79 protein-coding genes, 1 tRNA gene and 1 other RNA gene (2 of these 81 running past the window's edge) are annotated in these 115,343 nt (G+C 52.1%); 32 read left to right on the plus strand and 49 right to left on the minus strand.

What is annotated here, in order from left to right; genetic code table 11:
- Positions 1 to 338 carry the 3' end of a DNA repair protein RadA gene (radA, locus tag LDN30_RS12355; protein WP_223929673.1) on the plus strand. 1,123 nt of this gene lie to the left of the window's left edge, so 338 of the gene's 1,461 nt are visible here — the last part of the coding sequence; the start codon falls outside the window, past its left edge; the stop codon is at positions 336 to 338.
- 20 nt (positions 339 to 358) lie between these two features.
- Positions 359 to 1,546, plus strand: coding sequence for an acyltransferase family protein (locus LDN30_RS12360; protein ID WP_223929674.1), 1,188 nt, complete (start codon positions 359 to 361; stop codon positions 1,544 to 1,546).
- A gap of 135 nt (positions 1,547 to 1,681) precedes the next feature.
- Here the strand turns inward: LDN30_RS12360 and LDN30_RS12365 are convergent, their stop codons facing one another.
- Complete coding sequence (locus LDN30_RS12365) at positions 1,682 to 2,287, minus strand: hypothetical protein (RefSeq protein ID WP_223927588.1); 606 nt, start codon at positions 2,285 to 2,287, stop codon at positions 1,682 to 1,684.
- A 172-nt stretch (positions 2,288 to 2,459) separates the two neighbouring features.
- Between LDN30_RS12365 and dapA the strand changes: the two genes are divergently transcribed.
- The 6 genes from dapA (at position 2,460) to serB (ending at position 7,873) form a co-directional block, all read left to right on the plus strand.
- Positions 2,460 to 3,344 (plus strand): 4-hydroxy-tetrahydrodipicolinate synthase, encoded by an 885-nt coding sequence (dapA, locus tag LDN30_RS12370; protein WP_223927586.1) that lies wholly within the window; start codon positions 2,460 to 2,462, stop codon positions 3,342 to 3,344.
- Positions 3,345 to 3,402: 58 nt separating this feature from the next.
- On the plus strand, positions 3,403 to 4,197 hold the full coding sequence (locus tag LDN30_RS12375; protein ID WP_223927584.1) for an RsiV family protein: 795 nt from the start codon (positions 3,403 to 3,405) through the stop codon (positions 4,195 to 4,197).
- 188 nt (positions 4,198 to 4,385) lie between these two features.
- A complete protein-coding gene (locus LDN30_RS12380) occupies positions 4,386 to 5,258 on the plus strand; it encodes a sigma-70 family RNA polymerase sigma factor (RefSeq protein ID WP_223927582.1) in 873 nt (290 codons plus the stop codon).
- 4 nt (positions 5,259 to 5,262) lie between these two features.
- Complete coding sequence (locus LDN30_RS12385; protein ID WP_223927580.1) at positions 5,263 to 5,898, plus strand: deoxynucleoside kinase; 636 nt, start codon at positions 5,263 to 5,265, stop codon at positions 5,896 to 5,898.
- Between the two features lie 57 nt (positions 5,899 to 5,955).
- A complete protein-coding gene (locus LDN30_RS12390; protein ID WP_223927578.1) occupies positions 5,956 to 6,576 on the plus strand; it encodes a deoxynucleoside kinase in 621 nt (206 codons plus the stop codon).
- A gap of 49 nt (positions 6,577 to 6,625) precedes the next feature.
- On the plus strand, positions 6,626 to 7,873 hold the full coding sequence (gene serB / locus LDN30_RS12395) for a phosphoserine phosphatase SerB (protein ID WP_223927576.1): 1,248 nt from the start codon (positions 6,626 to 6,628) through the stop codon (positions 7,871 to 7,873).
- 152 nt (positions 7,874 to 8,025) lie between these two features.
- Here the strand turns inward: serB and LDN30_RS12400 are convergent, their stop codons facing one another.
- Positions 8,026 to 9,675: an anaerobic C4-dicarboxylate transporter gene (locus LDN30_RS12400; RefSeq protein ID WP_223927574.1), complete on the minus strand. Its 1,650-nt coding sequence runs from the start codon at positions 9,673 to 9,675 to the stop codon at positions 8,026 to 8,028.
- Between the two features lie 401 nt (positions 9,676 to 10,076).
- Between LDN30_RS12400 and LDN30_RS12405 the strand changes: the two genes are divergently transcribed.
- Together LDN30_RS12405 and LDN30_RS12410 are read left to right on the plus strand one after the other, a co-directional pair.
- Positions 10,077 to 10,544, plus strand: a complete 468-nt coding sequence (locus LDN30_RS12405) for a MaoC family dehydratase (protein ID WP_223927571.1) — start codon at positions 10,077 to 10,079, stop codon at positions 10,542 to 10,544.
- Between the two features lie 12 nt (positions 10,545 to 10,556).
- Positions 10,557 to 11,147: a sigma-70 family RNA polymerase sigma factor gene (locus LDN30_RS12410; protein ID WP_223927569.1), complete on the plus strand. Its 591-nt coding sequence runs from the start codon at positions 10,557 to 10,559 to the stop codon at positions 11,145 to 11,147.
- A gap of 84 nt (positions 11,148 to 11,231) precedes the next feature.
- Here LDN30_RS12410 and LDN30_RS12415 read toward each other — a convergent pair whose 3' ends face one another.
- The gene (locus tag LDN30_RS12415; protein ID WP_223927568.1) at positions 11,232 to 11,450 is read right to left on the minus strand and encodes a hypothetical protein; all 219 of its coding nucleotides are present in this window, start codon (positions 11,448 to 11,450) and stop codon (positions 11,232 to 11,234) included.
- A gap of 124 nt (positions 11,451 to 11,574) precedes the next feature.
- Between LDN30_RS12415 and yfcE the strand changes: the two genes are divergently transcribed.
- Positions 11,575 to 12,132 carry a phosphodiesterase gene (yfcE, locus tag LDN30_RS12420; protein ID WP_223927566.1) on the plus strand — a complete coding sequence of 186 codons (558 nt, stop codon included), beginning with the start codon at positions 11,575 to 11,577 and terminating at the stop codon, positions 12,130 to 12,132.
- A gap of 31 nt (positions 12,133 to 12,163) precedes the next feature.
- Here the strand turns inward: yfcE and LDN30_RS12425 are convergent, their stop codons facing one another.
- From LDN30_RS12425 to LDN30_RS12435, 3 genes are all read right to left on the minus strand, one after another.
- Positions 12,164 to 13,399 carry a sugar MFS transporter gene (locus tag LDN30_RS12425; protein WP_223927564.1) on the minus strand — a complete coding sequence of 412 codons (1,236 nt, stop codon included), beginning with the start codon at positions 13,397 to 13,399 and terminating at the stop codon, positions 12,164 to 12,166.
- Entirely contained in the window at positions 13,389 to 14,267 is an 879-nt protein-coding gene (locus LDN30_RS12430) for a PfkB family carbohydrate kinase (protein WP_223927562.1), read from the minus strand. The genes LDN30_RS12425 and LDN30_RS12430 overlap by 11 nt, the downstream gene beginning before the upstream one ends.
- A gap of 331 nt (positions 14,268 to 14,598) precedes the next feature.
- Positions 14,599 to 16,875 carry an inorganic phosphate transporter gene (locus LDN30_RS12435; RefSeq protein ID WP_223927560.1) on the minus strand — a complete coding sequence of 759 codons (2,277 nt, stop codon included), beginning with the start codon at positions 16,873 to 16,875 and terminating at the stop codon, positions 14,599 to 14,601.
- Positions 16,876 to 17,637: 762 nt separating this feature from the next.
- Between LDN30_RS12435 and LDN30_RS12440 the strand changes: the two genes are divergently transcribed.
- Positions 17,638 to 20,427, plus strand: coding sequence for a DUF8487 domain-containing protein (locus LDN30_RS12440; RefSeq protein ID WP_223927558.1), 2,790 nt, complete (start codon positions 17,638 to 17,640; stop codon positions 20,425 to 20,427).
- Between the two features lie 3 nt (positions 20,428 to 20,430).
- On the opposite strand, the gene LDN30_RS12445 is transcribed toward LDN30_RS12440, so the two are convergent.
- The 11 genes from LDN30_RS12445 to LDN30_RS12495 all read right to left on the minus strand — a co-directional run bounded on the left by LDN30_RS12445 (position 20,431) and on the right by LDN30_RS12495 (position 37,107).
- Entirely contained in the window at positions 20,431 to 21,387 is a 957-nt protein-coding gene (locus LDN30_RS12445) for a Ppx/GppA phosphatase family protein (RefSeq protein ID WP_223927556.1), read from the minus strand.
- A gap of 109 nt (positions 21,388 to 21,496) precedes the next feature.
- Positions 21,497 to 23,617 carry an RNA degradosome polyphosphate kinase gene (locus tag LDN30_RS12450; RefSeq protein ID WP_223927554.1) on the minus strand — a complete coding sequence of 707 codons (2,121 nt, stop codon included), beginning with the start codon at positions 23,615 to 23,617 and terminating at the stop codon, positions 21,497 to 21,499.
- Positions 23,618 to 23,786: 169 nt separating this feature from the next.
- Positions 23,787 to 24,473: a leucine-rich repeat domain-containing protein gene (locus tag LDN30_RS12455; RefSeq protein WP_223929675.1), complete on the minus strand. Its 687-nt coding sequence runs from the start codon at positions 24,471 to 24,473 to the stop codon at positions 23,787 to 23,789.
- A gap of 144 nt (positions 24,474 to 24,617) precedes the next feature.
- Entirely contained in the window at positions 24,618 to 25,685 is a 1,068-nt protein-coding gene (locus LDN30_RS12460) for a porin (protein ID WP_373316555.1), read from the minus strand.
- Between the two features lie 225 nt (positions 25,686 to 25,910).
- Positions 25,911 to 27,449, minus strand: coding sequence for a beta-helix domain-containing protein (locus LDN30_RS12465; RefSeq protein WP_223927550.1), 1,539 nt, complete (start codon positions 27,447 to 27,449; stop codon positions 25,911 to 25,913).
- A gap of 29 nt (positions 27,450 to 27,478) precedes the next feature.
- A complete protein-coding gene (locus tag LDN30_RS12470; RefSeq protein WP_223929676.1) occupies positions 27,479 to 30,313 on the minus strand; it encodes a TonB-dependent receptor in 2,835 nt (944 codons plus the stop codon).
- Between the two features lie 307 nt (positions 30,314 to 30,620).
- Entirely contained in the window at positions 30,621 to 32,186 is a 1,566-nt protein-coding gene (locus tag LDN30_RS12475) for a sensor histidine kinase (protein WP_223929677.1), read from the minus strand.
- Positions 32,187 to 32,189: 3 nt separating this feature from the next.
- The gene (phoB, locus tag LDN30_RS12480) at positions 32,190 to 32,894 is read right to left on the minus strand and encodes a two-component system response regulator PhoB (RefSeq protein ID WP_223927544.1); all 705 of its coding nucleotides are present in this window, start codon (positions 32,892 to 32,894) and stop codon (positions 32,190 to 32,192) included.
- Positions 32,895 to 33,060: 166 nt separating this feature from the next.
- On the minus strand, positions 33,061 to 33,588 hold the full coding sequence (locus tag LDN30_RS12485; RefSeq protein WP_223927542.1) for a DUF4890 domain-containing protein: 528 nt from the start codon (positions 33,586 to 33,588) through the stop codon (positions 33,061 to 33,063).
- A gap of 256 nt (positions 33,589 to 33,844) precedes the next feature.
- Entirely contained in the window at positions 33,845 to 34,300 is a 456-nt protein-coding gene (locus LDN30_RS12490; RefSeq protein ID WP_223927540.1) for a peroxiredoxin, read from the minus strand.
- A 599-nt stretch (positions 34,301 to 34,899) separates the two neighbouring features.
- Entirely contained in the window at positions 34,900 to 37,107 is a 2,208-nt protein-coding gene (locus LDN30_RS12495) for a hypothetical protein (RefSeq protein ID WP_223927538.1), read from the minus strand.
- A gap of 57 nt (positions 37,108 to 37,164) precedes the next feature.
- On the opposite strand from LDN30_RS12495, the gene LDN30_RS12500 reads away from it, so the two are divergent.
- Positions 37,165 to 37,305 (plus strand): hypothetical protein, encoded by a 141-nt coding sequence (locus LDN30_RS12500; RefSeq protein ID WP_223927537.1) that lies wholly within the window; start codon positions 37,165 to 37,167, stop codon positions 37,303 to 37,305.
- 86 nt (positions 37,306 to 37,391) lie between these two features.
- On the opposite strand, the gene LDN30_RS12505 is transcribed toward LDN30_RS12500, so the two are convergent.
- The gene (locus LDN30_RS12505) at positions 37,392 to 37,949 is read right to left on the minus strand and encodes a 30S ribosomal protein S16 (protein ID WP_223927535.1); all 558 of its coding nucleotides are present in this window, start codon (positions 37,947 to 37,949) and stop codon (positions 37,392 to 37,394) included.
- Between the two features lie 370 nt (positions 37,950 to 38,319).
- Here LDN30_RS12505 and asnB point away from each other — a divergent pair, with 370 nt between their 5' ends.
- On the plus strand, positions 38,320 to 40,053 hold the full coding sequence (asnB, locus tag LDN30_RS12510; protein ID WP_223927533.1) for an asparagine synthase B: 1,734 nt from the start codon (positions 38,320 to 38,322) through the stop codon (positions 40,051 to 40,053).
- Between the two features lie 245 nt (positions 40,054 to 40,298).
- Here asnB and LDN30_RS12515 read toward each other — a convergent pair whose 3' ends face one another.
- Both LDN30_RS12515 and LDN30_RS12520 read right to left on the minus strand, forming a co-directional pair.
- Positions 40,299 to 41,237: a ribose-phosphate pyrophosphokinase gene (locus tag LDN30_RS12515; protein ID WP_223927531.1), complete on the minus strand. Its 939-nt coding sequence runs from the start codon at positions 41,235 to 41,237 to the stop codon at positions 40,299 to 40,301.
- 54 nt (positions 41,238 to 41,291) lie between these two features.
- Positions 41,292 to 41,900: a beta/alpha barrel domain-containing protein gene (locus LDN30_RS12520; protein WP_223927529.1), complete on the minus strand. Its 609-nt coding sequence runs from the start codon at positions 41,898 to 41,900 to the stop codon at positions 41,292 to 41,294.
- Between the two features lie 397 nt (positions 41,901 to 42,297).
- Here LDN30_RS12520 and LDN30_RS12525 point away from each other — a divergent pair, with 397 nt between their 5' ends.
- Complete coding sequence (locus tag LDN30_RS12525) at positions 42,298 to 43,620, plus strand: hypothetical protein (RefSeq protein WP_223927527.1); 1,323 nt, start codon at positions 42,298 to 42,300, stop codon at positions 43,618 to 43,620.
- Positions 43,621 to 43,817: 197 nt separating this feature from the next.
- Here the strand turns inward: LDN30_RS12525 and queC are convergent, their stop codons facing one another.
- From queC to LDN30_RS12540, 3 genes are all read right to left on the minus strand, one after another.
- A complete protein-coding gene (gene queC, locus LDN30_RS12530; protein ID WP_223927525.1) occupies positions 43,818 to 44,474 on the minus strand; it encodes a 7-cyano-7-deazaguanine synthase QueC in 657 nt (218 codons plus the stop codon).
- Between the two features lie 219 nt (positions 44,475 to 44,693).
- Entirely contained in the window at positions 44,694 to 45,182 is a 489-nt protein-coding gene (gene queF, locus LDN30_RS12535; RefSeq protein ID WP_223927523.1) for a preQ(1) synthase, read from the minus strand.
- A complete protein-coding gene (locus LDN30_RS12540; RefSeq protein WP_223927521.1) occupies positions 45,179 to 45,868 on the minus strand; it encodes a queuosine precursor transporter in 690 nt (229 codons plus the stop codon). The genes queF and LDN30_RS12540 overlap by 4 nt, the downstream gene beginning before the upstream one ends.
- Before the next feature lie 231 nt (positions 45,869 to 46,099).
- Between LDN30_RS12540 and LDN30_RS12545 the strand changes: the two genes are divergently transcribed.
- The 6 genes from LDN30_RS12545 to LDN30_RS12570 all read left to right on the plus strand — a co-directional run bounded on the left by LDN30_RS12545 (position 46,100) and on the right by LDN30_RS12570 (position 53,089).
- Positions 46,100 to 46,570: a T9SS type A sorting domain-containing protein gene (locus tag LDN30_RS12545; RefSeq protein WP_223929679.1), complete on the plus strand. Its 471-nt coding sequence runs from the start codon at positions 46,100 to 46,102 to the stop codon at positions 46,568 to 46,570.
- Between the two features lie 108 nt (positions 46,571 to 46,678).
- The gene (locus LDN30_RS12550; protein ID WP_223929680.1) at positions 46,679 to 47,611 is read left to right on the plus strand and encodes a calycin-like domain-containing protein; all 933 of its coding nucleotides are present in this window, start codon (positions 46,679 to 46,681) and stop codon (positions 47,609 to 47,611) included.
- A 22-nt stretch (positions 47,612 to 47,633) separates the two neighbouring features.
- On the plus strand, positions 47,634 to 48,419 hold the full coding sequence (locus LDN30_RS12555; protein ID WP_223929683.1) for an HmuY family protein: 786 nt from the start codon (positions 47,634 to 47,636) through the stop codon (positions 48,417 to 48,419).
- Between the two features lie 17 nt (positions 48,420 to 48,436).
- Positions 48,437 to 50,404: a TonB-dependent receptor plug domain-containing protein gene (locus LDN30_RS12560; RefSeq protein WP_373316554.1), complete on the plus strand. Its 1,968-nt coding sequence runs from the start codon at positions 48,437 to 48,439 to the stop codon at positions 50,402 to 50,404.
- 51 nt (positions 50,405 to 50,455) lie between these two features.
- A complete protein-coding gene (locus LDN30_RS12565; RefSeq protein ID WP_223929684.1) occupies positions 50,456 to 51,334 on the plus strand; it encodes a hypothetical protein in 879 nt (292 codons plus the stop codon).
- Between the two features lie 597 nt (positions 51,335 to 51,931).
- Positions 51,932 to 53,089: a dicarboxylate/amino acid:cation symporter gene (locus LDN30_RS12570; protein WP_223929686.1), complete on the plus strand. Its 1,158-nt coding sequence runs from the start codon at positions 51,932 to 51,934 to the stop codon at positions 53,087 to 53,089.
- Between the two features lie 396 nt (positions 53,090 to 53,485).
- Here LDN30_RS12570 and LDN30_RS12575 read toward each other — a convergent pair whose 3' ends face one another.
- From LDN30_RS12575 to dapF, 8 genes are all read right to left on the minus strand, one after another.
- Positions 53,486 to 55,378 carry a glycoside hydrolase family 32 protein gene (locus tag LDN30_RS12575; RefSeq protein WP_223929687.1) on the minus strand — a complete coding sequence of 631 codons (1,893 nt, stop codon included), beginning with the start codon at positions 55,376 to 55,378 and terminating at the stop codon, positions 53,486 to 53,488.
- Positions 55,379 to 55,404: 26 nt separating this feature from the next.
- Positions 55,405 to 57,723 carry a TonB-dependent receptor gene (locus LDN30_RS12580; RefSeq protein ID WP_223929689.1) on the minus strand — a complete coding sequence of 773 codons (2,319 nt, stop codon included), beginning with the start codon at positions 57,721 to 57,723 and terminating at the stop codon, positions 55,405 to 55,407.
- A 602-nt stretch (positions 57,724 to 58,325) separates the two neighbouring features.
- Complete coding sequence (locus LDN30_RS12585) at positions 58,326 to 61,007, minus strand: hybrid sensor histidine kinase/response regulator transcription factor (protein ID WP_223929690.1); 2,682 nt, start codon at positions 61,005 to 61,007, stop codon at positions 58,326 to 58,328.
- Between the two features lie 903 nt (positions 61,008 to 61,910).
- Positions 61,911 to 63,005 (minus strand): IS110 family transposase, encoded by a 1,095-nt coding sequence (locus tag LDN30_RS12590; RefSeq protein ID WP_223928808.1) that lies wholly within the window; start codon positions 63,003 to 63,005, stop codon positions 61,911 to 61,913.
- Between the two features lie 260 nt (positions 63,006 to 63,265).
- Positions 63,266 to 64,651: an IS110 family RNA-guided transposase gene (locus tag LDN30_RS12595; protein WP_223929659.1), complete on the minus strand. Its 1,386-nt coding sequence runs from the start codon at positions 64,649 to 64,651 to the stop codon at positions 63,266 to 63,268.
- 856 nt (positions 64,652 to 65,507) lie between these two features.
- Positions 65,508 to 67,694 carry a glutamine synthetase III family protein gene (locus LDN30_RS12600; protein WP_223927503.1) on the minus strand — a complete coding sequence of 729 codons (2,187 nt, stop codon included), beginning with the start codon at positions 67,692 to 67,694 and terminating at the stop codon, positions 65,508 to 65,510.
- Positions 67,695 to 67,786: 92 nt separating this feature from the next.
- Entirely contained in the window at positions 67,787 to 69,019 is a 1,233-nt protein-coding gene (locus LDN30_RS12605) for an LL-diaminopimelate aminotransferase (RefSeq protein WP_223927501.1), read from the minus strand.
- Between the two features lie 148 nt (positions 69,020 to 69,167).
- Entirely contained in the window at positions 69,168 to 69,992 is an 825-nt protein-coding gene (gene dapF, locus LDN30_RS12610; RefSeq protein ID WP_223927499.1) for a diaminopimelate epimerase, read from the minus strand.
- A gap of 341 nt (positions 69,993 to 70,333) precedes the next feature.
- Here dapF and LDN30_RS12615 point away from each other — a divergent pair, with 341 nt between their 5' ends.
- The 3 genes from LDN30_RS12615 (at position 70,334) to LDN30_RS12625 (ending at position 72,997) form a co-directional block, all read left to right on the plus strand.
- The gene (locus LDN30_RS12615) at positions 70,334 to 70,690 is read left to right on the plus strand and encodes a P-II family nitrogen regulator (RefSeq protein WP_223927493.1); all 357 of its coding nucleotides are present in this window, start codon (positions 70,334 to 70,336) and stop codon (positions 70,688 to 70,690) included.
- 144 nt (positions 70,691 to 70,834) lie between these two features.
- Positions 70,835 to 72,103 (plus strand): ammonium transporter, encoded by a 1,269-nt coding sequence (locus LDN30_RS12620; RefSeq protein ID WP_223927491.1) that lies wholly within the window; start codon positions 70,835 to 70,837, stop codon positions 72,101 to 72,103.
- 162 nt (positions 72,104 to 72,265) lie between these two features.
- Entirely contained in the window at positions 72,266 to 72,997 is a 732-nt protein-coding gene (locus tag LDN30_RS12625; protein WP_223927489.1) for a hypothetical protein, read from the plus strand.
- A 1,655-nt stretch (positions 72,998 to 74,652) separates the two neighbouring features.
- On the opposite strand, the gene LDN30_RS12630 is transcribed toward LDN30_RS12625, so the two are convergent.
- Genes LDN30_RS12630 through LDN30_RS12650 form a run of 5 tightly spaced genes read right to left on the minus strand, consistent with a single transcriptional unit; the run spans position 74,653 to position 80,087 of the window.
- Entirely contained in the window at positions 74,653 to 74,871 is a 219-nt protein-coding gene (locus tag LDN30_RS12630; protein WP_223927487.1) for a toxin PIN, read from the minus strand.
- A 23-nt stretch (positions 74,872 to 74,894) separates the two neighbouring features.
- Positions 74,895 to 77,660: a hypothetical protein gene (locus tag LDN30_RS12635; RefSeq protein ID WP_223929691.1), complete on the minus strand. Its 2,766-nt coding sequence runs from the start codon at positions 77,658 to 77,660 to the stop codon at positions 74,895 to 74,897.
- Between the two features lie 58 nt (positions 77,661 to 77,718).
- Positions 77,719 to 78,771 carry a transposase gene (locus LDN30_RS12640; protein ID WP_223925205.1) on the minus strand — a complete coding sequence of 351 codons (1,053 nt, stop codon included), beginning with the start codon at positions 78,769 to 78,771 and terminating at the stop codon, positions 77,719 to 77,721.
- Entirely contained in the window at positions 78,749 to 79,189 is a 441-nt protein-coding gene (locus tag LDN30_RS12645) for an ISAon1 family transposase N-terminal region protein (protein WP_223925203.1), read from the minus strand. The genes LDN30_RS12640 and LDN30_RS12645 overlap by 23 nt, the downstream gene beginning before the upstream one ends.
- Positions 79,190 to 79,241: 52 nt before the next feature.
- Positions 79,242 to 80,087, minus strand: a complete 846-nt coding sequence (locus tag LDN30_RS12650) for a hypothetical protein (RefSeq protein WP_223929693.1) — start codon at positions 80,085 to 80,087, stop codon at positions 79,242 to 79,244.
- Positions 80,088 to 80,329: 242 nt separating this feature from the next.
- On the opposite strand from LDN30_RS12650, the gene LDN30_RS12655 reads away from it, so the two are divergent.
- Entirely contained in the window at positions 80,330 to 82,234 is a 1,905-nt protein-coding gene (locus LDN30_RS12655; protein WP_223925324.1) for an IS1634 family transposase, read from the plus strand.
- A gap of 1,554 nt (positions 82,235 to 83,788) precedes the next feature.
- Complete coding sequence (locus LDN30_RS12660) at positions 83,789 to 85,135, plus strand: ATP-binding protein (RefSeq protein WP_223929695.1); 1,347 nt, start codon at positions 83,789 to 83,791, stop codon at positions 85,133 to 85,135.
- Positions 85,136 to 85,493: 358 nt separating this feature from the next.
- Here the strand turns inward: LDN30_RS12660 and LDN30_RS12665 are convergent, their stop codons facing one another.
- Positions 85,494 to 86,588 (minus strand): IS110 family transposase, encoded by a 1,095-nt coding sequence (locus LDN30_RS12665; RefSeq protein ID WP_223928808.1) that lies wholly within the window; start codon positions 86,586 to 86,588, stop codon positions 85,494 to 85,496.
- A gap of 1,395 nt (positions 86,589 to 87,983) precedes the next feature.
- Here LDN30_RS12665 and LDN30_RS12670 point away from each other — a divergent pair.
- Positions 87,984 to 88,271 carry a DUF1016 N-terminal domain-containing protein gene (locus LDN30_RS12670; RefSeq protein WP_223927481.1) on the plus strand — a complete coding sequence of 96 codons (288 nt, stop codon included), beginning with the start codon at positions 87,984 to 87,986 and terminating at the stop codon, positions 88,269 to 88,271.
- Between the two features lie 209 nt (positions 88,272 to 88,480).
- Here the strand turns inward: LDN30_RS12670 and LDN30_RS12675 are convergent, their stop codons facing one another.
- The 3 genes from LDN30_RS12675 to LDN30_RS12685 all read right to left on the minus strand — a co-directional run bounded on the left by LDN30_RS12675 (position 88,481) and on the right by LDN30_RS12685 (position 92,429).
- Positions 88,481 to 88,711, minus strand: a complete 231-nt coding sequence (locus tag LDN30_RS12675; RefSeq protein WP_223927479.1) for a hypothetical protein — start codon at positions 88,709 to 88,711, stop codon at positions 88,481 to 88,483.
- Between the two features lie 471 nt (positions 88,712 to 89,182).
- A complete protein-coding gene (locus tag LDN30_RS12680) occupies positions 89,183 to 90,643 on the minus strand; it encodes an RNA/DNA-binding domain-containing protein (RefSeq protein WP_223927477.1) in 1,461 nt (486 codons plus the stop codon).
- A 481-nt stretch (positions 90,644 to 91,124) separates the two neighbouring features.
- A complete protein-coding gene (locus LDN30_RS12685) occupies positions 91,125 to 92,429 on the minus strand; it encodes an IS1380 family transposase (RefSeq protein WP_223929696.1) in 1,305 nt (434 codons plus the stop codon).
- A gap of 720 nt (positions 92,430 to 93,149) precedes the next feature.
- Here LDN30_RS12685 and LDN30_RS12690 point away from each other — a divergent pair.
- Complete coding sequence (locus LDN30_RS12690) at positions 93,150 to 94,568, plus strand: transposase (RefSeq protein ID WP_223929004.1); 1,419 nt, start codon at positions 93,150 to 93,152, stop codon at positions 94,566 to 94,568.
- Positions 94,569 to 95,492: 924 nt separating this feature from the next.
- Here the strand turns inward: LDN30_RS12690 and LDN30_RS12695 are convergent.
- From LDN30_RS12695 to LDN30_RS12715, 5 genes are all read right to left on the minus strand, one after another.
- Positions 95,493 to 97,523 carry a hypothetical protein gene (locus LDN30_RS12695; protein WP_223927466.1) on the minus strand — a complete coding sequence of 677 codons (2,031 nt, stop codon included), beginning with the start codon at positions 97,521 to 97,523 and terminating at the stop codon, positions 95,493 to 95,495.
- Positions 97,524 to 97,764: 241 nt separating this feature from the next.
- On the minus strand, positions 97,765 to 99,456 hold the full coding sequence (locus LDN30_RS12700; protein ID WP_223927464.1) for a RagB/SusD family nutrient uptake outer membrane protein: 1,692 nt from the start codon (positions 99,454 to 99,456) through the stop codon (positions 97,765 to 97,767).
- A gap of 22 nt (positions 99,457 to 99,478) precedes the next feature.
- Positions 99,479 to 102,313 carry a SusC/RagA family TonB-linked outer membrane protein gene (locus LDN30_RS12705; RefSeq protein ID WP_223927462.1) on the minus strand — a complete coding sequence of 945 codons (2,835 nt, stop codon included), beginning with the start codon at positions 102,311 to 102,313 and terminating at the stop codon, positions 99,479 to 99,481.
- A 105-nt stretch (positions 102,314 to 102,418) separates the two neighbouring features.
- A complete protein-coding gene (locus LDN30_RS12710; protein ID WP_223927460.1) occupies positions 102,419 to 104,515 on the minus strand; it encodes a RagB/SusD family nutrient uptake outer membrane protein in 2,097 nt (698 codons plus the stop codon).
- A 39-nt stretch (positions 104,516 to 104,554) separates the two neighbouring features.
- A complete protein-coding gene (locus LDN30_RS12715) occupies positions 104,555 to 107,788 on the minus strand; it encodes a SusC/RagA family TonB-linked outer membrane protein (protein WP_223927459.1) in 3,234 nt (1,077 codons plus the stop codon).
- A 988-nt stretch (positions 107,789 to 108,776) separates the two neighbouring features.
- On the opposite strand from LDN30_RS12715, the gene fldA reads away from it, so the two are divergent.
- Positions 108,777 to 109,280 (plus strand): flavodoxin FldA, encoded by a 504-nt coding sequence (fldA, locus tag LDN30_RS12720; RefSeq protein ID WP_223927457.1) that lies wholly within the window; start codon positions 108,777 to 108,779, stop codon positions 109,278 to 109,280.
- 16 nt (positions 109,281 to 109,296) lie between these two features.
- Positions 109,297 to 109,650, plus strand: coding sequence for a DUF2023 family protein (locus tag LDN30_RS12725; protein ID WP_223927455.1), 354 nt, complete (start codon positions 109,297 to 109,299; stop codon positions 109,648 to 109,650).
- Between the two features lie 492 nt (positions 109,651 to 110,142).
- Here the strand turns inward: LDN30_RS12725 and LDN30_RS12730 are convergent, their stop codons facing one another.
- Positions 110,143 to 112,494, minus strand: coding sequence for a TonB-dependent receptor (locus tag LDN30_RS12730; RefSeq protein ID WP_373316567.1), 2,352 nt, complete (start codon positions 112,492 to 112,494; stop codon positions 110,143 to 110,145).
- A gap of 179 nt (positions 112,495 to 112,673) precedes the next feature.
- Positions 112,674 to 113,073: a transfer-messenger RNA gene (gene ssrA, locus LDN30_RS12735) on the minus strand.
- Positions 113,074 to 113,461: 388 nt separating this feature from the next.
- Between ssrA and LDN30_RS12740 the strand changes: the two genes are divergently transcribed.
- Positions 113,462 to 113,680, plus strand: coding sequence for a hypothetical protein (locus LDN30_RS12740; RefSeq protein ID WP_223927452.1), 219 nt, complete (start codon positions 113,462 to 113,464; stop codon positions 113,678 to 113,680).
- Positions 113,681 to 113,682: 2 nt separating this feature from the next.
- Positions 113,683 to 114,168: a DUF2335 domain-containing protein gene (locus LDN30_RS12745; protein ID WP_223927450.1), complete on the plus strand. Its 486-nt coding sequence runs from the start codon at positions 113,683 to 113,685 to the stop codon at positions 114,166 to 114,168.
- A gap of 233 nt (positions 114,169 to 114,401) precedes the next feature.
- Here LDN30_RS12745 and LDN30_RS12750 read toward each other — a convergent pair.
- Together LDN30_RS12750 and spt are read right to left on the minus strand one after the other, a co-directional pair.
- Positions 114,402 to 114,475: transfer RNA gene (locus LDN30_RS12750), tRNA-Pro, on the minus strand.
- 671 nt (positions 114,476 to 115,146) lie between these two features.
- Positions 115,147 to 115,343, minus strand: the 3' portion of a protein-coding gene (gene spt, locus LDN30_RS12755) for a serine palmitoyltransferase (protein WP_223927449.1). The gene runs 997 nt beyond the window's last position; only the last 197 of its 1,194 coding nucleotides appear in the window; the start codon falls outside the window, past its right edge — the gene reads right to left on this strand; it ends in the stop codon at positions 115,147 to 115,149.

The following is a 115,343-nucleotide window of genomic DNA, read 5'->3' on the forward strand; positions in this document are numbered from 1 at the left end:
GCTTTAAGCTCATGCAGAAAGACGTATTCCTGAATATCGCCGGCGGCCTGCGTGTCACCGATATGGCCATGGACCTCAGCGTCATCGCCGCCGTCCTGTCGAGCAATGTCGACACCCCCATAGAAAGCGGGTGGTGCATGTGCGGTGAGGTGGGCCTCAGCGGTGAGGTGCGCCCCGTCGACCGCATCGTGCAACGCATCGCCGAGGCGTCGAAGCTCGGTTTCAGTCATATTATCATCCCGAAATACAATATGCAGGGTCTCGACGCGTCGAAATTCGATATCACCATCCATCCCGTCAGAAAAGTCGAGGAGGCCCTGCGAGCCCTCTTCGGATAAGCCACGAAACGAAAGAACCCATGCGTCGCGACAACCGAATAACCATAGCCAAAGCCATTGGCATCATCCTCGTGGTGGTGGCCCACACCGACGGCCACGGACTGCTGAACAGCTTCATCTTCGAGTTTCACATGCCCCTGTTCTTCATCTGCGCCGGTTACTTCTTCTCCCTGCGCTACCTTCACGACGAGGGCACATTCGTCGGCCGCCGTCTGAAAGGTCTCTACGTACCGTTCGTGAAGTGGTCGGTGCTCTTTCTCGTCCTCCACAACGTGATGTTCGATGTCGGTCTCCTCAGCGAGCACTACGGCAATGTGGCAGGTGGTGTCACCCATCCCTACCAGTGGCACGAGGCCGAGCAGCGGCTGTGGAATATCATCTTCGCCATGGGCGGCTACGACGAGTTCCTCGCCGGTGCGTTCTGGTTCTTCCGCGCCCTCTTCGTCGCCTCCATCCTATACCTATTATTATATAAGACCGTGATGGCCGCCGCTGCCCAGCTGACGCACAGGCCGTTGGTGGCAATGGCGCGCCACGACCGCCTGCTGCGGCGCACGCGTCCGGCCACTATCGTCGGAGCCGTTGTCTGCGGTCTGCTCTTCGCCCTTTGTCTGTGGAAAGATGCTGACCATCTGAAGATTCCGACCCTCGTGCAGGGTGGTTCCCGCGACCTCATGGGCTGTTTCTTCTTCGGGGTGGGATTCCTCCTGCGCCCCGTTCTCAACAGTGCCCGCGATGCCGTATGCCGACGGCCGTGGCTCGCGGTCATGGCCGATGTGGCGATGGCTGTGGCGGTGCTCCTCTTTGCCATCTACGATCCGGCGGCGATGAGCATCAGTCCTACGGCAGCAAAGGTGGCGGCACTGCCCCTGCCAGCACTCTGCGGGTTTCTCCTGACCTACGACATCAGCTGTAGACTCGATGCTCTCAAAGCCAGAAACGTCGTCCGCCGTTTCCTCATCTACTGCGGCAATAACACGCTGATAGTCTTTGTCTTACACATCGTGGCCTACAAGGTGGTGAGCGTGGTGAAGATACTCTACTACGACATGCCGTGGGAGCGTTTAGCCGGTCACATGACCATACACGAACACGCCGACGACCTGTTCTGGATAGCATATACCATTGCAGGTGTCGGCGTGCCACTGCTCCTCCAGTACGGTTACGACCGCATGAAGGCAGCCATTAGCGCGAGGCGCGGCGAGTAACCAAGAAATTAAAGCAAATACCCCGCAGCTGCGAGGGTGGGGATAAACCCCACCCCTACGGCGGACGGATGCAGCAACACGCTAATTATCAAGGCGTTACATTCATTCGATTGCAAAACAGGCGCGGCAGATCAACTATCTGAACATCAGCCAGTAGGACGGATTAAGCTGTACCACCTGAGAGCCGAGCTTATAAGCTGCATAGCAGAGGTAGAACGACAACTTGCCGCTATCGTCGAGCGATACGCCCTGGTTGGAGATGGCGAAGAGCGGCGTAAAGTCCTGAGTCTTACCACTATAGGGAATGCTGAAGGCGCTGCCCTCAGGGCTGAGGACGATATACGGTGTGCCCTCCTGCATGAAATACGTGAGATGGCCCGTGACGGTCGTCAACGACGGTGAGCCCGCATTGACGGCATAGCGCAACTCGTTGGCGCTCATCGGCGAGAAGACGCGTCCGAAGATGCTGTCGGCGACATTCTCGAAGACCACTGTGGTATCGTTGGTGAAATGCCAGTCGACATGCGCCTTGAGGGTGTCGATATCGTAGTAGAACTGGGTGTAGACCTGTGCCGTGCCCGATGTACCGTTTTTCGTGAGGTTAGCAAAGGCGGCGGCGCGCTCCGCCGGTGTGGCTACAGTGAACTGCACCTTGTCTTTGTCGTCGTCGCTGCACGATGCCATGGCCAAAGCCAGCGAAGCTACGGCCACAACAGAGATGATAAAATTTTTTAATCGCATTGTTTTTTCCTTTTTTAATTTTTTGTTGTTAAACTCTTGCAAATTTAATGCATTTGTTTTAATCCGCAAAATTTTTATGCTCCAATATTTTGATTATTGAATTAATAATATTATTTTTGCAACGGCTATTATATACAACAAATAAGATAAGGAACAATAACAGAGGGAACAAATGGAAAATATTTTTCACGGGTTGGGCATAGCCCTTATCACCCCAATGAGAGGTGACGGCGAGGTAGACTACGAAGCCTTGGAGCGTCTTGTCGAGTACCAGATAGAGAATGGTGCCGACTTCCTGTGCATCCTTGCGACGACGGGTGAGGCCCCATGCCTGACGAAGGAAGAGAAGGACAGGATAACAGATGTAATCATCAGTGTGAACCACGGCCGCGTGCCAATACTTAAATATTGTGGCGGCAACAATACGCGTGCCGTTGTGGAGGAGATCGAGAGCACCGACTGGGTGGGTGTCGACGGCATCCTCAGTATCTGTCCATACTACAACAAGCCCTCTCAGGAAGGTCTGTATCAGCACTTTAAGGCCATCGCCCAGGCCAGTAAGCTGCCGGTGGTGATGTATAATGTGCCGGGGCGGACGGGCGTAAACATGAAAGCCCAGACCACCGTTCGCATCGCCAACGACTTCCAGAATGTCGTAGCCATAAAGGAGGCATCGGGATCGCTGGAACAGGTCGACGAGATTATCAAGAACAAACCCCGCCATTTCGAGGTTATCAGCGGCGACGACGCACTGACGTTCCCGATGATTGCCAGCGGTGCCGTAGGTGTCATCTCGGTCATCGGCAACGCCCTGCCAAAAGCTTTCTCGCGCATGATCCGTCTGGAATTCAACAACGAGTATGCCGCAGCACTGAAAATCCACCATCAGTTCACCGAGCTCTATAAGCTCCTCTTCGTCGACGGCAACCCCGCCGGTGTGAAGGCTCTGCTCAACGATATGGGCATGATAGAGAACGTGTTACGGCTGCCCCTCGTGCCTACGCGCATCGAGACGAAGCAGAAGATGGACGAGATCATCAAGAAGCTGAAATTCTGACCCTGCGGGCCTGCACCCCGGTCTGCTGCGAAATAACCATTAACAAATACCATAGAATATGATTGCTGAAATCCTTTGCAGCATGATGCTGCTCACGAACGGCGACACGCTCGTCACCGACTCCATCAGCCGCGCCCCGAGCGACGCGAAATGCAGTGTGGAACTGACCGTCGACTACCCGACGGCGGGTCCTGAGGCCCTTGTCGACAGTGTGCGCGCTTATATCGCCACGGAGGTGAAGTCGTTCTATATGGCCCGCCTCGACGGCGACGGCAGTCCGCGGCCCGCCGAGTACAGCGGCGACCTGAAGGACGGCAAGGCCCTTGTCGACTTCCACTCGGAGCATATCCTCGCCGATATGCAGGACATCTACCGGTCGCTGACAAAGGATTACGGAGGGACGGAAATGTATATGACCGACCAGGGCCATATACGCCGTACGAGCGAGAACGACTCGATAGTGAGCTACGAGGCCGGCTGCTACCAGTATGAGGGCGGTGCCCACGGACTCTACTGGATAGAGGGCACGACGTTCCGCAAGAGCGACGGCAAGCGCATCGTCATCAACCTCGACCTCTCGAAAGTCGACGCCATGCAGCCGTTGCTCCGCGAGGGTCTGGCAACATACCTCCGCGACAACGGGGCCGAGACGACCATCGACGACCTGCTAAAGAGCGACACGTTCATCAGCGACGGTCAGATACCGCTGCCATCTACGAATCCGTACCTCACCGCCGACGGCGTGAAATTTGTCTATCAGGAATACGAAATCGGGCCGTATGCCATTGGTACACCGACATTTACGATTCCGCTGAAGGACATACAGCCGTTCATCGACAACAGCGAGGAATAAAAAAAATAAAAAAATAGTTGCCGAAAAATTTGCTTTTCCGGAAAAAATGTTGTATCTTTGCAGATGCTTTCGAAAGCATATACATTTTTATACGTACGCATCAACACGATATTAACAGCATTGCGGAGTCGTCTGTGCCTCAGCAAAAGGGCACTGACGGCCTATGTTTGCTAATTTAAAGGAGAAGAATGAGACAGCTAAAAATTCAGAAGAGCATCACCAACCGTTCCAGTGAGGCACTGGATAAATACCTTGTAGAAATAGGCCGCGAGCCGATGGTCAGCCTCGAGGAGGAGATAGAGCTCGCCCAGACTATCCACAAGGGAGGTGCCAAAGGAGAGCGTGCCAAGGAGAAACTCATCAAGGCCAACCTGCGTTTCGTTGTCAGTGTTGCCAAGCAGTACCAGCACCAGGGTCTCTCGCTCACCGACCTTATCGACGAGGGAAACATAGGACTGGTGAAGGCAGCCGAGAAATTCGACGAGACACGTGGTTTCAAGTTCATCTCTTACGCCGTGTGGTGGATACGCCAGAGCATCCTGCAGGCCATTGCCGAGCAGAGCCGCATCGTGCGTCTGCCACTGAACCAGGTGGGTGCCATGAGCCAGATAAATAAGGTGACAGCGGAGTTCGTACAGAAGAACGGCCGTCGCCCGTCAATCCATGAGCTCAGCGAGATTACCGGTATCGACGAACTGAAGATACGGCAGAGTCAGAACGCCGACGGTCATCACATGAGTATCGATGCCCCATTCTCCGACGACGACACAAACTCGATGAGCGACATGCTCGCATCGGGTGAGGACAGCCGTACCGACAAGACGGTGGAATACGAGTCGATGGCCTCCGACCTCGACGACGTGCTGAAGAAGGTGCTCAAGGACCGCGAGCTGAAGATTGTCAAGCAGTGCTTCGGCATCGGATGCCACGAGAAAGGTCTCGAGGAGATAGGTGCCGAGGTGGGTCTGACCCGCGAGCGCGTCAGACAGATAAGGGAAAAGAGCATCGAGAAGATACGCCAGAGCGGCAACGCACGGATTCTCATGAAATACCTCGGATAACACGATGCATATAGCAATAGCAGGAAACATCGGAAGCGGGAAGACCACCCTGACACGTCTCTTGGCGAGACACTACGGATGGGAGCCCCGCTACGAGACGGTGACCGACAACCCGTATCTCGCCGACTACTACAGCGACATCAACCGGTGGGCGTTCCCCATGGAGGTGTTCTACCTCAAGGAGCGGTTCCGCGACATGCTCGAGATAAAGCAGTCGGCAAAGGACATCGTACAGGACCGTACGATATTCGAGGGCGTATACGTCTTCGCACGAAACAATCACATAATGGGGAATCTCGACGACAGAGATTTCGACACATACATGGAACTCTATGAGTCGATGATGCTAAGGGTCGACTACCCGCGGCTGCTCGTTTATCTGCGCACACCGCTGAAGAGTCTCGTGGCAAACATCGACAAGCGGGGCCGCGACTACGAGCGGAAGATGCCCATCGACTACTTGGAGAGTCTGAACAAGCTCTACGACGACTTTGTGCTCAACGAGTATCCTGCACAGAAGCTCATCATCGACAACAGCGGACTCGACTTTGAGCATAACGCCAAGGACTTGGGAAAGATTATCGACCAGATAGATGCCGAGCTCTTCGGACTGTTCACCAATAATACTTTAAAACCGTAAAGAAAACATCGGTCAAGCCTTCCGGATTTTTCATAAAAGGCGAAAGACACCAACATTATGCACATAGCAATAGCAGGAAACATTGGAAGCGGCAAGACAACACTGACAAACATGCTTGCCAAGAGGTATGGATGGAAGGCACACTATGAGCCTGTGGACAATAACCCGTACCTCGAGGACTACTATCACGACATGAAGCGGTGGGCGTTCAACTTGCAGATTTTCTTCCTCAACAAACGGTTCAAGGACGTTGTGGAAATATCGAAATCGAAGGATACCATCGTCCAGGACCGCACGATATTCGAGGATGCACGCATCTTCGCACCTAATCTCCACGATATGGGTCTGATGTCGGACCGCGACTTCGCTAACTACAGCGACCTCTTCGACCTGATGGTGTCGCTCGTGAAGCTCCCCGACCTGATGATTTATATCCGCTCGTCGGTGCCACGCCTCATCGACAATATCCAGAAACGGGGCCGCAGCTACGAGCAGACGATACGCATCGACTACCTGCGAGGCCTCAACGACCGCTACGAGGAGTGGATAAAGGACTACAAGGGAAAGCTTATCATCGTCGAGGGCGACAGCTGCGACTTTCTCAACAGCTCACGCGACTTCGGGCGCATAGCCGACCAGATAGACGCTGAGCTCTTCGGTCTCTTCTCGAAAGACTGAGAAGGGATTTTTCTACAGACTATAATCAACTATATATCACTCATTTAGAATGGAACAGGTTAACGAACACAAAGAGGAGCAGATCCTCATCAGCATTGCCGGTATCGACCGTCCGGGTCTGACCGCCGATGTCATGAAAGTGCTGGCAAAATACAATGCCACAGTACTCGATATTGGACAGTCGAACATTCACTCTACCCTCTCCCTGGGTGTCCTCATCCGCGCCGATGTGATGAAGTCGGGACAGATTATGCGCGAGCTGCTCTTCGAGGCCAACGACCTCCACGTGAACATCACCTTCCAGCCCATCAGTGACGACGACTACGAGTCATGGGTGGGACGCCAGGGCAAGCACCGGTTCATCCTCACCATCATGGGACGCGAGTTGTCTGCCGAGCAGATTTTCGCCGCCGCGGACGTCATCAAGGAGCAGAAGCTGAACATCGATGCCATACGCCGTCTGACAGGTCGTGTGAGCATCATGCATCCGTCGAAGAACAACCGCTCGTGCATAGAGTTCTCACTCCGCGGCGATCCCCAGGACCGCCAGCAGATGCAGTCGGAGCTCATGAAGCTGTCGGCGGATATGGGTTTTGACTTCTCACTGCAGAAGGATGATATGTACCGCCGCATGCGCCGACTGATATGTTTCGATATGGACTCGACACTGATTCAGACCGAGTGCATCGACGAACTGGCAAAGCGCGCCGGTGTCGGCGACCAGGTGAGTGCCATCACAGCATCGGCAATGCGCGGAGAGATAGACTTCAAGGAGAGTTTCACACGCCGTGTGGCTCTGCTCAAGGGCCTCGATGCCAGCGTGATGAAAGACATCGCCGACCACCTGCCCATCACGGAAGGTGTCGACAAGGTGATGAAGGTGCTCAAGACCAGCGGATATAAGATTGCCATCCTCTCGGGAGGATTCACATATTTCGGACAGTTCATGCAGCGCAAGTACGGCATCGACTACGTCTACGCCAATGAACTTGAGGTCGGTGAGGACGGCAAGCTCACGGGACGCTATCTCGGTGAGATTGTAGACGGTCACCGTAAGGCCGAGCTGCTGAAGCTCATCGCACAGGTGGAGAAGATAAACATCGCCCAGACAATAGCTGTCGGCGACGGTGCCAACGACCTGCCGATGATCAACGAGGCCGGTCTCGGTATCGCCTTCCACGCAAAGCCAAAGGTGAAGGCCACTGCCCATCAGAGCATCTCGACGATAGGTCTCGACGGTGTGCTCTACTTCCTCGGATTCAAGGACAGCTATCTCGGCGAGTTAGCACAGGAATAAAAACGATATACATAATATAGGGCGGGGAACTATCCCCGCCCTTATTATAATAGAAACTATAGAGACTATAGAGTCTATAGAAATCTATAAAGAGCTATAACCGCCCCACCCGAAAAACACATTTTCCGAAGAGGGGCAGAGCCTTAATACCATCAATACAATCCCAGCCAGAAATGATAGACATAGCTGATGGCGAGACCGGAGGCCGTAGCGCAGACGACATGGATTAGTCCCGGAGCCATGAACGAGTGGTTGAGAAGGTACTTGCCTATGACCGTCGTTCCGGACCGGTCGAAGTTGACCGTAGCAATGTCGGAAGGATAGTTCGGGATAAAGAAATAACCATATACCGACGGCATCACGCCAAGGAGTATCCATCCCGGAATGCCAAGCGAATAGGCTAACGGGAGCATTGATACGACAACAGCACCCTGAGAGTTGATGAGTACCGAGACTGCAAAGAAGGCAAAGGCTATCGACCATGGATAGTCCTTGACGATACCGCCGAGGAGTGTCTGCATCTCTGTCTGGTAGTTATCGAAATAGGTGTTCGACATCCACGCGATACCATATATTGCCACGACGGCCACCATACCATTCTGCCATACAGGTCCGGAGACAGCATCCTTAGGTTTGGCCTTACAGAAGATTATCATCAGGGCGCAGGCCACAAGCATGAGAATCTGGATGACGATATTCATCGACAGTGCCTTGTCGGTGGACTTTGTCAGACCACTGACGACGATGCCGCCCTTGGCAAGCTTCTTAGCGTCCATCGTTGCTGAAGTTCCCGTTCCAGCCGCATTCTCGGTAGATGCAGGGACGGTGACGGTGTCGGAGACATGCTCGACGGAGAGTCCTTTCTGCTCGGCATTGGCTATATCGCTCTCAGAAAGCAGCCAAAGGGTATCCTTACCGTTCATGGTGTACGACTTCACACGCACGGTGTCGACACTGATCTCGGTGAACCGTGCCGACTCGACATGGCTGACGGCGGAGATATTCTTGTACGACGGAAGGATGTTCAGACCGAACATCTGAGTAATGGATATGACCACGATAACAGCGAGAGTGCCAAGGAAGATGTAAACGGCGTTCTTCGAGCTCTGCGGAATCTTCTTGTTCAGCGTTGTGGCGTTGGAGCCATAGATATAAGCGTACTGCTGAGGGTCGCGGAGCTTAGCCTGAAACTTCGGGTCCTTGTCGAGGTCGAGACCACGGTTCCAACTGTAGGCCACAGCGGCGAGGATACCGATAATACAGGCTGGGATGGTGACCATGATTATCTGAACATTGCTCACGGGGAATCCGTTGTCGATAGAGATGGCTGAGAAAGCCACAACGGCAGCGGCTATCGGTGAGCAGGTGATACCTATCTGCGCTGATATCGACGCTATACCGCAGGGACGTTCCGGACGTATGCCTTTCTGAATGGCGATATCGCAGATGATTGGCATGAGGGTATAGACAACATGACCCGTTCCCACAAGGACGGTAAGAAGGAAGGTGGTGAGCGGTGCGAGGAGGGTGATACGGTTAGGATGCCGTCGGAGCAGTCGCTCAGCAATCTGAATCATCCAGTCCATACCGCCCGATGCCTGGAGAATTCCGGCACAGGTCACGGCGGCGATGATGATATAAATGACATCGGTAGGTGGGTCACCGGGCTTCAGATGGAATCCGAAGACGAGAATGGCCAGACCGATACCGGAGATTGCGCCGAGAGCCAAAGAGCCATAGCGGGCGCCTATCCATAGTGCCACGAGGACAACGAGGAGTTCAACAACCATTAATACAGTCATATAATCAGCGGTTTAAAATTGTTAGTTTCTTGTTCGTCTATTTCGATTAGATTGTCAGTAATAATCCCCGCCTCTGAACTTTATAAAAGTTATAAAACAGGTAAGACACTGCAAATATATTACAAGTTCCGGAAAAAAGCAAATATTTTTCAGTTTTTCTTCCTTTACAATCAATTTTTCCACCCCACAGACCATCTACACATATTTATATATATGCGTATTAACGGACAGGACAGTGATAACGACGAGAATACGATGCCGACGAGGAGTCTACAAGGGGAAGAATACGTACGGCAGACTGATTGTTGAAAAGAAAAAGGTGGAATGCTTGTTTTTTCCATGAGATTGTAATATCTTTGTAGACAAATTCAAGAACGAAAAAACAAAGCACAGAATACAAAATGGGAAAACTGATTGTAAATTCATACGAAGAGTTCGCCGCCCACAAGGGTGAGCAAATAGGTGTGTCGGACTGGGTGACACTGAGTCAGGACATGATAGACAAATTCGCCGAGGCTACCCTCGACCACCAGTGGATCCACACCGACCCTGAACGCTGCAAGACGGAGAGCCCATACCACCAGACCATTGCCCACGGCTACCTGCAGCTCTCGCTCCTGCCCTACCTCTGGCAGCAGATTATCCAGGTGAACAACGTGAAGATGCTCGTCAACTACGGCATGGACAAGATGAAATTCGGACAGCCGGTGCTCTCGGGCAGCAGAGTGCGCCTCGTGGCCAGTCTGCGCGACATTGAGGACCTGCGCGGTATCTGCAAGGCACAGATTGACTTCAAGCTCATGATTGAGAACGACAAGAAGTTCGCCTTGAAGGGTATCGCCACCTTCCTATATTACTTCGATAAATAAAAATTTCTGCTTATGTCGAAAGAACAAGACAAACTCGTGACCGACAATATTGGCTATGTGGTCACGATGGCAAAACAATATGCCGGCCGTGGTGTCCCGATGGACGACCTCATCAGCGAGGGCAATATGGCCATGGTCGACGCGTCGCGGAAGTTTGAGGCCGACAAGGGCAAGCGTTTCGTGAGCTATGCCGCCCCGTTCATCCGCCACGCCATGGAGGAGGCCATTGAACGTCAGGCGGGTCTCTACCGCGTGCCACGGTCGGAGGCTACACGCGAGACCAAACGCCGGAAGATGCCGGTATCCGTCGACGAGCCCATACCCATCGGGTCGGCTACGGGGTTCAGCCTGCTGAGTCTGTTGGTGAACAAGAACGTCAAACAGGCCGACCTGAGCATCGAGGACGAGCAGACTGCGCAGAAGATAAATAATGCCATCGCCAAACTCGATGACCGCGAACGCGAAGTGGTGAAGCGCTACTTCGGCATCGGTGCTGAGACAAACACGATGGCAGAGATTGGCGAGGCTATGGGACTCAAGCGCGAAAGGGTACGCCAAATCCGCAACAAAGCCATACGCAAACTGCGCAAGGCCTTGCTGTAAAAGCATAAAGAGGCACAGACAATAACGACGTATGCGACATCATCCCATATCGTGATGATGCCGCATACGGTGAGCAATACTGCCTTAGACAGCCTTGTAGCCCTTAGTGCTGTTACGGGCGAGAAGGTCGTGGAGGTTAAGCTCCTTCTCACCATTCTCCTCGTAAGCCTCCTTCATCTCGTCCCATCCGTGCTGCTCATCCTTAGAGTGGGTGAAATGGAACGAATGGTTGCGGAGCTCGATGAAACCCCAGCCGAGAAGTGCTACTGCTACGAAAACTGCGAAAGCGATTAATGGTGTCATAATATTATTATAATATGTTATAGCTATAATTGTGGACGCAAAGGTACTGCTATTCGCCGACAATACAAAACAAAATCATATTTTTCTTTCCAAGCATCTACTGTTCATAAAGTAAATATTACCAATGAGATACCTTATCATCAGCGATATCCACGGCAGTCTGCCACGGTTGCGTCGTGCCTTGGACTACTACCGCCGCGGACATTTCGACATGCTCCTCATCCTCGGCGACATCCTCAACTACGGTCCACGCAACAGCATTCCCGAAGGTATTGATGCCAAAGGGATTGTGGAAGTGCTGAACCCGATGGCAAAGGACATCGTGGCCGTACGCGGCAACTGCGACGCGGAGGTCGACCAGATGCTCCTCGATTTTCCCGTTATGGCCGATTACGCACTTATCGTCGACGAAGGACGGAAACTCTTCCTCACCCACGGCCACGTCTACGACCCCGACCACCTGCCTCCCGGGAATTTCGATGCCGTCTTCTACGGTCACACCCATCTGTGGCATCTCGACGAGGGAACACCTGCCGTCTGCAATACTGGCAGCATAACATTCCCGAAAGGCGGCAACGAACCGACGGTGGTAACATACGAGAACGGCGTGATAACAGTCAGAACACTGCCCGACGAGACAATGCCAGAGGGAAAAGTCCTAAAAACCATTACTCTGCCATGACCTCACTCTACGGAAAAGTCCTGAAAGTCAATCACGCTGCAGTGACCGAGGAGTGGCGGCACGGCCGCGACAGTTCGGACGCGAAGAGGAGAACGATGAAATAGCCGAGGAACGGGATAATGAACGGCATGGAGAGCATACCCGTCGAGTCGGCGATGAGCCCCATGAGAAGGAACCCGCAACCGCCTATCGGTGTCATCATCAACAGCGACGAGGCACTCTTTGTAAGGTTTCCGAGACCACGGAGGGCAAGGGAGAAAATCGTCGGGAACATGATGGCCTCGAAGACATAGTTGGCTACAAGGGCAATCATCGAGACGGATCCGAGATTGAGCATCACGACACCGATACACACCACACTGCCCACAGCGCAGGCGAAAAGCATGCGCTCGGCACGGACACTGCGCATAATCCAGCTGCCGCCGAAGCGTCCAATCATAAAGAAAGCCAGACAGCACGTGAGGACGATGGAGGCCGTATTGTCGGTCATCCAGTGCTTGCCGGTGACGTAGTTGATGAAATAAGAGTTGATGCTAATCTCCGCGACCTCATAAGCGAGGAGGGCGAAGAGACCAAAAACGAACATCGGATGGTGGCGGAAAAGCTGGACGATGCGCGTCTCACCGGCATTCTGCCGTTCATCATCGGTGACGGCATGCTTTATCTCCGGCAGGTCGACACGCGAGAATACTACGGCAATGAGCAGGACGATGATGCCGAGGACGGTATACGGCACTACGATATTGCCTCCGTCGTCGGTACCGTCGAAGAGGAACTGTCCCACAAGGAAAGTCGCCGACAGTGAGCCTAACCCATTGAACGACTGCGAGAAGTTAAGCCGCGAGGTGGCTGTGGCGGGGTCGCCAAGCTCGGTGACGTACGGATTGGCTGAGGTCTCGAGGAACACGAGACCGCAGCCGATGATGAACAGGGCACCGAGATAAGCATAGAATGTGCCGGCCTCAGCACCGGGAATGAAGAGCAGTGCACCGGTACCAAAGAGCGACAGTCCGAAGATGACACCGTGACGGTAGCCGTGGCGGTTGATATACCATCCGGCAGGGATGGCCATAAGGAAATAGCCGAGGTAGGTTGTCACCTGGACGAGCGCCGACTGTGTGATGCTTATGTCGAGGGCGTTCTGGAAATGCTTGTTCAGCACATCGAGGATGGCACGGGCGAATCCCCAAAGGAAGAACAGCGAGGTGACGAGGATGAACGGCAGGAGATACTTTTTTGTCGTCAGTTTCGGTCGATTATTTTTCATTTTTCAGTATTTCTTTTATATCTTCCTCCGTTCCGTCGAACGGTCCGGAGTGTTCAAGTTTCAAGGTGCACATGGCCGCAGCATAGCGTCCGGCCTCATCGGGGGAAGCACCTAACGACCGACAATACAGGTAACCGGTGGAGAAGGTATCACCGCAGCCGGTGGTGTCGACAACACGACGTGGCCGGTATGCTGGAATGTCGTAGAAACTGCCACCGGCGTAGATCACCGACCCGTAGCTGCCAAGGGTGATAACGACCTCACTGACACCGCGGGCAGCAATATCACGGGCCACCGTACGGGCATCGTCGGAATCGGCAATGACCCGCATCTCATGCTCATTGAGTTTCAGTATCCCCGTACAGGCAAGGATACGGTCGCGGTCGCGGAACGCCGTGGCCCGTACATCCTGCCCTACCACCTCACGCAGATAGCCCTGCACGTCGATTGATACCGTGCCCTTTTCGGCAAGACACTCAACGACTTCCGGTGAAAAATCATCGGCGAGGAGGCTGCCAAGGTGGAAAATTTTGGCATTGAGGCTACTGACATCATCGACGGTGAAGGCATCGGCCTTGGCAAGGACACGCTGGGTGCGGTTGTTGGAGTCGGCACCATAGCTGTTCTCGAAGTACACCGTATGGCGGCTCGGCAGACAGATGGTGTCGATGCCCAAGGCCTTTATCTTCGCCACCTCACCGCGATGGCCCTCACCGACCTTCGTGACAAGCTGATAGGACACGCGCCGCGGCAGACGGCTGATGCCACGCGACATATAGAAAGAGGTGCCTCCGGCCATGAAGACGGTCTTCTCTGGGGTGATAATCTTATCACGCGTGATGTGACCAATACTGCATATATCGTACATATAATATTTCTCCGTTTACATTATTATTTATGACTACACCGTGGGAGGCCACTATGAAATAATCCCCCTCCGACAGACAGCCAATGCAAAGGTACAACTTTTTTCTTACACCGATTTTAGCATAAGCCAAAAAAAGCCATAATAAGAAACCAACGGGCTATCAGAACAATATTAGAGAGATATTGACCACAAAAAAATATGCCTTATTGCAGACAAAAAAGTTTCGTGAGATAAAAACCTCACCGAGATTTTTATCTACGAAACTACGTAATACAAAATTACCAATCCTATATATAGCGGTACCGGCAGGTACCGTCCACCAATCTATCAATTATGCTGAAGCAAGCTCGCGGGGAGCGTCCTCCATGAACTTCTTTGCCGAACGCAGCTGATGGCGCATGACGCTGAGGAACTGCTGTGTCTCCTGAAGGATGTTGAGGTAGACCATATCGACCTGCATATTCTTGTTGTCCTGAGCTGTCTGCATACGTGTGATATGCTTCTTGCGGACTACGGAGAGCTGATCCTTGCAGACATCGGCCTCGGCGAGGATGCTGCGGTACTGGTCGTAGCGGCCCGATTCAATCTCCTCACACGACATCTTCATAAGGTCGTTGACGGTGCGCATGACTGGCTCATACTCTTTAATATATGCCTCGGGCACCGGATTGAAGTTGTTGTCGACATGCTCCTTCACCGGGTTGAGCATACGGCGCAGGGTGTAGATATACTGCTGGTCACTGTTGGCACCGACGTGGAACCACGTATTTCGCTCGATGGCAAGTTCCTGCGGCGACCGTTTCAGACCGAGCATCTCCTGGCGACGGAGTTTCTTGAGCAGTCCGAGCGACTTGCGCAGCCGCTTGTCGGTACGGCGCAACTGCTTAACATTCTGACTGTTGAAGCTGTTTATAATATTATTATACTCCTCCAAGGCGAGGCTGCAAGTTCTGCTCTGTGTGTCGCGGACATGCTTGCGCAGCATCTCCCAGACAAGCTCGGGGTCGCGGGTGCGCATCATCAGACGGAAACTGTCGTCGGACTCCTTTGCCTCCTGCTGCTTGCGCTTGTACTTACGGTCACTGCGCCAGAGGAGGAAGACCACGAGAACCATGAATCCTACCTGCACGACGATACCACCAAACCACATGCACATGCAGACGAGAGCACAGGTGATGAAAGCCGCACCGGCGGTGATAAACCATCCACCGATGACACTCAGCACACCGGTGACACGGAAGACGGCACTCTCACGGCTCCACGCACGGTCGGCGAGACTCGAGCCCATGGCCACCATGAACGTCACGTAGGTCGTCGAAAGGGGCAGTCCGTGGTTGGTACCGAAGGTGATAAGCATTGATGCCACCACGAGGTTGACGGCGGCACGGACGACATCGAAGGCGGCCTTGTCGTCGGTAAGCTCCACATCCTCAGAGTTGAAACGGCTGTTGACCCACTGACGGACACTGACGGGGAAGAGATGGGCGACGCTCTCGATGAACGACTGCGAGCTGCGGACGATGGCACGGGCTGCTCTGTTGGAACCGAACATCTCGTCGCCCTCATCCTGACGTGCCAGGTCGACGCTGGTCTTGATGACGTTGCGGGCCTTCTTCGAGGTGGCCATGGCGATAATCATTATTACCCCGGCAGCCATAAGGTATAGAGGTGGCGTCTTGGCACTCGACATGAGTGATGTCATCATGAACGAATCGGGCGATGCACCGCCACCATTGGCATGGAAGTCCTGATAAGAGTCGAGACCGGCGAGAGGCACACCGATGAAGTTCACGAGGTCGTTGCCGGCGAACGACATTGCCAGGGCGAACGTTCCCATGAGCACCGTGAAGCTGAAGATATTCACCTTCAGCAGGTGGAGAATCTCCATGACGGCCGTCGAAGCGACGAAGGTGACGAGAAGTAGGAAGTTTGTGTTGTTGTTTATGTAGTCCTTGATGTTATCGGGGATATACGGACTCTTGCCCAGTCCCTTCATGAAGATGAAGTAAGCAAGGGCCGTGAAGGCTATACCGCCGAAGATGGCAATGGAATAGCGGCTGTGCTTCTGGTAGCTGAAGGTGAATACTATACGGCTTACCCACATGACAGCCAGACCGACGAAGAACGAAATGGCCACCGATACGAAGATGGCTATGATGACCTTCAGGGCCTGGTTGGAGTTCAACAGGTCGCCGTAGCTCAACTTATTGTCGGCCAGGACCATAAGGAAGGCGAGCATGAACGTACCGCCGAGGAGCTCGAAGACAAGAGATATCGTCGTCGACGTAGGCATTCCCAAGCTGTTGAACATGTCGAGGACGATGACATCGGTGACCATCACGGCCAAAAAGATGGTCATAACCTGATGGAAAGAGTAATGGTCAGGCATCATTATACCGTGGCGGGCCACATCCATCATACCCGTCGACATCACTGCTCCAAGGATAACGCCGGCCGAGGCGATGATGAGCACGGTGCGGAACTTAGCAACTCGTGCGCCGACAGCCGACTGGAGAAAGTTGACAGCGTCGTTACTCACTCCTACGAAGAGGTCAAATACCGCAAGGCAGAGCAGGAAGACGACAATACATAAATAAATTGTTTCCATTTCTTTTAGTTGAATTCTACTATTCTATTTTTGCCGCAAAGGTAAGAATGTTGTATTTCAACCCTCTGTCATTAGTATTACAATCGTGTTACAATAGATTTTTTAACCCATTTGAAATGCAGTCGGGCGATGACGCCTCGGGGAGGGATGAAAACCATGACTGCCACATCTTTAAATGCCTTTTTCATCATCCTACATTATATTATAATCACGGAGACAAAAGAGAATGGTGGCAACAGTATGTAAAATAAATTCATACTCCACCGTCTTTCATTCCAATCTTATACCATGCTGATTATCAATAGTTTACTGATACATATCATTTTGCGTTGTAAAACGGTACGTTTTAGGACGCCAAACGGTCCATTTCACCTTCCGAAATGGGCCGTTTTGCATGCCCAAACGATAGGTTTGGGAATAATGTAAATATATTTCAGCATCGGATTGCTGCCGCACGGTAATCGCTATCGCCCGTTTCGTCCTGTGTTACTGATGATTCAGCACCGTCGGGGCTGCCGGTGGCATGGACAAGATATCCGTAGCACCAGAATGAACACTCGTCTTCAGCAGCTATGGCTGGGATAAGTCACAGTCCTATTGCCACGCAGGTAATTGTTCTCTGCACCCGGAATTCACTATGGAGTTTATTGGTTGATTGGAAGAGAAGCAGCATTTTTATGTTTTTTCCATTGCCTGTGGCACTTATGTCAGAAAATTGTTGTACTTTTGCGCTATACTAAAACAAAATCAGAAAACTTAGATATGACATCCTCTACAATCCAATCGAGATTACTATTGCTGCTCACAGCCATTATAATATGTATGGCCGCTGACGCCCAACAGAGCATCGACCTGTCGGGACAATGGCGCGTGACGACGGTGGGACAGCCACCGGCAGAGTTCACTGGCAACGGAAAGATGGTGACGCTGCCCGGCAGCAACCTCACCAACGACATCGGCCTCGACCCTACCCTCAACACTAAATGGACCTGCTCGATTTACGACTCATCGTTCTTCTACAACCCGAAGATGGAGGAGTTCCGCAACGCAAAACCGATAAAATATCCGTTCTTCCTCACACCGAACAAGCATTTCATCGGCCATCTGGTCTATTCCACCAATATCACCGTACCGGAACCGTGGAAGGGCAAGAGCGTCGTCCTCTACATTGAGCGCCCACACATCGAGACAACCGTCAGCGTTAACGGCCGGAAGGCCGGCCACCGCATGTCGCTGTCGACACCCCACGTCTACGACATCACGCCTCTCATCAGCTACGGCAGGACAAGCAGAATCGACATCGACGTCTACAACGGCATTGAGAATGTGGATGTCGGACAGGATTCGCATTCCGTCACCGACCAGACCCAAGGCAACTGGAACGGCATCGTCGGCGCAATGAAACTCATAGCCATACCGAAGTCGGTGGCAAAAGCCTGCGGCGAGGACAATCCCCTACCCCGTCCGAGGGTAATGGCCGACGCGCGTACCGGCAACGTGAGCGTTGTTTTCCCCGACGAGACGATGACTTTGCATATCGACAATCCACAACTGTGGTCGGCAGCCACACCCGTCGTCTATCACCGCATAGTGAGATACCACGGCATGGACGTTCCGGTGGCGTTCGGCTTCCGCGATATCAGTGTCGACGGTCGCCATATCCTCCTCAACGGCAAGGAGATATGGATTCGCGGAACGGTGGGCAACTGCAATTTCCCCCTTACCGGTTATCCGCCAATGGACGTGGAATCGTGGATGCGAATATTCCTGAAGATGAAGGAATACGGCCTCAACGCCATGCGCTTCCACAGCTACTGTCCACCGGAGGCCGCCTTCACCGCCGCCGACAGCGTAGGCATCTACCTCCAGCCGGAGGGTCCGTCGTGGCCCAACCACGGTGTGAAACTCGGTAAGGGACAGCCCGTCGACAGCTATCTTGCCACCGAGACGCGCCGCATCGTCGACACCTACGGCAACCATCCGAGTTTCGTGATGATGGCCCTTGGCAACGAGCCCGCCGGCGACTGGGTGAGATACTGCAACGCATGGGTCGACACAATGAAAAGCTATGACCCACGACGTATCTATTGCGGGGCCTCCGTCGGCGGCGGATGGGCCTGGGACAGCGGCAGCGAGTATCACGTCAAGGCCGGAGCACGCGGTCTCGACTGGGACAAGGCGGCACCGCAGAGCACCGACGACTACGACCGGCAGATTCTCTTCCCCCGCAACTACAAAGGCAGCGAGCCTAACAACTCGCCAGTCATTGCCCATGAGCAGGGGCAGTGGTGCGCCTTTCCCGACCTCAACGAGCGGAACCAGTACACAGGAGTGTACAAAGCATACAACTTCGACATCTTCGACAAGCTGCTGCACGACAACGGCATGGCTGCGATGGCACGTAAGTTCCTGATGAGCAGCGGCAAGCTGCAGACGTTGGCATATAAATTCGAGACTGAGCGCAACCTCCGGACGGCCGACTATTCGGGATTCCTCTACCTCGGCCTCAACGACTATAGCGGTCAGGGCACGGCTCTCGTGGGACCGCTCAACGTCTTCTGGCGCGAGAAAGGGTATGTCGACGGCAAGGAGTGGCGCGAGTTCTGCAACGATTTCGTAATCATGGCCGAATTCCCGAAATTCACTTTCCGTGCCGGAGAGAAGGCATCAGTAGACATCGACTTCTATAATGCCACCGGAGAGGCGCACAGCGATGCCACAGTCGGCTACACCGTCACCGACGGAACAACAGTCGTGAAGCAAGGGTCGGCCAATGCCGATATCGCCACCGGCAAGACGCGCCACGTCTTCAGCATCGTCCTGCCCACCTACCTCGACAAGCCCAAGCAGCTGACACTCCGCCTCTCGGCCGTCATCAGCGGCAGAAGTTACACCAACCACTACGACTATTGGGTTTATCCCGATGTGGAAATTGCCGAGGCGAAAGGAATATACATCGCCGACAGCCTCGACGCCAAGGCCCTGCGCACACTGGCTCACGGCGGCAAGGTACTGCTCACGGCAGCCGGAAAGGTGAGCTACGGCAGCGACGTGCGCCAGACTTATCTACCAGTATTCTGGAATACAAGCTGGTTCAAGATGCGGCCGCCACATACCACCGGAGCATATATCGACTGTCGGCACCCGCTGTTCAAGGAGTTTCCCACCGACGACTGGACGAACCTTAACTGGTGGGAGCTGCTGAATAAGGCCCAGGTGATGAACCTCGCGGAGTTCCCGGCCGACTACGAGAGTCCCGTTCAGCCCATCGACACGTGGCATGTCAGCCGCAAACTCGGAATGATTGTCGAGGCGAAGGTCCTCAAGGGCAAGCTGCTCATGACGACAATGGACATCACCACCGCCCTCGACCGCCGCATTGTGGCCCGTCAGATGCGGAAAGCCATCATCGACTATATGACGAGCGATGCCTTCGCACCGACGACAACCGTCGACGTCAGCGTCATCAGCGACCTATACAAAAAGACGGCTCCACCGGTGATGATGTTCACCAAGGAGTCGCCCGACGAGTTGAAACCAAAACTAAAATAAACTCTATGCCGTGTACTTGCTGAGCATATCGTTGATGATACCATCAGCAAGGCCGAGGTTCGGAACGAGAATATCGGTGGCCCCCGAGTTGGCGGCAGCCTGGAGGAAGATTTCCGCGGCCGGAACGATGACATCGGCGCGGTCGGGTTTCAGTCCGTATTCGGCCATCCGCTCCTCAACGCTCATCTTGCTGAGCACGTCATACTCCTTCTGGAGGACACCGACGGGCAGTGCGCCGTCGAGGTGCTCCTTCTTCGAGGCCAGCCGGTAGAGCTTGTTGATGTTTCCACCCGACCCGATGATGCGGACGCCGGTGCGGCCGGAGGTGACCTTCGTTATCTCCTCTTTCATCTCGACAAAGTCCTTCTTCCGCACTTTCCCTTTCAGCAGACGGATAGTTCCGACGTTGAACGAATGGCTGTAGATGCGCTCGCCACCGCAGATGAAGCTCACCTCGGTGGATCCGCCACCGACATCGACGTATAGGAAGTTGCCGTCGGCAACGCTGCCGTCGGCGGTCTGAGAGGCGTTGACAATATAGTTGAAGTGGTTGTCGAAGATTATCTGCGACTCCTCGTCGCCGGTGATAATCTCAAGGTTCAGCCCGGCCTTATGGCGGATGCGGCGGATGATGCTCTTTCCGTTAGAGGCATCGCGCATGGCCGACGTAGCACAGGCCCTGTATTCGCGAACGTTATATACCTTCATGAGCTGACGGTAGGCTTTCATGGCGGCGAGGAACTCACGCTGCCGCTCCTTCGATATCTTTCCGTCGGCAAAGACGTCCATACCGAGGCGCAAGGGGATACGCAGGAAGAGCAGCTTGCTCACCGACTTATTGCCGTCGACATCAATCTCAACATGCTTTATCAGGAGACGGGCCGCATTCGAACCAACGTCGATGGCGGCGAGGTTGAACTCCTCTCCGAACCCGACGGATATCATTTCTTTATCTTTCATTGTATTCTTTCGGTTTTATTTATAGGATATAGGGAGGCAAAGGAAACTATAGGGAAGAAAAGGAAGCCACAGGACGACAAAGGAAAACGTACGGCCTATGGCTACCAATCTATAGCTCCACGCCATACTTCTCGGCCTCAGCGTTGAGGGCCTCCTGCGAGCGGAACGGCTCCTCGCCCTCGGCGACGGGCTGGAAGGCGTTGGTGCCACGTCCATCGACGATGCGGCCGTTGGCGGTATCGCGCAGTCCGTAGTCGACGGTGCGCATGAGATCGTGGCGCAGGTCAGGGTCGTAGACCGAGGTATAGACCTCCACACGGCTCAACAGATTGCGCGGCATCCAGTCGGCCGAACCGAGGAAGTACTTGTTGTGGCTGCCATTACAGAAGATGAGGATGCGCGAATGCTCGAGATAGCGGTCGATGATGCCCACACACTTGATGTTGTCGCTCACACCGGGGACACCCGTCACCAACGAGCAGTTGCCGCGGATGACGATGCCTATCTTCACGCCGGTCTGAGAGGCCTGATAGAGTTTGGCCACCATATCCTTGTCGGTGATGTGGTTGATCTTCATCTTCACCCACGCCGGTTTTCCAGCTTTAGCGTTCTTTATCTCCACATCGAGCAGACGGAGGATGCGGTTCTTCATTGAGTTCGGCGACACCATCAGTTCGCGGAACTGAGGGTGGATATATGGATGCTCAATAAAGTCGAACACCTTCGACACTTCCTTCACTATCCCGGCGCGCGCCGTCATCATTATATAATCGGTATATATCTTTGCGTTGCCCTCATGGAAGTTTCCCGTTCCTATGCAGGCTATATCGCCATTCTTCGTCGAGATATGCAGGAGTTTGGAATGGACTTTAAGACCCTCCACACCGTATATTACATTTACGCCCTCGTCCTGCATACGGCGGCTCCACTTGATGTTGCTCTCCTCGTCGAAACGGGCCAGGAGCTCCACGACGGCGGTAACCTTCTTGCCGTTGCGGGCAGCGCTGATGAGGGCTTTCACCACCCGGGAGTCCTTAGCCAGACGATAGAGGGTGGTCTTTATCTCCTTAACCTCCGGCTTGAGCGCAGCTTCCTGGAGCACACGCAGATAGCAGTCGAAGGAGTCGTAGGGCACATGGATGAAACGGTCCTTCTCCCGAATCTTGTCGAGAATGCTGTCGGCGGAGGCGAAAACCGGTTTCACCACATGCCGCCACTTAGGATACTTCAGCTCGTCGTGGCCGCAACTTGGGAACGACATCAGGTCCTTATGGTTCTGATAGCGGCCGCCGGCGAGCGACGTATCGAGTTCGTCGAGGTCGAGGCGCTCCTGAATTTTCTTCAGAATATCCTTTGGCATCTCCTTGTCGTAGAGCACCCTGACAGCATCGCCACGCTTGCGGCTGTCGATGCCCTGGCGGATACGCTCAAGGGTGCCGTAGTCCTGGTCGTTGTCGATTTCCATCTCGGCATCCTTCGTGAACTTGAACGAGTAGGCGGAATAGGCCGCCGGCTTCATGCCGAGGAAGATGATGGGCAGACAGTAGCGGATGACATCGTCGAGATACATTATATTCTCGAAGCCGTCGCTCGACGGAATCTTCACCCAGCGGCCCACCTGGCGGTCAGGAATTTTCACTATGGCCAGACGGGTCTTATGCTTGCCGATGGCATCCTTGTCGGCATCGGTAAGGGCTTTGCGCTCCACGACGAGGTAGATGCGGTTGTCCTCTAATTTCGCAATATTATCGATGTCGTGAAGCCACATGGCGTTGACCGACCCGTTGAGTTTATCGAAGTAAAAGTTACGGAGGAAGGAGCGCTGTTCATCGTTGAGATGCTGTTCGTTGACGACGCGGATGCCATGCTGCTCAAGGAGGCCGAAGACCTCGACGACGGCCTTGTCGTACTCGCGGCTGTACTCCTCGTTGAGTCGGTTGATGGTTTTGAGGGTGCGCTTGAGGGTGTGGTTGGTTTTCTTATCCAACGACGGCTCGGCAAGCAGACGGGTTATCGATGCCACGCGGACACGGAAGAACTCGTCGAGATTGTTCGAATAAATTCCCAAAAACGACAACCGCTCGAGCAGAGGCACACTCTCCTTCTGCGCCTCCTGCAGGATACGGTGGTTGAAATACATCCAGCTAACGTCGCGTTCGACGTAGAGTCCGTCCTTCAGTTTTCTTACCGATATTTCGGCAACCTTTTCTTTCGATTCCTTTTTGTCCATAACAGATATAATAGTGTTTCTTCGGCTGTTCAGTTTTAAATAATATGTAGATAAAATTTACTCTTACCGACAAGATAATTTCGACCTCAGCGAATACGCAGATATAATTACTTTCGCCGACAAGAGATTCCGTTTCTTCTGCAAAAAAGCCCGGTATCGGGCCCGGGCTTTATTTCTTTGCTTTCTTATCCGCTGTAGCGTGAGCCGACTTCTCGTCATCGCGCTTTGAGGAGTCATCCTTTTTCTGTTCCTGTTTTCCGGTCTTCTCCGGTACCTTCTGACCATCGGCTGGTGGTGCGGCCTTGGCTGCCACAATGATGTATTCGTCGTCCTCGTCCTTATAGTGGAGGGCTTTTCTGAATTTCTGCACCGCCTTCTCGGGCACCGTAATACTGTGGAGCTCATCGCTGTCGTCGAAAACGTGGCGGTTGATGTTATTGGGTGTACCGGCAAAGGTAACCGTCTTCAGCGAGTCGCACTCGGCAAAAGCATATCCTTCGACCGTCGTCACCGATGACGGGATATATACGTTGTCGAGACCGTCGCAGTCGTAGAAGGCATCGTTTTCTATCTTCTTCACCGTCGACGGGATGATTACGTTCTTCAGGGCCTTCTTCCTGCGGAAAGCCATCTCGCCGATAACCTCCACACCCTCCGGAATGGCGAAGCTGTCCTTGTCGGAAAGGCAATAGACAAGGCGCTTGCGGTCGGCGGTGTAGACAGCCTGACCGTCGAAGTCGAAGTTATCGCTGTCAATCTTTTGCAGTGCGAGATTCAATACTAAGAGGTCGAATTTCTTGCTCTTCTTACCGTCTTTCGACAGCAGACGGAGAATCATTTTCTTGCTTTCTTTCATAATTAGTTACTCCTCAAATGTGTTTCTGCTGCAAAATTACTGACAATGTATTACAGAACTGTTACAATACATTTACGCTCCAGTTAAAATCGTGTTACGTCTTGTTACAATCCTGTATCATCCTGAAAATATTGATGTCCGCAATCAGAAGTGGACCATCAGCTCGACGACAATCTTATCCTTCTCCGATACTTTAGGCACCCCGTCATGTCCATAGAAATACTTCTCGTAGTTCACTCTGATGTCACTGAGGAATGGTTTGTCGAGACTGAGCGTCACGCCACCGGTTATTCGGCCGCGCTTATAATCGGTGGTCTTGAGGGTACGCATTCCGTCGGCAGCGGTGACCACAGCACTCGACGATCCGTCGCTGTGGTCAGTCATGAAGTCGTACCGGAGGAGTGGCGACACCTTCGTAAACAGGTATTTAGCCTGACCGTCAGCACCCTTGCGCGGCAGGTTGATGTCGTAGCTGACGAAGCTGTCGAAGGCGTGGACGGGGCGGTGGGCACCTTTCTCATAGTGCTTGTAGAGATATTCGGCCTCAGCAATGAATCCTTTCTTGTGGAAAGTCAGGCCGGCATCGTACATCATTATATTAATGTCGGAGGGCCGCACCTTCTGGGCACTGAGCACGGCGTTGAGACCGCAGGGCAGGAGGAACTGCGCCTTGGCAGAGAAGTTGATATTGTTCGTCCAGAAATCCTTCTGGTTCGTCAGTCCGGACCCGTTGTAAACACCGGCCTCGACGACGATGGGGAAACCGGCGTTGAACGTATAGCCGAGTCGCGCACCGACATCACGGACGTTGCCCACCTGCTTGGCAATGAACGAACGGTTGGCGAAATACTGCTGATACGGCGACCGATGGGCGTCGATGGTAAACGGCACACGCATCTGTCCGAGGGTGATTTTCAGCGACTTCCAGGGGTTGACCATGGCGTAGGCATCGAGCATTTTGATTGTTCCCTCATCGCAGAGGTCAATCTCAGCCTTATACGAAACGATGGGATTGATGTTTCCAGCCACGTCGACACGTGCCGTACGCACCTCGAAACGGCCTTTCTGGTCCTGGGTCTGATATTCGTATTTTCCACGAATGGTACCGCCAATCTTCATTGTAGGTTGGCTTTTCTGCGCCGTCATCTGCATTGCAGCGAGGCAGAAGGTCATGAGCAAGGCTCCTCTCTTAATTCTCTCTGTAGTGTTCATTGATTATTGTCTCGGGTTCTATACTTTTCGTTTGCAAAATTACTCGCGTTGCATTTCATTTGTGTTACAATAGTGTTAAGGTATTGATAAACCCCATTTTAGTGCGACAGATGAAACGTCCACACGCTCGCCCTACAACAAATATGGGGCACCCCGTCACTCCGACGGCAGCGCCCCATGAACACTTTTGAGGGAAAATAAATTCTTGTTTACATCCTACGAAGGTTAGTAGACGGTGTTCTCAGGATCGAAGTTCGTCCATCCTGCTGTCCAGTCGTTGCCGCTCTGGAAAGCACCTACGAAGTTCACACGGTCGAACCAATTGTTGCCTGAGAGCTCGTCGAACGATGCCGTCAGCGAGCTGCCCACCTGCGTGGAGGCCGCGATGACTGATGCTATACCGTTGTAGGCTGTGGCTGTCCAGTCGAGGACAGCGTTGCCGTTGGCAGGGAGCTTGAAGAATGTGCTCGAGAACGAGGGCTTCGTCACGTCGAGAGTCTTGGTCTTGTAGTCGTAGAGATGGTCTTCATAAATCTTGTTGAAATCGGTGCCCACAGCGTCCATGCCGGCGAAGGCAATGCGGTGGAGCTTCAGCAGACCGTTGGTGGCTGCCTCCTGGGTGTTGCCCTTCTCGTTGTCGAGAATCAGACCGACAGGCCAGCCGATGGCAACACTGTTGTAGCAGTTCAGACGCGAGTTGCGGCGTATGTGCATGGCAGCCTGGAACTTACCCATCGACGAACCGTTCTCAGGGTTCATGCCACCACCATTGATGTAGTCGCTGGTATTCTTGAAGTTAGCGTCGAAAGTCTTCGGGCCAAGGAAAGTCATATTCGAGAATGTTGCTGTGGTGTAAGGCTCAGCGGTAGTGCCACCGGCGTTGTTGTCGCTCTCGAAACCATTGCTCTGCGATGCGTCGGCAATCTTCGAGTCGCGGACGGAGAGTCCATACTGAACGTTACCCGAGAATCCGTTGTCGGTATCGAAGTCGTCGTCCCAGCCGCGGAAAGCCACGAGATACTTACAGTTGACCGTACCGCCGAACCACTCGTAGGAGTCGTCGTTGGAGTAGGACACCTGCACGTGGTCGATGGTTGTGCCGGAACCGACGGAGCCGAAAGTCAGTCCGTTGATTTCCTTATCCTTCTCGAAGGGGTATCCGGCAAACTCAATACGCACATACTCGAGCACACCCGAATTATCCTTAGGATCGTTGCCGCCGTGCTTTGTGCGCGGACCACCCTCAATCTGCTGGGCGAGCACACCGTTGTTGTTAGGAGCTTTACCACAGAGGATTACGCCGCCCCAGTCGCCGGGCTTGCGGGCTCCCGGTGCCTGCTCGGATGTGAAGACGATAGGCTGCTGATAGGTGCCGCGGGCAATGAGCTTGCCGCCCGGCTCAGCGATGAGGGCAGCCTTCGTTTCCTTGTCGCCCTTGATGACGGTTCCCGGCTCGATGGTCAGGGTGGCGCCGTTGGCTATATAGACCCATCCCTTGAGGGTGTAGGTGCCTTTCTTCAGTGTTGTGTTGCCGGTGAAGACGAATCCCTGCTCGCCGTTGCCAATCTGAGTGCCGTTGGGGTTGTCGCTGCCGTCGGCGTTGAAGAGGATACCCGTCGATGATGTCAGACCGCCGTCGGTACCCTTGGTGTACGATGTCTGCTTACTGTTGTCCGGTTCGTTGTTGTCGTCGCTGCTGCACGCGGTCATAGAGGCCGCGAGAGCGAGGAGGCACATGCCTCCGAAAAATTTCTTTGCTTTCATCTTTAGATATTAATTTGTATGTAAATTAATTAGAGAGTATAAGTAAGTGTCAATTGGATGTTACGTCCTGGCTTGTACTTTCGAGTTATCTCCTGGAGTTTCTTCGTCCGTCCGTCGTCGTAGGTGACGGTGGAGAACTGCTTGTAGAGTATGCTCTGGTTGATGAGGTCGCGGACGGCGAATTTCAGTTCGAGGCGTTTCCACAGCCGCTTTCCGAAGGTGATGTCGATGGCATCGCGCGGCATCTCGTAGCTGTCGGGCACTCTGACGTTCTTTTCGCTTTCGGCACCGCCCTCGTTACGTCCCACACCGACGATGCGCTTGCCGATGCGGTTGTAGAGTATTGCGGCGTCGATGCCTGATTTTGGATTCTTATAGAACAGTCCCGTGTTGATGAGGTAGGGCGACTGACCCTGCATCGGGCGGTCGTATTCGACGCTGCCCGGTTCAAAGTTGACACGACTGTGGATGAGCGAGCCGTTGAACGAGATCGAGAAGTTGCGCAACCCGATGAAATCGAGAGTCTTACGCAGGTCGAGCTCAAGGCCGTAGTTGTCGGCCGACTTTGCGTTCTTGTATGAATAAATGACATCTGTACCTCCCGACATGGTGTAAACCCATTCTATCGGCGAGTCGAAATGCTTGTAGAAGGCCGCGAGCGATACCATCTCACCACCCGTAGGATACCACTCCCATCGCAGGTCGAGGTTCTGGACGTAGCAGTTGCGGAGGTCGTAGTTGCCCTGTACGTCGCTGGCGAGGTCGAAATCGTAGTACACCGACGGCGAGAGCTCGCGGAACTCGGGGCGGTTGATGCTTCGTCCGTAGGCCAGCCGGAGCTGATGTTCGTCGTTGAGGCGGCAGGTCATATTCAGCGACGGGAAGAGGTCGCCGTGGCGGTAGTAGTGACTCTTATGGCTCTCCTCGAGCTGACGGGTGTTGGTTATGAGCTCCATCTGGTTCCATTCGTAGCGCAGTCCGGCGAGGATGCTGAGCCTTCCAAAGGGCAGCGAGGCCGTGACGTAGCCCGCGCCAAGGGTGTTACGACCGTCGTAGTCGTTGATTTTGTTGACATCCTCGAGCAGATAGAGCTTGTCGGCGCCGAAATTGGCGGGGTCGCTGAGCAGCGTGGGCATGTCCATGGAGCGGAAACCAGCTGGCATGGTGTTGTCGGCGGTGTTGTACCAGTAGAAGAAGTTGCGGGTCTTGTAGGAGCGGGTGCGGTATTCGCCGTAGGCTCCGGCCTTCAGCGTAGGCGTCCACGACCCGAAGTCGAACTTATGTTCGTCGTTCACCTGGAGAGATATAATGTGCTCGTCGAGTGAGGTCCACTCACGCGAGATATCGTTCTGGTAGAGCCAGACGTAGGAATCGTCGTCGGTGGATGAATTTTCACTGTAGAGAATGTATTTCCGACGGTCAGGCAACCTTCTGTTGGCATAGGCATAGCCGACACTCCAGTCAAGTGCATCGCCACTGATGTCATGCTTTCCGGTTATCTGACCCGTGTATGTTGTTCGGCTGCGGTAGTAATACTCAGCCGATTTCTCCGGTTCCGACTGTGCGCTCGTTCCCTGACGCGACGTGTACCGGCTGTTGCCAATCTGGTTGAAGATATTCTTCAGCTGATACTTGTTCTTGCCACTCGGCGAGAGGAGCGTGAGGTTGACCATAGCCCCGAGGCGCACGTTGTGGTTATACTGGTTGTCGGTAGACAGGCGCAGGGGGTTCTCGCGGTCGTTGCCCACATCATAGGCATCGTAGAAGTTGTTGATCATTCCGCGGTAGGTGCGGTACTCATTGGTGTAGTTGACAGCGGCTGTCATACCGAGACGTGCGTCGCCGATATTCCACTTCCTGGTCCAGTCGGCACCGATCTTTAGGTCGCCCAAGGGGCTGTAACTATCTGTATGCCAGTCGTTAGTGAGATGATTCCCGGTGAGTGAGTACATCGTGTTGCCACCGCTGTTGGCTCCAAGGGAGTGGAGCGAGGCACCGATGCCGCCGTGGAGCGACCGCAGTCCGCCGTCGAAGCCGAGCCAGTCGGTCGACGACGACTTTTGGGCGAGGAAGTTTTTGAATGCCGAACCGCTGTTCCAGTTGCCGCCGACGGTGATATGGAATGCGTTCGTCGTAGGAATCTCCTTGGTGTTGATGAGGATGAATCCACCGGTATAGTCGGAAGGATACTCAGCGGCAGGCGTTTTCACTATCGTGAGGTTGTCGATCTGATTACTCGGAATCATGTCGAACGAGAAAGCTCTCGTATCGGCCTCACTGCTCGGAACGGCTCCTCCGTTGATCCATACATTATTATAACGCTGCGAGAGACCACGGACCATGACGAATTTCTCGTCGATGAGGCTCACGCCTGGCACACGGCGTATCACCTCGCCCGCATTGGAGTCCTGGGTGCGTTGTATTTCTTGTGCCGACACATTGCTCACTATGACGGAACTCGCCTTGGTCTGCTGGATCATCGCTTTCTCTGTGTTTCGCCTTGCAACAGCGGTGACGGTGACCTCACCGAGCTTCTGTTCATCCGACTGAAGTGCTATAAGCACCTGATTCCCGGCACCATCAGCCTTCGACTGAACTCCGTCAATTTCTTGAGTCTTATAAGATATGTACTTTACAGTAAGGGAGTACTTGCGGTCACGCTCGAGATTGGAAAAGGTGAAGGTACCGTCAATGTCGGTAACCGTACGGTTTCCTGTTCCTGTCACCTCGACAGTCGCGCCGATGATTGGCTCTCCTGAGCTCTTGTCCACAACCTTGCCTCTTATCTGCTGAGCGAAGCATCCTGCCGGAACAGCAGACAGCAAGGCTATTGTAAATACAATCTTACTTGAAATTCTTTTCATTCTATGCTTTTTTCCTTTACGATTGCAAAGGTAGCATAGCTTTATTACATCGCAGTTGCGCTGATGTTACAGGTTGATTAAATGTTCAGGAGGGCAGAAAGAGGGGGGAGGAAGGCAAAGAGGGGGCGCCGTTGCGTTCGACGAATTATAATTCGTCGCACAGGACGGGGCTGGCTGAGGGGAAGGCTGGGGAACGGGGGCTGAGGGGAAAACAGGGGAACGGGGGCTGAGGGGAGGGCTCAAGAAGGGAAGGCAGGGAACCGAGGGCTGAGGGGCTGGCAGGAGACCGGGTGCTGAGCGCCCTTCCTCACCTCAGGGTGAACTCAAAGCGCAGGCCACCGGTGGGGTTGTTCTTAACGCTTATCGATCCGCCGTGCACGCGCACCGCATTCTTGACGATAGCGAGGCCGAGACCGGTGCCGCCCATCTTTCTGCTGCGGCCCTTGTCCACACGATAGAAGCGCTCGAAGAGTCGGGGCAGGTGCTCGTCGGGCACCCCTACCCCATTATCAGAGAATACGAACGATGCCGAGGTGATGCCTTTCTTTGACATGGGAGCGTCGGCGACAGTCTTTCCACGCTGCTTCCCGGCTGTGGCACCGCGCAAGGTGACATGCTGGAGAGTGCCGGTAAGGGTGATCGTCGTACCCACGCCGGCATACGCAATGGCATTGTCGGTGAGATTGCGGAAGATACTGTATATCAAGCCGCGGTTGCCGTGGATGACCATAGTATCGGGGATGTGGCATTCCATGGACATATTCTTCTCCTCGAGGGCAAACTGGCTCTCCTTTTCGACGGTGCGTATGACCTCGGCGACATCGACATCCTCAAAGACCATCATGTCGGCACCGTCGTCCATGCGGTTCAGCGTCGACATATCGCCGAGCAGCGATGCCAGACGCTTGCTCTGCGAGTAGCAGCGGTCGAGGAACTGGTCGCGCGTCGCCGCCGCCATATCAGGGTGCGACAGGATTGTCTCGAGATAGCCCTGGATGCTCGCCACCGGCGTTTTCAGCTCGTGGGCCACATTCTGCGTCAGCTGCCGCTTGAGTATATCCTGCTCCTTCTGCGTGCGCTGGAGCTTAATGTATAGTTTCACTATTCGTTCGGCGGTGTCGCCAAGCTCATCATCGGAGAATCCGCCGAGCTCCGAAACTGCCGTCCCCATATCGACATCGGATGCCGACGGCACCGAGGCTGTGTGCTCCACGCGTGTGGCAAAGGCGTTGAGCTTGGTGATGTTACGGCCCAGCCGGTGGGTGAAGCGGTAGAGGACGATGGTGAGGATAATCATCACCGCGATGGCAAACCATATATAATGTTGGTCGGCACGCAGACTCTTGGCCAGATTGACGTTGTAAGGAAGGGCCGAACGGATGATAATCTTCTCCTTGGGAAAGTAGGTGGCACTATAGAAATAGGCCTGACGGAGCGTCGTACTGTTGCGGTCGACAGCCGATCCGGTGCCCGTGCGCAGGGCCTCGACGACCTCGGGGCGCGTGCGGTGGTTGCCCATGTGGACGTAGTCCTTGCGGATATTGTCGAAGGCTATGGTACCGTCGCTGCGGATAATCGTCACCCGAAGGCCGCGTTCGTGGTGGCGGGCGATGAACCGCGACAGGGCCTGCTCGCTGAAACCGTCACCATTATAGAATACTGTCTCGTTGATTGTGGTATTAAAATCCTGAAGACGGGTGTTCAGCGTTTCCACCTTGAACTGCTTCTCGCGGTTCTGCTGAAACACGATGAACGCCACGGCGAAGACGACAAACAGCGACAGCACGGAGAGATAGAGCCTCGTGCCGATGGTCAGCTCCGCCTTCTTCGTGCCCGACGGCCTGAAACGGCCTATGGAGAAGTTGCTTGTCATAGTCTACTTGTCGAAATAATATCCGAATCCAAGACGCGTGGTGATATTGCCGGCGTACTGTCCGAGTTTCTTGCGCAGTCGGGTGATATTCACGTCGACAGTGCGGTCGGAGACAAGAACATCGGTAGGCCATATATGGCGGATGAGATCGTAGCGCGAGAATACGCGTCCCGGATGCTCGAGGAGCGTGCAGAGGATGCCGTACTCGGTCTTCGTGAAGGGCACCTCCTCGCCGTCGACGATGACGGTCTTGCGGTCGAGGTCGACGACAAGGCCCTTATATTCAAGCGTATGTGGCTCTTCGACAGTCTCTTCGGCAGCATGCGTCTCCGAACGGCGCAGGACGGCGCGGACCCTCAGGAGCACCTCACGAATGGAGAAAGGCTTGGAGATGTAGTCGTCGGCACCGAGGTTGAAACCCGTAATCTTGTCATTCTCAGTGATTTTGGCCGTAAGAAAGATGATGGGAATATTCTTCGTGGCCGGATTCTCCTTGAGCTTACGGGCCACAGCGAACCCGCTCATGCCACCCATCATCACGTCGAGCAGTATGAGCCGGTAGCTCGTGAGGTCCATCTCGAGGGCTTCCTCACCCGAATTGGCGGTATCGACCTCGTAGCCCTCGGCCTCGAGGTTAAACTTCAAAATCTCACACAGGTCCTCTTCGTCGTCGACAGCGAGGAGCCTCGTCTTGTTCTCATTGTCCATGATTGCAAAATTATAAATTCGATTGCAAAATAACAACTATTTTCTTGCTTTTCTTTTTCATTGGCGTTACATTTCGGTTACAAACGAAAAAGGTGCCTACACAGGGCCGATTGGCGGCTGATGTATGCACCTTTTATGTTTCTTGCATGATGATTGTGACCCTCCGTCACTCCTTTCGCATCGGCATGCGGCGCCGTCGCTGACTGGCAAAGGCCGGTTTAACCTTCTCGTAGGCAGCATACTGGCTGTCGTCGAGGATGGCGCGGAGTGCTGTGTCGTAGCTCTGCTGGCGCGTGGCCATCATGGCAAACGGATTCCGGCGCGAGGTGGTGTCGGCCGACGATGCCCCTTCGTTGGCGTTGCGCTCGGGAGGAGGACCTGCCGGACGCCCATTGCCCTGACCGCCGCCATGATGTCCACGCGGTGGTTTGGGTCCTTCGATGATGTCGCTGTACTCGGCGTTGAGGGCCTTGACCTTCTCGAGCTGCGTCGAGGTCAGGTTCAGATTCGCCGTCATGTAGGTGTTCAGACTGTCGACGGTCATGCGTGGACCGTGACTGCGCGGCTGGCGGCTGGCGGTCTGCTGTGTGGCTGAGGTAATGCCGTCGACATCGGTGGTCGACTGGGCCTGAGTGCCGGTCGCGGCGAAGAGCATCAGCGACAGGGCGAGGACTTTCGTTAATCTTACTTTCATCGTAATCTCCTTTCTATTAGGGTTTAACATGATTTCTGATGCAAAGGTAGAAAGGAGAGAACAAACAGCAAAATTATTTCAATCAACAGCCGCTGCCGGTCAATGAACAGTGCTTCCGGGACCAGCCGAAGGGCAAAAAACGCCCGCTGCGGAGTCGGAACTTGCGGTCGCAAGCCGCAATCTAAGTTGGTCTAACGGGGAGGCTAAGCCTTTCCGGAATCATTACCCCACAAGCAATTCAGCCACCGACTGACGGCTACTTGTCGCCGAGAATCTGCGCTGCGTGCTCCTTAACTTTTATCTGCCGGGGCTTGAAAATCTCGGTTATGACACCATCCTCATCGGCGACGAAGGTGGTGCGGAAAGTTCCGATGGTAGTCTTGCCGTACATCTTCTTCTCACCGTAGACGCCGAGGGCCGTGACGAGGGTCTTGTCGGTGTCGGCGATGAGGGGGAAAGGCAGGTCGTATTTGGCTATGAACTTCTTATGGCTCTCAGCACTCTGGATGCTCACACCGACGACAGCATAACCCAACGACAGGAACCGTTCGTAGTTGTCGCGGAGGTTGCAGGCCTCATTGGTGCAGCCGGGAGTGGAGTCCTTGGGATAGACGTAAAGCACGAGCTTGCGGCCCTTGAAATCACTGAGTTTAATCTCTTTGCCGTCCTGGTCCTTACCGAGGACCTCCGGCAGTCGTTGTCCTACTTCCATTGTTCTATATGTTTTTGATTCTTCCGCCTGCAAACTTACACAAAATTATCCGGAAAGCGCAAGAAAAACGGCAAGAAGTTTCTGCCATCCCGCTGTCGGCACTCTCCCGCACCACGGTTTTGGGGTTATGGCAGTGCCCCGGTGCCCCACGATTAGCATGATTATCGATTTCATTGCGAACTATAACCTCTATTATGTACTATTTAGTTTGCAATAATTACTATAGTGTACTATAGTGACTATAGTACACTATAGTTTCTATAGCATCCTATCTCAAAATACGAAAAATCATGACACAAATCTCAAACATATCATTTTGCGTTGCGAAACGGCCCATTTCAGCTCGCCGAACGGGCCGTTTCGCATCCTAAAACAGGCCGTTTCGCAACGCAAAATGACCGAGTTTGTAAGTTGCTGATAATGAGACGATAACACAGACAAGGCAAATGCTCACCGTGTTAGAATTATTTTTACATTCGTGTTCAATTATCAGTAGCCTGTCATGGGGGTATTATTCATCCCTCAGCCCAAACCTGGCCAATCGCGACATAATCTATTCATCCACTGATGAGAGTACATCACCACATTATTTATATATACTACGGCAGGGGCAGGATACCCTCATACCGCACCTTCCACGCCGGTGGGAAGCCGGGGTCGGGCGTGGTGCAACCGTCCCAGCCCGCTGCCATGAGCGCCACGGCGAGGAGCAGACCGCCGTTGCCGGGGAGATAGCACCGCAGACGTGGTGTCTGCCAGTTGTGGCCCTGAGGCAGATAGGTGTTCTTAGCCACGGGCATGAGCAGCGCGCCGACGGCATCGTCGGGACGGTGGAGGCGTGTGGCGCACATCGCCGTCATCGGATAGTCCCATCCCCACGTCTTCTGCCAGTTCCAGTTGGCGATGGTCCAGTTGTAGGTGCTGTCCATACGCTCCTGCGTCATCAGCCTGCTACAGGGCATCATCCCCAAGGCGCCGAGGGGCATGGGGTGGTCGCTGGCGTAGCGGTCGTCGCCCACGGGGGTGTCGGTCTGTGCGGCACGGTGACCGATAAGTGGTGCCCCCTCGGCGGTGAGGTAGATACCGCTCTTCGACGGCAGCGATGGCAGGCCGCTGATGAGACTGTCCCACTCGCTATGCGGATCCTTGCCGGCGAGTCTGCGCCACTGCTGGGCTATCTTCATGGCTGTCAGCCAGTAACTTAACTCGAACGGAGAGTTGCGCGTCGTCGAGGCTTTCAGGGTTTCCTGAGCAGGGATATATCCGCTGAGGAAGTATTTTCCGCTGACCGAATCACGCCCGGCGAAGTCGTACATAAATTCGGCTGTGGCCTCCACGAGGGGTCCGAACTTCCGCAGAATGCGGCTGGCATCGGCCGTGTCGCCCTTCGATTTGGCGGCGCGGTAGAGCAGATTGGCGAGATAGATGAGATGTGGCTGCTGCCAGATGAGGTAACTGCCGACATTCGATGGTGCCTCGGCTGCCGACGGGTCGGTCATCTTCATCCAGCGCACACCGCCAAAGCCCTGTCGCGCGGCAATCTCACGGGCCATCGGCGCGGCACGGAAATACCAGTCGAGCGACCGTTCGAGGTCGGCGGCGTGTCCCCACAGGGCCTGCCAGGCCTGATGCCAGTAGATCATTTCGAGGTGAAACTTCCCGAACCAGGAGTTATAGGTAAGTCCGGTCTCGGCAGGTGGAAAATTCTGACGGTCGTTGACGGCAAGGAGATAGATGCTCTGGACGATGCGGCGCTCGAGCTCACGGGCCCGCGCATCGTCGGTAGCACTGAGGTCGACGATGCCGCCACGGGTCCAATAATCTTTCCAAAACGCCGCCGAAGCCTCAGCGACATCATCAAAATCCATGTTTCCGAGACCGCCGAGGGCCTTTTCTTCGGGTGCAAACTCACAGATGAGTTCTCCCGTTTCAGCCATCGGTATGCGACATTCCTTCGCCGTGTTGTCGATGGTTATCCTCCTTTTTCCCTGATTTTCAGCCACATATCTGAGGTCGATGAAGTAGTCGGAGCTGTCGACGGCAATGCGGAGGCGGTCGGAGGCGGCGGTGCCAGCCACTTTTTTTATCGTAATAAACCGCTTTTTGTCGGCATTCCAGTTGCAGCCATCGTCGCTGTGACCTCCCGTGGGATAGGGAATGCGGAGGCGCAGGGCCATCGGCGAGGCCGCGCTGGGAGTGTTCGGAATCGTCGACGAGGCAATTCGCACGGCTATGAGGTCGCGACGGGGGTGGCAGACGGTCTCGACATGGTAGCGGTGCCCCTGACAGTCGAAGTCACTCGTTATCTTTCCAGTCCACATATCGAGGCGTTGGCTGACATTCCCGACGAGCTCCGGCCTCGGAATATCGAAGCCAATGCAACCGAGGTGCATACGCTGGGGATTGGCGCGCAGCCATTCGGCGGCATCATGCTGTCGGCCGGGAGCCTTCGGCTGGACGGCATAGAGTTCTTTGTGACCGCGACCGAAGTCCCGTTTCTCCAAGGCGTCGGCGGCGCGGTAGCCCTTAGAATTCGGCATCGAATGCCATCCCCACTCGCTGAAGGTGCCGAGGGGAATGCCGCCGCGGTAGTATTCGGGGAACGACTGCATGCCGGTGGCATCGACGGTCAGCGCAAACCGCCCGTTGCCGACGGTCAGCGAGGCGAGGGTGTCGATCCGATCCGTATGCGGGTTGTTCCGCTCCACTATCGGCCTCCGGTCAATGCTCTGCGCTGTTGAAACGGCGGTGTGTGCCAATGCGGCACCGGCTATGATAACAGTTGATATTTTCTTTCTGAGATTCATGATTCAGTTAGTTTTTAAGTAGTTACGGCAGGTTTCCGCATTGCAAAGATAATGAAAATGAGCGAAATAGCAAAGAAAGTGTCCGAAAGTTTTCCTACGATTACCGACAGCTCCTTATCGTTCGCCATAATCGTCTCTGTTTTCCTCTCGTTCCTCCACTCCGATAAATCAAAAAAAACTCCGGTAGAGATGAAATGATATTCACTCTTCCGGAGTTTCATAACCACGGCCGCAGCAGATGGCTACGGCCATGGCGAGAAAAATGTTTTTGGATAGACTTCAGCTTATGCCTCTGCGTTCTCAGCAGGAGCCTCTGCCGGTGCCTCAGCCTCAGCAGCCTCAGCGGCCTTTGCAGCCTCTGCCTCAGCCTTTGCCTTTGCCTCAGCAGCCTTCTTGTCGGCTACCTTCTTGGCAATAGCCTCGTTGACCTTCTTCTCGGCCTCGAGGTGCTTCTGGGCATCTGCCTTCTTAGCATCAGCTGTCTGCTGTGCTACAGCCTGATTCTTCTGGTCCTTAGCGGTCTTCCAGGCCTCGAACTTCTGCTGGCAAGCAGCCTCGTCGAAAGCGCCCTTCTTAACTCCGCCGCGGAGGTGCTTCATCATGTAGACACCCTCACCCTTGAGAATGTTGCGGGTGGTGTCGGTGGGCTGTGCACCTGCCTCTACCCAATAGAGGGCACGGTCAAAATTCAAACTTACTGTGGCTGGATTGGTGTTTGGATTGTATGTTCCAAGCTTCTCAGTAAATTTACCATCACGTGGTGATCTCGAGTCAGCGACGACAATGCGATAAACTGCATAGCCTTTACGGCCGCCGCGCTGTAATCTGATTTTTGTTGCCATAAATCTTTTAGAAAATGTTTAATTGGTTTGAATTTCATGCTGCCATCTCGTGACAGCGGCTGCAAAGGTACTACTTTTTATTCCGACTGCAAAATTTTTCGGTTATTATTTATCGCGCAACTAAAACAAAATCAGATACTTTAACCTTATCACCCGACAGCCGGCCGTAGTCACAATCACAAACGGACTATACGGCAACGCCTTTGCAACTGACAAATATCGGTTATAAAACGCAAGAATATTACTTTTTTATTAAAATGAGAGAAAATTATTGCCGTTTTGTTTTTATATTCGATATTTTTGTGTAACTTTGCACCCACTGTATTACATTAAACAGCCAAAACGACAAAAACATAAAGGAAAAAGCATCATGTGTGGAATAGTATCAATATTGAACATCCAGGAGCAGACACCTGCCCTGCGACAGAAAGCGTTGCGAATGAGTCAGAAAATCCGTCACCGCGGTCCCGACTGGAGTGGCATCTACGTTGGGGGCTCGGCCATTCTGGCCCACGAGCGACTGAGCATCGTAGACCCCGAGAGCGGACGGCAGCCGCTGTTCTCGCCCGACAAGAAGCAGGTGCTCGCCGTCAACGGTGAGATTTACAACCACATGGACATCCGCCGCGAGTTTGCCGACTATTCTTTTCAGACCGGCAGCGACTGTGAGGTGGTCCTGGCTCTGTACCGCGACATGATGGCCCGCACGAAAGGTCATCCCACCGATGCCGACCTGACGGCAATGCTCGAGAAGCTGAGCGGTATCTTTGCCTTCTGCCTCTACGACGTTGAGACCGACCAGTTTCTTATGGCCCGCGATCCCATCGGGGTTATACCTTTATATATAGGCTACGACGACGATGGCACGGTCTACTGCGCCTCTGAGCTCAAGGCCCTCGAAGGCCAGTGCGACCGCTACGAGCCGTTCCTCCCGGGCAGCTTCTACTGGAGCCGCGAACCGGGCATGCGCCGCTACTACCACCGCGACTGGATGGACCGGCCGAACACGAGCGACGACGGCCACATGCCCGAAGGGGTGTCGGCAACGCCCGAGACGGAGATGTCGGCAGCATCGGAGAAGATTCGTGAGTCGCTGATGGCAGCCGTCCGCCGACAGCTCATGAGCGATGTGCCCTACGGTGTGCTGCTCTCGGGTGGTCTCGACTCATCGGTAATTTCGGCCATAGCCGAGAAGTACTCGCAGTGCCGTGTCGAGGACGGCTCTAAGGCCTGGTGGCCGCGACTGCACTCGTTCGCCGTCGGACTGAAGGGTGCACCGGACTTGGCGAAGGCTAAACTCGTGGCCGATTATATCGGAACTGTCCACCACGAGATAAACTATACCATTCAGGAGGGGCTCGATGCCATCCGCGATGTAATCTATTTCATTGAGACATACGATGTTACGACCGTCCGCGCCAGTACGCCGATGTATCTCTTGGCCCGCGTCATCAAGTCGATGGGCATCAAGATGGTACTCTCGGGAGAGGGTGCCGACGAGATTTTCGGTGGTTATCTGTATTTCCACAAGGCTCCGTCGCCTGAGGAATTCCACAAGGAGACGGTCCGCAAGCTGTCGAAACTCTATCTCTACGACTGTCTGAGGGCCAACAAGAGTCTTGCGGCATGGGGTGTGGAGGGCCGTGTGCCGTTCCTCGACAAGGAATTCCTCGATGTGGCCATGAACCTCGACCCGAAATATAAGATGTGTCCGGGACAGACGATAGAGAAGAAGGTCGTGCGCGAGGCTTTCTCCGATATGCTCCCCGCCGAAGTGGCTTGGCGCCAGAAGGAGCAGTTCTCCGATGGTGTGGGCTACAGTTGGATAGATACCCTCAAGGAGATTACGGCCTCGGCGGTCAGCGACGAGCAGATGGCCCACGCCGCCGAGCGGTTCCCCATCAACCCGCCGCGCAACAAGGAGGAATACTACTACCGCTCCATCTTCGCCGAGCACTTCCCCAGCGACAGCGCCGCACGCTCAGTTCCGTCGGTACCGAGTGTGGCCTGCTCCACTGCCGAGGCTCTCGCCTGGGACAAAGCCTGGGCCGGACAGAACGAGCCCAGCGGCCGCGCGGTGAAGGATGTGCACCAGGGCGAATAAAAAGAATAAATGAAATCAACAAAAAAGCTTAGAGCCGCAGCCCTAAGCTTTTTTTTAATATTTTGTTTCTATAGCGGCTATAGGCCTATAATTTCTATTGGTCGCTATAGATTCTATAGTTCGCTATAGTTTCTATAGAGCCTATAGTTTCCTTGGGAGCCCATAGTTTCCTATAGCTCCACATGATTCCCTATAAGCTCCTATGAATGCCTACAGTTCCCTTTGAATCCCTATAAGCTCCTATCCTATACGAGATACTGCGAAGAGATACTCTCGTTGTTCTCCACCCGCTTGATGGTCTCGGCAAACATATCAGCGACGCTGAGCTGCTTGACCTTATCGCAGCGCTTGGTGTAAGGGATAGAGTCGGTGAAGACGATCTCCTCAAGGGCACTCTCCTGAACACGGTCGCTGGCAGGACCGCTCATCACACAGTGGCTGGCGCAGGCGCGGACGCTCTTGGCACCGGCAGCCTTCATGATGTCGGCAGCCTTGGTGATGGTTCCGGCGGTATCGACCATATCGTCGACGATGACAACATTCTTGTCTTTCACGTCACCGATAATCTGCATGCTCTCAACGACATTGGCACGTGCACGCTTCTTATTGCACAGTACGAGTGGGCAGTTGAGATACTTGGCGTAGGTGCCGGCACGCTTTGCGCCGCCGACGTCCGGTGATGCGATGACGAGATCCTTGATGTGCAGACTCTGCAGGTATGGCAGAATGACACCGCTGGCATAGAGATGGTCGACAGGAACATCGAAGAATCCCTGAATCTGGTCGGCATGAAGGTCCATGGTAATCAGACGGTCGATGCCGGCAGCCGACAGCATATCGGCCACGAGCTTGGCACCGATGCTCACGCGTGGCTTGTCCTTGCGGTCCTGACGCGCCCAGCCGAAGTAAGGGATAACGGCGATGATGTGGCGTGCCGAGGCGCGCTTGGCAGCATCGATCATCAGCAGCAGCTCCATGAGATTGTCGGAGTTGGGGAATGTACTCTGCACAAGGAAGACATCCTTGCCGCGTATCGACTCCTCATAGGATACAGCGAACTCACCATCGGAGAACTTGGTGATGTTCAGGTTGCCCAGTGGACGACCCAGGCTGGCGCAGATTTTCTCTGCTAAGTATCTCGTCTTTGTTCCCGAGAATACCTGATAAGAGTTGTTGTCACTCATTGTTGATAATTAATTATGCTTTTGTTGAATATGGTGTCAACGAATAGTACGTCCTCAGTCGACGGCCTTCCGAATCTTGTCGAAGTGGTCGATGACCGCAGTATAGTCAGTGTTGTTGTGAATATCGAAGTGGGTCCACAGGTCGCCGCAAACCACGACGCCACCGAATCCCAATTCTTTCGCCATGCGGATATTGTCGAGCCCCATGCCGCCGAGGGCATACACCTTGCGGTCGATGAGCCCGTCGCCGGCGGCCTTTTCGAGCTCAGCGAGGGTGAACGTCGACTTCTCCTCCGGAAATTCTATGCAGTTGAAGATATTCTTCAGAAAGACATACCTCGACTTGCGTTTCATCTCCTTGAGCATCGACAGGTCGGTACACGTGCGGCTGTACTTGCCACGGTAGCCGTCGGGCACCGGTGCCGTCGGATCGTCGATATGAATGCCTGCGAGGTCGTACTCATTCTTGAGGTAGTAATGCTCATGAACGGTAATCCTACGGTAATAATCCTCCGGCAAAAGCGACAGCAGACGCTCACAATACATCGGGCTGCTGTCGGGCTTAAAGAGGTGCAGGTTATCCATGCCCTCATCGAAGAGCGCCTCCAAAATCTTGTCTTCCTCCACAAAGAATGTGGACTTAGTCATGATTACAAGCTTCATGTTCCTGATATTTCTGATTGCAAAAGTAATAATAAAATATATTCCGTGCAATACTTTCGCAACATTTCAGCATATTTTTTTTGCTCGGAGCGGAGGAATAGAAAAAGCGGAAATAGGGATTTCACCCGGGAAAATAGGGTTTTCCCCTTTAAATTTCTGAAGAATAGAACTACCTTTGCAGCAAGAAATGAATAATTAGAGTAGTTGTTATATCCCTGTCAACAGGGCCACGGCATAGTGCGGAGTATCCGGCACTATGCCTTTTTCATTACCCAGTTAGCAAAGTTTAACAGACCGCCTTTCTCCTTAATATATTATTTTGTTATTTTTGCAGCGAAATAACTAATCAGACAAATCCTCAAAGACAAATTAATAACTAATAGCTAAAACTGAACTTATGAAAAAATTTCTACTTCTCATGTTTGGTGCCCTCTCGCTCTCGGCAGCGGCGCAGGCCCAGGAAACAACGTTCACTTACGACTTGACGAAAGCCTACAAGCCATCGGTGGCACTCAACAACTTCAACTGCGGATGGGCTTTCTACAGCTACGAGAAAGAGGGCAAGACCGACAGCAAGCGGCAGGACTACAAGGGCTATGCCGTCGACTCCGTCAGCAAGTCGATAGGACTGCCTGAGGAATGCCACGTGTGGGTGCGCAACCCGCGACTGGTGCAGACCATCAACGATGCCGGGTTCTACAACTCCGGTAACGACGGACGCAATATGGCTGTCGACGGTCTCACTGCCGGCGACAAGGTGATATTCAAGTACACATCGGAGTCGGACGACGAGACAAAGACAAAGATGATTTATGCCACCGGTGCATCGGGACTGACCTGTGCACTCATCAACGGCGATACGCTCAGGGCCGGGCTGTCGGTAATCAACTCTGGCGACACAATAGTCATCGACAGTGCCAAATTTGTCAATTCGAAGAATGTTGAGGACGGATACATAAGTGTGCTGCTGTACAAGAAGATGGCCGTGGCAAGCGTAAAAATTCTCAAAGGCGACGGCAGCGAACTGCTCTACGACTTCACGAAAGCAGGCACACCGGTGGCGATATCCAACTTCAACCGCAATCAGAGCAAGGAAGGAAAGATATATGTCAACCAGGGTGAGGGCAAGGAGAACCGCAACCGCAACGACTTCAAAGGCTATACTCCCGACTCGGTGACCGCTTCGTTGGGACTGCCCGACGAGTGCCATATCTTCCAGGGACAGAACCGCATCGTCCAGTACCTCACACACCGTGGGGTGTACGTCTCGGGCAATACGCAGTGGGCTGTCGACGGCCTCGACTCTGCCGATGTGGTGGAAATAGAATACATCGCACCGGGACTCTCCGACGACAAGCAGCACATTCTCTTCACTAACGGCACAAGCGCTACGACAAAGGTATTCCTCAACAATTCGACCGACACCCTCGCCGTACTGGCTCCCATCAACAGTGGTGACTCTCTAACCGTAGCCACCACCTCCGACCTCGACGGGCAGGGAAATGTGAACGGCTATGTCACATTCCAGGCTTACAAGGGTATGTACATCCAGAAGATTGTCATTACCAAGCACTCCGTCGCCGACGGTATCAAGGCGCCGACAGTGTCAGTAGCTCCCGCCAACACCGACAACGCATGGTACACGTTATCAGGTGTAATGGTTGAGAAACCGCAGAATGGTGTTTATATCCATAACGGCAAGAAGATTATAGTAAAATAAAAAAGAAAAAGTTATGGCGGGGTCACGCGCCTCGCCATAACTTATATAAATATGATATAAATTATCTTATTGCCATAAAAGTCACGGTCAGCAAGCTCGCCATAACTTATAACACGTATGACATAAATTATCCTTCGTCACGAGTATCACGGTCAGCAAGCTCGCCATAACACATAGGAATATGGGATAGGGAGAATTTACTCCTCGTATTCGGTCGGATCATCGACACCGGCAAGGCGGAAAGCCTCTTTGCGCTCACGGCACGTACCGCACTTACCGCAGTGCTTCTCGCCGCCCTTGTAGCAGGAGTAGGTTTTCGAGTAGTCGATGCCTAAGCGTGTACCGATGCGGCAGATGTCGGCTTTGGAAATCTTGGTATAGGGAGCCTCAATCTCCACCCCGGCATAAGTGCCGTTGCGCATAGCCTCCGACATCGGACGGATGAATTCCTCGCGGCAGTCGGGATAGATGGAGTGGTCGCCAAAGTGATTGGCAATGAGCACACGGTTCAGGCCGCGGCTCTCGGCCATTCCGCAGCCGATGGCAAGCATAATACCGTTGCGGAACGGCACCACCGTAGACTTCATATTCTCCTCGTCGTAATTACCTTCGGGAATAGCGTCAGCACCTTCGAGCAGCGACGACTTGAAGTAGCGGTGCATAAAGTCGAGAGGAACGACAATATGCTCAATCCCTAACCGCTCACAGTGGTATTTGGCGCAGGCCGTCTCACGGCTGCTGTGGTTAGAACCATAATCGAAAGTCACGGCGAGTGCTATCTCGTCGCGGCGGTCGTAGAGCAGCGTCACGCTGTCCATCCCGCCCGAAAGAATTATCAGTGATTTCTTTTCCATTGTTTTATTCATTTTATATAGGGCTCTATAGGGAACAATTGACCCTTACAGAATTCCATAGGAGTCTATCGGGGCTAATCCTATTAAGGCCTGTCTTCTTCCAATTAAGGCCTGTTCTCTTCCTATAATGACCTATCTTCTCCTATTAAGGCCTGTCCTCTCCCTATAAGAGCCTGTAGATTCCCATGAAGGCCCATCCTTTCCTATGGCTGCTATAGTCTATTCATGCCTTGCGAATCGTTCCTCAGCGAGACGCTCATATTTCGTTCCGGGGCGGCCGTAATTGGCATAAGGATAGATGCTTATGCCGCCACGGGGCGTGAAGAGTCCCGTCACCTCTATATATTTAGGGTCCATCAGGCGGATGAGGTCCTTCATGATAATATTCACGCAGTCCTCATGGAAGTCGCCGTGATTGCGGAAGCTGAAAAGATAGAGTTTCAGGCTCTTGCTCTCCACCATCCTGACATCAGGGATATACATGATGCGAATCTCGGCAAAATCGGGCTGACCGGTGATAGGGCACAGCGACGTAAACTCCGGACAGTTGAACCTCACCCAGTAGTCGTTGTCCTGATGCTTGTTGACAAACGTCTCCAGCACCTCCGGCGCATAGTCCATTCTGTACTTTGTCTTTGCTCCGAGGGCCTTCAAGCCCTCATCCTTGCGTGCGCCGCCGGCGGCAGCACTCATTGTGTCGTTGTTCATAGTGAGAAAATTTTCCAGATACTGTAGTTAACTCCATTGTCGTAAACGTCCTCACCCTCATGGGCTTTCATGGCTTTCACCACACGGATTGTCACCGGCAGGGCGATGACCTCATAGACCGTCTTCAGCACCACCTGCCATATCATAAGTGCCGGCATCGCGTCCCATGGAATCACGCCGCCAAGAGCCAGCGGGAAGAAGATCACCGAGTCGCAGCTCTCGCCGGCTACCGTCGAGAGGATGGCGCGCCACGAGAAATGACGGCCTCCGTCGTGAATCTTCATCTTGCTCATGACATAGGCATTGGCAAAGCTTCCGACGATGAACGCCACGAACGACGCAGCCGCCACACGCGGAGCCAGACCGAAGATGGCATGGAAGCCCTCTTCGTTGTGCCAGTAGGGAGCACCGGGGATGGCATCGCAGATGGCACCGAGGAGGACGAAGAAGAAGTTCATGGCAAAGCCGGTCCAGATGAGCAGACGGGCCTTGCGGAATCCCCACACCTCACACACGCAGTCGTTGATGATATAGCTCACCGGAAAAACGATGAGACCACCCGTCAGGGAGATGCCGAATACTGAGATTTGCTTTGTTTCGAGAATGTTCGCCGCTATGAGGCAAACGCAAAAAAGTATGCTGAAAAGCATGAACAGCACACTCACTTGTTGTTTTGTCTGTACCATTTCTTGTTTTGTTAAAGGGGGTTTAGCAAGTACCCCTGTGGTTTTCCGGCTGCAAAGGTACTAAAAAATTAAGCCGATTCCAAATAATCGGGCACAGAAAATCAAAAATACCCATCAATAAGTATTGTGGCATTAAACTTAATTTCTTACCTTTGCCATCGCTTTCAGGGTTGTAGTCCGACTGCGACGCTGAGCAGCGAAACTTTTTAACATTTTAATTCACATCACACAATGAAAAAATCATTTGCAGTCCTCCTTGCCACCGTTTTGATGGTGCCAATGGCGGTGCACGCTGCCAACTACGTCACGGTGAGTGGCGCCGACGGCTCCAAGACGAGTTTCCGTCTCGACGTGCGCCCGGAGGTAACCTTCACGGCCACCAGCCTCGTCATGACCGCCGGCGACGACGTCGTGGAGTATCCCATCACCGACTACCGCAGTTTCACGCTCACCGACGACAACGAGTCGACAGCCGTCACAAAGGTCAACGGCGACACCCCGAAAGCCATTTTCTCCTTCGACGGAACCCTCCACGGCGAGGGACTGAAAGCCGGCAGCCGCGTCAGCATATACACCACCAACGGACAGACCGTGGCCTCAGCAACGGCATCAGCCACCGGCACCGTCGACATACCACTCAATGGCCGTGGCGTATATATCGTCCGCACACCGGAAAAGTCGTTCAAGATTATAAAGAAATAACCGCGACGAAAACGGCTTTCAAGACAACATAATGATAACCGGTACGGGAAAATCATTATCACAAAAACAAATATCATAACAGAAACAAAACAAACATTCGCAACTACGATGAAAAAGATATTTACCCTCATCATCCTCGCCATGGCCGTCGTTACGGCAGCACAGGCACAGACCATCACCATCAACAAGACCGACGGCACGAAAGTGACCTACGATGCCAGCGAGGTGAGCAGCATCGACTTTGCACCTAAGAGCGACACCACCACCATACACTCCTTCACCGGCTACTTGCTCGTCAGCTCGGCCTACTTCCAGAACATGTACTACGGCGACGCAGCCCAGATGAGCGTTCTCGCCGTCGGCGACAAATACCTCTGCCGTTTCGACGACGCCACATGGGGCCACGGCCTCTTCAATATCACCCTCGACAAAGGGACCATCAGCGGAACCGGCTCAGTGACAATGGTTAACCCGCAGGGAGGCGCATCGAGCACCCACGATGCCACAATGAGCGGTACAATGACACATATCACTATCAGCATCCCCGACCTCATGGGCGGCACAACCATCAGCTGGAACTACGGCGACCCACGGGCCTACAAGACAGCAGGCACCTACAGCGCAAAGGACAATATCGTTGTCGGTGGCGTAGCCGACTACTCTTATTCCACCAACGACAGCGTCGACTACACCGTTGTGGCCGTCAACGACTCCACAATCAACCTCGTCGTTCCTGAGGAAAGTTTCGACAACCTCGCCATGATGGGCAATCTCGTCATGGGCACCTACACTATAAGCAACATCGCATGGAACGCCGCCGAGAACGCCTACGTCCGCTCCTACGGTTCCGACGGCATCACTTTCGACTGCACCATCGCCGGAAAGAAAGGACAATACGAGTTCACCAACAGCGACTGCAAGGTCGTCGTCAGACCGAATGCCGACGGCACCCTCACCGTCGACAATACCTACTATCCCGGCCGCATGCCGATGTCGATTGTCAGCACGTTCACCGGCACCCGCAAGAACGCTGCCCACTAACGTCACTACAGGACCGTAAGGAATGAGAAGGATAAAGACAGTCTACGCAGCCATGGCCGTTGCCGTCGCCCTGACGGCGACAGCCTGCAACGGCATCCTCAGTGATATCTACGACGAGCCACGCGACAGTGCCCTCGGCAGCGGACAGCTCGTCGTCGATGCCACAAACTGGCACGACTGGTACTACATCGATTTCGACTCCTTAGCTGCCATCGCCGCCACCGGCGACAGCGCTGCACTGGCCCACGCCGAGACCTCTTTCACTCCCTACCCCATCCCGACGGCGCTCACCACGGAACCCGCCGACACCACAACGGGAATGTACACCTACTGGTTCGATGTCTTCGGGCGAGGCCTCGACAACTACGACAAGCGGGCCTTCACGCCCACCGACGCGCAGCCCAAGCCCGCCCACTGGAGCATCGCCGTCCACCGCAACAACGTCAGGACAAACGGAGGAGCCGTCTTTGAGACCAATTATTCGTCCATTGCCGACCTGCCGCCGACGGGTGCCGCCTTCGCCTCTGCCACGTTCACACCCGACGAGTGGAGCGAGCGCGACGTATGGGTCGACCAGTCGCAGATGCTGCGCAGTCTCATCGGCTGTCAGGGCATCATGGTCAATAAGGTGCTGTCGTCGTGGATAAAGGTTGCCATACCCCCGATGCCACCGGCCTTCACGGGCAACAGCCACGTCTTCATCATCCGGTTTCCCAACGGGAAGATGGCGGCCGTACAACTTGCCAACTATATCAGTCCTAAGGGCGCAAAGTGCTGGCTGACAATAAACTACAAATATCCCTACTGACGGTGAAAGGAGAAACGATGATACTACTCAGAACACTCTTCCCCACTGCGGCCCTCATGGCATCACTGCCCACCGCGGCACAGATGGCACCCGCCGACACGCTCGCTGACCATACCCTCGACCAGGTGGTCGTCACGGGAACGCGCACCCCGAAGTCGCTCCTCAGCACACCGGTGCAGACGCTGGTCATCAGCGGCGACGACATACGCAAGGCCGATGCCACCGACCTCCGCGACCTCCTCAGCCAGGTTCTGCCGGGAGTGGAATTCTCCTACGCCATGAACCAGCAGACACACATGAACTTCGCGGGATTCGGCGGACAGTCGGTGCTCGTCCTCGTCGACGGACAGCGACTCGCGGGCGAGACAATGGACGATGTCGATTTCGCCCGACTCGACATGCAGAATGTCGACCACATAGAGATCGTAAAGAGCGCAGCATCAGCCCTTTACGGTTCCAATGCCGCCGGAGGGGTTATAAACATCATCACGAAGGATGCCGCCGCCACGTGGCACGCCAACGTCAACGCCCGCATAGGACGCCACGGACAGCAGCGCTACGGACTGTCGGCAGCCACCGGCGGCAACCGCTGGTCGACGGCACTGACGGCAAGCAGGACGGCGGCCGACAACTACAACGTCAGCAGCGGTCCTAACCCCGTAAGCCGTGTGGTATCGACAATCTACGGCGACGAGACATGGAACGTCAGCGACGCCACCGTCTACCGGCCCTCCGACCGCTGGAAGATGACGGCACGAGGGGGATATTTCTTCCGCCAGACAAAGCGGTCGCCCGACACGCCGGAACGCTACCGCGACTTCAGCGGGTCGCTGAGGGCCGAGGGGCGCATCGGCAGCAAGGGCAACATCGACGTGAACTACGTCTTCGACCAGTACGACAAGTCTGATTATCAGCGCATTGCGCATCTCGACATCCGCGGATATTCCAACGTTCAGAACTCTCTCCGCGCTCTCTACACCCACACTTTCGATGCCGGCAACATCCTTTCGGCCGGTGCCGACTACATGCACGACTACCTATATAATAGTAAGCTCAGCGGAAACACACGCCGTCAGGACTCCTTCGACGCCTTCGCACAGTACGACTGGACGATTACCGACCGCCTCGAGACCGTAGCGGCACTGCGCTACGACTGGTTCTCCGACGGTCCCGTGAGCCGGTTGACACCGAAGGTGAGCCTCCGCTACACGCCGTTCAGCGGAATGAACATCCGCATAGGCTACGGCATGGGCTTCCGGGCCCCCACACTGAAGGAGAAATACTACAATTTCGACATGGCGGGAATATGGATCGTCGAGGGCAACAGCAGTCTGAAACCGGAGAAAAGCCATAACTTCAACATCTCGGCCGAATACAACTACCGCAACTACAGCATCACCGTCGGTGGCTGCTGCAATTCCATCCGCGACAAGATTGGCACCGGAGCACCTTATTTTATCACCACCGACGACATGCCGCGGCTGCCTTACATCAACCTCGACACTTATCACGTCATGGGCCTCGACGCCACGCTGCGGGCACGGTGGCAGAACGGGCTAAGTGCCCGACTGTCATACGCTTACGTCGACGAGCGGCTGCCGAAGGACAAGGAGGGCCACGGACTCAGCAGCGAGTACCTGCCGGCGCGCAAGCACTCCGTCGTGGCACATGCCGACTGGGACCACCGCATGAGCAAGTGGTACGCCCTGAACATCGGCATCGACGGCCATTACTACTCTGGGGTCGACAACGAGGAGTTCGCCGATTATTATGATGTCAGCCGCGGAACAAACGTCATCCACTATCCCGCCTACTCGCTGTGGCGACTGCAGATGGTCAACAGCCTCGGGAAGGCCGTGAAACTGACCGTCACCGTCGACAATATCTTCAACTACCGGCCCGACTATTATTACCTCAACGCACCGCGCACCGACGGAACGAACGTCATGGTGGGACTGTCCGTCGACATCGACAAGCTGTTCTGACGTCACACCACAACGGCGCGTAAGGCTCAGAAAAGTAAAGAAAGCGAAAAAATGCAGAATACCGTTCATCACCGTCACCACTGGGGAAGGACCATCGCCTCCTTCCTCCTCGTCCTCTTCACCATGCCCTTAGGCCACGCCCTGATGATGATCATGGGCAAATTTATGGACCCAGTGGCCCTCCACTATGCCGCGTTTCTCATGGGACTCGTCGGATTCATAATCGTCGTGGCGGGAGTCTTCGTCAAGGGCGACACACGGCAGACCATCTACGGGCTCTTCGGCGGACTGCTCTTCTGGACGGGATGGGTCGAATTTCTCTTCCAGTACTACGCCCGCCGCTACGGCACCCAGCCCGAGACGACGCCGTGGGGCCACGTCACGCAACCCGAATATCTGCTCATGCCGATGACCTTCGGACTGTGGATGATGGTCATGACGCTCTACATCTTCTGCACCCGCACGGGATGCTGCTTTATCAACTGGTGTCAGCACCACCTCTTCGGGCACCGTTGCTCCGACATTGTGGCCCGTCCGATGACGCGCCACACGGCCATCGTGACCTTCATGGAGCTCAACGTCATGACGTGGACAACGTATATCCTGCTGATGTTCTGCTACGACGGACGGTTCATCGGCGACGACTCGCCAATCGTCACCATCGTCGGGGCGGGATGCCTCGTGGCCTCAGCGTTCATGTTCCGCAAGGAACTGCGACTGCCGGCGTGGGGAGCCAATATCCGCATGGCCATCGCCACGGTAATCGTCTTCTGGTGTCCCGTCGAGATAATGGCGCGGCAGCACCTCTTCACCGAGATATGGATACAGCCCGAGAAATACGTTCCGCAGATGGTCACCATCCTCATTGCCTTCATCATCGTCCTCGTATATGTCCTCTGGGCGGCCTTCCGCAAACCGGAAAACCACTGATACCAAGACACTTGCAGCACTCCGCCGCCGTAGGGGCGGGTTTTATCCCCGTCCTACCAACAGCGGACAAGATACAAAACAAATATAACGCAGCTGCGAGGACGGGGATAAACCCCGTCCCTACGGCGGATACGTGCAACACATTAATTATCAATGTGTTGTCAGCATGATTATTTCATCAAAACCCATTGTCAACGTGATCCCTTTTCAGGAGCCGATATGCGGGACCAAGACAGTCAGAAAAAATGGAGAGATTCTGTCTTACGACCGAATCTCTGTCGTGTTAGCCTGTTTTGAAGGTTTTTTCTTTGTGTCAGCACCAAGATCCGACGGAGGAGGTTTGAGGGCAAAAGGCCTAAGCACTGACACAAAGGGCTTTGTTGGTTTTAGTCTTAATTTATGATTGTTTATGTAACTGTTTTTCGGCACAGGATAGTATTTTCTCACTTTTTATGCTTACTTTTGTACCGTCGTGACCGACAGCACCGTAGGCCGCGCCATGCCCTCAGCCACGAGGACAGCGACCGGCAGCCACCGGCCGACGACGGAAAAAAGAGAACCACGGCCGCACGAGAGGCGGACAAAACAACGTAAGCAATGAAGAAAATAGGACTCCTGCCACTGATAATCATAGCCATAGTGCTCGGCGTCATAGCCGGAAACGTCTTCAACGAGACACTCGTCAGGGTGTTCATAACCTTCAACGGCATCTTCAGCCAGTTCCTCGGCTTCATGATTCCGCTCATCATCGTCGGACTCGTCACGCCGGCCATCACCGGCATAGGCAGCGGAGCGGGAAAAATGCTCCTCGCCACCGTGGCCATAGCCTATGCCGACACGGTCGTCGCCGGACTCATCGGCTACGGCACCGGCGAACTGTTCTTCCCCGACATGATTGCGGCCACAAAGGGATTCACGGCCGAGAAAGCCGTCGAGCTGGCACCGTTCTTCGAGGTGAAGATTCCGCCGATGCTCGATGTTATGGCGGCTCTTGTCCTGTCGTTCATCATGGGATTAGGGATAATCTACTCCAATGCGGCCACGCTGAACAATATCTTCGACGAGTTTGAGGACATCATCTCGCTCGTCATAGCGAAAGTTATCATCCCGCTGCTCCCGCTTTACATCTTCGGCATCTTCACGAGCATGACCTACACGGGGCAGGCTTACCACATCCTGCTTGTCTTCGCGCAGATAATCCTTGTTATCGTCGTCCTCCACGTCTTCATCCTCGTCTACGAATTCGTCATTGCCGGAGCCGCCGCCAAGAAGAATCCGTTCCGATTGCTGTGGCGTATGCTTCCGGCATATCTTACGGCTCTGGGCACGTCGTCGTCGGCAGCGACGATACCGGTGACACTCTCGCGCACTATCGGCAACGGGGTGAGCAAGCCGGTGGCGGGGTTCACCGTCCCCCTCTGCGCCACAATCCACATGCCGGGGTCGATGATGAAGATCACGTGCTGCGCCCTCACGGTGTGCCTGATGAACGGCATGCCCCACGACTTTCCGCTCTTCATCCACTTCATGCTGCTCTTGGCTGTCTGCATGGTGGCCGGACCGGGTGTTCCCGGCGGTGCCATCATGGCTGCCCTCGGTCCGTTGGCATCGGTCTTGGGCTTCAATGCCGACATGCAGGCACTCATGATAGCCCTCTACATAGCCATGGATTCCTTCGGCACCGCCTGCAATGTCACCGGCGATGGTGCCGTGGCAATAGTCATCGACAAGATGTTTGGGAAGAAGAGGGCGTAGCGGCGGATATAGCTCCTATAGTTTCTATAGCATCTATAGCCTCTATAGCTTCGATAGTTTCTATAGTTACTATAGCTTCTATAGCATCATAGTTACTATAGTTTCTATAACTTCTATAGCTTGCTATAGCCCCGCTCCTACTATGAATTATCTTTACACCACTCCCATACCGTCCATTTCGCGGTCTAAAACGGCCCGTTTCGTCGTGCGAAACGGGCCGTTTGGCGTTGCAAAACAGGCCGTTTTAGAATGCAAAACAGCCCGTTTTTCTAAGTCTCTGACTCTCAACGACTTCCAAAGTCAGTAAGAGCCAAAGGATAATATGATTTTTCTTTACATTTCTGACCGCTCCGCAGGCGGTTCACTGCGGCTGCCGCCGGAAGGGCCGTTGGTCCGTCAGAGAGCTAACCGGTAAGCCTTTACGTTCTTGAACGAGCCCTTGCCGTCGGCCGAACGGAATTTCAGCTTGTTGTAGGGTGCTGTCGGGAAGACAAGATTTGTCATCGGAATGCGGCCACCGTCGATGAACATCTCGACCGAGCACTTGTCGATCATCAGTCTGACGGTGTAGGTCTTGCCCTCGCAGAGGCTCAGCGGAGCCCAGGTGCCGAGGGCGAAATCGTTCTGATAGTTCACCGAGTTGAGCATGCGGAACTTCGTGTTCTTGTCCTTAAACTGATGGACGTCGTAGTTGGCCTCTATCTCGTGGGGCTTAGCCAGTTTGCCGAAGTCGGTGAGTCCGCTCTTCGTACGGTCCATGACAACGCGGTTTTTCTTCATGTCGAAGTAGATTTTCACCTCCTCGCCCTTGTCGTTGCAGAGGGTGACACCGGTCTCGGCGCTCATGCCCGGGGTGACATCGAAGTCGAGCTCATAGGCATAGCCGTAGTTGTCGGGGAGCTGGCGCACGGTGCCTTTCTTGTCGGCCTTAATGTTGTCGATGCTCACCGACTCCTTGCGCAGGGCGTCGGCCTCCTTCACAACATCGGCCGAGAGATAGATTTGTCCGTTGCGGGTGTAGAGTTTCAGCTCTCGCGGCAGGGCGTTGGCACCACGGTACTGCTTGATAGGAGTGACGTTGGCATACTGCCAGTTGCTCATCCACGGCAGGGCGACGACGCGGCCGGGGGTGTTGCCCATCGTCACGCAGGCATAATGGTCCTTGCCGAAGTCGAGCCATTTGACCACCTTCGGGTCGGTATCGCACTTGAAAGTCTTGCCGTCGAAGTCGCCGACGAAATATTCCGTGGCACTGCCTCCGAAAAGACAACCGGGGTTGATGTTCACAATCATCACCCATTTGCGGTGGTTAGCGTTGCCGTCGACGGGCAGTTCGAAGAAGTCGGGACACTCAAACTGGTTGGGCTGCTGGCCGTAGCCCTTGCCGAAAGCGGAGACATAGGTCCACTCGCGGAGGTTCGAGGAACTGTAGAAGCGCATCTCCTTGTCGGCCGAGACGATCATATACCATTTCTTCATCGGCGCATACCAGAACACTTTCGGGTCGCGGAAGTCCTTCAGACCGTCGAAGGGTGTCAGCACGGGGTTGCCGCTGTACTTGGTGAAGGTGCGGCCGTTGTCGGTGCTCCACGCCATACACTGTATCTGCCCGTTCTTTTCGCTTGCCGAGGTGTAGAAGGCCACGATGGCGTTCTTGCCGTAACCGGCGGTATTATAGCGGTCGACGACCGATGATCCGGAGAAGATGTGGCCCAGGGTGTCGCGGGCAATGGCGGGGTCGAGCTGTTTCCAGTGGAAGAGGTCTTTGCTGATGGCGTGGCCCCAGTGCATGTTTCCCCATTTCGAGCCGTAGGGATTATACTGGAAGTAGAGGTGGTACTCGCCGTCCTTGTAAATCATACCGTTGGGGTCGTTCATCCATCCGTAGGCCGGGGTGAAATGATATGTGGGACGGTAGAAGTCGGTATTGGTGACATCCCAGGTGTTGCTGAGCTGCATCTGTCCGCTCTGGATGGCCAGGGCGTTGGGTTTGAGGTTGAGAATCTTGACCGTAGCGGTGAATCCGTTGCCGAGACGGAAGGGCACATAGTAGTCGACCTTGTTCTGAGCCAGGCGAACGTCCATCCACGTGTCGGCGGCATTGTCGGTGTAGAGCATCACCTGACTCTCGGGCTGGTCTTCCTCCACGGGCAGGAGGAGGTACTTAGTGGGGTTGTCGATGTTGACGATGGTGGTGTCGCCGTGGCGCTGGATGTCCATCGTCTGGGCACCGGCGGCCTGCGGAGCCGTGAGCGCGAGGGCGGCTGCGATGATATGTAATGGTTTCATTGTGGTTTGAAGTTAATGGTTTATGATTAAAATTTCACTGTTGCCGTGAACTCGACGGTGAACGGACGGAGGTAGGAACCGGTCATGAGGGTGTTCTTGATGTCCTTGGCCTCATCCTTGGTGATGAGCTCGGCACCGGCGATGGAGCCCTTGGCACCGGTCTGGTTGAGGAAGTTGACGACGGAGCAGCCTAAAGCGAGTTTCTTGTTGACCTGCCAGTTGATGCCGCCGAAGGTCTCCCAGTGGCCGTTGAAGTAGTAGGCTTCGTTGATATTGGCGTAGGTCTTGCCGAAATAGCGGAAGCTTGTCCACACCTTTAAGTCCTTGGTAATCATATAGCTCGGGTCGAACTCGATGAGCACCTGTGGGATTTCGGCCACGATATTGCCGGTGGCGTTGATGGTTCCGACGTAGCCGTCGGAGAAGGTTACGCTGGTTTCGTATTTCTTATAGGTCGGCTTCTGATAGGTGAAGAGGAAGTGGACGTCGAGGCCTTTCAGCGGATGGGCCATCACGTCGGTCGTCCAGCCCCATGTCTTGATGTCGTAGGTGAGCGGAGCAGCCATAATTTCGGTGCCGTTGGCAGTAGCGTGTTGGAGATTGAGTGTCGAGTTATTATTCGTTTTTGAGATATAGGAGAAGAGTGATGTGAGGCTGATCCACGCATTGTTGTAGTAGACTCCGGCGCGGCCGAGAGGCACTGAGATGCGGTCGGTGTTAGGAAGTGTGGCCGGAGCGAAGGCCTCGAATTTCGGGTGCTGGACGAGATAGGTGAAGTCGCCGGTGAGTCCGAAGTTGTCGGTGAGCTTATATGTGGCTGCTGCCGTCACGTCGTAGTTGAACCAGTGGTAGCTGATGCGGGTGGGACTGATGAGGGTTCCGTCGGGTGCCGTAGCTCCGATGTAGTAGTTGGCGAACCGGCCGACATAGCTGCCATTGGCATTCGTGACAGCCGCGTTGCGGCCACTGAGGGTCTGGAACTCTCCGCGGGCTCCGTAGTAGAGATTGAACTTCGGGGTGATATCCCAGTCGTGGGTGAAATAGAAGGCCAGTTTATTCTCGTGACCGACGTAATACTCCGATGCGTTCTTGTTGTAGTCGTAGAAGTAATAGTCGCGCTTGCCAGCATCGTAGACGCGGACGGGGTAGCTGCCGTCGCTGGGCACGGTCTGGTCGTACATCGTTGTCTTCGACGCATAGTCGATATCATACCACCACTCGTTGACACCGAAGCGCAGGGTGGACGTCGCCCACCGCTTGCTGAGCTCGGATGTGAGGAGGATTTCGTCGATATCGCCGGCGTTGAGACACGACATGCGGGTCTGGACATACTCGCCGTTGTAGCGTTGCATGGCACCGGCAGCGTCCTGATAGACATAGGAGTAGGCACTGTTGTCCTTGGTCGGGAGCAGCGACATGGGGGTCTGATAGACGAGAGCGCCGTGGGCATGGTCGTAGCGGCCTACGATCTTCCACGTCAGACCGTTGTCCCAGCTGTATGTATTCATGAGCGAGAGCTCGCTCGAACGGTTCTCGATGGCATCGTAGAGGTCGGTGGAGCATACTTTTCCGGTCTTCATGTCGACATAAGTCATATTGTTGTCGACAGGCAGGTAGCTCGTCGTACCGAGCTTGAACTTGCCATATTCCTTCACACTGCCGTCGCCGACGTAGATGAAAGGAGCCGACTGGGTGGCGTAGGTGTAAACGGGATGGCTGTTGGCATATTTGTACATGGCGGTGAAGGAGCCGCGGTTGCCGTTGTACTTCTTCGTTATGGCACCTTTATATATCTGCGTACGGTCCTGGAATGGCGTCGACTTGAGCTTGAAAGTTCCCGGATCGAAGTCCTGGTAGATGCTTCCGCTATAGTACCAGCCGTTCTTCAGACCGCCGTTGATGTTCAGCGATATCTCGTTGAGTCCGAAGTGGTTAGTCTTATAGTTCAGCGTACCGTGGAATCCGTCCTCGCCGAGGTTCGTGAAGGAGTTGACGGCATAGCCGATATTGCCGGTGGTGATGGCTGTCTCGGCAATCTTCAGCAGTCCGACATGCGACAGGCTGGCATCGGAACGCCACGTAGTATTCACGCTGTGGGGGTTGGTAGCATAGGTAACGGGCAGACCATTCTCCAAGACGTTGACATCGGCCGACGGCAGACCAATCTGGATTTCGCGCGGACCGTTGGCGCTTGAGGCATTGAGCATAACGTTGCGGTTGCCCTCCTCTTTCTTATTAGAGGTGTTATCGTCCTGAGCCTGAGCGCAGAGAATACCGGCACTGAGGACCAACGGCAGAACGAATAGGGTCTTAACACCGACAGACGAGGTCTTCAAGGATGACATAAACTTTAGGTGGAAAGAAGCTGTTTTCATTTGTTTGACTTGTTAGGTTGTACATATTGTATCTGGTTGCAAAATTATTCCAAACGTCTTTCCATCGCTTTAACAAATCGTTCACCGCATAAAAAAAATCGTTCATGAAACATTTTTGATAGTTCATGAACGATTTTTGATATTTTCCCGTGGTTTCGAGGTATCTCCCTTAGAGCCACAATATTACATTTTTGAGCTGCACTGGATATTTTCCATGGAATCATAGTGAGAGGGAATATTAATCTTTATACTGCCATTATCGCTTTGGCATTTTCAAACGGAAAAAGGAAAAGAAAATCATGGTCAGGCTTTAACCCCGTAAGGGGAGGTGTGGGAGTGATGGGGCAGACTGCGAGCTTGCTCGCAAAGGCTGCCCCATCACTTCCACACCATAGCTCCATTGGGAGCTTAAGCCTGCCTATGACTATTTTCTTTGAGCTATAACCTCTCTAACCAATTATGAAAATATCGGCCCACAGCAAATATCCAGTGCGCCATTTTTGAGCCGCGGTTTTACTTACTTTGAGCCACAATTTCCTCACTTCGCGCGGTGCAATAACCCATAATCAGGGCTAAGGCTGTTCTTTTCCTTTCCGGTTCCCTTTACCCGCGTCCTTTGGCGGACAGCCGAAATAATCCTTATAGCACTTAGTGAAATAGGATGGCGAGGAGAAACCGGTTTCGTAAGCAATCTCGGCGACGGTCTTGTCGGTCATGGCAAGGAGGCGGTCGGCACGGCGCAGACGGGCTTCGCGGAGTATTTCGACCGGCGACTGCCCCGTCATGGCTTTCACCTTACGGTAGAGTTGAGCCCTACTGAGACCGAGTTCGCCACCGAGCTGCTCCACGCTGAAGTCGCTGTCGTCGAGATGTTGCTGAATGGCCTCGCGCAGTTTGACGGTGAATTTTTTGTCTTCCTTAGTCGGATTAAGGCCGTCGGAGCCGCCACCGAAGGCATCCCTCAACTGCTGACGGCTGTCGATGAGGTTCTTGACGCGCGCCAACAGCACATCCTCGCTGAACGGCTTGACGATATATCCGTCGGCACCGCAGTTGTAGGCGTCGGCACGGCTGTCGTCCATATCGCGTGCCGTGAGCAGGAGCACGGGGATATGGCTCGTGGTGACATCAGACTTCAGACGCCGACAGAGCTCCAGACCGTCCATCACCGGCATCATCACGTCCGACATCACGAGGTCGGGGGCTTCACGGCGCGCCGTCTCGAAACCCTCGCGGCCGTCGGCGGCACTGCTCACCTGATAGTATTTGCCGAGCCACGAGGCGAGGTAAGCACGGATATCGGCATTGTCGTCGACGACGAGGATGCGCTTGCGCGGTTCCTGCTTCTCCGATGCCGTGAGCATCTCGGCATTGGCTTTCTGCGTATCTACGGCCTCTTCGTGTGCCATCTGGCGTTCCGTCTCCTCTACGCCAGCCGTCTGCGAGGCATCGCTATTAGGCTGACTGACAGGGAATTCGATGGTGAAACGGGCTCCTTGAGGCTGTCGGTTGGCGGCCGTCACCGTACCGTGGAGCATCTCGGTGAAAGCTTTCACGAGGGCCAGACCCACGCCGGTGCCGTTGGTGTAGGGTGTCTCGACCTGGAAGAAACGCTCGAAGATGCGCTTCAGCTTATCCTCCGGAATTCCGATACCCGTATCCTCGACGACGATGGCGAAGCGGTCGCCGCTCTGTGTGGCGCGGATCCATATCTCACCACCTTCAGGGGTGTACTTCACTGAGTTGCTGAGGAGGTTATAGCAGATGCGCTCGAGCTTGTAGCCGTCGCTGAGAACGAAGAGATGGTCGGGCACTTCGATATGCAGCGTGAGGCTCTTTTTCTTCATGGCGGGCTCAAACATTGCGGTCCACTGCCTCAGCGCGGGCGACAGATCGAAATGCGCTAAATGGACGGTCATCTTTCCGTTCTGCACCTTCCGGAAGTCGAGAATCTCATTGACGAGCCGAAGCAGTATATCGGTATTGCGCTTGACGACACCCAGCAGCGACCGTTGGCCATCGGTGAGCGTATCGTCGGCGGCGAGCTGCTCTACCGGAGCGGTGATCAGCGTCAGCGGTGTGCGCAGTTCGTGGCTCACATTGGTAAAGAATTTCAACTTTGCGTTGGCCGTTTCCTCAGCCATCCGACGGCGGAGGGAGAGTCCGCGGTAGAACAGGAAGAGCACAATTATGAGCAGGGAGAGGACGAGAATGATGAGGATGAGGAACACTTTCTGATAGTTGTAGCGGGCCAGAAAGCGGTCGACATGGGCGTGGAGCTGCTTGAGATTGTCGACTTGCAGCCTCATCTCGTCGGCCTGCATGAGCATTACCTCAGCATTATCGGGGGTGACAATGGCCGATTCGAGGAGATTTTCATTCTTATATGGCTTATGCTCAAGGATATTGACGGCCAACTGCAACAGCCTGTCGCCACGGGTGGGATAGATATACGACGCATCGAGACGACCGTCCTTAACCTCGCGGATGCCACCGCCGGGCGTGGCAAGGGCGTCGATGCCCACGAAACGGGCCTTACTGTCGGGCTGCCGGTCCATCAGCACTTTGCGGGCACCGAGGGCCATACGGTCGTTCTGACCGAAGACACAGTCGACGCGGTCACCGCTGTTGAGCATCTCGGTCATGACGCGGCTGCCACTGCCCTCCGACCAGTCGCCGGCCCTACTGTCGATGAGCCGCACTTCGGGATAGCGGCGAAGGGCATCGACGAGACCACGATGGCGGTCGATGGACGGAGAGGAATGCTCCAATCCCCGAATTTCGACGAAATTGCCACGACCACCCATCAGATGAGCGATATATTCGCCCATGGTGCGGCCAATCTGATAGTTGTCGGCACCCATAAAAGCAGTGTAATGGGCCGATTCGGTCTTACGGTCGAAGAGGACGACGGGGATGCCTTTCCTCCGCGCCCGCTCAATGGCCGGTGTGATGGTATTCACCTGATTAGGAGAGATAATGAGCAGGTCGACACCACGGTTGATGAAACTGTCGATTTGCTCCTGCTGAAGGCGGTCGTTGTCGCGGGCCGTCGAGAACAGCAGGTTGACGTTGTCGTAGATATATGATGTCGTTTTCAACTCCTCGTTGAGTTTCTCGCGCCATATATCCTCGCTGCACTGCGACACAGCGATAGTATATTGATGTTGGTCACCACCACACCCCGACAGCAGCAAAACAATGACTATCAGGGGAATGAGGATTCCTCCGTGTTTAATAAAAGGATAGCCCATAATTGTATCAACGCTAAAAGATATTGCAAACTTACACATTATTTTTCACATTCCAAAGCCGTAACCGAAAAAATAAGGTTGTCGGCGGCGGAAAGGATGAATTGCCCTCTCATTTATTGAAAAATTCCAAGATACTAAAATTAACTGTCGGCGGCGGAAAGGATGAAATGCCCTCTCATTTATAAGATAACTTGTGTTGAACTCAATCCGCCACCGGTGCCATCGACTAAGGTTCATTCTCGGCACACATTATTATATATATACACACGGAACAACAAAGAGACGCAGACAAAAAAATATGTAAAATTAATTCACAGCCTGTTACATTTCACATCAGTCTTATACCTCGCTGACTGCCAGAGAGTTGTCAATACATATCATTCAGCGTTGCGAAACGGACCGTTTCGGGAGCTGAAATGGACCGTTTTGCAAGCCGAAATGATATGTTTTGGAATGGTGTAAATATATTTCAGCATTGGCTCATTATTCGTGTAAAAGGATATAAACCCCTTTCCGTACGAGAAACACAAATGAAGCGATATTCAGCAAGCCGAAGAAACGATTTGTTTATGAGCAATGGATGACGGGTAACCGTGAAATTGGTGCTATTCGTGGAACGACAAACAAACATATTTCGCACGAACAAAACGAATAAGACGATTGTCAACGCAGCTGCACCTATATATTTGCAGGGGCGGCCTTGATGGCCGTCCGGTCGGTCGAAAGACCGAATCTCTGCATTTATTTCCGACGCACAACCAGACCCCAATATTCTGTGTAAACCACTGATGCTAAGACGATTGCAGCACTCCGCCGCCGCTTCCTATGTTTCTGACCAAAGGAAATCTCGATTATTTTTCGTTTTTAACTAAATTTATTGTAATGTTGATTTTTTATTTACATTTATAGTGCTGCCTCAAGTGAAGGTTCCGTCTTCAATACAGGCTCCACCGTTTTGAGTTTTCTCAGTAATTCATGATTGTATTCATAGTCGCAGTCGTTTTTTACAAGTGAGTATGTTATGTGCAGGAGTTTGTTTATTACGTTGTTGAGGACAATGCTGTACGGCTTGCCTTTCTTTTCCAGTCTGTCGGCGTAGGCCTTTATCTCTCGGTTGTAGATAATCGCACTTCTGGCAGCCATTCTGAGGTTGTTCTTTATCATCTTACAGCATACGTTCTTGCTTGGATCCTTCTTGTGGACAGAGGTGCCGGATTCGTCATAGAACGTATGAGCGCCTGCGTAACAGGACATCTTGTTGGGTGTGGTTATCTTCTTGAAATTCGACGAGTATGCGATAATGCAAGCTGCATTGACCAGGCCGAGTCCATTTATGGAAGTCATGTGCAGGTAGTTTCTCTTCAAGTCCTCGTCAGAGTTGATAATGCGCTCGATTTCCTGGTTACACTTTTCGATTATCTCGTCGAGTGTCTTTATCTCGGATTCAGACATTTTGTTTATTACGCGTTCTGTCTGCGATTTGCCAAGTACTGTGGTGAACTTCTTTTCCGACAGCCTTGTCTTTGCCTCTTTTCGGCGTTCTACCATTGTGGCGCGGTAATTCACTATTTCCTTCAGTTCCATGATAACCGTTGGATCGGGCGAAAAAAGGACAAGCTTGTCCTGATGTTTGGCCGCATACTCTGATATGTTCCTCGAGTCGGCCTTGTCGTTCTTCCCGCGTCTGAACCCGGAGGAACGGTGTATCTGCAAAGCACTCTCGCGCCATACGTTCTGGCCTTTGTCGTGAAGATACATACAGATCTGCCTGTCGTATCCACCGGTAGTCTCCATGCAGAACAGTCCGTCTTCCGACAGCTTGCCGTTGCATTGCTTGCACAACTTCTTTGCCCATGAGACAAGAGCTCTGAAGCCTGACGGGCAGTTTTCGAACTGTCTGTAACCAACCTCGTTCAACGAATCTATCGATTCGACGAAAATTGCAGTCGCATCAAAAGTTTTTTTGGCAATGTCTATGCCAATACAGAATTTCTTCATAACTTTGTCTTTTAATGAAGTAAGTAACGAGTTGACCGAGAAGTTGTCCCGACTAATACTTTATTTAGGCTTCGAGCCTAACTTCCTACTTGGTCTCTGCAGCTTCAATCCGGAGGGTCTATAACGGCGATTAGGCTCGAAGTCTAGTAGGGGGTATAGATTATCCCTCCGGTGGTCAACTTTTCCTTACAACAACAAAGGTAAAAATTAACCATGAAACTAAAGGCATAAACCTTTAAAATATTCACACTTCTATATAACTAATCAGTGCCATCCGTTACCTTGAGCCCAGATTGAGCTTGCTCATTCTGTAGGCGAAGAATCTTTGCTTGAAGCTTTTTAATTCTTCTTTCAAGAGTTTTCTCCTTGCTTTTGGCATATATTGACACGTCATATTCTTTTTTGTTTTTGACCATCGTATAGAAGATTCCCGCCATTTTCTTGCCTGTAGCAACCATTGCCTGTAAATGGCCGCTTCTTGCCTTGATGTGGCGGAAGTAATCTCCCAACGGTTCGTTTGATCTCCATAGCGCATTGGCGCACTGTCTGAACACCTGTCCCACAGGATTGTTCTTGTTGGGGACTTTGCTCGAAAGCAGCTTCCCACCGGAGATTTTATTGTTCGGCACCAGATTCGCCCAACTTTCGAAGTGCCTTGCGTCAGGAAATTTCTCCACGAAGTCCGGCCCAAGTTCCGCAAGCAGCCGAAGTGCGGAGTTCTTACTCATCCCCGGCATGCGCATTACATTGACCCCCCAGGCGTTGTAGGCATACTGCTCTATGTCAAAGCTGACATCGTTGTGCAGCTGCTTCTGCTTCTTGCTGCGTTCCATAGCCGCAGCCTTGTCCGCATCCACGCTTGCAGAGTAACGGTTGACCAATTCCTCTATCTTTGCCTCGGTGTCCTTGATGAGGTTTTTGTAGTAATGGTACAGGTCATCGCTCTGCTTCATGATGAAGAGGTGGTCCTCGTCCCATGTCGCCTGGAGGGATGCCTTTATCTCCTCCTTGCTCTTCTTGCACCGCCAGTCTGCCAGCCCCGCAAGCCTCTCGGGGTCACGCTCGCCGTCAAGTATTGCCTTGATGATTGCCTGGCCGGACTTGCCCAGTATGTCGCTGAAGGCGTTGTCCAGCTTCAGGTTCATCTGCTCCATCTCCTTCTGCAGGTGCAGCACCTCACGGCTGCATGACTGTATCAGGTTGTCCCTGTGCCTTACCAAGTTCCGAATCTCACGGGTTACATTGTCAGGCTGGAAACAGGCTTTCAACAGACCGTAAGTATGGAGCGTCATCAACCAATGGGCGTCAGCCTCGTCGGTCTTCTTGCCCGCATAGTTCTTGGCTTCACGGGGATTTACCAGTATCACATCGAACCCGTCACCCTTTAGGACTCGGAACAGGGGAAGCCAGTATACTCCGGTCGACTCCATTACCACCGTGTCTATGCCGCACTTCTTCAGCCATGCGGATATTTCATGCAGGTCTTTCGTGTACACACCGAACGTGCGGTTGCACTTCTCGTCGCGGTCGCTTGGAACACACACCTGCATTTCCTTTGGGGATACATCTACACCTGCAGCGTTAAGATGGACAACTTTGAACTCGCGATCCTTGCCGATTCCATTTTTTCTTCTTACCTTTGTCATCGTGATTGGCTTTTGTTGTAAAACATTGCCAGACCCGACTCCTCTGGACAGAAGTATTCTTCTATAAGGCCTCCTGCGGCACAATCGTTTGTCTACTAGGAGACGGAGCCACGCTGCAAATTAGGGTCTGAGCCCTACTAAGAAACTGGCTTTAGCTTGTCTGGCGCAACAAAGCTAATCACTTTTTAGTGAAAATCGTAATGTTTGAGCGCTTTTTCAAATGCGTTCGAAGAACGCATCCCCCAGTTATATCGTGCCTTTGTTTTAAAGACCTCTAAAAGTTTGCTGCAAAGATAAAGTAGGGGTGGGGTTTATCCCCATCCTACCAGCTGCGGGGTAGCAGCCTTAATTCTTGCCCGACGTTGGTAGGGCTGGGATAAACCCAGCCCCTACGGTGGATACGTGCTACACATTAATTATCAATGTGTTGCACCTACGCACTTGCAGGGGCGACCTTTATAGCCGTCCGGTCGGTCGGTAGACCGAATAAGATTATTTGTCCGCTGCTCGTGGGGCAGGTTATCACGACTGCTGTGGGAGATTGGACGGAGACATAAAAAGTCATTGTATGGCTGTGAAGAAGAAAAAGTTGTGGGCGCACCTCACGGCGCACCCACAACGCAAACTTAAACAACCAATAAAAGAAATAGATTGTATCTATTTGACTTCATCTATTTTTTAGCGTATTAACTAAAAGTTCACGGTACTTCGGCAGCGTCCAAAGCTCATCGCTGACGACGGGCTCGGACTTGCCGATGTGATTGCCTTTAGCGAATGAACTAAAAGTTCACGGTACTTCGGCAGCGTCCAGAGCTCATCGCTGACGACGGACTCGGACTTGCCGATGTGATTGGCTTTAGCGTATGAACAGAAGTTCACGGTACTTCGGCAGCGTCCAGAGCTCATCGCTGACGACGAGTTCGAGCTTGTCGATGTGGTAGCGGATCTTGTCGAGCTTCGGCTCCACGGTGTCGTGGTAAGCGACGGCGCGCTCGCGTGCATCGGCAATCTTGTTGGCTACCTTGCGTGCGTTGATGAGGTCGTCGACACCCTTCTCGATGGTCTCGGTGCGCTCAGCGATCTCGCGGATGAGCGCAATGTTGCGGTCGGCGAGCTTGAGAGCTTCGTCCTTACCGAAGATGTTGACCATGCTCTGGACGTTCTTTGCCAACTGACTCTGATAGTGTGTAGCCACAGGGATGATGTGGTTCATCGACAGGTCGCCGAAGACGCGTGCCTCAATCTGTATTTTCTTTGTGTAGGTTTCCCATTTCACCTCGTTACGAGCTTCGAGCTCATGACGGTTCATGACCTTCATCGACTCGAACATCTTCACTGATGAGTCGTCGAGGTAGCGGTCGAAGATTACCGGGCACGACTTCTCAGTGTCGAGACCGCGGCGCTCAGCCTCGGCCACCCATTCGTCGCTGTAGCCGTTGCCGTCGAAGTGGATAGGCGCACAGGTCTTGATGTCCTCCTTGACGACGGAGAGGATGGCAGCGAACTTCTCCTCGCCCTTGGCGATGAGTGCGTCGACACGCGTCTTGAAGTCGGTAAGTGCCTCAGCAACAGCTGTGTTGAGGACGATCTGTGCGCTGGCGCAGTTGGCCTCAGAGCCTACGGCGCGGAACTCGAAACGGTTGCCGGTGAAGGCGAATGGGCTTGTGCGGTTACGGTCGGTATTGTCGCGGAGGATATTTGGAATCTCCGGGATGTCGATTTCGACACCTTCCTTACCCTTGATGACGAGCGCGTCCTTGTCCGACTCGGTGATATGGTCGAGGACATCGCTGACGGTCTTGCCGAGGAACGAAGAGATGATTGCTGGAGGTGCCTCGTTGGCGCCTAAGCGATGAGCGTTGCCGGCGTCCATGATGCTGGCCTTGAGGAGTCCGTTGTGGCGGTATACGCCCATGAGCGTCTCGACGATGAATACCACGAAGCGGAGGTTGTCGGTAGGAGTCTTGCCTGGACCGTGGAGGAGGATGCCTGTATCGGTGGACAGACTCCAGTTGTTGTGCTTACCCGAGCCGTTGATGCCGTCGAACGGTTTCTCGTGGAGGAGCACCTCGAAGCCGTGCTTGTGGGCAACCTTCTTCATGAGCGACATGAGCAGCATGTTGTGGTCGACGGCGAGATTGGTCTCCTCGAAGATTGGTGCGCACTCGAACTGGTTCGGTGCCACCTCGTTATGGCGTGTCTTTACTGGGATGCCGAGTTCGAGAGCCTGGATTTCGAGGTCTTTCATAAAGGCCTGCACGCGCTCAGGGATGGTAGCAAAATAGTGGTCGTCCATCTGCTGGTCCTTAGCCGACGAGTGGCCCATGAGTGTGCGTCCGGTGAGACGGAGGTCAGGGCGTGCGGCGTAGAGGGCTGAGTCGACGAGGAAGTACTCCTGCTCCCAACCGAGGTTGGAGATGACCTTCTTCACGTCGGGATAGAAATAGTGGCAAACGTTCGTTGCAGCCACATTGACGGCGTGGAGGGCGCGGAGCAGCGGAGCCTTGTAGTCGAGGGCCTCGCCGGTGTAGGAGATGAAGATTGTAGGGATACAGAGTGTGTCGTCGATGATGAACACCGGTGATGTAGGATCCCATGCCGAGTAGCCGCGGGCCTCGAAAGTGGAGCGGATACCGCCTGAAGGGAACGAGCTGGCATCAGGTTCCTGCTGGACGAGGAGCTTTCCGGAGAATTCCTCAATCATGCCGCCCTTGCCGTCGTGCTCGATGAAAGAGTCGTGCTTCTCGGCAGTGCCCTCGGTGAGGGGCTGGAACCAGTGGGTATAGTGGGTGACACCATTCTCGTCGGCCCACTGCTTCATGCCTTTGGCAATCTCGTCGGCGATGGAGCGGTCGAGCTCGGCACCGTTGTCGATGACGTCGATGAGCTTGTCATAGACTTCGCGTGAGAGATATTTGTACATCTTCGCGCGGTTGAAAACTTTCTTACCGAAGTACTCTGACGGGCGATCGGTAGGAGTGATTACCTCAACAGGCCTTTTCTCTGAGGCCTTCTCTACAGCTTGAAATCTTAAATTTTCCATAATCGTAGGACCCATGCCTGCCGCCCCGTGTGGCGGAACGGCGGCTGAAGGATTATTTTGTTAGGATTTTGTTATCTTGTGTATTGATATTCTTACTTTTTCAGCCATTCCTTTATGCGTGCCATGGCCTCTATGCAGTCGTCGCGGTCGCCGAAGGAGGTGAGGCGGACGAAGCCTTCGCCCGACGGTCCGAAACCAACTCCCGGTGTGCATACGACCTGTGCTCCGTAGAGGAGCTGTTCGAAGAACTGCCACGACGGTGTGTCGCCCGGTGTCTTTACCCACAGATAGGGGGCATCGGTGCCGCCGTAGACCTCGAATCCGAGGTCGGTGAGGGCCTCGCGCATGATTGACGCGTTCTTCATATAGTATTGTATCGTCTCGGCCACCTGCTTCTTTCCCTCGGGGGTGTAGATGGCCTCGGCGCCACGCTGCGAGATGTAGCTTGTGCCATTGAACTTCGTCGACTGTCGGCGCAGCCAGTACTGGTTCAGCGGCAGGCGCTGTCCGTCGACGGTGGTGGCTGTGAGCTCCTTAGGAACGACGGTGTAGCCACAGCGCACACCGGTGAATCCGGCGGTCTTGGAGTAGCTGTGGAACTCGATGGCCACCTTGCGGGCACCGCGTATCTCGTAGATGGAATGCGGGATGTCGGGGTCCTGGATGTAGGCCTCGTAGGCTGCGTCGTAGAAGATGATGGAATCGTTGTGGATGGCGTAGTTGACCCACTTGCGCAGTTCCTCCTTGGGGAGCACCATTCCCGTGGGGTTGTTGGGGTAGCAGAGGTAGATCATGTCGACGCGGTGGTCGGGAATCTGGGGCACGAACTTATTCTTGTCGGTGCAGGGCATGTAGGTTACGTTGCTCCACTTGCCGTCGGCAAAGACTCCTGCACGGCCAATCATGACGTTGGAGTCGATGTATACGGGATAGATAGGGTCGGTGACGGCCATGGAGTTGTCCCACCGTACGAGCTCCCCGATGTTTCCCGTGTCCGATTTTGCACCGTCGTTGACGAATATTTCGTCGGGGTCGAGGTGCACGCCACGGGGTAGGAAGTCGTTCTTTACGATAGCCTCCCGAAGCCAGATGTATCCCTGTTCGGGACCATAGCCATGGAAGGTCTCCTTATGGGCCATATCGTCGACGGCCTTGTGCATAGCGTCGATGACGGCGGGGCAGAGGGGCTGCGTGACATCGCCGATGCCGAGGCTGATGACGTTGGCCTTGGGGTGCATGGCCTTGTAGGCGTTGACCTTCTTGGCAATGTCGGCGAAGAGGTAGTTCTTCTGCAATTTAAGGAAGTGTTCGTTAATTAATGCCATAATCTTCTTTTATTTTCCGCTCCGGCCCTCACTTCCGGTATCGGACAGGAGCGAAGCGTTGTTTAAATCTTTTTCTTCTTATAAACCAAACGAGCGGCACCGTTCAACAGCTTGTGTCGGGGTGTCGCGCGTGTCCCCGGCATTGTTGTCAGGGCAGATCGACGGTGCCCTCGAAGGCGAAGGCAGCCGGACCGGTCATGTATATGTGGTTGTCGGAGCGCCACTCGATGGTGAGCGTCCCGCCGTCCATCACTATCTCGACGGGCTTTGAGCGGTCGGCGCGTCCGGTGGTGATGGCGGCTACGGCTGTGGCGCAGGCTCCTGTGCCGCAGGCCATGGTTATTCCGCTGCCGCGTTCCCACACCCTCGTGCGGAAGGTGTTTGGTGCCGTGGCAACGGCAAACTCGATATTGCATCGTTGTGGGAATGCCTTGTCGTGCTCTAAGGCGCTGCCACGCTCGGTGAGCACGGGCGTTGTGGGCACCTCATCGGCAAAGATGACGAAATGGGGATTACCCATCGAGACGAAAGTGCCGTCGGTGCGGGTGCCGTCGTACTGCTCCGCGACGTCGAGGCGGGGCTCAAGCATATCGACGGTGACGCTGTCGACGCGACGGCTGTCGTCGGTGTTTAGGTGGAGATTGAGTACCTTTATGCCGCTCGCTGTCTCGAGACGGATGCTCGTCTTCGTGGTAAGCCCCTTCTCGTAGAGGTACTTGCCAATGCAGCGGCTGGCGTTGCCGCACATCATGGCCTCCGAACCGTCGGCGTTGAAGATGCGCATGCGGTAGTCGGCATCAGCGGTCGTAGGACGGCAGATGAGCACGAGACCGTCGCTGCCGATACCGAAATGTGGACGGCTCCACTGGCGGCTCGCCTCTGAGGGGTCGGGAATGCTATATAATAATGTATTTACATAAATGTAATCATTACCAGCACCATGCATCTTTGTGAAAGCTACGGCCTTTGTCATTTTGTCTGTCTTAATTGCGTAATCTATTTCTTTTTGTTTTATTTCGGTTACAAAGTTACTGCCTTTTGTTCAAACAGAATAATATTTACCGACATTATTATTCTACTTTTTGAGTCTTTATTTCATTTTAACAGATTTTTGGGAAAAATGTGTTGAAACTGTAAGCAAACGAGTTTCGTAACCTTACAGGTTGATACTCAATATAAAATTCTACTTACAAACTGCATAATTTATTGTCAGTACAATATCAAAATGTTGTACTTTTGCAGCATGAAGTTTACAAAACGTCATAAGAAATAGATTTGATTTACATTATTAACACTTAAAAGAGAGAGGTAAACATGAAGAAGATTGAAGCAATTATCCGCAAGACCAAGTTTGAGGAGGTCAAGGAAGCGCTCCTTCGTGCCGACATCGAATGGTTCTCCTACTTCAACTGCAGAGGAGAGGGCAAGATGCGTCAGGCCAGAATCTATCGTGGTGTGGCTTACGACACGAGCAGTATTGAGCGAATGATGTTGAATATCGTTGTCCGCGACAAGAACGTCGAGAAGACCGTGAAGGCCATCCAGGACGCTGCCCGCACGGGTGAGATTGGCGACGGCCGCATATTCATCATCCCCGTCGAGGACACTGTCCGCATCCGCACCGGCGAGCGCGGCGACATAGCGCTGTACAACGCTGAGCAGGAGAAATAACAGGACTGTAGGCCCGGCAATCTCGTCAGGTCATCAGAAATAGAGAAAGGATAACAATAACACAAACAACCAGACCTGCCCCGCAGACTTTCCGCTACACCTCAGGATGGACAGGGAAAAGGTCGGAATATAACACAAAACGCTATGACAGTTCAAGATTTAAGCATTTCCGTCGATACCGTATGGATGCTGTTGGCAGCCATGCTCGTATTCTTCATGCAACCGGGATTCGCCTATTGCGAGGCAGGATTCACCCGGCGTAAAAACACCACAAACATACTCTTTAAGAACTTCGGCGACTTCATGATTGGTTCGGTGCTGTTCTGGTTCGTAGGCTTCGGATTCATGTTCGGCTCTGACGGTCAGGGATTTATAGGAATGCCGAACTTCGGCGACCTGTCGTTCTACCATAACGCCAACGGTCTGCCTACAGAGGGTTTCCTGATGTTCGAGACAGTGTTCTGCGCTACCGCAGCCACCATCGTTTCGGGAGCTATGGCTGAGCGCACAAAGTTCGACATGTATGTCATCTACTCGCTCTTTATCTCACTCATCATCTACCCTGTCGAGGGCCACTGGACATGGGGCGGCGGCTGGCTGATGAACTCGGCTGAGGGCAGCTTCATGATGAACACCTTCGGTCATGCGTTCCACGACTTCGCCGGTTCCACCGTTGTCCACTCTGTCGGTGGTGTGTTGGCCTTCATCGGTGCCATCTTCCTTGGTCCGCGTCTCGGCAAGTACGGTAAGGACGGCAAGAGCCGCGCCATCCCCGGTCACAGCCTCACCTTGGCTTCGCTCGGCGTGTTCATCCTCTGGTTCGGATGGTTCGGTTTCAACCCCGGCTCGCAGCTCGCAGCCAGCGGTCAGGTGAACCGCGAGGCTATCAGCCACGTATTCCTGACAACGAATATGGCAGCCGTCTGCGGAGGTCTGGCCACAATGTTCCTCACATGGATCAAGTACGGTAAGCCTTCGTTCTCATTGACACTGAACGGTATCCTCGCCGGACTCGTAGGTATCACAGCCGGTTGCGACGCCGTATCGGTAGTGGGGTCTGTAATCATCGGCGTTTGCTGCGGTATCGCTCTTCCGTTCGCCGTTGAGTTCATCGACAAGAAACTGCATGTCGACGACCCTGTGGGCGCAAGCTCTGTGCACTGGGTGAATGGTGTTCTCGGTACCCTGCTGACCGGTCTGCTCTCGACCTCTGAGGGCGCTTTCTACGGTCACGGCTTCGGATTCTTCGGAGCACAGGCTTTCGGTGTCCTCTGCGTTGACGCCTGGGCAGCAGCCTGCGGTATCGTTCTCTTCTGGACCATCAAGCACACTGCCGGTCTGCGTGTTGACAAGCGCATTGAGGAAGAGGGTCTCGACATCTACGAACACGGCGAAAGCTGCTACGTAGACTAACCACCAAAGGAGTCTTTCCCTCCCTGCACCGCAGCTGTGGGGGAAGGCTCTAAAAAGTAATTTTACGTCCGTCGGCCGGTTCATTACTGCAAGAAACAGGTCCAGGACGGGGGAAGAAAGATTTACACACAAGGTAACAACAACACAAAAAACAGTACGAATATGAAAAAGTCAACAATAGCACTCGCAGCCTTGATGGCCCTGTCGGTGACGGGAGCCAAGGCACAGGACAAAGTGGAAGGAACGATCGGTGCCGACATCGTTAGCCGTTACTACTGGCGTGGTCAGGCTCTCGGCGACGGAGCCATACAGCCAACCCTCGGATTGTCGTGGAAAGGGCTGTCGCTGACGGCGTGGGGCAGCTACGGATTCGTCGACACCAAGGATACAAAGGAGTTCGACCTCACCCTGGCTTACTCCACGGGCGGGTTCCATGCGGGCATCACCGACTATTGGTTTGACCGCGGAGTATCCTTCGACGGCACTCCATTTGAGGATGCCAAGTACTTCAGCTATGCGGCTCATAAGACATCGCACGTCTACGAGGCCAACGTCGGCTACGATTTTGGGGTGGTGGCCCTGAACTGGTACACCAATTTCGCCGGCAACGACGGTGTCAACAAAGACGGCGACCGCGCCTACAGCTCATACGTCGAGGCTGCCGCACCATTCAAGCTCGGCGGTCTCGACTGGACAGCCACCGTCGGCGCAGTGCCCTACCGCACCTCATTCTATTCGGAAGCGAAAGGTTTCGCCGTGACAAATGTCTCTCTGAAAGCGACGAAGGACCTGAAAATCACCGATAAGTTCTCGGTTCCGGTATTCGCCCAGGTTGCGGCAAACCCAAGCAACGAGAAGGCTTACTTCCTCGTAGGCTTCACTCTCCAGCCATAAAAAACAGCGGGCTCGGTCCCGCCACGACTTGTTAACAAAAATCCCTTATCGAATTGAATTTCTTCCCGAACTCAAACGGGGGAGGAAGACGTGTATTTAAAGTTTTAATCAATTTTTGTTTCCCTATGAACCCGGTCGCATGATCTGCCTCGTGCGACCGGGATTTTGTTTCTGTACATATCTAACCTTTTTCCCCGTATTGCCAAAGTGAACCACAAGAACCGCGCCCTGCAAACAACCATTGCTCATTGTCCGTAAGTCGCTGTCGGCTCCAATCCACGGGCAATCGTTAATGATCCACTTGCAGGGACGGATAGACAGGGCCTGCGCGTCGGTTCCAATGACGGGCAAACGTTAATGATCCACTTGCAGGAGCGGTCTTTATGGCCGTCCGCTCGGTCGGCAGACCGAATCTCTGCATTTGTTACCAACGCACAACCAGACCTAATATTCTGCGTAAACCACTGATGCTAAGCCGCTTGCAGCACTCTGCCGCCGTAGGGGTGGGGTTTATCCCCACCCTACCAGCTGCGGGGTAGCTACCTTAATTCTTGCCCGACGCTGGTAGGGCTGGGATAAACCCAGCCCCTACGGTGAATGTGTGCAACACATTAGTTATCAATGGATTACCAAGCAACGCCTTCGAAAGGCGGGCAGGATTAGGCCGTTAGTTGGCCTCGAAGAGGCAAAGGAATACAATTATTCGGTCGACCGACCGAACCTCTGTGGCGTTAGCCTGTTTTGAAGGTTTTCCTTTGTGTCAGCGCCAAGATCCGACGAAGGAGGATCTGCCATTTGGGATTTGAGGGCGGTGAGAGGTCCAGCCTCTCACAAGCACTCAAAGCCCAAATGGCAAAGGGCGAAAGCCCTTGGCACTGACACAAAGGGTTTTTATAGTTTTGGTCTTAATTTGTGTATTCAACCGTTCTTCGTTCAAGGGGGGGGGCACACTGCCAATGCGTAGATGCGCACTCCGTGCTATTGTGCGTCTTCGAGGCACTGAGTGTATGGTTGACTGCATCTTTCTTCCCCGGACTGCACTCGCTATCGCTCGCTTAGTCCGGGGTTATTGACGATTCAGCCCCGCCGGGGCTGGTGGTGGCAGAGAGAAAAAGCCCTCGCAAAGCCGCAAAGACCGCAAAGGATACGCCAAGGAGCATAAATCTTCATGTACCCGCCCGAGGAAAACCGGGCGCACTGGATATTATCCGTGGAACTATGGTGAGCGAAAACATAAATCTTTATACTGTCATTACCGCTTTGGCATTTAAAAAGGAAAACGGAAAAGAAAATCATGGCCAGACTTATGCTCACCTTGGAGCAATGGGTCTAAAGCTATGGGGTAGGCGGCGAGCTTGCTCGCAAAGGCTGCCCCATCACTTACACACCATAGCTCCATCGGGTGCTTAAGCCAGCCTATGACTATTTTCCTTGAGTTATGAACCTCTCTAACCAATTATGAACATATCGGTCCACGGGAAATATCCAGTGCGCCGAAAACCGTCCTCCTCGTGCCCTTCATGTTAAACGCCGAACGCCACCATATAATCATGTTATTCGATCGTCCTCGAACCGGTGGAAACAAAAATCCGTGTTACCCCACACCCTATTCGGATATGGCGAAACACGGATTTACTGATAATCACACTATCGTATCAATCGTCCCAAAGGGACTTGTTCGATCCCACGGTGCCCACGGGAGTCTCTTCCTCCTCTTCATCAAAGTTGTTGCCCTTGCCCCATGCGGCTGCTTTCGTAGAGCCCTTACTTCTTCCCATCATATCGAAGTCGAGGATTGAGCTCGAGACATTAAGTCGGACGACAACCGTAGTGGGTTTTATATATGGTTTTACTTCTGAATTCTTCTCTGCCATTTATCGTTTCTCCTATTTAATCCTTATTTGATAACGATTTTCTTTCCGTTGTGAATATATATCCCTGCACGCGTCGGCCGACTGCTCATGCGGATACCCGTAAGCGTGTAGTAGCAGCCCTCATCCATTGACGGACCCACATTATCGCTGACGGACACAATGCTTGTAGGGGTGTCACCATTATCGAATATACCCTCAATAACATAAAAGTTCTTTGCCGACGTCGATGACGGAACATGCAGATAAGCCTTGTTTGCAGCCAAGTTGCTGTTGTCGTTATTGGCAACGCGGTAGAAGCCGAGAGTGCTGTTAGTGCCGCCATTGACATCAACGATATTGCCGTTAGCATCAAGATTATAGCTGACTACGGTAAAGACATAGTTTGTGCCGCCATCTTTCAGATTTGAGGTTTCTTCGAGAGTGCCATCCAGCATGTTGCCAGTAATCTGGTTTTCTTGGCTGTTCACATCCTTGACAAACAAAGGTATGGCATCTACATGGTCTGTAGCATCACAAGTGAGAATCACACCCGTTTTTGCCGGCGCAACCGTGACAGGGCTGGTCTTTGCGAGATATTTAGCATTGTCCACACTCGAGATCATCTCAGCCGTGACCGCCTTGCCATTAGTGAAGATCCCCGTGAGATCGTATTTCTCATTGTGGTCGCGGTATTCAGTGGCATAGCTTTTACCATCAGTGTATGCATTCAATTTCTTGAATGTGCCCGTAACACCAATCTTCTCGATAGTAGCGTTCTTGACTGTAAGGTCGATATTGCCGCCATTTGTACCATCGACAACAAATATCTTTTCGTCATTGCTTTTACCAGCTGTATAATCAGTACCCGTCAACGTCGTTGAACCGTTGGCGATACTGCCATTATCACCCATCTTAGCAAGGATATAAGCCTTGAATCCGCTCGGCACTGTCGGGATAGTGAGAATCTGATTGTCGTTACTGCCAAACTTCAGACCGCTGCCGAGGACCAATGTCAGCGAGTTGTCCTTATCGCGTGGCACATCGATGCCAAGGTCCTGAGCCTCAGCGTAGTCGGAACTGCCAGTCTGTATGTCATTACCCTCAAAGTAGTTCCAACTCTTGGGATTAAGAGTCAGCGACCCGTCGGTATTCTTATTCCATTCGTCATCGGTGAACTTATCTGCTGTAGTCTTATTATTCTGGAAATCCCATGTATATGGATATTTTCTTGAAACTGTCTTTTTCTCATAAACGGTAACATCGGTCTTTTTGCGGTCCAATACATATCCGCTGTTGACACCGTCCTGAGTGATTGTTATAACACCCTGACCGCTATTTACTGTCAGCACACCGGCGTCGGACATCGATGCTTCGATGTTGCCATTCTTCTTTTCATAGGAATATTTGACAGTACCATCTGTCTTATCGCCTCTCTTAGGATCGCCCTTAGCCATGGCCGATACAGCATGCAGAATATTCGTCTCCTGGCTATACGTCACTGTTGTTTTATCAGTATATATTATTGGATTAGCGAATGTTACTTTATCATTTTCTTTTCCCTTTTCAACCAATCTCAAATCGGTCAAAAGGTTAATGCCATCAGTATCATCAGTATCGAGCATGCCATTCTTGTCAGCTGACAATTTGATGTCGTAGATATCCGTCCATCCCTCATCCATCTGCGTAAAGGTGACATCGCCATCTTCCTTGACAATGAAGAACTCATAGCCATAGTCGCCTTTATCAGCACGTGCCGGAACTCCGACATTGAATTCATTATCTATGGATTTGCCATCAAGGTCAGTAACATTCGTGGCCTTTATATGGTCACCCGTATTTGGTGAATATCTGCGCCATTTCATCCGGATATACTGCCCTTTCTTCAAATTTGGAATGGTCAGCCCCCCCCCCTTGTACATAGTAACGAGCTGCACACTGCTCACCTTATCGTATGTCAGAGCATATTTCTCGTCAAGGGTGAGTCCGTCGATATCGAGATCATTAGTCCAAGATTTAATCTTTGAACCAAATCCGTTAGCATCTGACTTGAACAGCAGTCCGGCAGTAGCGGGAACGTATAAAGCATTGTTGCCATCGATAGCTGTACCGTTGGCCATCACCGGAACGTTGAGATAAGTCAGGGCCTTAGAAGTCGGGTCGAACTGTCTAACCTTATAAGTTACAGCCCAATCGGTAGTATTAGCTTTCAGATCCTTCAATTCCACATTTCTGAAGTCCCATTCGTGTGTGGAATAAGGCACTGTTATTACATAGCTGTCGGAGGAGCCATTGAGAGAGGCAGTTACGACTAATGCTCCGCCATCACCCGACCAACTTACATTTCCACTGTTGTCAACTTTAGCTGATGTGAGACTTCCATAGGCCTTTACAGTGTAATTAGAGCCGTCACCGCCAGTTACTGCTTGAGTATAGTTCTTAGCGCCATTGTTGACACGCACACTCTTATTAGCAAAGTAATACTGAGATACGAAAGTAAAGCTGTTTAGACAGAAGATGTCATAATTCTTAGCATTAGCGTCTGTTGGCACATATAAATAATATGTCTTGCCGGCCTCGAGTTCAAATGAATTTGAGGCTTCGGCGTAATTGGCTTTGTAAGATATAGTTCCTTTTTGGTTTGTTCCCTCATATATATGCGCATCAGCAGTACCTGAACCATTTTGATGGAATACGCCCTTCACAGTCAGCTTTCCTTTAGCTGACGGTTTGAAAACATAGTATGTGCCCATTGTTGGCAGGCCTTTATCTACAAAGACATGTACAAAGCCATTACGGTCAAGACAGGTCATACCGAGATAATTGTTTTTGGGCGCAGGGGGATTTTTCCGTGGATGCCCCTGCACTCGCCTAACCAAATATCGTGAAACAGCGGAACATGAAGAAGGGAAGGTCACTGACCCCATGCACCTGAGCACGCAGTCCCTTAATCTTTGAGTTGAGCGACTCGGCTGGCGCATTCGTTGACCTGTTGTTGAAGAAGTTTAGCACATACTCCTCTTTGGCCTTGATGGTGTCACGTACTGATATGATTTCCCGAATGCGGGTTCTTCCGACATTCTTGTACCACTTATGGAGCGCTTTCTTTGCACTCTTCCTGTCCTTTTTCTTGCTGAAGATGTTGCGCAGGGCGCAGAGCAGACCGTATGCAGCCTTCATCTTTGGCTCAATCTCAAAGAGCAGGCGCATTTCCTCCTTCTGGAAGTCAGTCCAGTCATTGTGGTTTTTCGTCAGCGGGTATCTTACGTGCGTCAGCAAGTCGGCTTTGGTCTCTCCATTGCTGAGTTTCTTCGGCTCAAACTTTTCATTCTTCCGCTTGCGCGGCCTGCCGAGGCGTTTGCCGTTCTTGCTCTTCTTGACCTCATGGGTCTCGGCGTACCTGTCCCTTGCCTTGGCCCGCTTCTCTTGCTGCTTTCTGAACTCCCGCTCCTCTCTCTTGACCTCGGTCGTGTTGGTGCGCTTGAGCTTCATGCGCATCGCATCAAGTCCCCTGGTCGTATAAAGCTGGATGACATGGAAATGGTCTATAACTATCTCTGCCTGTGGGAAGGACTTCTTGACAATGCCCATCATGCTGTCGGAGAAGTCCATCGACACCTCCTTGACTTTATTTCGGCTCTCTTCTTGTATCTCGTCAAAATGCTTCGTCACGTCAGCAACGGTCGTGCCCTTGACTGCAGCTATGAGTGTTCCCTTCTTGCAGTGTCCGTCCCTGTTGGAGAGGAACGTGATCAGGTCATGGTGAAGCATCGTCTCGTCTATGCACAGTCGCTCGCCCATGTTCTTCTCTTGAAGCACCCACTCACCGGCATGCTCCTTCTGGTCCCAGTCCGTAAAGCCACTCAGATGCTCCTTGTAGGCACGCCCGAGGTACTTCCCGTCAGTCCGGAAGAAGCGCCCCACGCATTGGGCCGTCACTGGGAAGGCATCCAACCATTTTTTTTAAGAAATCCGCAAACTCTACAGAGTAGCAGGTTCCCTCTGCCACAAGAGGCAGGGTTTCAAGGACGACGTTGTGACCGTCTCCGTCCAACCAACGACGGCGACGGACATGCAGCAGAACTTTATGCTCGCGTTGTGGGAAGTCATTGAACAAGCGAGGCTCCGTGAAACCGTTGGGCTGAAGGTCATGCCAGACCTTGTCACGCAGGTCGCGCTCGTCAAGGTAGATGTGAAGAATACGGATGACGGTGCCTGTTTCGTCCTTCTCGTTAGTAACTTCTTCGTCGATCTTAGTGATCTCGAAGTAATCAAGGATGCCATCGGGCAGCATGTAACGGACTAATGTTGAGTAGTCGAATGTCGATAGTTTCTTTGCCATGCTGCAAAGGTAACATAGTTTCCCGACATCAGCAACGCTGTTTCACTATATTTTAGTTAGGCGAGTGCAGGGACATCCACGGAAAAATCCCCCTGCGCCTGTTTTTGCCATAAGACTTTGCCATGGTCATCTCGCCATCCTGTCCCACTTGCATATTCATATAAGGCACATCAAGGATGTGCTTATTGCTGATCTTTCCATCTGAGGTTAAGGTGTAAGTTTTTCCGGAAACAGAAGTCGTTGCTTCTTGCGCAGTGACAAGAAGAGTATAAGATCCGCTTTTATTCGTTATCGTGTCTGTTGCCGTGATAGTTGTCATACCAGTATTTACAAAACGAATCCAGCCATTTTTGTCGACTTGAGCTATCTTTATATTGCTACTGGTATAAGTTACGTTGTTGGTAGTATTATTCGGCTTCAACGCCATCACACCAAGGTCGGTCATAGGTGCAGTTTGCTGCGACTGACAAAAGGTAAGAGAATTGCTTGAGCTGTAAGTCACTGTGACAGAGCTGACAGAGCACTCGCCTTTTTCTCCGGCCGTTAAAGTAACGGATTGCGATGATCCTGTCCATGTAGAAGTCTTATCAGCCCAATTTCCGGTATTGGCAGTAAAAGAATTAGTTTTACTACGTCCTGAAGCATAGCCAATAACAATCTTCGAGATTGTACCCGACGATGCCGAGACGGTAAGGGCAGAGCCAGAAATCATCTTAACATAAGCATTCTGGTAAGTCGTACCGGACCCGGTGAAAGAGAAAGTAATGTCACCGATTGTTTTCGAGGCATCTCCTGCGGTATTAGAGAGTTTTTCCGAGATACTGAGCGTAGTCTCATCAGCCCTCACGTAGCTTATTGCACACAGAAGCATGCACATAAGGAACAGAATCTTTTTCATCTTATGTAAATAATTATTTTTGTATTATCAGTTAAGCAATCTTTTGGGGCGGCAAAGGTACAAAATATATCAATAACGAAAGAAAAGATTGTATTAATTTTAAACTAAATTAACCCAAGTTTGACGCTCTAATGTTTTTTTTCAGAATTTTTTCCAGTGTTTATAGGGGTTTGCGTGGTCAAACTGCTCAAAATCGCAATGTAGAACACAGCAATGTCGTAGGGATTGCTTATCTTTGCGGCATGAATTTTACGTCCCAAATACGTTACAACCCACAGACGTGTAAAGACGAGAAGTATTACCGTCTGAAGGAGTCCTATCGCGATGCCAGCGGTAGGGTATGTACTTTGATATTGCTCAATGTCGGGTTTATACATGACCTATCCCCAGAGCAGATAAGAGATGTTGCGCGTGGACTGACGTATCTGTACAATCACCAGAAGGATGTCCAACTTTGGGATGAGAAACTGCAAGGTTACTCGGAAGTGGTTCGTGACAGAGTGCATGCGTACTGGGCCAGACTTGTCGAGGAGGAAAAACTTGATATTGTGGGCAACGCCTACGAGAGAAGCAAGTCCAAGGCCAGGAAACGGATAGATGTTGACACTATGAGGCATACAGACGCAAGGGAAGTCGGCTGCGAATGGCTATGCCTGCAAACGATTCGTAAACTTGGTCTGGATACATTTCTCCGTTCTTTGGGATGGTCTGAGGACAAGGTGAAGGTCACTTTGGCCCATCTTATTACGAGGGCGGCCTATACTCCGTCCGAATTAAAGTCAATATCCATTATAAAAGAGAACTCTGCAGTGTGCGAACTCCTTGACCTTCCTATGGCCAAAATAACTCCAAGGAGGATATATCGAGTTGCCGATGACCTTTATTCCATAAAGGATAAGCTTGAGAAGTATCTTTGCCACAAGACCGACGACCTCTTCAAACCGACCAACCGCATTATGCTCTTCGATCTCACCAACTTTTATTTTGAGGGACGCAAGACCGGCAGCAAGAAGGCTGCCTTTGGCCGTTCAAAGGAGAAACGCAGCGACTGCAAGCTGCTTGTCCTCGCGCTATGCATCAATACTGACGGCTTCATACGTTACAGTGCGGTACTGGAAGGCAATACCGCCGATCCAAAGTCACTTCCCAACATGGTGGACGAGCTTATTGCTGAGAATCCGGCCAAATGTCCCGATAACGAGGGAGTGCTTGTAGTCATTGACGCAGGTATCTCAACTGAAGATAACCTCAAGACTATAAGGGACAAAGGATACAACTATCTTTGTGTATCCCGCAAAGCTCTTACCGAATACACCACCCCCGAGAATGCTCCCAAAGTCACAGTTTGCGATTGCTTGAAGCGCGAGATAACGCTTCAACGCGTAACAACGGCCAAGAATGACGACTGTTACCTCAAAATAGACTCTCCTGCAAAAGCGTTGAAGGAAGAATCCATGAACCGCAAATTCCGTGAGCGTTTTGAGGAAGGGTTGAAAAAAATCAGAAAGAGTACCCAATCAAAACACGGGATAAAAAACTACGGCAAGGTACAAAACAGGATCGGTGCCCTGCAAGGAAAATATCCCTCTATAAGCCGATATTACAATATAAAAGTTGAGGATGACGGACACGACAAAGTCGCTTCTATGACATGGGAGGTCAACATCCCGGACAAGGTGGAATACGGAACATACTTCCTCAGAACCAATGTGAAGAAATTAGATGAGGAAACGACCTGGAACTACTATAATCTTATACGTGAAATAGAATGCTCCAACCGGCAGCTCAAAACCGACCTCAGCCTCAGGCCCATATACCACCAGACTGACAATAGGGCAGACGCACACCTTTTCTTAGGGCTGCTGGCTTACTGGATAGTAAACACCGTGCGCCATCAGATGAAGGTTGCCCGGCGAAAGCAAGGCAAGGATGAGCATGGGCGGGAGCGTTCGACACCGTACTGGTCGGAGATCATGCGGATCATGAAGACTCAAAAAGCAGTTACTACCACAGCAGTAAATGCGCTTGGAGAGGCTGTCGAGACCAGACTGTGCAGTGTGCCTACAGATAGTGCAGCTGAAATCTACGAGTTGTTGAAAATCAGTAAAGTGCCATTTAAAAAAATAAAAATCTGTAGAACACAGTAGGACTTTTTAAAAACACTAAATTGCTGATACAGAACAACTAAGCAAAATACGATGTCAAAGTTGGGTTAAATCAAACCTTGAAATTTATCGGAATTATTGACAACCAAAAGGGGATAATATGCGACATGCCAGAGTGTTAGAGGATTAAAACGCCGGTATGAGGGTGGTAAGACGGTATGAGGATGTAAGATTGATTGGAGGAAAATGATGATACGAGGGTATTAGGCCGATATGAGACGGGACAATGGTGGTAAGACGGTATGAGGATGTAAGATTGATTGGAGGAAAATGATGATACGAGGGTATTAGGCCGATATGAGAGTGTTGCGATGCCGTGGTCCACGGACGATGCCCGCAATTGCATATTGGGTTGGCCCAGAATTAGGTGCTTTAACGATCCACTTGTATGTGCGGATCTCATGCCCGTTCCCGCAAGTGAATCACGTTAACAACACGCTGACAACCAATGTGTTGCACACATCCTCTGTAGGGGTGGGGTTTATCCCCACCCTCGCAACTGCGGACAAGAATTACAAAGTATCGATGGCAGTAGGATGGGGATAAACCCCACCCCTACTGTGGATCATGGTGGCAAAGGTTGTATATACCATTGTCTCAAACTCCTGACTTCGTCAATGCGTCACCCTGAATCAAGAATAAGCTTTTTGAAAATAGTCATAGGCAGGCTTAAGCTCCCGATGGAGCTATGGTGTGGAAGTGATGGGGCAGCCTTTGCGAGCAAGCTCGCAGTCTGCCCCATCACTCCCACACCACCCCTGACGGGGTTAAAGCCAGCCTATGACGAAAATCGCTATCGCGTAAAATTGCGCAGAGCGCATAAAATAATAAATTGCGCCAAGGCGCATAAAATATGATACCGCCCAACAGAACACAAGCAGTATAGCAGACCTTCAAGACGCTATGGACTATCTTTCGGCCGCAGGATTTTATGTCCAAGGGGCAATCGTCATGGGCAGGCTTGACACCAAAGGTGTGGGGCTAAAGCTATGGGGTAGGCGGCAAGCTTGCTCGCAAGACTACCCCATAGCTTTAGACCCATTGCTCCTTGGGGAGCATAAGCATGACCATGATTTTCTTTTCTCTTTTCCGTTTGGAAATGCCAAAGCGATAATGACAGTATAAAGAATTATATTACCTCTCAACATGATTCCACCGAAAATATCCAGTGAGCCGATAAACCCCGCCACTACGGCGGCAGAGTGCTGTAAGCGTCTTGTTATCAGATGTTTGCATTACAAAATTAGCCCCTACAAACATATTTCAAATGGGTACAAAAAGGGCAGCCCTCTTTTTAATCTGTTATACGCATCCACCGCCATTTCAAACAAATCCAACCGCACGTTGCTCATGATTTCAAACATATCCAACCACACATTGCCAATGATTTACAACAAAATTAGTCGCATTTTGCCCATGATTTGTAACAAAACCACACACATTTAGCCACTGATTTACAACAAAAAATATAAGATATTGCTACTGATTTACGATATTTTTGCTTAACTTTGCAGCAGCAAGATAATCGTCATGGGTATGTTTAACAGAAAAGTTCTCAAGGACATGGAAGTTTGGAAAGCCGATGTCCATCATAAGCCACTCATCCTAAGAGGGGCAAGACAGGTAGGTAAAACGACTGTTGTCAATGAATTCGGCAAGTCGTTTGACAACTACTTGTATTTCAATATGGAAGACCAGGCGCATCGGAGAATGTTCGAACTCGAAGTTCCCCTCCCCGACCTGATACCTTTGCTTTTCGCCAGTCTTGGTAAAGAACGCCACAAAGGCTCCACGCTCATCTTCATCGACGAGATACAGAACTCGCCAAAAGCGATTGCATTACTGAGATATTTTTATGAGCAGCTGCCACAAATCTTTGTCATCGCCGCCGGTTCTCTGCTTGAGAATATTGTAGATGTACAGGTCAGTTTCCCGGTAGGTCGCGTTCAATATCTCGCTATGCGCCCTTGCACTTTCTATGAGTTCTTAGGGGCTATGGGTGAAGAGCACCTTCTCAACATCTTATCCATGAATCCCTCGATGACCGTTCCCTTCCATAACCAACTGATGTTTTGGTTCAACCAGTATGCCATCATCGGTGGTATGCCCGAAGCGGTGAGAAAATACGCTGAGAAACGCGACATCCTCAGTCTGGAGAGCACTTACGAGACTCTGATTCAATCATATAAAGATGATACCGAGAAATATGTGAGAGGCAAGAAGCTGACCGATGTGGTTAGATTCATACTCTCGTATGGTTGGGCTTTCGCAGGAGAAACAATTACCCTTGGCAACTTCGCCAACTCGGGTTACAAGTCCCGCGAAGTAGGTGATGCTTTCCGAATATTGGAGAAAGCCATGCTGTTAGAACTCGTCTACCCGTCGTCATCTCCTCAACAGCCCATCATCCCGGAGATGGGACGAAAGCCAAAGCTGATATGGTTTGACACGGGTTTAGTGAACTACCAGGCCGGAATCCGTTCAGAAATCATCGGCACTACCGAAACGATAGACAAATGGAGAGGCCATATTGCTGAACAAATAACAGCACAGGAACTGCTTGGCACCGACTGTCGAATTGGACATAGGAGAGCTTTCTGGGCAAAGCCGAACAACGGAGCAGAAGTTGACTTCATCATCACCTCCGGTGCTCAGGTCATCCCCATAGAAGTTAAGAGCGGTGCAAATGCTCACCTTCGATCTCTTCAGGTTTTCATGGATACCACCGATGGCGATATCGCGGTAAGGGTATGGTCGCAACCGTTCTCGATTGACACCGTCGTCTCGCCCCACGGCAAAGCATTCCGATTGGTCAACATCCCATTCTACATGATTGGAAAGATAGAAAAAATCCTCCTCCACCTGCAAACGAAAGGCGAATGAACGCGATTCATTTGCAGGTGGAAAGACTTGGGGGCGGCCCGCAACAAACGGGCATTATCTGTGTTCGTTTGCAGGGGCAGGTAGATAGAGGTACGGCCGCAAACAACAGACAAATAATCTTATTCGGTCTGTCGACCGAATCTCTGTAATTACAACGAATGGCCAAATTATTCGGTCGACCGACCGAATCTCTAAATTTATTTCCGACGCACAACCAGACCCAATATTCTGTGTAAACCACTGATGCTAAGACGCTTGCAGCACTCCGCCACCGCTTCCTAGGTTTCTGACCAAAGGAAATCTCGATTATTTTTCGTTTTTAACTAAATTTATTGTAATGTTGATTTTTTATTTACATTTATAGTGCTGCCTCAAGTGAAGGTTCCGTCTTCAATACAGGCTCCACCGTTTTGAGTTTTCTCAGTAATTCATGATTGTATTCATAGTCGCAGTCGTTTTTTACAAGTGAGTATGTTATGTGCAGGAGTTTGTTTATTACGTTGTTGAGGACAATGCTGTACGGCTTGCCTTTCTTTTCCAGTCTGTCGGCGTAGGCCTTTATCTCTCGGTTGTAGATAATCGCACTTCTGGCAGCCATTCTGAGGTTGTTCTTTATCATCTTACAGCATACGTTCTTGCTTGGATCCTTCTTGTGGACAGAGGTGCCGGATTCGTCATAGAACGTATGAGCGCCTGCGTAACAGGACATCTTGTTGGGTGTGGTTATCTTCTTGAAATTCGACGAGTATGCGATAATGCAAGCTGCATTGACCAGGCCGAGTCCATTTATGGAAGTCATGTGCAGGTAGTTTCTCTTCAAGTCCTCGTCAGAGTTGATAATGCGCTCGATTTCCTGGTTACACTTTTCGATTATCTCGTCGAGTGTCTTTATCTCGGATTCAGACATTTTGTTTATTACGCGTTCTGTCTGCGATTTGCCAAGTACTGTGGTGAACTTCTTTTCCGACAGCCTTGTCTTTGCCTCTTTTCGGCGTTCTACCATTGTGGCGCGGTAATTCACTATTTCCTTCAGTTCCATGATAACCGTTGGATCGGGCGAAAAAAGGACAAGCTTGTCCTGATGTTTGGCCGCATACTCTGATATGTTCCTCGAGTCGGCCTTGTCGTTCTTCCCGCGTCTGAACCCGGAGGAACGGTGTATCTGCAAAGCACTCTCGCGCCATACGTTCTGGCCTTTGTCGTGAAGATACATACAGATCTGCCTGTCGTATCCACCGGTAGTCTCCATGCAGAACAGTCCGTCTTCCGACAGCTTGCCGTTGCATTGCTTGCACAACTTCTTTGCCCATGAGACAAGAGCTCTGAAGCCTGACGGGCAGTTTTCGAACTGTCTGTAACCAACCTCGTTCAACGAATCTATCGATTCGACGAAAATTGCAGTCGCATCAAAAGTTTTTTTGGCAATGTCTATGCCAATACAGAATTTCTTCATAACTTTGTCTTTTAATGAAGTAAGTAACGAGTTGACCGAGAAGTTGTCCCGACTAATACTTTATTTAGGCTTCGAGCCTAACTTCCTACTTGGTCTCTGCAGCTTCAATCCGGAGGGTCTATAACGGCGATTAGGCTCGAAGTCTAGTAGGGGGTATAGATTATCCCTCCGGTGGTCAACTTTTCCTTACAACAACAAAGGTAAAAATTAACCATGAAACTAAAGGCATAAACCTTTAAAATATTCACACTGCAAAGATAAAGTAGGGGTGGGGTTTATCCCCAACCTCGCAGCTGCGGGGTGTTACCTTAATTCTTGTCCGACGCTGGTAGGACGGGGATAAACCCCGCCCCTACGGTGGATGTGTGCAACACATTAGTTATCAATGGATTACCAAGCAACGCCTTCGAAAGGCGGGCAGGATTAGGCCGTTAGTTGGCCTCGAAGAGGCAAAGGAATACAATTATTCGGTCGACCGACCGAACCTCTGTGGCGTTAGCCTGTTTTGAAGGTTTTCCTTTGTGTCAGCGCCAAGATCCGACGAAGGAGGATCTGCCATTTGGGATTTGAGGGCGGTGAGAGGTCCAGCCTCTCACAAGCACTCAAAGCCCAAATGGCAAAGGGCGAAAGCCCTTGGCGCTGGCAACAGGGTTTTTATAGTTTTGGTCTTAATTTGTGTATTCAACCGTTCTTCGTTCAAGGGGGGGCACACTGCCAATGCGTAGATGCGCACTCCGCGCTATTGTGCGTCTTCGAGGCACTGAATGTATAGCTGTAAGGATCCTTCTTCCCCGGACTGCACTCGCTATCGCTCGCTTAGTCCGGGGTTATTGACGATTCAGCCCCGACGGGGCTGGTGGTGTCAAAGTCCTAATCAACCACATGTTACCCATGATTTAGAATATATTCACCATGTATATCGCCCATTTAAAACAAATCCAACCGCAAGTTGCCCATGATTTCAGACAAATTCAACCGCACATTGGCCATGATTTCAATCAGAAACAACCACACATTGACGATGATTTCAAACAAATCTAACCGCACATTGCCCATGATTTCAGACAAATCCAGCCACATGTTGCCCATGATTTGGAACAAAATCAATCGAATATTGCCACTGATTTGTTACAAAAAATATAAAATGTTGCTACTGATTTACGATATTTTTGCTTAACTTTGCAGCAGCAAGATAATCGTCATGGGTATGTTTAACAGAAAAGTTCTCAAGGACATGGAAGTTTGGATTTCAATTAGATAAGAGCAGATTTATTACCGTTCGGCACTGGTCAATTCCGTTCATTTCCATTCGTTTTGGTTTGAGTTTGTAATTTCCAGATTGTTTCGTTGCAAAGTTGGGAGAAGTTGCTATATTTGTACGCAAAACGGATTAATATGGAAATCGCTCATATCTCACAAGAATATATACAAGCTGTAAAGGACATCAAGAGTGCCATACTCAAGAGTCGCTATGCAGCTGCCAAGCAGGCCAACAAAGAGCTGTTGAAACTCTACTACTCAGTTGGCGGATATGTCTCAGCGCACAGCCGTGACGGATATTGGGGCAGCAACGCCATTGAGTCCATCGCTAAAGGACTGCAACAGGAGTTGCCGGGGCTGAGAGGATTCTCTGCCCGCAACATTAAAAACATGCGCATGTTTTACGAGCAGTGGAGCCCGTAAATAAATCGTCAGATGTTGCCTGACGATTTAATAAGCAGCTATACCTCAACGAATTATGAAATTCGGCAGCTGACAACTGCCGAATTTCCCATAGACGACTTCATGGCTGTTGGCTTTTCACTGCACATTCAGAATTTAACTCCAACCTATATCGATATTCATTATTTGATCGACAGTTAAATTCACTCCATTCTTCCGACAGGCTAAAATCAACCAATGATATTCCCTATCTCATACTTGACGCGAACAGGATCATAATCAGAATTCAAACCTGGATTCCATTTGGGCATGGCTTTGATAGCTTTAATTACATAAGGAATCCACCCTTTGTTCCGACAGTCAACATTAATATTAGAGGCTGTTCCATCTTTTTCTATAACAATCGTAACTTCTATCGTCTCAGTCTCAGAAATTATATTTGTATAGCTTTCTTTCAACATCTTATATAAGGTACTTCTGAAGGCATCCACACCTCCAGGATATGATGGTTGTATTTCCACATGATCGTCGTCGTATAGCAAGCTCCCGGTTGCCGCAATGTCCACTGCTCCACGTTGCCGCGATCATACTTTTCTTTGAAAGAGGGCGATTGGCTATGCCGCTGCTCCAACTTGGTGCCAGCCATCTTGGTGCCTTAACATGGTCCCTAAATCCATTTATAGATAAGGGGGTAAGATGATTATAGGCTAATCTACTGATAATAAGAGTGTTGAAAGTTAATCGGTTCTTTTCAACTTGGTTCCTCGTCTTGGTGCCTTAATTATTTTAGGCACCAAGATAAAAAGAGAGAATAAATGAGAATAACCTATTGAAAATAAATAAGTTAGATCATAATCCGAGTTGTTTTTATCTTGGTGCCTAAACCAATTTATCTTGGTGCCTAAAATAATTAAGGCACCAAGATGGTGGAGCTAAGATGCCTTCTCCGAGGCAACATATTTTTGCCTCTTACTTGTTGGCATATCTGGTAGAGTCATCCTTATCCTTCCTTGCTGTAACAGAAGCTTGATATACTTGTTTCTGAACTTAGTTCTATCGCTATACCCCATATAGCTCAATATATCGGCTAAGGACCTTGGCTCCCTGCAATAGAATACAAGTTTGTCAAGTTCTGTTTTGCTGGGTATAAGTCCTCTATGCCTCCTTATTTGAGAAGTCGGTTCTGCTGGTCGTGTATTAGACTTGTTCGGCTTCACCACCACTTCAAACACGGTGATCTTGTCTACATTGAAGTCTATGGGTGGATTGCCGTTTTCCTTGAACAGCTCCTTCACGCGGCTCACGCCACGGTTGAACATATTCACATATCCAAGGTTCTTCAATGCCTCGGCTATGATGGGGTTGCGGTAGTCGTTGACATGTGGGAAGTTCTCGGGGCGTGCCTTGCCATAGAGTCCGCCTGCATTCATTATCTCCAAGCGGTCGCTGAACTCGTAATAGCGTATCGGCATGTTGGAACTGTAGTCGCGGTGCATGACTGCGTTCAACAGCAGTTCCCTGATGGCTTCCCGCGGATAGTTGACGACTCGCTCCTCGCGGAAGGCTGTCACCGGTACCGGTCTCGTTGTTACGACACTGTTCTCCGTAAAGGTGTCGAGCTTGGGCAACAAGTCAAACAAACAGCTTGTGAACATACGTTCATTGAATATGTCGGAGGCCTTATCGTTGCCGCCAAACTTCACGTACTGCACGTAGGCACCGGGTATGAACTGTTTCGGACGGTGAGCAAAGAGTATCACAGCAGCGTTCGTCGGGCAATGACTGTCCATATCGTACAAGCCTACCGATGCCATCTGTTCTTCCAGACTTCTGTTGTCAGTAGCTAACACGTCAGCGTCAACGGCTTTGGGGAGGTAGCCATTACGTATCATGTCAACATTCAAATCCGACAGCTTGGCGCGCAGACACGGAGTGACATCGAATGTAGCCATGTTGGCTGTACGTCGCTCTGTCAGTATTCGTTCCTCATCCTCGGAAGCGATGTCGCGTCGGGGCCCGATACGCACAAACACACGACCACGATAACGGACCGGTGTCATCGGCGACGGCTGCACCTCACAGACAAGCAGGTCACCTTCGGGAAACTCATAGCGGTCAACGCTCATAGTCGGTATCGGCAGTATATTGCCATCCGAGCGCAGGGCAGCTATATTCTTCAGCAAGGCGTCCGTAACCTTGAAGCCGGACTTTATTTCGCCATCGTCCTCAGCGCCTATTATCAGATAGCCGTTCTTGTGAGAGCCGGGCAGATCATTGGAGAACGCACAGATAGCCTCACTGAACTTGTCTTTATTACCAGTGGACACAGTACGCTCTATGCGGTATGTCTCAGTGCTCTTCAAGAGCTGTCGTAATTCTTCCTTCGTTATCATAATCGTCTGTTCTGCCTATATGTATCTGTTGCAAAAATAATGGAAATAAGCGAAACGGCAAAGAAAAGTGTGCCTTTTCATTGCCAGGCATGGCTAACTCTATCGCCTCATTCCGATTTTATTGCTTGGTCGTATGCTCTTTGCAGGTTCATCCACATGCCAGCCGACACTCCGAGTATCATTTCAAGTCCCTGCGCTATATTGTCCGTCATCGCCTTTTGCTCTGAGATGATGCCTTCAAGGGCCTCCGGAGGGGTGGGGTTTATCCCCACCCTCGCAACTGCGGACGAGAATTATAATGATAATGTCCCTCAATTCCGCAACCCTACTAATAGTCTCAGGCCATTGCGGTCAAAACCGCCCAGAATGCAATTTCTCTTGTTCAAACTGGCTTTTTGCCATATCCTAACTGATATGAGCGCATAAAGCCCCCTTGCCCCCATTAGGGATATTAAATTGTTAACCCTCCAAAACGTTTGGCTCATCCGTAGCTGGCGTTGAAAATTGTCCAGTAGTGCAACCATCTGTTCTTAGTGTAGATATTCAGAGTCCATTGCCTGGCGACACGGACCCATTTAGCCGGAACAACAATGAAGGCAAAGACAAAGCGCTTAAGGCGACTTTTCATGTCTATGCCGGGGAAAATGGCGCTGACCTTTGACAACAAGTACTGATAGAAATTCTTCAGCATGGCGGTAAAGAGAAGGAACACCGTGTTGTCCTCCATGGTTGAGAACGGAAGATGTGCCCAACCGAAGTCGTTATTCTGAACGTCGAAATTCTTTTCACAAGCGCCTCGTTGATTGTACTTGTCAATGACCTGCTCTTCGGTGCTGTTATGGTCGCTGGTCAGTATGGCGCGGTACATATATTCCATGCCGGGCAGGAACCGCTCTCCCTGTTCTGCGTCCATCTTGGTGCGCTGCACTACAAGCCGTAAATGCCAGTCGGAAAGGAATTCGGTGAATTCAAATGATGCGACGTCCATATCCTGGCCATTTACCGACGTGTGACGCCAATCCTTGCACTGTTCATACATCTGCCTGCGGTCAGCACAGCTGCTGGCACGGAGGTAAAACGTCTCTGTCCGAAGAAAGAGCTCCTCAACAAGTTCCTTGATGAACGAGCCGCAATCGGCACGGAACATGCGCACATAAAGTCCGTGAGCCTCGATATTGTCCAGCATGCGTGTCAGCTCTTCCACTTGCTCAAACTTGACATTCGAGTTGCCCTGCCTGTTTTCAATGCCGATTATCAGCGGACCGGATGTCATCACGCCCGGGAAGTAGCCGCGCTGTTTTTTATAGGAATACAGCGCGTCGCTTTTCTCAGCGGGGATGAACTCGTTGTCAAAGTCGACATCAATGCCCTGCCCCTTTTTCAGAAGGCCAAGCAGCAATGCCATGTCAAGCATCAAGGAGTTTAGTTTCATGGCAGGATCATGCGCATATACATTGCCAGCTTTACTCGTATAGGCTATACTCATGGCGCTCAGCTCCTTCAGCCCACGGGCGATGGTGTCAGAACTTGGTATCCTCGCATCTGGGGCAGTGCTCAGATACTTGTTCAATATGGTTGTAATATCCTCTATGTGGTCACCGCCGCAGAGATATATGCAGAATAGCGCAAGCATAATATCGCTGTACTGGTAGCCATAGTTCGCACAGCGGAGATTAAGCCGCCCGTCTACCAGTTTGTCCAGTCCTGCGCGTTTAAATTCGTTCATAGCATAAAAAATTCCGCCGTAGGGGACTATGTTATCATATTTTATTGCTACTTTTGCCATGTCATTTAGAATTGAACTATTTTTGTTTTGAGACCATAAAGTTAGTGAAAATTCTGCAAATGGCAAAACTCTGGGGAACTTATTGTTCCTCAGAGACTTATAAAAAATATTAATAAAGAATTGCGCAATTAGTTGCGGAATTAAGGATGTCTTTATGGCAGTAGGATGCGGACAAGAATTATAATGATATTGTATCGATGGCAGTAGGATGGGGATAAACCCCACCCCTACTGTGGACCACGGTGGCAAAGGTTGTATATACCATTGTCTCAGACTGTTAGAAACAAAGAGAAAAAATAATCACCGAAAAGCTTGCATTCGCCTCAAAAATTTTGTATCTTTGTATTACGAAAAACACAAAGACATCATACACAAAGATTAGATAAAGGCCAGACATTGCCGTTGGTAATTGCGCAGATATTCAAGCATGCAACGGGCAAATCGACAATGGTCGTTTGCAGGGAAGGACATCGTGGACGTCACGGCAAAGGGATCATTAACTAAAGAAACCTCCATTTGAGACACTATACAATTTGGCCCTTGCTTTGCCGTTTCTGGCTTAGCAAGGGCTTTCTTTCGTAGAAAGCCCGTTTAAACTTCCCCTTGTTTTAGTCTCTGCATAATTATTTTTGCCAATATTATTGGTAATTTCTTGCAGATATGGCCATTTATTTGTACCTTTGTATAGTTCTTTTAATTATATAGATACTATACATATTTATGGCTATTCCAGAAGAGATAAAGTCAGTCGCCCGCCCCAAAAGTACGATAGTCCGACAGAGAGGCAGTCGTTTTGTCGTCATAAAAAGGACGAGCAAAAGAATTAACGGGAAACCTATCCCCGTAGACCAAGGAACGGTAGGAGAAATTGTAAACGGCAAGTTTGTCGAGGGCTCATATATGCGCAAGAAAAATCAAGTGGATATTAAAGATTATGGAGAGGTGGCTCTCTGTGACAAGTACGGCAGTGGACTTCTTCAAGAACTCGCCAAGGTTTGGAATCTCGACGATGCAAAGCGCCTCTATGTCATTGCCTTGCTCCGTGCTTCATATGGAGGCATCATGAACCGTGACTTGCAGATACAGTACCTCTGCTCATTTGCATCAGAGATGTATCCGGGAGTGCATTTGTCTGAGACGGCAGTGTCCGGGTTTCTTGTGAAGATAGGCAAGGCGTACTCCCTTATCTGTGAGTTCATGCGCAATAGGGTGAACACCTTTACCGGCGGTGACATGGTTATCGATGGCATGCTCAAGGACTACAATGCCAAGACGGGGAGTCTGTCGGAGTTCTCGCGCAAGGGAGCGAAGAAAGGCTCCAAAGATATCAGCTTGCTGTATGCTTTCAACCCATTGACGCGTGAGCCCATAGCGGCAAAGCCTTACGCAGGCAACATGCTGGATCAGACGGCGATAGACGACTTTGTAGCGGAGTATGAGATTAAGAATGGTCTGATGGTATTCGACAAGGGTTTCTACAACGACAAGCTTTTTGAGAAAGTCGACAAGATGGAAGGACTGGCATACCTGATACCGTTGAAGCAGAATTCGGCGTTCATAAAGAATTACAAGATGGATGAGCCGACAATGCCATTGAAAGACTATAAGGACGGAACGATTCTATACAAAAAGCAAAAAATGTCAAACGGCAAGTTCCTCTACTCTTTCCGCGACCCGAAGGCAGCCTCCGAACAGGAGATTGGATATGTGCAGAATGCCAACAAGAAAGATAACTTCAAGGCAGAAAGCTATGTCGAGAGGAAAGGTTTATTCGGTCTGATTGTCTTCAAGTCAAAAGCTGACCTTGACCCATTAACCGTCTATTTAGCCTATTCCCAGCGATGGTCTGTGGAGACTCTGTTCTGGCTATACAAGAATATCGTTGACCGTGACACGGTAAACGTGCATTCCGACTACAGCGTATATGCCACCGAACTGATTAATTTTCTCTCCGTCGTCATAACGACAAGGGTTAAAAATGAGTTTGTCAAGCTGGGGCTAAGCAAGAAATATTCTTACAAGGCTATATTCAGATACCTTTCAAAATACAAGAAGGTGAGAACCAAAGATGGTGGTAAATGGGGTACGGCAACCATGCTTAAATATATAGAAGAGCTAGTTGCTATGCTTGGTGTATAGTGTCTCAAATGGAGGTTTCTTTAATTAACTCAAGGCCGTTGCCCAATGAATCTGCGATAACTCCCGGCCATTGCCCAATGAATCTGCGATAATGCGCGGCCATTGCCCAATGAATCTGCGATAATGCGCGGCCATTGCGCAATGAATCTGCGATGGCACTATAAACGCAAAAGATCCCCAGCCACCTGACTTTGTCAATGCGTCACCCTGAATCAAGAATAAGCTTTTGGACAATAGTCACGTACAGACTTTAGCTCCCCATGGAGCTATGGTGCTGAGGTGATGGGGACAGCCTTACGAGCAAGCTCGTCGGCTGCCCCCATCACCTCAGCACCACCCCATACGGGGGACAAAGCCTGCCCGTGACGAAAATCGCTATCGCGTAAAATTGCGCAGAGCGCATAAAATATTCAGCACCCCCTAAATCTGCTCACAATTATTTTAGAAAGCCTTGATGATATCGTCGTGGTAACGACTATTCAGTCGCTTTATTTTATGCGCTATGCGCAATTTTATGCCTTGGCAATTTTCTTCATGTACAGGCTTTGACCCCGAAAGGGGTGCTCCTCATGGAGCGTAAGACTGTACATGATTTTCTCTTTTCGTATCATCTGGAGATGGCAAGGCAATATGAGTCAGAACAAAGATATTGACTGTCTGCCGGGCTGTTAAGGAGGAGATTCCATAATTCGTAATTGCGTCACCATCAATTGCTGAAATAAGCTTATAACTAACTGATAATCAATGATGACACCTCATCCGACCAAAGATGTGATGAAGTCAGGAATCTGCGATAATGCGCAGCCGCTGCCCAATGAATCTGCGATGGCACTATAAACGCAAAAGATCCCCAGCCATCGGCGGCTGAGGATCTTCCATGTGTTGAAATCTATCTAATGTGCATTAATCTGCATGTAGGCAGAATTACTTCTTGATGAACTTCTTGCCGTTCTGGATGTAGATGCCGGCAGGAGCAGCAGCAAGGTTGTTGACACGCATACCGGTGAGAGTATAGACAGGAGCGTTGGCAACTGTGGTCTCACTAACGGTGTTGACGGTCTTAATACCATTCGGATCCTTAGCTCCTGCGCTCATAACCTGAATGCGGGCAAGCGCATTAGAGATACGGTAGAGGCCGAATCCTGTACCACTGGTGAGGTCGGCACCGGGGATAACGTCGGTGACAGGAGCGTTGTCGCAAGCGAGATACTCCTCGAGGCTGTTAACCAATGGGTGGAGAGATGACGAACCGTAGTTGTTGGTCTGAGAGAACAGAACGATATCGTCGTCCTTGACACCATTGACCTTCAGGTAGAGGCTGCTGATCCAAGAGCCAGAACCGTCGTCGCCCTTTTTACCATCGAGAACGAGGCCGATACCCTTGTACAGGTTCACGTTGACTGACGGAGTAGCAGTGAATACGACAGGAGCGGAGAGGACAGAGTCGGTGAACTCAGAAGACTTCTTGATGAAGTAAGGAATCTCGTTGTAAACGATCTTCGAGCTGTCAGCAGCGTTGTAACCGAAGTAACGGCCGTAGTCGGCGAACTTACCGGTGACGTTAGATGATGCAGCAGTGAATCCGGCAGCAGTAGCGTTGGCATCAGTCCAGTGAGCGAAGTTGTAGTCAGCGCTCTGAGTGTACTTGATGTTGTTCTCAACAGTAGAGTTGGTAGAACCGTAACCGAACGCACTTGTGGTGAGCTCGAGGGTACCCTTCGAAGGAACGGTAACCTCAGAGAGTGTGCCGAGGTCCTTGCCAGTGAGCACCTCACCGCCATCGGCAGGAGTGAAGGTGTAAGAGATGAAGAGCTGTGGTTTCAGTGTTACATCGGCGTTGTCGGCGATGAGCTGATAGGTCTTGCCGTATCCCTCATTGACGTTGACAATCTTAGCTGTCGTTGCCGGCAGAGCGATGATGTCGTTTGATACGTCGGCAGTAGCCTTCTCTGATGTAGCACTGCCAGATGTTGTCCAAGCCTCGAGAGTACCGGCCTCACAAGGATCCTCTACAAGTCCATCGTAGTTCGGGTCGTAGCTGGGGTTGTTGCTCCATACATACACACCGTCGCCGTTAGGAGTCTCGTCGTAGGTAACGGTCTGCTCAGCACCACCGTTGAAGGTGTAGTGCAGAACCTCGCCCTCGAGGAATGCCACCTGATAAAGACGCTGGTGGTTGTTGACCTTTGTCAGCGTGATAGAAGGTACGTTGGCATAGTCGGAAGCTGTCTCGTAAGACACAGAGATATTGTCAAAACGATGGTCAGCAGAATAACGTGCAGCCAGACAGTCGATACCCGATGCTATTGGGCTGACGCCCTCAGGAAGCTGGTATGTGCCCTGTGTGACTGATTCGCCTGTACCAGTGGCGACAGCGTAGTCGACGGTGCGGGCAACGGTGTCGATGTTAAGAGTGACGGTGTAGAAAGCACCTGCTGTGAGGGTGACGGTGCTGGCGGTATCGCCGTTGAGAGCGAACACCTGGTCGCCGGAAGCAGAAGCGGCATTGCCACCGTGGTTGGCATCGAGCTGTGTAAGGTCGAAGAGCCAGTTGGCATCCTTTGCCCTGTAGTTAGCGTTGAGGGCAGACTTCTTCAGAGTGTTCTCAGCAGCGCAGCTGACGACAGCGAACTCCGAAGAGGTGTGGTTGTTACCCCATGCGGTGGCACTGAAGTTGAACTGTACAGTGTAGGCTGATGTGCCGGCGCCATTGACGAGGTCCTGACCCCACCAGAGGTAGCACGAACGGTCGTTGGTGACACCCGGTGTGAAGGCGAGCAGATTGCTATAGCCGTCATTGGTGACCTTAAGCCAAGACTCATTGGTTGGAGCGTGCCAACCGTCGGGAACTGATGTACTTGACTCGAAATCCATCTTCAGAAGATTTCGTGTCGAAGCCTGTGCGCTGAAAGCTATGCTTATGAGCGCAGCCAATAATAAGTAGATTCTCTTCATAGTTAAAAGTTTAAGAATTTAGTGAATCAATTGATATTTAATTTTACTACTTTGTTTTAGATTTAAGTGTCAATGAGACTGCCGTTGCAGGTTTTCCGACGCTAAGGTACAAAGATTTTTCCTTACACGGGACAGTCTTAAACAAGTTTTTCTAAATTTAACTTGCTATGAACATGATGCCCGCGGGCCCATTGGGGAAGAGTGTGAGCCCGCCGGTCATCAGTTCTCATTGGTTGTATTCTTAGTAACCCGGATTCTGCTTGTATCCGCAGTTCAGAGCATCCTTCTGTGGCAGCGGGAAGAGATACCAGGCATCATTCCACTGACGTGTCTCGAGGACACCGGGAGCGAAGCTCATCGTGCCGTCGGCATTCTTAGTTATCGTCATCTTACGGATGGTCTTCAGATAGTCGGGAGCCTCCTTCCAACGGCGCAGGTCGTAGAAACGGTGCCCCTCGAAGGCGAGCTCGACAAAGCGCTCGTTCTCATACTTCTTCTTGAAGGCATCGAAAGAGAGACCCGTAGCGATGTCGGGCTGTCCGGCGCGCTTGCGAATCATATTGATGGCCTGTGCAGCCGTCATCGAGCATCCCTCAGGAACGGCATAGCCGCTCTTCGTAGCGTTGAGGGCAGCCTCAGCATAATCGAGGTAGAACTCGCCGAGACGGAAGGTCACCCAGATGTGGTAGAAGCTGCTGGCACCGGTATTCTTGATGATGGTTCCCTTGTTGACATACTTCTTAAGATAATAAGAGGTAGGAGTGCCATAGGTGGTGCTGCTGGAGTTGGCACCGCCGACGTATGTAGCCAGCGTGTCGTTAGGCCATATCTCGCCGTTGACAGCGACGATACTTGCCAGACGGCTGTCGCGGTTGGCGTAGGGGTTCTGCGGATCGTAGCCGCTCGTCGGGTCGTCGATGCTCTTACCGTTCTTCATCTCGAAGGCATCGACGAGGTTCTGTGTCGGGCAGTTACCGCCACCGGCATTCTCAAGTCCGATAGGGAAGTTATACTTCTCGAACGAGTTGTTGGCGGCAGTACGACGGCCGAAGATTATCTCCTTCTGTGCGTTGGCGTTGCTCCAGCTGTCGCTGGCGAACATCGCCGCATAGTTCGCCGACAGAGTCTTTCCCTCTGTGCGGGCCTCGGTGATGAGTTCCTGGCAGCGCTTGGCGGCGTCAACCCACAGGCTCTGGTCGTTCTTGTCGTTGTAGAGCGGACTTGCATGGTAGAGGGCAGCGCGGGCACGGAGAGCCATGACGGCGAGCTTGTTGGCACGACCTGTCTCCGACTGTGCCGGGTAGCCGATAGCCGTATAGTCCTCGAAAATGCTGTCCTTGATGGCTGCGCACTCGTCGTCGATGAACTTGAAGATGCTGTCGGACGGCACCTGAGGCAGCTTGTTGGCCTCGGCGGCATTCATGTCGCGGGTCTTCAGAGGCACATTCTTATAGTCGCGCACGAGCTCGAAGTAGAAGTAAGCTCGTGCCCAGCGTGCCTCGTACATATAGTTCTTATACTGCCTGACCTCGTCGCTATAGTGGATATCGAGCTGATACTGACTCCAGTCGACGTTGCCGAAACGGTCGAGGACAGCGTTGCAGTAGCTGATGCCGTCCCAGGCGTTCTTCCAGTTCTTGTTGAGGTCATCTGTAGGTCCCCAGGCACCGTTGTAGAAGTCCTCAATGGTGTTGCCGGGATGTGAGTAGACGCTCTCATCGGTAGCCGACGACAGCATAGCTCCGGAATAGTTGCCGAAGTCGTAGTCGAGATCATTGTAGATTCTCGTCATCAGACCACCGACGCGGCCGAAGGTAGCCTTAATGTAATCCTCTTCGTAGACGTTGTATTCCTTGTAGTTCATCTCATCGGAGCACGACGAGAAGGTGAGCAAGGCCGCTGTCGACACCAGTAATATGTTTCTGAGTTTCATATCTTATTCTTCGTTATGTTTGTTAGAATGTTACTTGCGCACCAACGACGAGACTGCGTGTCAGAGGGTTGGTAGCACCATACGACTCGGCGTTGACCTCATCGAGATGGTCGAAGGTGAAGAGGTCGACACCACGGACGTAAACCTTGACGGCGTTGATGAATCCCGACTTCTCCATGAGAGTCTTCGGCAGATTATAGTAGACCTCGAGGTTGCGGAGCTTGAAGAAATCGCGGCTGCGCACCCAGAAGGAGCTGGTCTGATAGTTGTTGGCGTTGCTCGACGAGCTCAGGCGCGGGAACTCAGCATCCTGGTTGGTGCTTGTCCAGCGGTGGTCGTAAACGTACTGCGAGAGTGTGCGGTTGGAGATGAGTCCCCAGTAATAGCCGGTGGTGTTGAGGATGGCTGAATAGTGGGCCACGCCCTGGAAGAGAGCGTCGACACCGAATCCCTTATACTCTGCGCCGATATGGGCTGTGTAGTAGATTTCAGGAGCGACGGTGCTATAGCCGAGTTTCACACGGTCGTTGGCATCGATCTTTCCATCGCCGTTGATGTCGGCATACTTGATGTCGCCGGGACGGACGGCCGAGAAGGTCTGCGTCGGCGAGTTGTCGATGTCGGCCTGGTCCTTGAAGAGTCCTACAGCCTTCAGACCCCAGATGCTGTTGAGGGGATGACCGGTTGTGCGGAGGTTAACGTAAGGCTGCGGCTGCTCGTCCTGCTCAACGATACGGTTCTTGTTGTAAGAGAATGTACCACCGAGGTTGAATTTCACCGGGCCGAAGTTATGAGTCCAGTCGAGCGAAGCCTCGAAACCGTGACTGTTGACCTGACCGTCGTTCATATAAGGAGCGTCGAAGCCGATGACAGAACCATAGGCACCCGCTGCCGACACCCAAATCTGATTACGGGTCTGGAACCAGTAGTCGATCTGTGCGTTGAGTTCGTTGAAGAGGCTGATATCAAAACCGAAGTTGAACTTATCGGCAATCTCGTGACGCGGATTGACGGTAGCCATCTGTCCGATGTTCGTACGGCCGAAGTTGGAGTCATAACCCGAGTTAAACGGATATGTGACACCATCGGTGGTATAGCTCTGAGTGTAATAAGTCCATACGTTGTCGCCCGGCAGGTAGTCGGCGTTGAGACGGCCGTAAGAAGCGCGGAACTTCAAGAGGTCGAGCCACTTGAGATTCTTCAGGGCGTTGTGCGAGCTGATAACCCATGCACCGCTGATTGTCGGCGACACAGCCCACTTTGTACCTGGAGCGAGACGTCCCGACCCCATGCCTACGAGCGACATCTCGAGGATGTAGCGGTTGCGGTAGCTGTAGTGGTTGAGCCAGCTGACAGTCTGACGTGAGAACGTATTGTTGAGTCCTGTCGAACTGAGATACTCGTAACCCCACTTCAGCGAAGAGTACCAGTAGTGGTGGTGTGGGAAGTGATTCTCGTAGTTGAGTCCGGCATCGAAGTTGAAATGACGGTTGAAAGCGTTCAGACTTGCACTCTTGCTCTGTGTTCCGTACTCACCGCCCTGTGTGGCTCCTGTGCCCACGGGCTCACCCGATGTCCAGTCGGTACCTGTATAGAAGGTATAGGGGAATGTCTTACTGTGGTTCTCGTAGAGAGTGTTGTAGACATCATATCCTATGCGTGCCGTTGCCGACAAGCCCTTGAGGAACATTCCGAGGTCCTGGTTGAGGGTGAGGTCGGTGTAGAGGGCGCGCTCGTTGATCTTATAGTAAGCAGCACCGGCGGTGTTGGCCACGGGGTTGTTGGTGCCGGCCCATGTGACAGAGCCGCCCCAGAGCCCTGTATCGGTATTCTTCACCGGGAAGGCTACTGACGGCAGAGCGTAGACAAGTCCCCATAGATCGGTGGCATTGCCCGGACGCGACATCTCGGCGAGGACACCGAGGGTGTTGATCTTCATCTTCGTTGTCGGGGTGAGGTCGACATCGAGGTTCATGCGCAGGTTACCACGCACGTACTTATCCTGGGTATTGTTGCCGTTGTCGTCCTTGGTGTTGCGGATGAAACCCTTATCGGAGAGGAGGTTCACCATAGTATAATAGCGGAAGCGGTTTGTACCGCCGGTGAACTCAGCCGTAACCTTGTTTGTCACACCATGATGGCGGAAGGTCTCGTCGACCCAGTTCACGTTAGGATAGAGGTTGGGATAAGCGCCTGAGCGGAAAGCCGCAATCTCCTGGTCGGTATATTTCGGAGCCGCACCCTCGTTGGCGAGGGCCTCGTTCATGGCGTTAGCATAGGTAGCAGCGTCGAGGAACTTAGGACGGTCAATCTGATAGTTGAACAGATGGTCGTAGCTCACCTTCAGCTGCTTGGAATTGTACGTACCGCGCTTTGTGGTGATCATGATGGCACCGTTGATGCCCTTGTAGCCGAAGAGTGCCGTAGCAGCGGCATCCTTGAGGATCTCGACGTGGTCGACCTCATTAGGGTCTATGACTGAGAGGTCGCGCTCGAGTCCGTCGACGAGAATCAGCGGTGAGTTGTTGCTGAGGGTCTGCAAGCCACGGACGTAAAATGTCGGGTTGGCAGCGAAGTACGACCCAGCGTTCTGCAACGACACGAGGCCGTTGCCGCCCTGTCCGATGATGGAGTTGCCGATATCCTTCGACGACCGCTGATTGACGTGCTTGTTCTCAATGACGGTGACGGCGGCAGTCGACTGCCTGCGGTCGAAGTTCTTGTTCGCACCCACCTCAATGGCCTGACCGATGAAAGCGTTAGCGGCCTTCGCAGTGTCGATGTCGGCGGTCTGGGCAGCTGCCGGCATCACGCTTCCGGCGAGCAGTGAGATGGCGAATATATGTTTATAGTTCATTGTTGTCGATTTTTTAGTTATAGTGTACTATTGTCGATGGCAATGCTACCGGCGGCGCGCCCCATGTGTGGGGCTGTTGTCGCGCCGGATTATCGCATCGAGCTATTACCATCCAGGGTTCTGAACGAGTCCGTAGCCCTTGTTGATCTCACTCTGGGGGAACGGCCACAGATACCACCGTGTCACCTCCGGCGAGTTCGGGTCCATGCCCCACAGAGCGTGGCGGCGGTTCTGGATCTCAAACTTCTCGTATTCGAAGCGTGTAGGCTCCGAGGCAGCACCGTTGGCATCCTTGTCGGGACCTATCCATGCGTTGTAGTTGCGCACCCACTGTCCTTTCGAGTTACGCTGCATACGGTAGGTGATGATTCCATGGAGCTGGGTGGTCATCCACTCGCCTTTCTTATAGCGGATCATATCGTAGTAGTGGTTGTTGCTCAGACCGAGCTCGCAGGCACGCTCACGAAGAATCTCGTTGATGACATCGTCCTTGTTGGCTGTCCATGTGGCAGCAGGAATCTGCTTGTCGTTGGCATCGTAGATAGGGAAGTTCTCGATGTTGGCGAGTCCTACGCGGCGGCGCACGACATTGACCTGCTCGAGGGCTCCGCTGAGGTTGCCGGTCTGAGCCAGACACTCAGCATACATGAGGTACATCTCGTCGAGGCTGAGGTAAACCCACTGACAGTACTTACGAAGGTAGTCCTGGTTCATATAATATTTGTTCTGGTCGTAGCCGGTAGCATACCGTGCTGTGAGCTGCTCCTGGAGAATGGTGCCGAGGCTGTCGCTGTGGCTGGCCACATGGTTGCTGGCATCGTTACCGCCGACCCAGAGCTCGTAGATATCGCCGTTTGACTTTCCCGATGTCCAGTCGAGCGACTTCTGCTGTCCGTTGACGATACACTCCTCGTAGAGTCGCGGGTCGCGCTGTGCAGTCTTGACGACACCGCCACGCACAGCCTTGTAGCGATAGAAGAGGTGACCGTTGGCACCCTCGATGTTTCCGGCAGCGAGGTCAGCCTTCCAGTTGAACGGCTTTCCTGATGACCATGGGAACATCTCGATGTACTCCTCGGTAGGCAGACAGTTCTGGCGTGCGGGGTTGTCGAGCCACTGGTGCCAGGTGTAAGTACCCGACTTGAATGCGTCGACGGTGAGCACACGTGTGGAATGGATAATCTCGTGGCTGCCCTGGAAGGCGTAGCCCTTGCGATAAGCCTGACGGTAACCGTCGGGGTCTTTCTTACATCCCACCTCTTCCGGTGTTGTCAGGTGGTACCAGCCCTTGGCACCGAGCTCATTGAAGAAGTCCTGGCAGGCCTTCAGAGCGCGCTGCCAGCGTGCGGGATCGTAGTTGCCGTACCATACGAGGTGCTGCTTCTCTGCCTCCGATGTGCCACCATAGTAGCCCTGGGCGGAGTTGAAGAGCGGTGAAGCGGCGAAGGTCAGGATCTTGGCTTTCAGAGCCATGGCACCGGCCTCGGTCCATCGTCCGATATTATTTGTAGAGTCGGTCTCGGTTGTATTGCCGTCGTAAGCCCAGCGCAGAGCCTTGGAGTCGATGGCCGAGTCGAGGAGGTTGACCATGAAGTTGACCGTTGAGTCGACCGACGCACGCGGCAGGGTGTAAGTGCCCTCGGTACCGCTGTAGGCATGGTCGACGAGGGGCAGTCCGCCGTAAACAGCGAAGAGGTCGAAGTAGCGGGCGGCGATGAGGCACTGAGCCTGCGCCTTCATGCTTGCCTTCTGCTCAGCCGACAGTCCCGGCACTGTGGGCAGGTGGCTGATGAGTTTCCATCCGGCGCGCACAGCCTGCCACACGTTGTCGTTGGTATAGGAGAGCAATGGTGTCTGTGTGGCGTCGAGCGTACCCGAATAGTAAGCGTTGTAGATGGTGTTGTTGTTCCAGTGCATCACCCAACAGTCGGTGAGCTGGTCGAACTTTCCTGTCCATGGACTGACGCTGTTGCCGCAGTTGTTGTTGTATGGCAGTCCGTAATATTGCAGCGCGTAGATGGAGTTGAGATACTGCTCCGTGTATGTTGCACTGTTGAAGACGGTGTCCTCAGTCACGGAGTTTCCCGATGCCTTGTCGAGGAACGAGTCGCCGAAGGCCACCTTATCGGTACACGACGTGAAGGCGAAGGTGCCGACGAGTACTGTGGCCAGTGCTATGATTATTCTTGATTGGATTTTCATATCTTGTTGAATCCTTATATTATATATAATGTGTATCAGCTAAAAACCGAGTTTCAGAGAGATGGTGTACGTACGCTGCAACGGATACGATGGCGACGATGACGCTCTTGTCTCCGGGTCACCCCACTTGTACGGTGTGACGGTGAAGAGGTTATAGCCGCTGAGGGCAAGCTGCAGCTGGTTCAGACCGAGGGTGTGCATCCACGGGAAGCGGAAGTCGTAAGCCACCTGGAGGGTCTTCAGACGCAGATACTTGGCATCCTTCTCATAGAGGGTAGATGTGGCGTAGTTCTGTACGGCGTTCTCCCATGTAGCACGCGGATACTCAGCACTCTGCGACGGATTGTCGGGAGTCCAGGTATTGTCGACATGATACTGCAGCAGACCACCGTCGTTGTTTGACGACGAACGGTAGAACGGCTGACGGAACACATCGGAGATGAGACGGGTGACGTTCCATGCTCCAGTGAACTGTGCGCTCATCGACAGTCCCTTCCACTGGAATCCGAACTGCAGACCGGCGATATACTGCGGGTCGTCGGTGTAGCCATTGTCGCGCGACATATCGTTAGCGTCGATAACTCCGTTCTTGTCGAGGTCGACATACACTGCGTCACCCGGCTTGAGTTTCTTGACGATCTGCTTTGGGAAAGCTGAACCGAACTCCTTCTCGTAGTCGGCCTCAGCACCATCGTAGTAGTACTTCCAGAACTTATACATCGAGCGTGCGCCGATGCGGTGTCCTTTCTGATACTGATAAGCGTTGTTCATAGGTGCCTCCTTCATCTCGAGCACCTCATTCTGGTTGTACGACAGGTTGAGCTTTGCCCAGTAGCGGAAGTTGTCGCCAATCTTGTCGTTCCATCCTAAGCTGACCTCCCATCCCCATGAGTGAGCCACACCGAGGTTGGCAAGCGGAGCCGTGAAACCGATGAACACCGGAACGGTATTATCGGATACGAAGATGTTCTTACGATGCTCGTGGTACCAGTCGGCGGTCATCGTCAGACGGTCCTTGAGGAAGTTGATGTCGATACCGTAGTCCTGCTTGAAAGCGCGCTCCCACGTCACGTCGGGGTTGTGCTTGCTGGCCTCCACGGCACCATATTTTGTTGTTCCGTTCTCCACACCGAAGTTGTAACCGTATGCACCGCCGTCTTTTCCGGTACGGTTGAAGAGTGCTGTCTGGTTCACGTTGTACGGGTCGGGAGTATAATAGAATCGGTATGCAGATCCGAGCCAGTCGCTACCTACGAGACCCCACGATGCGCGGAGCTTCAAGAAGGATACGACTTTCTTTAGCGGCTTGAAGAATTTCTCCTCGCTGACGACCCATCCCACTGATCCTGCTGGGAAGAATCCGTAGCGCTTGCCGGGAGCGAAGTTCTCCGAACCGTTGTAACCCATGTTGAACTCGGCCATATACTTATAGTCGTAGTTGTAGGTGACACGTCCCACGAGTCCCACGTATCCGTGAGGGATGTCTGAATAAGAACCGTTCGGATAGTATGTCTTACTCTGGTTGTAGAGGACGAGTCCGCTGAAGTCGTGCTTGCCGAAGCGGCGTGCGTAGTTGAGGGCGGTCTCGAAATACCAGTTACGGCCTATGCCGTGCGTCTCAGAGTACGATGGTGGTGTGTAGTCGCCGTTCTTGCGCAGAAGCATATTATAAAGAGGTATCTGCGCATCGGCATCGCTGTATATGACGTTGCCGGCCTCATCGGTGGCGGCACGCAGTACCGGGGTATAAGTAGCTATTGCTGAGCTGCCCTGTTTGTAAACGAGGAAGTTACTGTTGTATGAACCTTTAATCTTCCACGACAGTCCCTTGGTGATGAAGTCGAGTTTCTGATTCAACTGCAGGTCGACGCTCATCTTGTTGTTCTCGGTGTTCATGAATCCCGAGCCGTAGTACGACATACCGTTCTGGCCGATGAACGGCAGTACCTCTCCATCGGGGTTGTCGGCAGCGTCATTACCGTTGGCGATGAGCTTTCCGTCGACGATACCCGGACTGGAGAATGGTGTTGCCCAGTACATGTTGACGATCATTCGTCCTGATCCGAGACCGGTGTATGGTTTCTGTGCCTTGTCAAGGACACCGGAGAGATTAGCCGAGAGGGTCGTCGTCGGCGTGATATCGAGGTCGATGTTGGCACGATAGTTGAAACGCTTGTAGCGGTAGTCGTTGGTGTACTGCTGGTCGAACTGCTTGAAGAGTCCGCCCTGTGTGAACATACCTCCGCTGACGAAGTAGCGCAGCTTCTTCGTGCCTCCGGAGATGTTGACGTTGGTCTGCGTCTGCAGGGTGGCGTCCTTCATAAGATAATCCGTCCACCGGGTATTCGGGAAGCGGATAGGATCGTCGCCGGTGCGGAAGTGATTGATGACATCATCGCTGAAGTAAGGAGTGAGACCGTCGTTGGCACGCATCTGATTGTAGAAGAGTGCGTAGTCGAGCGAGGAGGCCTGCTTGACCATCTTCGTAGGTGTAAGAGCGGAGAATGATGTCGATGCCGATATCTTGGCCTTTCCCTCGGCACCACGCTTGGTGGTGATAAGGATGACACCATTAGCACCACGGACACCGAAGACGGCTGTTGCCGATGCATCCTTCAGGACGGTGATGCTCTCGATTTCGTTCGGGTCGATGTCGCTCATCGTGCGTTCCACACCATCGACCTGTATCAGCGGTGAGGAGTTCTCCCACGATCCCTTACCACGGACGAAGATGCTGGCAGCATCGCTGCCCGGCTCTCCCGACATCTGGACGGTGGTCACACCGGAGAGCTGTCCGGCGAGCACATTATTAATAGAAGACACCGGAGTGCGGACGAGATCCTCACTCTTCACTGACGAGAGGGCACCGGTGACGGTCACCTTCTTCTGCGTGCCGTAGGCCACAACCTCGACACCCTGCAGAGTAGTATCCTCCACCTTGAGCTGAATCCTCATGTTGTTTGATGCCGACACCGTCTGTGTGACGTATCCCACATACGATATCTTCAGACGAGTCCCAGGCTTGACGTTGATAGTGAAGTTACCATCAAGATCGGTGATGGCACCATCCTTCGTTCGTCCGTCAACCAAGACAGTAGCACCGATGACAGGATCGCCGTTCTCATCGACGACGGTACCATGCACCGAAGACTGCTGAGCCTCCTGAGTCTCTGCCCATGCTTTCTGCACGCCAAAGGCGGGAGTAAGCGACAAAGCAGCACATAATGCTGTTGCGGGTATCAGTCTACCCCTAAACCACTTCGTTTGTTGCATATTAGGCTATTTAGTTTTTGATTTGTATCTAAATGGATTGATTTGTCACGCTGCAAAGTTATTTAAAAAATACAATATATAATAATTTTTGGACTTTACTTCTTGACAATCAACTTTCAATTCTGATTTATGTATAATTTTTTGAAGTGGAATGTTAAATATCGTTGAAACATATACAATTCCTTTACGATTATTTATTCTTTATTAACCATCCGCATTTCAGATTCCTGCCGTCAGCAACCCCGCTTCTACATATTATATAATGTATGCGCACGACATAGCGGCCAAGACTGGCATCGTATTGCCAACGTAATCGGCTTGCAGGGTGGGTAGGCAGGGTTAGGGCCGTCCGGACGCTCGACAGACCGAATATATTTATTTGCCTCTTCGAGACAATAGCCTTTGTCGCATGTTTGTGTGCACATGCTATTACCAACGTCAATATTTGGCCAATATCTAATACTTATATATGATGTCTTTGTGTTTTTCCTAATGCAAAGATACAAAATTTTTGAGGCGAATGCAAGCTTTTTGCAAAATAAATTTTTCCGTGTTGTGATTTTTCTTATCTAAACTTCAAAGACTATACCTTTGTATACACTAACATGTATAATTCGCAATCAATTAAATGTAAATAAAAATCTATTACGATTTTCCTTCGGTTTTTCTTATTAATTTACAAACTTTTGCTGTGGCGATGTAAACATGAATTTTAAATTGTGGGTCATAAACCTCTCTAACCAATTATGAACATATCGGCCCACGGGAAATATCCAGTGCGCCTACATATCATGTTTCCGATGCGCTGAAAATCATGGGGGGCGTAATATTCGTGCAACAGACATACCCTTTTCGTAATCTGTGTGGCTTGGCGAGGAACTTTCTTGATGCTCCCCCTCCCCCCGACTTTTCATCTTTTTTAGGTATTGCCGCGACGGAATAATGTTCTTACCTTTGCAACCGGACAAATGCAATAATATATAATGATATGAAGAAAACAGCAATTATCTACGGGTCGTCCACGGGGACGTGTGAGGACCTGGCCAAGCGGTTGGCCGACAAACTCGGTGTCGACGCATCCGATGTTCTCGACGTAGCCAATATTGACGAGCAGACGGTGGCAAAATACGACAACCTCATCCTCGGTACCTCCACATGGGGTGCCGGCGAGATGCAGGACGACTGGTACGACGGTGTGAAGACACTGAAAGCCGCCGGACTCAGCGGAAAGACGGTGGCTCTCTTCGGCTGCGGCGACTCGGAGAGCTACTCCGACACGTTCTGTGGCGGTATGGCCGAACTCTGTAACGAGGTCGAGGGTGCGGGTGCAAAGGTCATCGGACAGGTCTCTACCGACGGTTATACCTATGATGATTCCGAGGCCGTCGTCGACGGAAAATTCGTTGGACTGGCCCTCGACGAGGTCAACGAGAGTGACAAGACCGACGAGCGCATGGACGCTTGGGTAGAAGCAATAAAACCAGAACTTTAAAAAACCGTAATCCGTTATGCAACAGACTGATACTATTCCTGCCGATATCCGTGTGCTCTCAGAGCAGATATACCAATATAAGAAAGGTGTGCGACAGATGGTGCTCTGCACCTTTCCCGAGCGGTATGAGTCTTTAGCCATAAAGAAACTCAGCAGTCAGGCTATCGACTATATTGTCCAGCCTGTTGGCAACGGACGGATAAATCTCTATTTCGGGCGTAAGGCGTGTGTCGAGGCCATCCAGTATATCATCAGCCGTCCGCTCAGCGACATCTCGCCCGAGGAAGATTTCATCCTCGGTGCCCTCCTCGGCTACGACATCACGATGCAGTGTGAACGCTACTGCAAGCGGAAAGGACAACGCAATTAAATTGGCCTCCCTACAGCATGAAGCGGCAGAGATTCGGTCTGACGGCCGACCCGGCGACCACGAGTGCCGCCCCTGCAAGTGGCTCGTTAACGCTCATACGATATGCTGGCTAACGCGCAAGGAGCATAGTGCAGTTTGCCCATTGGCTTCTTCCGGCCCTTACCCTGTCTATCCGCACCTTGCAAGTGTGTAGGTGCACCTGCATTGAAAATCGTATCATCCGTGTTGTCCGTGCGGAACGGGCTGTCTGTTCTTATGCGAACGATACGAATTTTACGAGAATCAACTACAAAGCCACAAGCGCTATAGGGGAATTTATAGCGTTTGTGGCTTTGTCGTTTCTGCGGGTCTGAAGCATAGACTCGAAATCGCGCATTGCCGTTCATCTGTCAGCGAGTGGGTTAAATCTCAAACCGCCCACGACAGTTTATCTGTCTGGCCGGTGAGCTAACTCTCGAACCGCGCGCTGTCGTTTATCTGTCGGCCGGTGGGTTAAAACTCGAACAGCACACGACCGTTTATCTGTCGGCCGGTGAGATAGTTGGGTACGGCATACTGCTGGTTGGTGACGTCGGTTACCCAATAATATGAGTTCACGTTGCTGATGCCGAAGAGGTTGAGACAGTCGAGGCCTAACCATATATTCTTGAAGATACTGTTCTTCGTTCGCTCGTGATTGTCGTAGAGGCGGTAGCTCATTCCGATGTCGACACGCTTGTAGGCCGGCGCGCGGAATGACGACCGCTCCAGTTCGCGGTGAGGGGCCGAGAACGGCAGTCCGTCGGCGTAAGCTAATTTGAGGTTCATCTTCCACCGCGTCGTCCCCGGGAAGAAATCGGTGAAGAAGAGGTTCACGCTGTATCGCTGGTCGGTAGGCAGCGGAATGCTGCGCCCGTTGAGGTTCATCTTCGTGTTCATCAGCGAGAGGGTGAGCCACGAGTCGCTGCCCGGGACGAACTCGCCGAAGAGTTTCAGGTCGAGACCTGCGGCATGACCACTGGCGCTGTTGTCGCCGTAGTAGACCACTTTCACGTTGTTGACCGAGTAGGGGATAAGTCGCGAGATAGCTTTATAGTATAGTTCGGCAGAGAATTTGAACGGTCGCTCGAGCATGTTGAACCTGTAGTCCATTGATGCGATGAAGTGTATGGACCGTTGCGACTTGATGTTGCGGTTGAGGTTGGCGTAGGTTATGCCGTTGACCGTTGTCGTATCGCGCAGCTCCTTGTAGAACGGAGCCTGATAGTATAGTCCCGTGGCGAAGCGGAACGTCAGATTGCGGTTCCATCCCGGCGTTATCGACAGCGACACGCGCGGCGAGAAGAGGCTCTCACCGTTGAAGTTCCAGTGGGCGAAGCGCACACCGTAGTTGAGCGTGTAGAGCGTCGGCAGCGAGTCGTTGCGGCTCTGGAAGTGCCAGTTGTCCTGGAGGTAAGCCTCTGTGCGGTTGCCGTTGAGGCTGTTTCGCGCCCTTAGCGAGTAAATCATGTACAGGTCGTTGCCGGTGTGAGGCACACTGTAGCCTGCCGAGTCGCGGTATTCATATTCGGCCGAGTTCTCGCGTATGCGCTCAATCTTGTACGTCACGGCACCCTCGACATTGTGTTTGGCCGTCTTGTGGCTCACCATGAGCTTGACACTCTTGACGTTAGCCTTGAGATAGTCGCGGGAGTGCTCCATGTACGTGCCCACGCCGAGGTTCTCCGATGTCTCCGTCTGCGTCAGCCAGTACTGTCCCTGTATGTCGTAGCGCTCCTGCTCCTTTGTCCAGAAAGCCGATCCGAGGAGCGAGATGCTCGTCTTGTTGTCCTTGAGTTTATGCGTTATGGCCACGGTACCGAAATAGGTGCGGAAGAGGTCCTTCTCCTGACCGTCGAAATAAACGCGGAAACTGCGCACGTTCTCGAGCGTTCCGAACCGTGTCTCGCGGTCCTCGGGTTGGAAATTATAGTGGTTCTCCGATATGTTTCCGATGAAGTCGACCTGCCAGTTTGTCTTTGGCCGCCAGCTGAGATATGTCTGATAGTCAAGGAAATTCGGCCTGTACTCACCCTCTGTCTCCAGCGATCCGAGCAGATAGCGGTTCGTCTTGTAGCGCAGTCCGTTCGTCCAGGTGAGCTTTTTCGTTGCCAGTCCCAGGTAGCCGCTGGCTCCGAGGAGCGATGCTGCGATGCTCCCTTCGGTCTGCTTTGGCCGTTTGTATGTGATGTCGAGTGCCGAGCTCATCTTGTCGCCGTATTTGGCTTCGAAACCGCCGGTCGAGAATCCAATCTTGTCGACCATATCGGGGTTGATGATGCTCAGTCCCTCCTGCTGTCCGCTGCGTACGAGGAACGGCCGGAACACCTCTACATTGTTGATATACACCGAGTTTTCGTCGAACGATCCACCACGGACGTTGTACTGGCTCGACAGCTCCGAGTGGGTCGACACACCGGCCTGCGACTGTATTAGCTCCTCGACGGCGTTGCCCGTTGCCGACGGTGCAGTCTTCATGTCCTTCGTGTCGAGTTGCTTTGTGGTGCCGTGCTGCGGTGTCTGTCCCTCGACGACGACCTCGCCGAGCATATTGTCGTCGGCGAGCTGCACCTGGAGGGTCTGCTTGCCGCGTGGACGGTGTAGAATGCGCGTTTTCGATTTGTATCCCACCATGGCGAAGACCACCTTCACCGTGTCGGCACTCTGCAGGTCCATGTGGAACTCGCCCTTGAGGTTGGTCATGACGAGCTTGCCCTGGGCCAGCACCGAGACGCTGGCCAGCTCTATGGGGTTGCCGTCCTTGTCGGCAACCCGCCCCTGAAGGGTGAACGTCTGTGCCGCGGCTCCGAGCGAGAGGAGGATCATGCACACGACGGCGTATATTCTGAATGTCTTGATGTTCATATTATTGTATAAACGTCCGGCGCGCCGTTTTATTGTGCCGGAGACCGTCGGGATACCGAAAAGGTGCGGCGGAACGGTCGGCGGCGGGCTACAGAAAAGAAAAAACCTGCCACAGGGAAGTGACAGGCTGTAAGCCGATTGGGTGGAGCTGGTGGGATTCGAACCCACGTCCGCACAAGGAAATCATATGCTTTCTACACGCTTATTCCGGCCTTCGGTTTTCGTGCAGCTGCAAGACCCGGACCACCAACAACTGCCTTATCCCCTAAAAATTCACACTACGGCCGGGGCACCGGAGTGCTATTTCCGATTTAATCTGCACCGCTTGACCTTTGGATTCGGAACAACATCCGCGGAGCGATGTCTCGTCGCATCACCTTGTGACGCGATTAAGCCAGTAACTTACTGTACTTCGGTTAGGCAGCGAGAGCGTAATTGTTTTCGCCAATTAATTTTTGTTCACTCAGATTAAGGAGCTAGCCAACGAGGCTCCGCGTGCTTACATACCATCTCGTCTTGCCGTCAAATCCAGTCAACCCCAATGATATGTAGTCTGCAAAGGTATGAAATTCTTTTCTTATCTCCAAATTCTTTCCCCATTATTTTTCTTTCTTTTTGCTCTAAAAACAGGCTAATATTCTGAAATTTCTTTACTCCCTCTTCGCGGCATATCGTTTCGCACGCTAAAACGGGCCGTTTTGCAGCCTCAAATGGTTCAATTTATACATCCTAATCCGTATATTAAACTCCGAATAATAAGCAGGCTCTATATGCTAACGTACTCTACTACCATGAGATAACGCCACCAATTAACGCACGATTCAATTCAAAGTGTCCAATTTAATGTTAAATAACAGAAATGGTTTGGTCTTTTGACAAGAAATTACTTATTTTGCATACCTAACAAATGCTTAACTCCAAATGCCACATGAAGAAGAATCATAAGTATACAACAAAAAGCTCCACAGCTGGATTGAGACATTGCCTGCCGAATTTCAAAACCGGTTTGGAATCTATGACCATCTTAAGGCTTGACAATCCTTTCAAGAAATATATGCGTAGCAATGATATAACTGATATGCGCGAGGATTGGATGGCCATCGGTGGCGATTTAAAACGAGCTATGCGTGAATATTCCAAGATGTAGATATGAGTGAAAAAGATAAAGATCAAATAGATAGCCACGTCTCTGAAAACCCATCTATAGTTGATATCAACAAGGTCATTGACGGCATTAAGGATCCAAAGCAACGTTCTATCATCGCTCATGCCTTCTCAGCTATGGTAGAAAGGAAAACATTCAGTGGGCCTCTCCCCGCTCCCGAGGACTTCAAGGCTTATCAGGATGTCATGGCGGATGCCCCGGAGCGTATCCTTACGATGGCAGAAAAGCAGATGGCTCACCGTTTCGAATGTGAAAAGAAGATCATTGACTCACGAATCAGGGAGAGCCGAATTGGCCAAATTATGGCTTTCATTATTGCAATATTCAGTATAGGCATTGTTTGTTTTCTTGGTTATAAAGGGCACGATTGGCTTGCAGGTTCTATAACGGCAATAATTGTAGGGCTTGCAAGTATATTTCTTTTCAAGAAAAGCAAAGAAGAGGAAAAAGACGACGCGGAAAATTCATGAATGCTGAAAACTATTTAAGCAAACAACAAGATTAGTAAAAATTTGGGTCGTTGCTGGTGTGTGCGAGCCTTTTGTTTACACCTAAGGAATTAAAGGATTCAATCGATAACTTTTAAAATCAAAGAATAATCCAACAAGGTTTTACATCGAAACCTATCCAATAATCCCATTCCTCTTAACTAACAGACACAAAAAAAGTGACTGGAATACCCAATCACTTATTGCATTTTTTGTCGGGAAGACAGGATTCGAACCTGCGACCACCTGGTCCCAAACCAGGAGCGCTACCGGACTGCGCTACTTCCCGTTGAGGTGTTTTCTGTTTTGCGAGTGCAAAGGTACAACATTTTCTTAGCAATTCCAAATTTTTCACGATATTTTTTTAAGGATATTGCAAGCGGGTGAAATACAGATGATTGTAAATGCCACACATTAGGGTCGAGACGGATAGTTTTGGACGAATAAGACGAAAGGGCACATGGCAGTGGCCCGTCGACCAGAATATTGTGAATGCGTTAATTATCCGCTTGCAGGGGCGGTTCTCGTGGCCGTCCGGTCAGCCGTCAGACCAAATATCTTCAACTTGACACGTAGGTTGGGATGGCAATCATTATTTGCCGTCATCCGCGGATAACCACTACCCCAGCCTATCCACAACCTGCAAATGAATCACGATGGCAAAGAATCGGCTGCAGATTCCCATGTCAATACATCCTAAGAGCACGAAACTTGATGATTATTCTTTGTCCGTTTATCACAGAATCAGCGCTCAATCCGCCTGCAATTACGGCACAATTCGTAATCACCGAAAATTTCCTTGCTTATTTTTCATGGTAACGGTGCACAATACACCTGCGATTACGTAGAACTCGCAATCGATGACTGCAATAAAAAAGAAGATACGAGAGAAGTGTACGGGCTATATACATTATTATATATATAGCACCGATACTCTTCAATCGTTCTTACTAACACACATTATTTCTTTATGATGCCCTGCTCGACGAAGATTTTCTTCAGTCGCTGGACACCTTCCTCGACCTGTTCCTCGGTGTGGGTGGCCATGAGGGCGAATCGCACGAGAGTATCCTGCGGCGCGCAAGCCGGCGGGATGACTGGGTTGATGAACACACCGGCATCGTAGGCGAGCTTTGTCACGAGGAATGTCTTGTTGA

The sequence above is a fragment of the Prevotella lacticifex genome, from assembly GCF_019973375.1.
Lineage (GTDB): Bacteria > Bacteroidota > Bacteroidia > Bacteroidales > Bacteroidaceae > Prevotella > Prevotella lacticifex.

Excerpts from the sequence above, each read along its gene's own strand:
- LDN30_RS12685 (WP_223929696.1), bottom strand. The coding sequence starts at position 92,429 with ATGGCAAAAGTAGCAATAAAATATGATAACATAGTCCCCTACGGCGGA.
- fldA (WP_223927457.1), top strand. The coding sequence starts at position 108,777 with ATGAAGAAAACAGCAATTATCTACGGGTCGTCCACGGGGACGTGTGAG.
- LDN30_RS12455 (WP_223929675.1), bottom strand. The coding sequence starts at position 24,473 with ATGAAAGAAAGCAAGAAAATGATTCTCCGTCTGCTGTCGAAAGACGGT.
- LDN30_RS12435 (WP_223927560.1), bottom strand. The coding sequence starts at position 16,875 with ATGGAAACAATTTATTTATGTATTGTCGTCTTCCTGCTCTGCCTTGCG.
- LDN30_RS12415 (WP_223927568.1), bottom strand. The coding sequence starts at position 11,450 with ATGACACCATTAATCGCTTTCGCAGTTTTCGTAGCAGTAGCACTTCTC.
- LDN30_RS12575 (WP_223929687.1), bottom strand. The coding sequence starts at position 55,378 with ATGAAACCATTACATATCATCGCAGCCGCCCTCGCGCTCACGGCTCCG.
- LDN30_RS12740 (WP_223927452.1), top strand. The coding sequence starts at position 113,462 with ATGAAGAAGAATCATAAGTATACAACAAAAAGCTCCACAGCTGGATTG.
- queC (WP_223927525.1), bottom strand. The coding sequence starts at position 44,474 with ATGGAAAAGAAATCACTGATAATTCTTTCGGGCGGGATGGACAGCGTG.
- LDN30_RS12450 (WP_223927554.1), bottom strand. The coding sequence starts at position 23,617 with ATGGACAAAAAGGAATCGAAAGAAAAGGTTGCCGAAATATCGGTAAGA.
- LDN30_RS12660 (WP_223929695.1), top strand. The coding sequence starts at position 83,789 with ATGTTTAACAGAAAAGTTCTCAAGGACATGGAAGTTTGGAAAGCCGAT.
- LDN30_RS12505 (WP_223927535.1), bottom strand. The coding sequence starts at position 37,949 with ATGGCAACAAAAATCAGATTACAGCGCGGCGGCCGTAAAGGCTATGCA.
- LDN30_RS12665 (WP_223928808.1), bottom strand. The coding sequence starts at position 86,588 with ATGAAGAAATTCTGTATTGGCATAGACATTGCCAAAAAAACTTTTGAT.
- LDN30_RS12655 (WP_223925324.1), top strand. The coding sequence starts at position 80,330 with ATGAATTTTACGTCCCAAATACGTTACAACCCACAGACGTGTAAAGAC.
- LDN30_RS12730 (WP_373316567.1), bottom strand. The coding sequence starts at position 112,494 with ATGATCCTCCTCTCGCTCGGAGCCGCGGCACAGACGTTCACCCTTCAG.
- LDN30_RS12465 (WP_223927550.1), bottom strand. The coding sequence starts at position 27,449 with ATGAAAGCAAAGAAATTTTTCGGAGGCATGTGCCTCCTCGCTCTCGCG.
- LDN30_RS12715 (WP_223927459.1), bottom strand. The coding sequence starts at position 107,788 with ATGCAACAAACGAAGTGGTTTAGGGGTAGACTGATACCCGCAACAGCA.
- LDN30_RS12645 (WP_223925203.1), bottom strand. The coding sequence starts at position 79,189 with ATGGCAAAGAAACTATCGACATTCGACTACTCAACATTAGTCCGTTAC.
- LDN30_RS12405 (WP_223927571.1), top strand. The coding sequence starts at position 10,077 with ATGGGAAAACTGATTGTAAATTCATACGAAGAGTTCGCCGCCCACAAG.
- LDN30_RS12555 (WP_223929683.1), top strand. The coding sequence starts at position 47,634 with ATGAGAAGGATAAAGACAGTCTACGCAGCCATGGCCGTTGCCGTCGCC.
- LDN30_RS12400 (WP_223927574.1), bottom strand. The coding sequence starts at position 9,675 with ATGACTGTATTAATGGTTGTTGAACTCCTCGTTGTCCTCGTGGCACTA.
- dapA (WP_223927586.1), top strand. The coding sequence starts at position 2,460 with ATGGAAAATATTTTTCACGGGTTGGGCATAGCCCTTATCACCCCAATG.
- LDN30_RS12615 (WP_223927493.1), top strand. The coding sequence starts at position 70,334 with ATGAAGAAGATTGAAGCAATTATCCGCAAGACCAAGTTTGAGGAGGTC.
- LDN30_RS12515 (WP_223927531.1), bottom strand. The coding sequence starts at position 41,237 with ATGAGTGACAACAACTCTTATCAGGTATTCTCGGGAACAAAGACGAGA.
- LDN30_RS12580 (WP_223929689.1), bottom strand. The coding sequence starts at position 57,723 with ATGTCATCCTTGAAGACCTCGTCTGTCGGTGTTAAGACCCTATTCGTT.
- LDN30_RS12475 (WP_223929677.1), bottom strand. The coding sequence starts at position 32,186 with ATGACAAGCAACTTCTCCATAGGCCGTTTCAGGCCGTCGGGCACGAAG.
- LDN30_RS12595 (WP_223929659.1), bottom strand. The coding sequence starts at position 64,651 with ATGACAAAGGTAAGAAGAAAAAATGGAATCGGCAAGGATCGCGAGTTC.
- LDN30_RS12745 (WP_223927450.1), top strand. The coding sequence starts at position 113,683 with ATGAGTGAAAAAGATAAAGATCAAATAGATAGCCACGTCTCTGAAAAC.
- LDN30_RS12545 (WP_223929679.1), top strand. The coding sequence starts at position 46,100 with ATGAAAAAATCATTTGCAGTCCTCCTTGCCACCGTTTTGATGGTGCCA.
- LDN30_RS12440 (WP_223927558.1), top strand. The coding sequence starts at position 17,638 with ATGACATCCTCTACAATCCAATCGAGATTACTATTGCTGCTCACAGCC.
- LDN30_RS12600 (WP_223927503.1), bottom strand. The coding sequence starts at position 67,694 with ATGGAAAATTTAAGATTTCAAGCTGTAGAGAAGGCCTCAGAGAAAAGG.
- LDN30_RS12710 (WP_223927460.1), bottom strand. The coding sequence starts at position 104,515 with ATGAAAATCCAATCAAGAATAATCATAGCACTGGCCACAGTACTCGTC.
- LDN30_RS12495 (WP_223927538.1), bottom strand. The coding sequence starts at position 37,107 with ATGAATCTCAGAAAGAAAATATCAACTGTTATCATAGCCGGTGCCGCA.
- LDN30_RS12675 (WP_223927479.1), bottom strand. The coding sequence starts at position 88,711 with ATGTTGAAAGAAAGCTATACAAATATAATTTCTGAGACTGAGACGATA.
- LDN30_RS12375 (WP_223927584.1), top strand. The coding sequence starts at position 3,403 with ATGATTGCTGAAATCCTTTGCAGCATGATGCTGCTCACGAACGGCGAC.
- LDN30_RS12550 (WP_223929680.1), top strand. The coding sequence starts at position 46,679 with ATGAAAAAGATATTTACCCTCATCATCCTCGCCATGGCCGTCGTTACG.
- LDN30_RS12500 (WP_223927537.1), top strand. The coding sequence starts at position 37,165 with ATGAGCGAAATAGCAAAGAAAGTGTCCGAAAGTTTTCCTACGATTACC.
- LDN30_RS12540 (WP_223927521.1), bottom strand. The coding sequence starts at position 45,868 with ATGGTACAGACAAAACAACAAGTGAGTGTGCTGTTCATGCTTTTCAGC.
- LDN30_RS12625 (WP_223927489.1), top strand. The coding sequence starts at position 72,266 with ATGAAAAAGTCAACAATAGCACTCGCAGCCTTGATGGCCCTGTCGGTG.
- LDN30_RS12680 (WP_223927477.1), bottom strand. The coding sequence starts at position 90,643 with ATGATAACGAAGGAAGAATTACGACAGCTCTTGAAGAGCACTGAGACA.
- LDN30_RS12565 (WP_223929684.1), top strand. The coding sequence starts at position 50,456 with ATGCAGAATACCGTTCATCACCGTCACCACTGGGGAAGGACCATCGCC.
- LDN30_RS12695 (WP_223927466.1), bottom strand. The coding sequence starts at position 97,523 with ATGAAGAGAATCTACTTATTATTGGCTGCGCTCATAAGCATAGCTTTC.
- LDN30_RS12635 (WP_223929691.1), bottom strand. The coding sequence starts at position 77,660 with ATGACCTGTCTTGACCGTAATGGCTTTGTACATGTCTTTGTAGATAAA.
- LDN30_RS12620 (WP_223927491.1), top strand. The coding sequence starts at position 70,835 with ATGACAGTTCAAGATTTAAGCATTTCCGTCGATACCGTATGGATGCTG.
- LDN30_RS12705 (WP_223927462.1), bottom strand. The coding sequence starts at position 102,313 with ATGAACTATAAACATATATTCGCCATCTCACTGCTCGCCGGAAGCGTG.
- LDN30_RS12525 (WP_223927527.1), top strand. The coding sequence starts at position 42,298 with ATGAAAAAATTTCTACTTCTCATGTTTGGTGCCCTCTCGCTCTCGGCA.
- LDN30_RS12690 (WP_223929004.1), top strand. The coding sequence starts at position 93,150 with ATGGCTATTCCAGAAGAGATAAAGTCAGTCGCCCGCCCCAAAAGTACG.
- LDN30_RS12430 (WP_223927562.1), bottom strand. The coding sequence starts at position 14,267 with ATGTACGATATATGCAGTATTGGTCACATCACGCGTGATAAGATTATC.
- LDN30_RS12570 (WP_223929686.1), top strand. The coding sequence starts at position 51,932 with ATGAAGAAAATAGGACTCCTGCCACTGATAATCATAGCCATAGTGCTC.
- serB (WP_223927576.1), top strand. The coding sequence starts at position 6,626 with ATGGAACAGGTTAACGAACACAAAGAGGAGCAGATCCTCATCAGCATT.
- phoB (WP_223927544.1), bottom strand. The coding sequence starts at position 32,894 with ATGGACAATGAGAACAAGACGAGGCTCCTCGCTGTCGACGACGAAGAG.
- LDN30_RS12700 (WP_223927464.1), bottom strand. The coding sequence starts at position 99,456 with ATGAAACTCAGAAACATATTACTGGTGTCGACAGCGGCCTTGCTCACC.
- yfcE (WP_223927566.1), top strand. The coding sequence starts at position 11,575 with ATGAGATACCTTATCATCAGCGATATCCACGGCAGTCTGCCACGGTTG.
- LDN30_RS12520 (WP_223927529.1), bottom strand. The coding sequence starts at position 41,900 with ATGAAGCTTGTAATCATGACTAAGTCCACATTCTTTGTGGAGGAAGAC.
- LDN30_RS12585 (WP_223929690.1), bottom strand. The coding sequence starts at position 61,007 with ATGGGCTATCCTTTTATTAAACACGGAGGAATCCTCATTCCCCTGATA.
- LDN30_RS12410 (WP_223927569.1), top strand. The coding sequence starts at position 10,557 with ATGTCGAAAGAACAAGACAAACTCGTGACCGACAATATTGGCTATGTG.
- LDN30_RS12650 (WP_223929693.1), bottom strand. The coding sequence starts at position 80,087 with ATGAAAAAGATTCTGTTCCTTATGTGCATGCTTCTGTGTGCAATAAGC.
- LDN30_RS12485 (WP_223927542.1), bottom strand. The coding sequence starts at position 33,588 with ATGAAAGTAAGATTAACGAAAGTCCTCGCCCTGTCGCTGATGCTCTTC.
- dapF (WP_223927499.1), bottom strand. The coding sequence starts at position 69,992 with ATGACAAAGGCCGTAGCTTTCACAAAGATGCATGGTGCTGGTAATGAT.
- LDN30_RS12425 (WP_223927564.1), bottom strand. The coding sequence starts at position 13,399 with ATGAAAAATAATCGACCGAAACTGACGACAAAAAAGTATCTCCTGCCG.
- LDN30_RS12385 (WP_223927580.1), top strand. The coding sequence starts at position 5,263 with ATGCATATAGCAATAGCAGGAAACATCGGAAGCGGGAAGACCACCCTG.
- LDN30_RS12390 (WP_223927578.1), top strand. The coding sequence starts at position 5,956 with ATGCACATAGCAATAGCAGGAAACATTGGAAGCGGCAAGACAACACTG.
- queF (WP_223927523.1), bottom strand. The coding sequence starts at position 45,182 with ATGAACAACGACACAATGAGTGCTGCCGCCGGCGGCGCACGCAAGGAT.
- LDN30_RS12630 (WP_223927487.1), bottom strand. The coding sequence starts at position 74,871 with ATGGCAGAGAAGAATTCAGAAGTAAAACCATATATAAAACCCACTACG.
- LDN30_RS12490 (WP_223927540.1), bottom strand. The coding sequence starts at position 34,300 with ATGGAAGTAGGACAACGACTGCCGGAGGTCCTCGGTAAGGACCAGGAC.
- LDN30_RS12365 (WP_223927588.1), bottom strand. The coding sequence starts at position 2,287 with ATGCGATTAAAAAATTTTATCATCTCTGTTGTGGCCGTAGCTTCGCTG.
- LDN30_RS12360 (WP_223929674.1), top strand. The coding sequence starts at position 359 with ATGCGTCGCGACAACCGAATAACCATAGCCAAAGCCATTGGCATCATC.
- LDN30_RS12560 (WP_373316554.1), top strand. The coding sequence starts at position 48,437 with ATGATACTACTCAGAACACTCTTCCCCACTGCGGCCCTCATGGCATCA.
- LDN30_RS12590 (WP_223928808.1), bottom strand. The coding sequence starts at position 63,005 with ATGAAGAAATTCTGTATTGGCATAGACATTGCCAAAAAAACTTTTGAT.
- LDN30_RS12460 (WP_373316555.1), bottom strand. The coding sequence starts at position 25,685 with ATGAACACTACAGAGAGAATTAAGAGAGGAGCCTTGCTCATGACCTTC.
- LDN30_RS12605 (WP_223927501.1), bottom strand. The coding sequence starts at position 69,019 with ATGGCATTAATTAACGAACACTTCCTTAAATTGCAGAAGAACTACCTC.
- asnB (WP_223927533.1), top strand. The coding sequence starts at position 38,320 with ATGTGTGGAATAGTATCAATATTGAACATCCAGGAGCAGACACCTGCC.
- LDN30_RS12445 (WP_223927556.1), bottom strand. The coding sequence starts at position 21,387 with ATGAAAGATAAAGAAATGATATCCGTCGGGTTCGGAGAGGAGTTCAAC.
- LDN30_RS12470 (WP_223929676.1), bottom strand. The coding sequence starts at position 30,313 with ATGAAAAGAATTTCAAGTAAGATTGTATTTACAATAGCCTTGCTGTCT.
- LDN30_RS12670 (WP_223927481.1), top strand. The coding sequence starts at position 87,984 with ATGGAAATCGCTCATATCTCACAAGAATATATACAAGCTGTAAAGGAC.
- LDN30_RS12380 (WP_223927582.1), top strand. The coding sequence starts at position 4,386 with ATGAGACAGCTAAAAATTCAGAAGAGCATCACCAACCGTTCCAGTGAG.
- LDN30_RS12725 (WP_223927455.1), top strand. The coding sequence starts at position 109,297 with ATGCAACAGACTGATACTATTCCTGCCGATATCCGTGTGCTCTCAGAG.